Source organism: Kitasatospora sp. NPDC088264 (assembly GCF_040685715.1).
Classification (GTDB): Bacteria; Actinomycetota; Actinomycetes; order Streptomycetales; family Streptomycetaceae; genus Kitasatospora.
In genome coordinates this window covers 239474-354521 of sequence record NZ_JBFBIR010000002.1, presented here as the reverse complement: position 1 = coordinate 354521, position 115048 = coordinate 239474, and the positions used below count along the sequence as shown (strand labels likewise).

Annotated in this window: 99 protein-coding genes, 2 tRNA genes and 2 pseudogenes (1 of these 103 only partly in view); 44 read left to right on the top strand and 59 right to left on the bottom strand. The window is 73.4% G+C overall.

Annotated features, from left to right (window positions below; genetic code table 11):
* Nucleotides 1–206 precede the first annotated feature (206 nt).
* Together AB0O82_RS03530 and AB0O82_RS03525 are read right to left on the bottom strand one after the other, a co-directional pair.
* Nucleotides 207–1052, bottom strand: coding sequence for a helix-turn-helix transcriptional regulator (locus AB0O82_RS03530; protein ID WP_363579927.1), 846 nt, complete (start codon nt 1050–1052; stop codon nt 207–209).
* 159 nt (nt 1053–1211) lie between these two features.
* Nucleotides 1212–2030 carry a glucose 1-dehydrogenase gene (locus AB0O82_RS03525; RefSeq protein WP_363579926.1) on the bottom strand — a complete coding sequence of 273 codons (819 nt, stop codon included), beginning with the start codon at nt 2028–2030 and terminating at the stop codon, nt 1212–1214.
* 99 nt (nt 2031–2129) lie between these two features.
* Here AB0O82_RS03525 and AB0O82_RS03520 point away from each other — a divergent pair, with 99 nt between their 5' ends.
* Complete coding sequence (locus tag AB0O82_RS03520; RefSeq protein WP_363579925.1) at nt 2130–2843, top strand: NAD(P)-binding domain-containing protein; 714 nt, start codon at nt 2130–2132, stop codon at nt 2841–2843.
* 43 nt (nt 2844–2886) lie between these two features.
* Here AB0O82_RS03520 and galK read toward each other — a convergent pair whose 3' ends face one another.
* Entirely contained in the window at nt 2887–4029 is a 1143-nt protein-coding gene (gene galK, locus AB0O82_RS03515; RefSeq protein ID WP_363579924.1) for a galactokinase, read from the bottom strand.
* A 44-nt stretch (nt 4030–4073) separates the two neighbouring features.
* Entirely contained in the window at nt 4074–5174 is a 1101-nt protein-coding gene (galT, locus tag AB0O82_RS03510) for a galactose-1-phosphate uridylyltransferase (protein WP_363579923.1), read from the bottom strand.
* 175 nt (nt 5175–5349) lie between these two features.
* Between galT and AB0O82_RS03505 the strand changes: the two genes are divergently transcribed.
* On the top strand, nt 5350–6174 hold the full coding sequence (locus AB0O82_RS03505; RefSeq protein WP_363579922.1) for a DeoR/GlpR family DNA-binding transcription regulator: 825 nt from the start codon (nt 5350–5352) through the stop codon (nt 6172–6174).
* An 8-nt stretch (nt 6175–6182) separates the two neighbouring features.
* On the opposite strand, the gene AB0O82_RS03500 is transcribed toward AB0O82_RS03505, so the two are convergent.
* The 9 genes from AB0O82_RS03500 to AB0O82_RS03460 form a co-directional block, all read right to left on the bottom strand.
* Nucleotides 6183–7235, bottom strand: coding sequence for a LacI family DNA-binding transcriptional regulator (locus AB0O82_RS03500; RefSeq protein WP_363579921.1), 1053 nt, complete (start codon nt 7233–7235; stop codon nt 6183–6185).
* A gap of 57 nt (nt 7236–7292) precedes the next feature.
* Nucleotides 7293–9014 (bottom strand): glycoside hydrolase family 36 protein, encoded by a 1722-nt coding sequence (locus AB0O82_RS03495; RefSeq protein WP_363579920.1) that lies wholly within the window; start codon nt 9012–9014, stop codon nt 7293–7295.
* 2 nt (nt 9015–9016) lie between these two features.
* Complete coding sequence (locus AB0O82_RS03490; protein WP_363579919.1) at nt 9017–9847, bottom strand: carbohydrate ABC transporter permease; 831 nt, start codon at nt 9845–9847, stop codon at nt 9017–9019.
* Nucleotides 9848–9903: 56 nt separating this feature from the next.
* Complete coding sequence (locus AB0O82_RS03485) at nt 9904–10824, bottom strand: sugar ABC transporter permease (RefSeq protein ID WP_363579918.1); 921 nt, start codon at nt 10822–10824, stop codon at nt 9904–9906.
* Entirely contained in the window at nt 10821–12164 is a 1344-nt protein-coding gene (locus AB0O82_RS03480; protein ID WP_363579917.1) for an extracellular solute-binding protein, read from the bottom strand. The genes AB0O82_RS03485 and AB0O82_RS03480 overlap by 4 nt, the downstream gene beginning before the upstream one ends.
* Before the next feature lie 191 nt (nt 12165–12355).
* On the bottom strand, nt 12356–13582 hold the full coding sequence (locus tag AB0O82_RS03475) for a radical SAM protein (RefSeq protein ID WP_363579916.1): 1227 nt from the start codon (nt 13580–13582) through the stop codon (nt 12356–12358).
* 20 nt (nt 13583–13602) lie between these two features.
* A complete protein-coding gene (locus AB0O82_RS03470; RefSeq protein WP_363579915.1) occupies nt 13603–14337 on the bottom strand; it encodes a hypothetical protein in 735 nt (244 codons plus the stop codon).
* A gap of 282 nt (nt 14338–14619) precedes the next feature.
* Complete coding sequence (locus AB0O82_RS03465; RefSeq protein ID WP_363579914.1) at nt 14620–15216, bottom strand: isochorismatase family protein; 597 nt, start codon at nt 15214–15216, stop codon at nt 14620–14622.
* A 110-nt stretch (nt 15217–15326) separates the two neighbouring features.
* Nucleotides 15327–16265: a MerR family transcriptional regulator gene (locus AB0O82_RS03460; protein WP_363579913.1), complete on the bottom strand. Its 939-nt coding sequence runs from the start codon at nt 16263–16265 to the stop codon at nt 15327–15329.
* A 63-nt stretch (nt 16266–16328) separates the two neighbouring features.
* Here AB0O82_RS03460 and AB0O82_RS03455 point away from each other — a divergent pair, with 63 nt between their 5' ends.
* Entirely contained in the window at nt 16329–17090 is a 762-nt protein-coding gene (locus AB0O82_RS03455; protein ID WP_363579912.1) for a maleylpyruvate isomerase family mycothiol-dependent enzyme, read from the top strand.
* Between the two features lie 56 nt (nt 17091–17146).
* Here the strand turns inward: AB0O82_RS03455 and lysA are convergent, their stop codons facing one another.
* Entirely contained in the window at nt 17147–18538 is a 1392-nt protein-coding gene (lysA, locus tag AB0O82_RS03450; protein ID WP_363579911.1) for a diaminopimelate decarboxylase, read from the bottom strand.
* Between the two features lie 50 nt (nt 18539–18588).
* Nucleotides 18589–18783, bottom strand: coding sequence for a hypothetical protein (locus tag AB0O82_RS03445; RefSeq protein ID WP_363579910.1), 195 nt, complete (start codon nt 18781–18783; stop codon nt 18589–18591).
* 379 nt (nt 18784–19162) lie between these two features.
* Between AB0O82_RS03445 and kdpB the strand changes: the two genes are divergently transcribed.
* Nucleotides 19163–21385, top strand: coding sequence for a potassium-transporting ATPase subunit KdpB (gene kdpB / locus AB0O82_RS03440; RefSeq protein WP_363579909.1), 2223 nt, complete (start codon nt 19163–19165; stop codon nt 21383–21385).
* Nucleotides 21386–21554: 169 nt separating this feature from the next.
* On the top strand, nt 21555–22043 hold the full coding sequence (locus AB0O82_RS03435) for a universal stress protein (RefSeq protein WP_063346559.1): 489 nt from the start codon (nt 21555–21557) through the stop codon (nt 22041–22043).
* A 76-nt stretch (nt 22044–22119) separates the two neighbouring features.
* Here the strand turns inward: AB0O82_RS03435 and AB0O82_RS03430 are convergent, their stop codons facing one another.
* Nucleotides 22120–23631 carry an ATP-binding cassette domain-containing protein gene (locus AB0O82_RS03430; RefSeq protein ID WP_363579908.1) on the bottom strand — a complete coding sequence of 504 codons (1512 nt, stop codon included), beginning with the start codon at nt 23629–23631 and terminating at the stop codon, nt 22120–22122.
* 178 nt (nt 23632–23809) lie between these two features.
* A complete protein-coding gene (locus tag AB0O82_RS03425; protein WP_363579907.1) occupies nt 23810–24997 on the bottom strand; it encodes an alpha/beta hydrolase-fold protein in 1188 nt (395 codons plus the stop codon).
* A 599-nt stretch (nt 24998–25596) separates the two neighbouring features.
* Here AB0O82_RS03425 and AB0O82_RS03420 point away from each other — a divergent pair.
* Nucleotides 25597–26049, top strand: coding sequence for a hypothetical protein (locus AB0O82_RS03420; RefSeq protein ID WP_363579906.1), 453 nt, complete (start codon nt 25597–25599; stop codon nt 26047–26049).
* Between the two features lie 10 nt (nt 26050–26059).
* On the opposite strand, the gene AB0O82_RS03415 is transcribed toward AB0O82_RS03420, so the two are convergent.
* From AB0O82_RS03415 to AB0O82_RS03400, 4 genes are all read right to left on the bottom strand, one after another.
* Nucleotides 26060–26689, bottom strand: a complete 630-nt coding sequence (locus AB0O82_RS03415) for a hypothetical protein (protein ID WP_363579905.1) — start codon at nt 26687–26689, stop codon at nt 26060–26062.
* 134 nt (nt 26690–26823) lie between these two features.
* Nucleotides 26824–27288 (bottom strand): cupredoxin domain-containing protein, encoded by a 465-nt coding sequence (locus AB0O82_RS03410; RefSeq protein ID WP_363579904.1) that lies wholly within the window; start codon nt 27286–27288, stop codon nt 26824–26826.
* Entirely contained in the window at nt 27288–27755 is a 468-nt protein-coding gene (locus tag AB0O82_RS03405) for a hypothetical protein (RefSeq protein ID WP_363579903.1), read from the bottom strand. Before AB0O82_RS03405 ends, AB0O82_RS03410 begins: the two co-directional genes overlap by 1 nt.
* 353 nt (nt 27756–28108) lie before the next feature.
* The gene (locus AB0O82_RS03400) at nt 28109–29731 is read right to left on the bottom strand and encodes a metallophosphoesterase family protein (protein WP_363579902.1); all 1623 of its coding nucleotides are present in this window, start codon (nt 29729–29731) and stop codon (nt 28109–28111) included.
* A gap of 253 nt (nt 29732–29984) precedes the next feature.
* Here AB0O82_RS03400 and AB0O82_RS03395 point away from each other — a divergent pair, with 253 nt between their 5' ends.
* Both AB0O82_RS03395 and AB0O82_RS03390 read left to right on the top strand, forming a co-directional pair.
* Nucleotides 29985–31103, top strand: coding sequence for an NAD-dependent epimerase/dehydratase family protein (locus tag AB0O82_RS03395; RefSeq protein ID WP_363579901.1), 1119 nt, complete (start codon nt 29985–29987; stop codon nt 31101–31103).
* A 39-nt stretch (nt 31104–31142) separates the two neighbouring features.
* Nucleotides 31143–32684: an AMP-binding protein gene (locus AB0O82_RS03390; RefSeq protein ID WP_363579900.1), complete on the top strand. Its 1542-nt coding sequence runs from the start codon at nt 31143–31145 to the stop codon at nt 32682–32684.
* A gap of 57 nt (nt 32685–32741) precedes the next feature.
* Here AB0O82_RS03390 and AB0O82_RS03385 read toward each other — a convergent pair whose 3' ends face one another.
* Both AB0O82_RS03385 and AB0O82_RS03380 read right to left on the bottom strand, forming a co-directional pair.
* Nucleotides 32742–33914, bottom strand: coding sequence for a HAMP domain-containing sensor histidine kinase (locus tag AB0O82_RS03385; RefSeq protein ID WP_363579899.1), 1173 nt, complete (start codon nt 33912–33914; stop codon nt 32742–32744).
* Entirely contained in the window at nt 33911–34681 is a 771-nt protein-coding gene (locus tag AB0O82_RS03380) for a response regulator transcription factor (RefSeq protein ID WP_363579935.1), read from the bottom strand. The genes AB0O82_RS03385 and AB0O82_RS03380 overlap by 4 nt, the downstream gene beginning before the upstream one ends.
* Before the next feature lie 259 nt (nt 34682–34940).
* Here AB0O82_RS03380 and AB0O82_RS03375 point away from each other — a divergent pair.
* The 3 genes and pseudogenes from AB0O82_RS03375 to AB0O82_RS03365 all read left to right on the top strand — a co-directional run.
* A pseudogene (locus tag AB0O82_RS03375) lies at nt 34941–35618 on the top strand (glycosyltransferase family 2 protein); the annotation flags it as partial.
* Nucleotides 35592–36281 carry a DUF2064 domain-containing protein gene (locus AB0O82_RS03370; RefSeq protein ID WP_363579934.1) on the top strand — a complete coding sequence of 230 codons (690 nt, stop codon included), beginning with the start codon at nt 35592–35594 and terminating at the stop codon, nt 36279–36281. The pseudogene AB0O82_RS03375 and the gene AB0O82_RS03370, both read left to right, overlap by 27 nt.
* Complete coding sequence (locus tag AB0O82_RS03365; protein WP_363579898.1) at nt 36278–36934, top strand: class I SAM-dependent methyltransferase; 657 nt, start codon at nt 36278–36280, stop codon at nt 36932–36934. The genes AB0O82_RS03370 and AB0O82_RS03365 overlap by 4 nt, the downstream gene beginning before the upstream one ends.
* Before the next feature lie 116 nt (nt 36935–37050).
* Here the strand turns inward: AB0O82_RS03365 and AB0O82_RS03360 are convergent, their stop codons facing one another.
* The 4 genes from AB0O82_RS03360 to AB0O82_RS03345 form a co-directional block, all read right to left on the bottom strand.
* Nucleotides 37051–38307, bottom strand: a complete 1257-nt coding sequence (locus AB0O82_RS03360) for an MFS transporter (protein ID WP_363579897.1) — start codon at nt 38305–38307, stop codon at nt 37051–37053.
* Complete coding sequence (locus AB0O82_RS03355; protein WP_363579896.1) at nt 38304–38465, bottom strand: hypothetical protein; 162 nt, start codon at nt 38463–38465, stop codon at nt 38304–38306. Before AB0O82_RS03355 ends, AB0O82_RS03360 begins: the two co-directional genes overlap by 4 nt.
* 323 nt (nt 38466–38788) lie before the next feature.
* Nucleotides 38789–39397 (bottom strand): cytochrome b/b6 domain-containing protein, encoded by a 609-nt coding sequence (locus tag AB0O82_RS03350; protein WP_363579895.1) that lies wholly within the window; start codon nt 39395–39397, stop codon nt 38789–38791.
* Nucleotides 39381–40094 (bottom strand): molybdopterin-dependent oxidoreductase, encoded by a 714-nt coding sequence (locus AB0O82_RS03345; protein ID WP_363579894.1) that lies wholly within the window; start codon nt 40092–40094, stop codon nt 39381–39383. Before AB0O82_RS03345 ends, AB0O82_RS03350 begins: the two co-directional genes overlap by 17 nt.
* A 306-nt stretch (nt 40095–40400) precedes the next feature.
* On the opposite strand from AB0O82_RS03345, the gene AB0O82_RS03340 reads away from it, so the two are divergent.
* The 3 genes from AB0O82_RS03340 (at nt 40401) to AB0O82_RS03330 (ending at nt 44881) form a co-directional block, all read left to right on the top strand.
* Nucleotides 40401–40874, top strand: a complete 474-nt coding sequence (locus AB0O82_RS03340; protein WP_363579893.1) for a hypothetical protein — start codon at nt 40401–40403, stop codon at nt 40872–40874.
* A 311-nt stretch (nt 40875–41185) separates the two neighbouring features.
* Nucleotides 41186–42394 carry a glycosyltransferase gene (locus AB0O82_RS03335; protein WP_363579892.1) on the top strand — a complete coding sequence of 403 codons (1209 nt, stop codon included), beginning with the start codon at nt 41186–41188 and terminating at the stop codon, nt 42392–42394.
* Nucleotides 42395–42484: 90 nt separating this feature from the next.
* On the top strand, nt 42485–44881 hold the full coding sequence (locus tag AB0O82_RS03330) for an ATP-binding domain-containing protein (protein WP_363579891.1): 2397 nt from the start codon (nt 42485–42487) through the stop codon (nt 44879–44881).
* Here AB0O82_RS03330 and AB0O82_RS03325 read toward each other — a convergent pair.
* The gene (locus tag AB0O82_RS03325) at nt 44802–46214 is read right to left on the bottom strand and encodes a glycosyltransferase 87 family protein (RefSeq protein ID WP_363579890.1); all 1413 of its coding nucleotides are present in this window, start codon (nt 46212–46214) and stop codon (nt 44802–44804) included. The two genes, AB0O82_RS03330 and AB0O82_RS03325, sit on opposite strands and share 80 nt — an antisense overlap.
* 113 nt (nt 46215–46327) lie before the next feature.
* Here AB0O82_RS03325 and AB0O82_RS03320 point away from each other — a divergent pair, with 113 nt between their 5' ends.
* Together AB0O82_RS03320 and AB0O82_RS03315 are read left to right on the top strand one after the other, a co-directional pair.
* Entirely contained in the window at nt 46328–47431 is a 1104-nt protein-coding gene (locus tag AB0O82_RS03320; RefSeq protein WP_363579889.1) for a molybdopterin-dependent oxidoreductase, read from the top strand.
* Complete coding sequence (locus tag AB0O82_RS03315; RefSeq protein WP_363579888.1) at nt 47431–47853, top strand: hypothetical protein; 423 nt, start codon at nt 47431–47433, stop codon at nt 47851–47853. The genes AB0O82_RS03320 and AB0O82_RS03315 overlap by 1 nt, the downstream gene beginning before the upstream one ends.
* Here the strand turns inward: AB0O82_RS03315 and AB0O82_RS03310 are convergent.
* Nucleotides 47828–48679, bottom strand: coding sequence for an S-methyl-5'-thioadenosine phosphorylase (locus AB0O82_RS03310; protein WP_363579887.1), 852 nt, complete (start codon nt 48677–48679; stop codon nt 47828–47830). The genes AB0O82_RS03315 and AB0O82_RS03310 overlap by 26 nt on opposite strands.
* Nucleotides 48680–48922: 243 nt before the next feature.
* Between AB0O82_RS03310 and AB0O82_RS03305 the strand changes: the two genes are divergently transcribed.
* A complete protein-coding gene (locus tag AB0O82_RS03305) occupies nt 48923–49567 on the top strand; it encodes a transglycosylase family protein (RefSeq protein ID WP_363579886.1) in 645 nt (214 codons plus the stop codon).
* Nucleotides 49568–49714: 147 nt separating this feature from the next.
* On the opposite strand, the gene AB0O82_RS03300 is transcribed toward AB0O82_RS03305, so the two are convergent.
* The 13 genes from AB0O82_RS03300 to dnaA form a co-directional block, all read right to left on the bottom strand.
* Nucleotides 49715–49787, bottom strand: a tRNA-Ala gene (locus tag AB0O82_RS03300).
* 210 nt (nt 49788–49997) lie between these two features.
* Complete coding sequence (locus AB0O82_RS03295; RefSeq protein ID WP_014137031.1) at nt 49998–50126, bottom strand: DLW-39 family protein; 129 nt, start codon at nt 50124–50126, stop codon at nt 49998–50000.
* A gap of 246 nt (nt 50127–50372) precedes the next feature.
* Entirely contained in the window at nt 50373–50738 is a 366-nt protein-coding gene (locus AB0O82_RS03290; RefSeq protein WP_363579885.1) for a DUF6191 domain-containing protein, read from the bottom strand.
* 120 nt (nt 50739–50858) lie between these two features.
* Nucleotides 50859–50935: transfer RNA gene (locus AB0O82_RS03285), tRNA-Ile, on the bottom strand.
* A 16-nt stretch (nt 50936–50951) separates the two neighbouring features.
* Nucleotides 50952–52346: a cyclopropane-fatty-acyl-phospholipid synthase family protein gene (locus AB0O82_RS03280; protein ID WP_363579884.1), complete on the bottom strand. Its 1395-nt coding sequence runs from the start codon at nt 52344–52346 to the stop codon at nt 50952–50954.
* Between the two features lie 260 nt (nt 52347–52606).
* The gene (locus AB0O82_RS03275) at nt 52607–53347 is read right to left on the bottom strand and encodes a DUF3566 domain-containing protein (RefSeq protein ID WP_363579883.1); all 741 of its coding nucleotides are present in this window, start codon (nt 53345–53347) and stop codon (nt 52607–52609) included.
* Between the two features lie 151 nt (nt 53348–53498).
* On the bottom strand, nt 53499–56111 hold the full coding sequence (gene gyrA / locus AB0O82_RS03270; protein ID WP_363579882.1) for a DNA gyrase subunit A: 2613 nt from the start codon (nt 56109–56111) through the stop codon (nt 53499–53501).
* 58 nt (nt 56112–56169) lie between these two features.
* Nucleotides 56170–58185 (bottom strand): DNA topoisomerase (ATP-hydrolyzing) subunit B, encoded by a 2016-nt coding sequence (gene gyrB, locus AB0O82_RS03265; RefSeq protein WP_363579881.1) that lies wholly within the window; start codon nt 58183–58185, stop codon nt 56170–56172.
* A gap of 268 nt (nt 58186–58453) precedes the next feature.
* A complete protein-coding gene (locus AB0O82_RS03260; RefSeq protein WP_363579880.1) occupies nt 58454–58993 on the bottom strand; it encodes a DciA family protein in 540 nt (179 codons plus the stop codon).
* A 106-nt stretch (nt 58994–59099) separates the two neighbouring features.
* Complete coding sequence (gene recF, locus AB0O82_RS03255; protein ID WP_363579879.1) at nt 59100–60233, bottom strand: DNA replication/repair protein RecF; 1134 nt, start codon at nt 60231–60233, stop codon at nt 59100–59102.
* A 37-nt stretch (nt 60234–60270) separates the two neighbouring features.
* Nucleotides 60271–61146 carry a phosphogluconate dehydrogenase (NAD(+)-dependent, decarboxylating) gene (gene gnd, locus AB0O82_RS03250; protein ID WP_363579878.1) on the bottom strand — a complete coding sequence of 292 codons (876 nt, stop codon included), beginning with the start codon at nt 61144–61146 and terminating at the stop codon, nt 60271–60273.
* 182 nt (nt 61147–61328) lie between these two features.
* Nucleotides 61329–62459, bottom strand: coding sequence for a DNA polymerase III subunit beta (gene dnaN / locus AB0O82_RS03245; RefSeq protein WP_363579877.1), 1131 nt, complete (start codon nt 62457–62459; stop codon nt 61329–61331).
* Nucleotides 62460–63421: 962 nt separating this feature from the next.
* Nucleotides 63422–65317, bottom strand: coding sequence for a chromosomal replication initiator protein DnaA (dnaA, locus tag AB0O82_RS03240; protein ID WP_363579876.1), 1896 nt, complete (start codon nt 65315–65317; stop codon nt 63422–63424).
* A gap of 472 nt (nt 65318–65789) precedes the next feature.
* Between dnaA and rpmH the strand changes: the two genes are divergently transcribed.
* The 9 genes from rpmH to AB0O82_RS03195 all read left to right on the top strand — a co-directional run bounded on the left by rpmH (nt 65790) and on the right by AB0O82_RS03195 (nt 72588).
* Nucleotides 65790–65927, top strand: coding sequence for a 50S ribosomal protein L34 (rpmH, locus tag AB0O82_RS03235; protein ID WP_030392420.1), 138 nt, complete (start codon nt 65790–65792; stop codon nt 65925–65927).
* 18 nt (nt 65928–65945) lie between these two features.
* The gene (gene rnpA, locus AB0O82_RS03230) at nt 65946–66374 is read left to right on the top strand and encodes a ribonuclease P protein component (RefSeq protein WP_350876735.1); all 429 of its coding nucleotides are present in this window, start codon (nt 65946–65948) and stop codon (nt 66372–66374) included.
* Nucleotides 66371–66742, top strand: coding sequence for a membrane protein insertion efficiency factor YidD (gene yidD, locus AB0O82_RS03225; protein ID WP_063348465.1), 372 nt, complete (start codon nt 66371–66373; stop codon nt 66740–66742). Before rnpA ends, yidD begins: the two co-directional genes overlap by 4 nt.
* Nucleotides 66739–67902, top strand: a complete 1164-nt coding sequence (yidC, locus tag AB0O82_RS03220; RefSeq protein WP_363579875.1) for a membrane protein insertase YidC — start codon at nt 66739–66741, stop codon at nt 67900–67902. The genes yidD and yidC overlap by 4 nt, the downstream gene beginning before the upstream one ends.
* An 82-nt stretch (nt 67903–67984) precedes the next feature.
* Nucleotides 67985–68515: a R3H domain-containing nucleic acid-binding protein gene (locus AB0O82_RS03215; RefSeq protein ID WP_363579874.1), complete on the top strand. Its 531-nt coding sequence runs from the start codon at nt 67985–67987 to the stop codon at nt 68513–68515.
* 178 nt (nt 68516–68693) lie between these two features.
* A complete protein-coding gene (gene rsmG, locus AB0O82_RS03210; protein WP_363579873.1) occupies nt 68694–69533 on the top strand; it encodes a 16S rRNA (guanine(527)-N(7))-methyltransferase RsmG in 840 nt (279 codons plus the stop codon).
* Between the two features lie 307 nt (nt 69534–69840).
* The gene (locus AB0O82_RS03205; RefSeq protein ID WP_350876943.1) at nt 69841–70791 is read left to right on the top strand and encodes a ParA family protein; all 951 of its coding nucleotides are present in this window, start codon (nt 69841–69843) and stop codon (nt 70789–70791) included.
* Entirely contained in the window at nt 70788–71846 is a 1059-nt protein-coding gene (locus AB0O82_RS03200) for a ParB/RepB/Spo0J family partition protein (RefSeq protein WP_363579872.1), read from the top strand. Before AB0O82_RS03205 ends, AB0O82_RS03200 begins: the two co-directional genes overlap by 4 nt.
* A 124-nt stretch (nt 71847–71970) precedes the next feature.
* Nucleotides 71971–72588 carry a GNAT family N-acetyltransferase gene (locus AB0O82_RS03195; protein ID WP_350876727.1) on the top strand — a complete coding sequence of 206 codons (618 nt, stop codon included), beginning with the start codon at nt 71971–71973 and terminating at the stop codon, nt 72586–72588.
* A gap of 78 nt (nt 72589–72666) precedes the next feature.
* Here the strand turns inward: AB0O82_RS03195 and trxA are convergent, their stop codons facing one another.
* The 7 genes from trxA to AB0O82_RS03160 form a co-directional block, all read right to left on the bottom strand.
* Nucleotides 72667–72993, bottom strand: coding sequence for a thioredoxin (gene trxA, locus AB0O82_RS03190; protein WP_363579871.1), 327 nt, complete (start codon nt 72991–72993; stop codon nt 72667–72669).
* Between the two features lie 143 nt (nt 72994–73136).
* Nucleotides 73137–74105 (bottom strand): thioredoxin-disulfide reductase, encoded by a 969-nt coding sequence (gene trxB, locus AB0O82_RS03185; protein ID WP_363579870.1) that lies wholly within the window; start codon nt 74103–74105, stop codon nt 73137–73139.
* Between the two features lie 204 nt (nt 74106–74309).
* Nucleotides 74310–75257, bottom strand: a complete 948-nt coding sequence (locus AB0O82_RS03180) for a hypothetical protein (protein WP_363579869.1) — start codon at nt 75255–75257, stop codon at nt 74310–74312.
* Nucleotides 75254–75979 carry an RNA polymerase sigma factor SigM gene (gene sigM, locus AB0O82_RS03175; RefSeq protein ID WP_363579868.1) on the bottom strand — a complete coding sequence of 242 codons (726 nt, stop codon included), beginning with the start codon at nt 75977–75979 and terminating at the stop codon, nt 75254–75256. Before sigM ends, AB0O82_RS03180 begins: the two co-directional genes overlap by 4 nt.
* Nucleotides 75980–76021: 42 nt before the next feature.
* Nucleotides 76022–77995 carry a serine/threonine protein kinase gene (locus AB0O82_RS03170; RefSeq protein ID WP_363579867.1) on the bottom strand — a complete coding sequence of 658 codons (1974 nt, stop codon included), beginning with the start codon at nt 77993–77995 and terminating at the stop codon, nt 76022–76024.
* 307 nt (nt 77996–78302) lie between these two features.
* A complete protein-coding gene (murJ, locus tag AB0O82_RS03165; RefSeq protein ID WP_363579866.1) occupies nt 78303–80819 on the bottom strand; it encodes a murein biosynthesis integral membrane protein MurJ in 2517 nt (838 codons plus the stop codon).
* A gap of 57 nt (nt 80820–80876) precedes the next feature.
* The gene (locus AB0O82_RS03160; protein ID WP_363579865.1) at nt 80877–83456 is read right to left on the bottom strand and encodes a DUF6049 family protein; all 2580 of its coding nucleotides are present in this window, start codon (nt 83454–83456) and stop codon (nt 80877–80879) included.
* A gap of 331 nt (nt 83457–83787) precedes the next feature.
* On the opposite strand from AB0O82_RS03160, the gene AB0O82_RS03155 reads away from it, so the two are divergent.
* Nucleotides 83788–85212, top strand: a complete 1425-nt coding sequence (locus tag AB0O82_RS03155) for a CCA tRNA nucleotidyltransferase (RefSeq protein WP_363579933.1) — start codon at nt 83788–83790, stop codon at nt 85210–85212.
* A gap of 58 nt (nt 85213–85270) precedes the next feature.
* Here AB0O82_RS03155 and AB0O82_RS03150 read toward each other — a convergent pair whose 3' ends face one another.
* The 5 genes from AB0O82_RS03150 to AB0O82_RS03130 all read right to left on the bottom strand — a co-directional run bounded on the left by AB0O82_RS03150 (nt 85271) and on the right by AB0O82_RS03130 (nt 90493).
* Nucleotides 85271–86329 (bottom strand): hypothetical protein, encoded by a 1059-nt coding sequence (locus AB0O82_RS03150; RefSeq protein ID WP_363579864.1) that lies wholly within the window; start codon nt 86327–86329, stop codon nt 85271–85273.
* A 34-nt stretch (nt 86330–86363) separates the two neighbouring features.
* Nucleotides 86364–87008, bottom strand: coding sequence for a hypothetical protein (locus tag AB0O82_RS03145; RefSeq protein WP_363579863.1), 645 nt, complete (start codon nt 87006–87008; stop codon nt 86364–86366).
* Nucleotides 87009–87104: 96 nt separating this feature from the next.
* Complete coding sequence (locus tag AB0O82_RS03140) at nt 87105–88442, bottom strand: MFS transporter (RefSeq protein ID WP_363579862.1); 1338 nt, start codon at nt 88440–88442, stop codon at nt 87105–87107.
* A 140-nt stretch (nt 88443–88582) separates the two neighbouring features.
* Nucleotides 88583–89665, bottom strand: a complete 1083-nt coding sequence (locus AB0O82_RS03135) for an inositol-3-phosphate synthase (protein ID WP_363579861.1) — start codon at nt 89663–89665, stop codon at nt 88583–88585.
* A gap of 126 nt (nt 89666–89791) precedes the next feature.
* Entirely contained in the window at nt 89792–90493 is a 702-nt protein-coding gene (locus AB0O82_RS03130) for a PadR family transcriptional regulator (RefSeq protein WP_063348480.1), read from the bottom strand.
* Nucleotides 90494–90846: 353 nt separating this feature from the next.
* On the opposite strand from AB0O82_RS03130, the gene AB0O82_RS03125 reads away from it, so the two are divergent.
* Both AB0O82_RS03125 and AB0O82_RS03120 read left to right on the top strand, forming a co-directional pair.
* Nucleotides 90847–93495, top strand: coding sequence for a transglycosylase domain-containing protein (locus AB0O82_RS03125; RefSeq protein ID WP_363579860.1), 2649 nt, complete (start codon nt 90847–90849; stop codon nt 93493–93495).
* 162 nt (nt 93496–93657) lie between these two features.
* A complete protein-coding gene (locus AB0O82_RS03120; protein WP_363579859.1) occupies nt 93658–95235 on the top strand; it encodes a glycosyltransferase 87 family protein in 1578 nt (525 codons plus the stop codon).
* 24 nt (nt 95236–95259) lie between these two features.
* Here AB0O82_RS03120 and AB0O82_RS03115 read toward each other — a convergent pair whose 3' ends face one another.
* The 3 genes from AB0O82_RS03115 to AB0O82_RS03105 form a co-directional block, all read right to left on the bottom strand.
* Entirely contained in the window at nt 95260–96294 is a 1035-nt protein-coding gene (locus AB0O82_RS03115; protein ID WP_363579858.1) for an alanine racemase, read from the bottom strand.
* Between the two features lie 13 nt (nt 96295–96307).
* Nucleotides 96308–97426, bottom strand: a complete 1119-nt coding sequence (locus tag AB0O82_RS03110; protein WP_063348484.1) for a peptidoglycan bridge formation glycyltransferase FemA/FemB family protein — start codon at nt 97424–97426, stop codon at nt 96308–96310.
* A 177-nt stretch (nt 97427–97603) separates the two neighbouring features.
* Nucleotides 97604–97903, bottom strand: a complete 300-nt coding sequence (locus AB0O82_RS03105; protein WP_063348485.1) for a hypothetical protein — start codon at nt 97901–97903, stop codon at nt 97604–97606.
* A gap of 315 nt (nt 97904–98218) precedes the next feature.
* On the opposite strand from AB0O82_RS03105, the gene rpsF reads away from it, so the two are divergent.
* The 4 genes from rpsF to rplI all read left to right on the top strand — a co-directional run bounded on the left by rpsF (nt 98219) and on the right by rplI (nt 100004).
* Nucleotides 98219–98509: a 30S ribosomal protein S6 gene (gene rpsF / locus AB0O82_RS03100; protein WP_063348486.1), complete on the top strand. Its 291-nt coding sequence runs from the start codon at nt 98219–98221 to the stop codon at nt 98507–98509.
* A 96-nt stretch (nt 98510–98605) separates the two neighbouring features.
* Nucleotides 98606–99223 (top strand): single-stranded DNA-binding protein, encoded by a 618-nt coding sequence (locus tag AB0O82_RS03095; protein ID WP_363579857.1) that lies wholly within the window; start codon nt 98606–98608, stop codon nt 99221–99223.
* An 80-nt stretch (nt 99224–99303) separates the two neighbouring features.
* A complete protein-coding gene (gene rpsR, locus AB0O82_RS03090; protein WP_030304537.1) occupies nt 99304–99540 on the top strand; it encodes a 30S ribosomal protein S18 in 237 nt (78 codons plus the stop codon).
* A 17-nt stretch (nt 99541–99557) separates the two neighbouring features.
* A complete protein-coding gene (gene rplI / locus AB0O82_RS03085; RefSeq protein WP_063348488.1) occupies nt 99558–100004 on the top strand; it encodes a 50S ribosomal protein L9 in 447 nt (148 codons plus the stop codon).
* A 113-nt stretch (nt 100005–100117) separates the two neighbouring features.
* Here rplI and AB0O82_RS03080 read toward each other — a convergent pair whose 3' ends face one another.
* Nucleotides 100118–101458 (bottom strand): MATE family efflux transporter, encoded by a 1341-nt coding sequence (locus AB0O82_RS03080; protein ID WP_363579856.1) that lies wholly within the window; start codon nt 101456–101458, stop codon nt 100118–100120.
* 452 nt (nt 101459–101910) lie between these two features.
* Here AB0O82_RS03080 and dnaB point away from each other — a divergent pair, with 452 nt between their 5' ends.
* Nucleotides 101911–103548 carry a replicative DNA helicase gene (gene dnaB, locus AB0O82_RS03075; RefSeq protein WP_363579855.1) on the top strand — a complete coding sequence of 546 codons (1638 nt, stop codon included), beginning with the start codon at nt 101911–101913 and terminating at the stop codon, nt 103546–103548.
* 81 nt (nt 103549–103629) lie between these two features.
* Nucleotides 103630–105090 (top strand): acyltransferase, encoded by a 1461-nt coding sequence (locus tag AB0O82_RS03070; protein WP_363579854.1) that lies wholly within the window; start codon nt 103630–103632, stop codon nt 105088–105090.
* 74 nt (nt 105091–105164) lie between these two features.
* On the opposite strand, the gene manA is transcribed toward AB0O82_RS03070, so the two are convergent.
* A complete protein-coding gene (gene manA / locus AB0O82_RS03065) occupies nt 105165–106355 on the bottom strand; it encodes a mannose-6-phosphate isomerase, class I (RefSeq protein ID WP_363579853.1) in 1191 nt (396 codons plus the stop codon).
* Nucleotides 106356–106684: 329 nt separating this feature from the next.
* Here manA and AB0O82_RS03060 point away from each other — a divergent pair, with 329 nt between their 5' ends.
* The 9 genes and pseudogenes from AB0O82_RS03060 to AB0O82_RS03020 all read left to right on the top strand — a co-directional run.
* The gene (locus AB0O82_RS03060) at nt 106685–107449 is read left to right on the top strand and encodes a polyprenol monophosphomannose synthase (RefSeq protein ID WP_363579852.1); all 765 of its coding nucleotides are present in this window, start codon (nt 106685–106687) and stop codon (nt 107447–107449) included.
* Between the two features lie 232 nt (nt 107450–107681).
* Nucleotides 107682–108719, top strand: coding sequence for an MBL fold metallo-hydrolase (locus tag AB0O82_RS03055; RefSeq protein ID WP_363579851.1), 1038 nt, complete (start codon nt 107682–107684; stop codon nt 108717–108719).
* 16 nt (nt 108720–108735) lie between these two features.
* A pseudogene (locus AB0O82_RS03050) lies at nt 108736–109695 on the top strand (NTP transferase domain-containing protein).
* The gene (locus tag AB0O82_RS03045) at nt 109692–110993 is read left to right on the top strand and encodes a molybdopterin molybdotransferase MoeA (RefSeq protein ID WP_363579850.1); all 1302 of its coding nucleotides are present in this window, start codon (nt 109692–109694) and stop codon (nt 110991–110993) included. The pseudogene AB0O82_RS03050 and the gene AB0O82_RS03045 overlap by 4 nt, the downstream one beginning before the upstream one ends.
* A gap of 49 nt (nt 110994–111042) precedes the next feature.
* A complete protein-coding gene (locus AB0O82_RS03040; protein ID WP_363579849.1) occupies nt 111043–112089 on the top strand; it encodes a potassium channel family protein in 1047 nt (348 codons plus the stop codon).
* Nucleotides 112090–112136: 47 nt separating this feature from the next.
* Complete coding sequence (locus tag AB0O82_RS03035; protein ID WP_363579848.1) at nt 112137–113114, top strand: NAD(P)H-quinone oxidoreductase; 978 nt, start codon at nt 112137–112139, stop codon at nt 113112–113114.
* 134 nt (nt 113115–113248) lie between these two features.
* On the top strand, nt 113249–113926 hold the full coding sequence (locus AB0O82_RS03030) for a hypothetical protein (protein WP_363579847.1): 678 nt from the start codon (nt 113249–113251) through the stop codon (nt 113924–113926).
* A 200-nt stretch (nt 113927–114126) separates the two neighbouring features.
* Nucleotides 114127–114738 (top strand): bacterial proteasome activator family protein, encoded by a 612-nt coding sequence (locus AB0O82_RS03025; protein ID WP_350876669.1) that lies wholly within the window; start codon nt 114127–114129, stop codon nt 114736–114738.
* Between the two features lie 259 nt (nt 114739–114997).
* Nucleotides 114998–115048: the 5' end (the start) of a protein kinase gene (locus AB0O82_RS03020; protein WP_363579846.1), read on the top strand. It continues 1437 nt past the right edge of the window; the window shows 51 of its 1488 coding nt (coding positions 1–51); the start codon lies at nt 114998–115000; the stop codon falls past the right edge of the window.

The following is a 115048-nucleotide window of genomic DNA, read 5'->3' as shown; positions in this document are numbered from 1 at the left end:
CATGGTCTGGCCGATGGTCGCGGCCGGCACCAGCAACGACGAGATCCAGTTCGCCAAGGGCATCCGCCCCGACTTCGGCGACGACCTCGACTAACACCCCCCTGAACCCCGGTCGTAGGCCCTCGACCCCCGCGAGGGCCTACGACCGGCCTTTTTGTGCCCAGGATCTCGTGCCGTTCGGGCAGACGGCCGTTGGAGCAGGCCGCTCAGCGGCTCGCCGACGCCGACCAGGAGAGCAGGAGGCGCAGGGCGTCGTCCGACGGGGTGTGCGGGTCGGCGGTGTAGGTGACGAGGGCCTGGTCGGGGTCGTCGGCGGGGCGGAGCGTGTCGTAGGCGAGGTCGAGGGGGCCGGCGATGGGGTGGTGGAAGAGCTTGCGGCCGGAGGTCTTGTCGGCGACCGGGTGTTCGGCCCAGAGGTGACGGAACTCCTCGCTGTGGACGCAGAGTTGGCCGACGAGTTCGGCGAGGAGGGGGTCGTGGGGGCGGCGGCCCGCCTCCAGGTGGAGGAAGGCGACGTTCTCGCGGGCGCAGGCCGTCCAGTCGCCGTAGAGCTCGCGCGAGGCCGGGTCGAGGAAGGTGCCGCGGGCGATGTTGCGGTCCTCGACCGGCAGGGCGCCGTAGTCGCCGAACAGCGCGACGGCCGCACGGTTCCAGGCCAGGACGTCCATCCGGTGGCCCATCACCAGCGCCGGGACGTGGTCGAGCTGGTCGAGCAGGCGCAGCAGGGAGGGGCGGGGCTGCTGCGGGGCGGTGCGGCGGCGGGGCGCGCGGCGGGTGGGGCGGGCGAGGCGGTGGAGGTGGCCGGACTCGTCGGGGGCGAGTTGCAGGGCGCGGGCGACGGCGTCGAGGACGGCTTCGGAGGGGTTGCCGACGCGGCCCTGTTCGAGGCGGGTGTAGTAGTCGACGCTGACCCCAGCGAGGTGGGCGAGCTCCTCGCGACGCAGCCCCGCGACCCGGCGGCGTCCGCCGTAGTCGGGCAGGTCGACGTCCTCGGGCCGCAGCTGGGCGCGGCGGGTGCGGAGGAACTCGCTCAGGGCACTGGTCAGGTTCATGGGGATGATTCTCACCCGGAGGCGGCCGGCCGTGCCTGGCCCTGCCAGGACCAGGCACGGCCGGCACCGGGGCGCGGCCGGGGGCAGGCGATAGCGGGGCGCGGCCGGGGGCAGGCGGTAGCGGGGCGCGGCCGGGGGCAGCCGGGGATCAACCGGACGTCAGCCCGCGACGGCCTGGACGGCGGGCACCAGGCCGCCGTCGATGACGATGTCCTGGGACGTGATGTAGGAGGACCGGTCGGAGAGCAGGAAGGCGACGGTTTCGGCGACGTCCTCGGCCCGGCCCAGGCGGCCGAGCGGGATGCGCGCGCGGATCGGCTCGTGAGCGGCCGGGTCGGGGATCACCGCGTGGAACATCTCGGTGGCGATGTAGCCGGGGCTGACGGAGTTGACCCGGATGCCGCGCGCGGCGAGGCCGCTGCCGAGGGTGCGGGCGAGGCTGAGGACGGCCGCCTTGGTCGCGGCGTAGACGGGGGCGTCGGGCAGGCCGCGGTGCGGGGTCCAGGAGGCGTTGAGCACGATGGAGCCGCCGCCGGCCGCCTCCAGCAGGGGCAGGGCGTGCTGGACGGTAAAGAACACGCCCTTGAAGTTGACGTCGACGGTGTGGTCGAAGTCGTCCTCGGTGACGTCGGCGGCGGGCTGGAAGACGCCGACGCCCGCGTTGGCGAAGACGCCGTCGAGCGCGCCGTGGCGCTCCCGGACGGTGGCGGCGAGCCGGGCGAGGTCGGCCCGGGCGGCGACGTCGGCGCGGACGGCGAGCAGCCGGTCACCGCCGTCGAGCCGTTCGGCGGCGCGGGCGAGCCGGGCGTCGTCACGGCCGGTGATGACCACCCGGGCGCCGGCGGCGAGGAGGCGGCGGGCGGTGGCGAGGCCCATGCCGCTGGTGCCGCCGGTGATCAGGACGGTGCGGTCGGCGAATTCCCGGGGGTCGGCGGGATCCCGGGTCATGGCGTTGTCGGACGGGGCGTTGTCGGTCATGGCACCCACTCTCCCGACGGCCGTGGAGCCGGGACCAGGCCCGGCCCGACCCTGGGTCCGGAAGAACCACCCTGCACCGGGAATCGACGGCGCCACCGGGTGGTTGGGGCAGGACGACAGGCGTGTGACACTCGCGAACAGGGGTCTGACATGAAGATCGGCATCATCGGTGCGGGCAACATCGGCGGCAACCTGACCCGACGGCTGACGGCGCTCGGGCACGACGTCTCGGTGGCCAACTCGCGCGGTCCCCAGTCGCTGGCCGCCCTGGCCGAGGAGACGGGCGCGACGGCCGTGCCTGCCACCGAGGCGGCGCGCGGAGCGCAGGTCGTGGTGGTGACGGTGCCGCTGAAGAACGTGCCGGACCTGCCGGCCGGGCTGCTGGACGGCGCGGCCGAGGGCGCGGCGGTGATCGACACCGGCAACTACTACCCGCAGCAGCGCGACGGCCGGATCGACGAGATCGAGGACGACGGGCTGACCGAGAGCCGGTGGACGGAGCGGCACCTCGGCCACCCCGTGGTGAAGGCGTTCAACGGCACCTACGCGCAGGACCTGCTGGAGCGGCCGCGGCCGGAGGGCGACCCGGAGCGGATCGCCCTGCCGGTGGCGGCGGACGACGAGGCGGCCAAGCGCGTGGTGCGGGCGCTGATCGACGAGTTGGGCTTCGACACGGTGGACGCGGGCGGGATCGACGAGTCCTGGCGCCAGCAGCCGGGCACGCCGGTGTACGGGCTGCGCGCCGGGGTGGAGGCGGTCACCCGGGCGCTCGCGGAGGCGTCTCCGGAGCGCCCGGCGGACCACAAGGCGTGACCCCGGGAAGGCGTGCTCCCCGCGCCGACCCCGACGGGCCCGGTCAGCCCGTGCGGCGGGCCCCCTCGGCCGGGACGGCCGTGAGGGTGCGCGGGGCGGCGTAGCCGGCCGCGCGGAACGCGGTGGTGACGGCGGCGGCGACGGTGTCGGCGGCCGGTGCGTCGACGAGGGCGATCACCGAGCCGCCGAAGCCGCCGCCGGTCATCCGCGCGCCGTGGGCGCCGGCGGCGAGGGCGGCCCCGACGGCGAGGTCGGTCTCGGGGCAGGAGACCCGGTAGTCGTCGCGCAGCGAGGCGTGGCCGGCGGTGAGGATCGGGCCGAGCGCGGCGGGCCGGCCGGCGTCCAGGTGGGCGACGGCGGCCGTGACGCGCTCGTTCTCGGTGACCACGTGGCGCACCAACGGCCTCAGCTCCTCGGGGAGTCGGGGCAGGGCGGCCGGCAGGGCGGCGGGCGTCAGCTCGCGCAGCGCGGGCAGTCCGAGCAGCGCGGCCGCCCGCTCGCAGCCGGCCCGCAGGGCGGCGTAGGCACCGTCGCCGAGGTCGTGCTTGACCCGGGTGTCGAGGACCAGCAGGGCGAGGCCGGAACCGGCGAGGTCCAGCGGCACCTGCCGCATCGCCAGGTCCCGGCTGTCGAGGTGCAGGGCGGCGCCCGGGCGGCAGCACATCGAGGCCATCTGGTCCATGATCCCGCAGGGGACGCCGACGAAGTCGTTCTCGGCCCGCTGTGCGATCAGGGCGAGGTCGGGTGCGGACAGGCCCAGCCCGTACAGGTCGTTGTACGCGATCGCGACGACGCATTCCAGGGCGGCCGAGGAGGACAGCCCGGCACCACCGGGCACGTCGCTCTCCAGTCGGAACTCGGCACCGCCGACGGGGTGCCCGGCCTCGCGCAGCGCCCACACCACGGCGGCCGGGAAGGCCGCCCAGCCGGGCACCGAGCCCGGGGCCAGGTCCGCGACGGCCAGGTCGGCGACCACCCCGTCGCCCTGGGCGGACCAGAGCCGCAGCCGGCCGTCGTCGCGGCGCCGGGCCTGGGCGCGGACGGCCTGCGGGAGGGCGATCGGCAGCACGAACCCGAGGTTGTAGTCGGTGTGCTCGCCGATCAGGTTGACCCGGCCGGGGGCGGCCCACTCCCCCTCGGGGGCGTGGCCGTGGAGCTCTTCGAAGGAGGTCGCGAGGGTGTTCACAGGAGTCTCCACGGGCGTGGTCACGGGCGTGTGCACGGGCGTGGTCACAGGGCTACCTCCCGCAGCCGGCGGGCCGCGTCCTCGGGGGTGACGTCGTTGACGAAGGCGTCCATGCCGGATTCCACCCCGGCCAGGAACTTGAGCTTGTCGGCCGCGCGCCGGATGGTGAACAGCTCCAGGTGGAGGGCGAGTTCGTCCTCCTGGCCGGCGGGCGCCTGGTGCCAGGCGGAGATGTACGGGGTGCGGCCGGCACCGAAGAGGCGGTCGAAGCGGCGCAGCAACTCCAGGTAGAGGTCCGGGAATTCGGCGCGCTGCGGCTCGTCGAGGCCGGTCAGGTCGGCCACCCTGCGGTGCGGGTAGAGGTGCACCTCGTACGGCCAGCGGGCGGCGAAGGGGACGAAGGCCGTCCAGTGCTCTCCGGCGAGCACCACCCGGGCGCCGTCGGCGCGTTCGGCGGCGAGCAGGTCGTCGAAGAGGCTGCGGCCGGTGGCGGCGCGGTGTTCGGCCGCGCGCGCGGCCATCCGGGCGGTGCGCGGGGTGGTGAAGGGGAAGGCGTAGATCTGGCCGTGCGGGTGGGCGAGGGTGACGCCGATCTCGGCACCCCGGTTCTCGAAGCAGTAGACCTGCCGGACGCCGGGGAGGGCGGCGAGTTCGGCGGTGCGGTCGGTCCAGGCGTCGAGGACGAGGCGGGCCCGCCGCTCGTCGAGGTCGGCGAAGGAGGCGTCGTGGTCTGCGGTGAAGCAGACCACCTCGCAGCGCCCGGCGCCGGGGCCGCTGACCCGCGGTCCGCCGACGCCTTCCAGCTCCGCCGGGGGGCCGGCCAGCGAGGGGAAGCGGTTCTCGAAGACGGCCACCTGGTAGTCGTCGGCGGGGATCTCGCTGTGCCGGCCGTCCCGGGAGGGGCAGAGCGGGCACTCCTCGGCGGGGGGCTGGTAGGTGCGGGCCTGGCGGTGCGCGGCGACGGTGACCCAGGCTCCGGTGGCCGGGTCGAGCCGGACCTCGGAGCCGTGGGCGGGCGGGTCGAGCGGGCGCCGGTCGACGGCGTCCCGGGGGACGGCCTCGCCGCTGTCGTAGTAGATCAGCTGTCGCCCGTCCGCGAGTGTGGTCGCGGTCTTGGCGGTGGGCTGGGTCAGGGTCCCGGCCATGGCCTTCTTCCCTCTATCCGACACGAAACAACAATATCCAACATTATCCATCAGGCCCGGCTGTCCGGAAGAGGCCCGCGCCTGCCATGATGGCGGTGACCGTGGCCCGCCGGGCGGCCAGTCGAACGGCTGGACGGACGGTCACGCCGACCACACCGACCCGAGGAGCCCCCCGATGGCTGACAGCGCCCAACCGCTCGCCGGACAGCGCCGCGTGCTGATCCTGGAGCGGGTCCGCGCGCGCGGCGGCGTCCGGGTGACCGAACTGGTCCGGGACCTCGGGGTGTCCGACATGACCATCCGCCGCGACCTGGACGCGCTGGCCCGCCGCGGCCTGGTGCACAAGGTGCACGGCGGGGCGGTGCGGACGGAGGCGGCGGCCAGCGGCGAGCCCGGGTTCGAGACCAAGGCCAACTGGCAGCTCCCCGCCAAGGAGGCCATCGCCCGGGCCGCCGCCGCCCTGGTGCCGCCCGGCTCGGCGGTCGGGCTGGCCGCCGGGACGACCACCTTCGCGGTCGCCCGGCAGCTGCGCGCCGTCGAGGGCCTCACCGTCGTCACCAACTCGCTGCGGATCGCGGAACTGCTGGAGGAACCCGACGAGGACGGCACCCCCGCCACCGCGACGGTGATCCGCACCGGCGGCGTCCGCACGCCCTCCGACGCGCTGGTCGGGCCGGTCGCCGACCAGGCGATCCGCTCGCTGCACGTCAACGTGCTGGTCATGGGCTGCCACGGCCTCTCGGCCGAGACCGGGCTGACCACCCCGAACCTGGCCGAGGCGGAGACCAACCGGACCTTCCTCCAGTCCGCCCGCCGGGTCGTCGTGGTGGCCGACCACACCAAGTGGAACGCGGTCGGCCTGGCCTCCTTCGCCGCACTGGAGCAACTGGACGTGCTGGTCACCGACGACGCACTGGCGGCCGAACACCGGTCGTCGGCCGCCCAGTTGGTGGGCGAGCTGATCGTCGCTCCGACCGGGGAGCAGGACCCCCAGGCCTGACGGGCCCCCTAAGGACCCGTCCGGGAACTCGCCCGCACCACCAGCTCGGCGGCCAGTTCAAGACCGCCCGCCGGCAGCGCCTCCCCGCGCACCTGGCCGAGCAGCCGCTCCACCAGGGCGGCGGCGATCGCCCGCAGCGGGAGCCGCACCGAGGTCAGCGCGGGGTGCAGGTGGCGGCAGAGCGGCGTGTCGTGGAAACCGGTGACCGCCACCCCCGCCGGCCCGACCGCCGATCCCTCCGCCCGGACCGCCTCGTAGACGTCCAGCGCCAGCAGGTCGCTGCCCGCCGCGAAGGCCGTCGGCCGCTCGGGCCCGCGCAGCAGCTCCCGCACGGCCGCGACGTCCGGCCGCGCCGCCGTCACCGCGGACAGGCCCAGCCGGGCCGCCTCGGCGAGGAAGCCCGCCCGCCGGGCGGCCATCCACGGCAGGTCCTCGGCGCGGCCGACGTACCCGATCCGGCGGTGGCCGAGCCCCGCCAGATGCCGCACCACCACGGCCATCGCCGTGTCGTTGGCGATGTCGACCCAGTGCTGGGGCTGCCCCGGGCCCGTCCGTCCGAAGGCGACGAACGGGAGGCCGGCCCGGACGACGTGCCCGATCCGGGGGTCATCGCCCAGCACGTCCGCCAGCACCAGCCCGTCGACCTGACGGGCCGCCACCAGTTCGTCGATGGCCGCCAGCGGGCCGGCCGCCCGCTGGACCCCGCTCTCGGCCGCACCCTGCCCCGGACGGAACAGCAGCACCCGCTGCCCCTGCGCCCCCGCCGCGTCGACCAGCGCCTCCAGGAAGCCGGCCATCAGCGGGTTGGGGTCGAACGGGTCGTCCACCGGGGCGAGGTAGCCGAGGGTGCGCCGGGCGCCGCTGCGCAGCGAACGCGCCGACTGGTCGGGCTGGTAGCCGAGTTCGCGGATCGCCGCGGTCACCCGGGCCAGCGTGTCCGGGCGGACCCGCTGGGGGGCGTTGAGCGCGTTGGAGACGGTCTGCCGGGACACCCCGGCCGCGCGGGCCACCTCCTCGATGGTGGTGGCGCCGCGGCGCGGTCGGGGTGTTCCCTCGGGCATCGGAGGCTCCAGGACGGCTGCTCGGGTCTGACGGGTGCTCGGTTCCACTGCTCGGTTCTACGGACGGCGCAGGGTCAGCAGCCCACCGCGCGGCACGGCGATGCCGCCCGCCCGGTCGAGCTCGACCTCGCCCTGCCGGACGATACGCCCTCGGGCGTCCTGCACGGTGGCCTCGGCCGTCCCGCCGCCGCCGGTGAGCCGGACGTCCGGATCGGCGTCGGCGTTGGCGACCAGCAGGGTGCGCCAGTCCGCACCGGAGACGTCCACCGGCAGCGCGGCGTAGCGGGCCACCGCGACGGTGCCGCCGCCGACGGCGGTGACCATCGGGTAACCGAGGTCCGGCCGGGCCGGGCGCAGCTCGCCGAGCTGCAGGGTGGCGACGTGCTCGCGGAAGACGCCGAGCCAGAAGGCGATCGCCTCGCGCTGCCCGGGGCTCTGCGCCGCGAGGTCGACGGAGACCTGCGGCACCGAGAACAGCACGTTGATCAGGTGGCAGGCGATCTGCTCGGGCGGCTCGGCCGGGTGCCACATCAGCATGTCGGCGTGGACCGGGACGGGCCCGGCGGCGAGCCGCACGTCGATGGTGCGCTGCCGGTTCTCCTGCGGGCTGAGCGGGCAGTCGGTGGCGCGGACCATGGTGACGTACGGCCACAGGCCGGGGCTGACGTACGGCTGGCGGTGCTCGATCATCGCCCCCGGCTTGACCGCGGTGATCCGGCGGCGGATGGCGGCGAGCAGCCGCTCGACGCCCTCGTCCACGGTGGCGCAGTCGGCCTCGGGCCCGGCCTCCGGCGCGTCGGCGCGGGCGAACCAGTCGACGAAGTCGACCTTCAGTCCGTCCATGCCCCACTCCTCGACGGCGCGGGCGAGCCGGCCGGTCAGGAACGCGCGGACCTCGGGGTAGCGCGGGTCGGCGACGACCGCGCCCAGGTGGGCGGCGTCGGCGAGCGCGTAGCGGCCGATCGCCTCGAAGGCTGCGCTGTCCTTGCCGATGAACGGCAGCGCGTACCAGAGCAGGTACTGCACGCCGAGGTCGTGGACGCGCTGGACGTGGGCGGCGGTGTCGGGCAGCGAGACCGGCTCCCAGTCGCCGCAGTGCGCGTAGCCGCGGGTGCGGTCGGCGGTCATCCAGCCGTCGTCGACGATGATGACGTCCATGCCGAGCTCCTTGCCGAGCGCGGCCTGGGTCTCGACGGCCTTCGGCGAGACGTCCTGGTGCATCGAGTACCAGGTGGAGTAGGCGGGGCGGCGGGCGGCCTCGGGGATGGCGGGGATGTCGGCCGCGCGGCCCGCCCACCACCAGGCGGCGAGGTCGGCCAGGCAGCGCGCGAAGTGCCGGCGGGAGGTGTCGATGCGGACGGTCAGCCGGCCGGCGGCCTGCGCCCAGAACCGGAACTCCCCGGTCTCCTCCAGCACTCCGGCGCCGGCCAGAACGTCGACGCGCTCGGCGGCGAAGGCGCAGATCGCGAGGTCGCCGGTGCCGATCAGGGCGGCGATCGGGGCGCCGTTGGCCAGGCTGGTGCGGCGCGGAGCGCTCCACGCGGCGGGCAGCCAGCCGGTGCCGCGCGGCTCGGGCGTCCAGAACGCGGTGGCGTCCACGCACGGCACCCGCCACTCGATCCGGACGTCGCCCGTCCCTTCGGCGGTCACCTCGACGATTCCGTCGCCCGCCCCGCGGGCGGTCGCGTTCCCGCTGACCCGCAGGTCCAGGCCCTCTGCGTAGAGCGAACGCAGGCCGCCGGCGACGGCGGGGGCGTGCGGTTCCCAGATCTCGGTCATGTTCAGCCCTTCGTGGCGCCGGCCAGCAGGCCGGAGATGAACTGCCGCTGGAGGACCAGGAAGAGGACCATCATCGGCAGGGTGGACAGCGCGGTGCCGGAGAGGATCGCGCCGTAGTCGGTGTTGCTCTTGTTGCCGTGCAGGGTCGCGAGGGCGACGGGCAGGGTGTGCATCCCGGGGCTGCGCAGAGCGATCAGCGGCCAGACGAACTGGTTCCAGGAGCCGAGGAAGAGGAAGATCGAGAGGGCTGCCAGCACGGGCCTCATGACCGGTACCACCACGCTGAACAGCACCCGGAACTCGCCCGCGCCGTCGACCCGGGCGGCGTCCAGGAGTTCGTCCGGCAGGCTGCTCAGCGACTGCCGCATCAGGAAGATGGCGAAGGGCACGCACAGGCCGGGCAGGATCAGCGCCTGGTAGGTGTCCAGCAGGCCGAAGTTCGTCATCATCTTGAACAGCGGTACCAGCATGACCTGTTCGGGCACCACGAGGGTGGAGAACAGCAGGGCGAACAGCAGGGTCCGGCCGCGGAAGCGGAACTTGGCGAAGGCGTAGCCCGCGAGCAGCGCCACCACGAGGGCGCCCAGCGTCTGGACCCCCGCCACCAGCAGGGAGTTCCCGACGACCCTGAGCAGGCCGATCTTCTGCTCCAGATGGCTCAGGTTCTCGCCGAGGCTCCCGCCGGGCAGCAGCTTGGGCGGCCAGTCGAAGACCTCGGTGTCCTTGCGGGTGGCGGAGACCACCAGCCAGTAGAAGGGGGCGATCGACAGCCCGGTGATGCCGGCGAGGAGGAAGGTCAGCGGCCAGCCGCGCAGCTTCTTGAGGGGGTTCACGCGCTCGGAGGCCTCGCTCTGGGGGGTATCGCTCTTGGAGGTATCGCTTTGGGAGGTCACTTGTCGCGCTCTCCCATCAGGCGCATCTGGACGGCGCCGAGCACCGTCACGAGCAGGGTGAGCGCGTAGGCGACGGCGGAGGCGTAGCCGAAGTCGTAGTACCGGAAGCCGTTCTGGTACAGGTACATGGAGACGGTCAGGGTGGCGTTGTCCGGCCCGCCGCCGGTCAGCACGTACGGCTCGTCGAAGAGCTGGAGCGTGCCGATGGTCGAGAGTACGACCGTGAACAGCAGCACCGGGCGCAGCGCGGGGACGGTGACGGAGGTGAAGCGGCGGATCGGTCCGGCGCCGTCGACCATCGCGGCCTCGTACAACTCCCGTGGAATGGACTGGAGTCCGGCGAGGTAGATGACGGCGTTGTATCCGGTGTAGTGCCAGGTGAGCACCACGACGACGGCCGCCCGGGCCCAGACGGGCTGGCCCAGCCAGTCGACGGAGGGCAGGCCGACGGCGTTCAGCACCCAGTTGACCGCGCCGTCGTCGGTCTTGAGCAGGTAGGCGAAGATCACACCGGTGGCGACCAGGCCGGTGACCGAGGGCATGAAGACGCCGAGGCGCCACACCGTGCGCCAGCGCACCACCGCGGAGTTGATGCCGACGGCCATCAGCAGGGCCAGTCCGAGCATCAGCGGGACCTGCATGACGAGGATCTCGCCGGTGTTGGACAGGGCCGTCCAGAACAGCGGGTCGTCCAGCAGGCGCCGGTAGTTGGCGAGGCCTGCGTCGCGGGTGGCGGCGCCGGAGCCGGTGGTGAAGGACAGCAGCAGCGACTCGACGACCGGGTAGGCCTTGAACACGCCGAAGGTCAGCAGGGCGGGCGCGAGCAGCAGGTACGGTACGGCGGCGCGCCGCCGGCGGGACCGGCGCCGCGCTGCGGACCTCCTGGAGAGGGCGGCGGGCGGGCTGGCGGCACTCATGCGATACCGCGCCCGGTCTGCTGGGCGAGCTGCTTGGCGGCGTCCTGGAGGACGGCGGCCGGGTCGGCGCCCTTGAGGAGGACCTTGACCTGGGCGTCGCTGACGAGCTTGAGGGCGCGGGCGTAGTCACCGGAGTAGTTGGTGGGGTAGCCGCCCTCGGTGGCGAGGTCGGCGAAGGTCCTGAGCACCGGCTGCCCGCCGTAGTAGGCGCTCGGCGCGGCGTACAGCGGGTCGGTGTAGGCCTCGGTGAGGGCCGGGAAGACGCCGCCCGCGTTGAACATGGCGTTCACCGAGGCCGGGCGGGTGACCGTGTACTCGACGAACTTCCAGGCGGCGCGGCGGCGCGGGCTGGAGGCGGCGACGGCCAGGTGGGTGGAGTTGACCAGGGCGGTGCGCTTGCCGCCGGGGGTGACCGCCGGGGGCTTGGTGAGACGCCAGTTGCCGCTCTGGTCGGGGATCTTCTTCTCCAGGTAGTGCGCGACCCAGGCGGGCATCGCGGCCACCGCGAGCTTGCCGGCCTTCATCACGGGCGGCCAGCTCTGGACGCCGGGGGTGTCGCCGATCAGCCCGGCCTCGTCCAGCCGCTTGACGATGGTCAGGGCGCGCACGGCCGCCTCCGAGCCGACGGTGATCTTGCCCTGGAGGTCGAAGTAGAAGGCGCCCTGGAGCTGCATCAGGGCCTGGACGAAGTCCAGGTCGGGGGTGGGGTTGGCGGCCCTGTTGATGCCGATCAGGGCGACGCCGGGGTTGGCGGCCTTGAAACGGTCGGCCACGGCGAGCAGGTCGTCCCAGGTGGCGAAGGACTCGGGGTCGATGCCCGCCTTGTCGAAGTAGTCCTTGCGGTAGAAGAAGCCGAGCGGGTTGACCTCCCAGGGCAGTGCGTAGGCGTGGCCGTCCTTGCCGCTGACGACGGGCCACAGGCCCTTGGCGAACTTGTCCTTGTGCGCGTCGGCGCCGAGCGCGGAGAGGTCGGCCAGGCCGCCGGGGAACTTCTCCTGGTATCCGGGCAGGTAGTCGCAGCCGATGTGCAGCACGTCGCCGAGGCCTTGGCCGCCGGCCGCCAGGCCGACGGTGATCTTGTCCCAGATGGCCGGTTCGCCGATGTCCTGGACGTCGACCGTGATCCCCGGGTTGTCCTTCTGGAAGGCCGGGACGATCCCGCGCAGGGCTTCGGCTGCCGTGGCCCAGGACCAGACGGTGATGTTGCCGGTGTCGGCGTCCCCGCCCGAGGCGCCCCCGGAGCCGGAGTCGCCGCAGGCTGCGAGCGTGCCGCCGGCGGTCAGGGCCAGCAGGCCCGCTCCTGAGGCTCGGAGCAGATCACGACGGGAAAGGTGTGACATTGCATTCCTCTCTGAGGGGTGGCGAGGAAGGGTGAGGCAGGAGGGAGGGGGGCTTAAAGGGTTTTGAACGTTCAAATACACAAAACAAACCAGAACCAAACAGGTTCGAACGAGCGGGTCACAGCAAACGCCCACCCTCCCCGCGCCGTCAAGACCTGGGCGCGGAGAGGGTGGGCTCCGAAACCGTTCTGTTATCCCAGGACCGCGTCCGGAGCGCCGAACACGGTTCCCGGGGTGACCGGGATCCCCCGCGCCATGGCCTCGAAGTCCAGGATCGGATGGGTCAGGATCTCCTCGACCTCGTCGGTCAGGAGGTTGCCCAGGATGAACTCCTCCTCCGCGCCCGACCCGAAGGTGACCACCTGCCCGCTCGACTGGATCATCCAGTTCAGCAGCTCCCGCTCGCTGCTCTCCGCGAGGTGGATCTCCCGGCCGGGGTGGTCGCGCCGGATCCCGTCGACGACCGCGCGGACCTCCTCCACCGCCACGCCGAGCCTGCGCACCGTGGCCGGCGAGGCCCGCCGGCCCCACCACTGGAAGATCACCCACTGGGCGACCGACGGGTGGGACAGCACCTCCGCGGCGAGCTCCGGCAGCTGGTGGAGGTTCTCGGCACTCGCCACGGTGTGCACCCGCACCCGGTCGAAGCCCTCGGCGTCGCACAGGGCCAGGGACTCCAGCAGCGCGTCGAGGAGCCTGTCGTCCGGGCTCCGGCGGAAGGCGCGTTGCACCTCCGGCGTGACGGCGTCCAGTGGCAGCCGCAGCGAGGACAGGCCGTGGAGCCGGGAGAGCTTCTCGGCGGTGAGCGTGTAGCCGGTGGTGTCGAGGCCGACCTTGAGACCACTGGCGATGGCGTGGTCGACCACGTCGAAGACCGGCGGCCACAGCAGCGGGTCACCTCCGGCCAGGACCAGGTCGGTGGTCCCGTGCGCGGCCAGCTTCCCGACGATCCGCCTGGCCTGGTCGAGGTCGATCTGCTCCGCCGCGAACGGGTTGTAGCAGCCCTGGCAGGACATCGGACAGCGGTTGTTGATCGACCAGTTGACCCGCCGGACGCGGCGGCCGGTACGCGGCTGGTCGGCCCTGCTGCGGATCCCGGCCACCAGCCGGGCCAGGCGGACGGCCTGCGGGAGGGTGGAGCCGGCGAGCAGTTCCCCGGCCCGTTCGACGCCGGCCGCGGTGGCGTTGTTCTGGAGCAGGAGGAAGGCCAGGCGCCACCGCATGGCCTCGTCCCCCGGGTCCTGGCCCAGGGCCTGTTCGACCCGCTCGGTCAGGGCGCCGAGGTAGCCGGGGGTGAAGTTGGCGGGTTCCAGGCGCCTTTGGAACGCATCGGCTATCGACCCGCGCGCCAGGGCCCGGTCGTAGCCGGCCCGCAACGGGTGCGGGGGCAGGATCTCCACGTGCTGCCGGGTGGGCATTCGGTGTTCTCCGGTACGGGTCAGTTCGGGGCGGACGGCAGCATGACGACCATCGAGTCGGCGGACGACAGGCCCATGCCCTCGACGAAGACCGCGTCGCGGACGAGCTGTGCGATGGCGGGGTGGGTGGGGGCGGCGAGGTAGCGGGCGGTGGATTCGAGCGGGGTGATGTCGTGCTTGGCGATCAAGGTGCGCAGCGAGCCCGGCAGGTCGTCGAGGCCCTCGCGGATGTCCTCCAGGTCGAACCGGTCGGCCAGTCGCATCGCCGCCCTGCGGGCCTTGGCGAGGTTGGTCGTCGGGTCCAGGATGGTCGCCTTGGCCAGGTAGTAGGGGACGGGCTGCATCATCCAGGCCAGCGCCTCGCCCGGGTCGTCCTCGTCGTGGCCGGAGTGGTCGAAGGCCTCCGGCCCGAGCCCGAGGCCGTCGCAGAACCACTCGGGCCGCATGCTGATCCGGTAGTGGGCGTGACCGGCCAGCCGGAACGCCGGGAGCATGGCTATGACGGACGTCGTCTCGATCCGGAACGTGTCGGAGATCCGCCGCATCGTCCGCCCCAGCACGGCCCGGACCTCCGGCACGTCGGCCCCGTCGGCCACGACGTGGATCAGGTCGAGGTTGGAGACGATGTCGCCGGCGGGCCCGGTGCGGTGCTCGCCTCGGGCCAACGAGCCGGTCGCCGCCACTGACATGTCGGTCACGTCCGCGAACTCGCGGGCCAGCTCCTGGAACAGCAGGGGGACGTCTTCGGCTCTCACGCGCTTCCTCGGGTGTCGGCTACGGAGGTGGAGTCGACGCCCTCTCTTCCAATGCCGCTCACATCATGGAGAGTTGGCGTTCAGATGGGCACCCTAACAGCGACCCGCCACAAATGGTCGTGTTTGCACCACATATCTCACACACCACAGCTGACGGACCGACACAAGCGGTCTCAACCAGTCACTCAAGTGCCGCCCGCGACACGTGGATCGGGTTGGGCAGCGAGACGTCTGAACCACGCATGCGCGAGAAGTCGGCCGGGCCGACTTCTCGCGCAAACCTCATCCGGCCAGCACGACCGGCGTGCCCGTCAGGTCCACGCCCGCCTGCCGGAGTTCGCCGAGGGCGGTGACCGTGGTGTCGGTGGCCACGCCCGCCGTGTAGTCCAGCAGCACCCTGGTCGCGAACCCGGCCTTCACGGCGTCCAGCGCCGTCGCCTTCACGCAGTGGTCGGTGGCGATCCCGACCACGTCCACCGCGTCCACGCCCTGGCCGCGCAGCCAGTCGGCGAGCCGGGTGCCGTCCGCCGCGAAGCCCTCGAACCCGCTCTTGGACGCCGAGTGCGCGCCCTTGAAGAACACCTCGTCCACCGCGCCCGCGTCGACGGCGGGCGCGAAGGACGGGTGGAACTCGCCGCCCTCGCTGCCGACCACGCAGTGCACCGGGAAGGACTCCCGGAAGTCCGGCCGCGCGGAGAAGTGCGGGCCCGGGTCGATGTGGTGGTCCCGGGTCGCGACCACCCACGCCCAGCCCTCCCGCTCCGGGCCCTGGACCAGCTCGGCGATCGCCCGGGCCCGGTCGGCGCCCCCGCCGACCGGGACGCTCCCTCCCTCGCAGAAGTCCTTCTGCACATCCACCACGATCAGCGCGCGAGCCATCGACCGGCCTTTCCTCGGGGGTACGGATTTCGCGGCCAGCTTGACGCCTTCGAGGTGCGTGGACGAAGCAACCCGGGCTGCCGTTCACCCGGACGGGCCTGGCGCGGCGATCAGCACACCCCGGCGGCGCCGCCAAGGCCCGCAGCGGAGCGTTCGAGGGAGTCGGTCAGCCACAGGTAGGACAGGCCGACGGTGACCGAATCCCCGCTCGCCTCGGCCACGAGCCGCCAGTAGCGGCGCATCCGCGGGTCCCGGTCGACAGCCACGTAAGCCAGCAGGCGGCCCCTGAACTTCGGGGTGTCGCGGTCGCCGCGGACGGCGGCGTGGGCCGCGACGAACCGGTCGAGCGCGGGGCCCGCCCGGGGCTGCTCACCCGCCCGCACCAGGGGCTGGGCCAGCGCGCACGCCTCGCCGATCCCGCTCACCAACTCGTCCTCGTCGGCGATCAGCGCGGCGCCGGCCCGCGCCCTGGCCAGCAGGCCGCGGCTCAGTTCCCGGTCACCGGCCAGGGCGAACAGTTCGGCGAACGCGACCACCTGCGGCGGGGTCGGGTCGGCGGGCGGCTCGGGTACGGCGATCGCCACGAACGCGGTGAGCATCGCCTCCGACACCGGGGCGGCCATCGCGCGCCTCCAGAAGCCGATCAGCGCGTCACGGGCGGCTCCCCCGCCCTCCATCGCGGCCAGCAGCTCCAGCCTGGCGGCCCGGTCGGCCGGTCCGGCCTCCTCGACAGCGCGCAGCGAGGCCCGCCGCCAGGCCAGGTCCGCGAGCCGCACGTCGAGCGCGGCCCGCTCGGCCGCGACGACCTCGGCCACGGAACGCTCTCCGGCGAGCACCTGCCTGACCGAGGGCAGCCCGAGCCCGAGCCTGCGCAGCCGTCTGACCAGGCCCAGCCGCTCCACGGCCACGTGGTCGAACCTGCGGTGCCCGCCCGTGCTGCGCACCGAGTCGACGATGCCCTCGTCGCAGTAGAAGCGGATGGTCCGCACCGGCACGCCGGTCAGCCGGGCCAGCTCGCCGATCCCCAACGTCTCATCGAGCAAAGGCACTTGAACCTCCACCGGACTGGAGTTCCTACCGTACCCAGGTAACCCCGAGAGAGGAGCGCCGTCATGACATCAACACTGGACACCGCACGGCTCGTGGAGGGACTGCGGGAGCAGAGCGCGAGGACAGGCCGCGCGGTCGCCGGAAGGGACCCGGACACCCCGGTGCCCACCTGCCCGCAGTGGCCGCTGCGCACCCTCGTCGGGCACGTCGGCCAGGAGCACCGGTGGGCGGCCGAACTCGTGCGCACGCGCGAGCAGTTGCCCGCCCCCGACCCGTGGCAGGCCGATCCCGGCGCCCCGGACGGGTGGGCTCGGTGGCTGCGCGAGGGCGCGGAGGACCTGGTCCGCGCGGTCCAGGAGACCGGCGCGGACACCGAGTTGCCCACGTTCTTCGGGCCACGGCCGGCGGCATTCTGGCTCCGCAGGCAGCTGAGCGACACCTGCGTCCATCACTACGACGCGGCGTCGGCGACGGGCACCGCGTTCGAGATCGCCGACGACCTCGCGGCCGACGTGATCAGCGAGAACCTCGACCTGCTGTGCACGCCGGCCTTCGAGTCGGTCAGGCCTGCGGTCGCCGAGCTGCGCGGCCGGGGCGAGCGGGTCGGGTTCCGGCCGAGGTCCACGGAGGGCTGGGTGGTCACCAGGGCGCCCGAGGCGCTGCGGTGGGAGCGCGGGCGGGTCGAGGCCGACGTGGTGGTGTCGGGCGCGGTGGCGGACCTCATGCTGGTGCTCTCCCGCCGCCTCCCACCGCAGGACGACCGGGTGACGGTGACGGGCGACCGCGCTTTGCTGGACCACTGGCTGATCCACACGGCCTTCTAGCTACCAGAGCTGCGAGAGAAGTCGGCGGGGCCGACTTCTCACGCAACGGTATTCGGCTACCGGCCGACCTCGCGGAGGCGGAAGTCCTCGACCGTCTCCCGGCGGATCAGCAGGCGGGCCCGGCCGTCCTTGACGGCGGCCACCGCCGGGCGGCCGACCAGGTTGTAGCCGGAGGCCATCGACAACTGGTACGCCCCGGCCGCCGGGACGGCCAGCAGGTCCCCCGCACGCAGGTCGGCGGGCAGCACGGCGTCACGGACCAGCACGTCGCCGGCCTCGCAGTGCCGGCCCACCACGTCCACCCGGGCCGCGCCCGCCTCCGAACGGCGGCCCACCAGGCGGACGCTGTACGGCGATCCGTACAGCGCCGGGCGCGGGTTGTCGCTCATCCCGCCGTCCACGGCGGCGAAGCAGTGGCCGTCCGCGGTGTGCTTCACCGACAGCACCCGGTACACGGCGACGGCGGCCGGGCCGGCCAGCGCGCGGCCGGGCTCGACGATCAGCCGCGGCACCTCCAGGCCCGCCTCGGCGCAGCGCACCGCCAGCCGGTCGGTCACCCGGACGGCGAAGTCGGCGACGTCGAACTCGGCGTCCCCCGGCAGGTAGCGGATGCCGTGGCCGCCGCCGAGGTCCAGTTCGGGCAGTTCCACACCGTGCTGCTCCCGGATCTCTGCGAGCAGCCGCACCAGCGCGTCCACCGCCTGGAGGTAGGGCTCGACCTCGGTGATCTGCGAGCCCAGGTGGCAGTGCAGGCCGGCCAGTTCGAGCCCGGGCTGGTCGAGCACCCGGGCGATCGCGTCGGCCGCGTCGCCGCCCTCGATCGGGAAGCCGAACTTCTGCCCGCCCACTCCCGTCTGGACCGCCGTGTGGTGCCCGGCGGCGATCCCCGGGACGACCCGGACGAGTACCCGCTGCGGGGTGTCGGCTGCCACCAGGGCGGCCAGCCGGGCGATCTCCGCCGGTCCGTCGATCACGATCCGCCCGACCCGCAGCCGCCGGGCCAGCCGCAGTTCCTCCGGGGACTTGGCGTTGCCGTGCAGCAGGATCCGCTGCGCCGGGAAGCCGGCCGAGGCGGCCAGCCACAGCTCGCCGGAGGAGCAGACGTCCAGGCCCAGGCCCTCCTCGGCCACCCAGTCGGCCATCGCGCTGCACAGGAACGCCTTGGCGGCGTACAGCACCTCGGCGTGCGGCAGCGCCCGCCGGTACGCCCGGGCGCGGTTGCGCACCTCGGCCTCGTCCAGGACGTACAGCGGGGTGCCGAACCGCTCGGCCGCCTCCGCCAGCCCCACCCCGCCGACCAGCACGTCGCCGCCGGGGCCGGGCCGCGCCGAGGCCGGCCAGGGGCCGCCGAGCGCGTCGACGGCCGGGGCGTCGGGGCGGGCGGTGGAGGTGCCGGTGGAGGGGGCGGGGACGGCGGAGGGGACGGACGGGGCGGTCAGCTGCGTCATGGCGGTACTCCTACGGGGCGGGGCGGGGTTGCGGCACGCGGTGGGCGGGGTCAGTCCTCGAACTGCATCGCGATCCGGCAGTGCGCCGGGCGCCCGCGGTCGTGGCCGACCGTGGGCGCGGGCGCCGGTTCGGGCGGCTCGGGGCTGTCCTGAAGCTCATGCCGCTCCTGCCGGACACCGGCGGGCACCAGGCGGACCAGGCGGCGCGGCGACTGGTCGACGGCGGTGGCGATCGTGCTGCTCACGGGAGGCTCCTCGGGCTCGGGCGGGCCGCCGTGGTGCGGCCCTCGGTTCCAGTGGATGCCCACCGAACGCCGATCGCACCGGGCCTTGACGCGTGGCCTACGCTCCGCCGTGCGTCCTTGACGCCTTCCTGACATCCGCCGCCCCGGTCATCACCCGTACGACCGCACCCGCCCCCGAACGTCCGTACGCCCACCCGAACGCCCACCCGGTCCGGATGTCAGGGAGCCGTCAAGGACGGCCGCCCGCACGCCAAGCCCGCGTCAAGAGGCGCGTGGCGGGCGCGGATCCGGTGGTGGGCTGGCCGCCGTCCCCGCCGCCACCGAGTCCGCCGCCCCGTTGCCCCGCAGCCCGGGGCGGCCCGGAAGGTCTTCCGAGACGATGCGCCGTTCGGCCCTCACTCCCCCGGACACCACCACGCCCCGAACCGACTGGTTCCGCCGCCCGGACGGCGTCCGCGAGCGACCCCCGCACGACCGACCGGACGACCGACCGCACCAACCGCAGCACCACCCGAGCCACCGGCCGACCGGCCCGGACGGCGGCCGCCGCCGGCTCATCACCCGCCGCCAGCTCACCGAGGCCCTGCCCGCCGCCGTCCGCAAGCTCCACCCGCGCACCATGATGCGCAACCCGGTGATGCTCGTGGTGGAGACCGGCTCCGCGCTCACCACGCTCAGCGCGGTGATCCACCCGAGCGTGTTCGCCTGGGTGATCGGCTTCTGGCTCTGGCTGACCGTGCTGTTCGCCAACCTCGCCGAGGCCGTCGCCGAGAGCCGGGGCAAGGCGCAGGCCGAGTCGCTGCGCCGCACCCAGGCCGGGACCACCGCCCGGCGGCTGCTGCACTGGCGGGTCGGCACCCGCGACCACCGCCACGAGGTGATCCCCGCCGAGCAGTTGATGCTGCACGACGTGGTGCTGGTGCCGGCCGGCGAGGTCGTGCCGCAGGACGGCGAGGTGGTCGAGGGGGTGGCCTCCGTCGACGAGTCGGCGATCACCGGGGAGTCCGCGCCGGTGATCCGCGAGTCCGGCGGTGACCGCACCGGCGTCACCGGCGGCACCAGGGTGCTTTCCGACCACCTGGTCGTCCGGGTCACCTCCCGGCCCGGGCAGAGCTTCGTCGACCGCATGATCGCCCTGGTGGAGGGCGCCAACCGGCAGAAGACCCCGAACGAGATCGCGCTCAACATCCTGCTCGCCTCGCTCACCATCGTCTTCCTGCTCTCGGTGGTCTCGCTCCAGCCGATGGCGATCTACGCGCACGCGCCGCAGACCACCGTGGTGCTGGTTGCCCTGATGGTCGCGCTCATCCCGACCACCATCGGCGCGCTGCTGTCCGCGATCGGCATCGCCGGGATGGACCGGCTGGTCCAGCGCAACGTCGTCGCCCTCTCCGGCCGGGCCGTCGAGGCCGCCGGGGACGTCGACGTGCTGCTGCTCGACAAGACCGGCACCATCACCCACGGCAACCGCCGGGCCGTCGCACTGCACCCGCTGCCCGGCGCGAGCACCGAACAACTCGCCGAGGCCGCCCAGTTGGCCTCCGTCGCGGACGAGACCCCCGAGGGGCGCTCGCTCGTCGAACTGACGAACCGTCAGTACTGGGTGCCGCCCCGCGCCCCCGGCGAACTCGGCGAGCAGCGGCCCGTCCCGTTCACCGCGCACAGCCGGATGAGCGGCGTCGACCTGACCTGGCCCGACGGGACGAACTGCCTGATCCGCAAGGGTGCCGCCGGCGCCGTCGCCCGCTGGGTGGTGGAGTCCGGCGGGCGGATGCCGATGGAGGCCAAGCCTCTGGTGGACCGGATCGCCGAGGCCGGCGGCACCCCGCTGCTGGTCGCCGTCCACGACCGGCACGGCGCCCGCGCGCTGGGCGTGGTCGAACTCAAGGACGTGGTGAAGGAGGGCATCGCCGAGCGCTTCGCCGAGCTGCGCAGGATGGGCATCCGCACCGTCATGGTCACCGGCGACAACCCGCTCACCGCCCGCGCCATCGCCGCCGAGGCCGGGGTGGACGACTTCCTCGCCGAGGCCACCCCCGAGGACAAGCTCGCCCACCTGCGCCGCGAGCAGGCCGCCGGGAACATGGTCGCGATGACCGGCGACGGCACCAACGACGCCCCCGCGCTCGCCCAGGCCGACGTCGGGGTCGCGATGAACTCCGGCACCCCGGCCGCCAAGGAGGCCGGCAACATGGTCGACCTCGACTCCAACCCGGCGAAGCTGATCGACATCATCCGGGTCGGCAAGCAACTCCTCATCACCCGCGGTGCGTTGACCACCTTCTCGATCACCAACGACGTGGCCAAGTTCTTCGCGATCATCCCCGCGATGTTCGCGAACGCCTACCCCGGGCTGCACCACCTCAACATCATGGAACTGCACAGCCCGACCTCGGCGATCGCCTCCGCGATCATCTTCAACGCGCTGATCATCGTCGCCCTGATCCCGCTGGCCCTGCGCGGCGTCCGCTACCAGCCCGCCTCCGCCACCGACCTGCTCCGCCGCAACCTGCGGGTGTACGGGCTGGGCGGGCTGATCCTGCCGTTCCTCGGCATCAAGGCGATCGACCTGCTGATCCAGTTCGTGCCGGGCCTCGGCTGAGCCGCACGGCGCGCCGGAGCTGTCAGAAGGCCGTCAAGAAGTGTGCGACCGGCGTCATGGAGCCATCAGCGGCGGTACGGACGGACCGGTTCCGGGGTTCACTGGAATCATCCGAACCAAGGAGTACGGAACCGGGAGTACCCGACCGGAGAAACGGAGGCGAACGGCCATGACCGGGACCACCCGAGTGATCGTCGGCCTGAGCGGATCACTGAGCAGTCTGGCCGCCCTCTACCACGCCGTCGGCGAGGCGGCCCGCAGCGAGGCCGTGCTGGTGCCGGTGGCCGCGTGGAACGCGGGCGAACGCGACGGCCTGCGCCCGCTGTCCGAACTGGAGCACGCCGCCCGGCGGCGGCTGGACATCGCCTTCGAGCAGGCCTACGGCGGCTACCCGGCCGGGCTGGTCATCCACCCGCTGGTGGTCAAGGCCGAGCCCGGGCCGGCCCTGGTCGGCGCCGTCACCGGGCCGGAGGACCTGCTGGTCCTCGGCGCCGCCACCCGCCGACGGTTCGACCGGCTGCGGCACGGCTCGGTGGCCCGGCACTGCCGCCACCGCGCGGGCTGCCGGGTGGTCGAGGTGTCGCCCTCCGCGCTGCTGACCCGGCTCGAACTCCCCGCCCGCACCGGGGCACCGCTCCCGCTGCTGGGGCGCGCCTAGCTGGGGCGCGTCCCCCGGATCTCGCCGGACAGGCCCTGACAGCAGCTCCCCCGAACCCGCCCGCCGGCTCGACGCGTCACCTCACCCACGCCGAGCCGGCGGGCGCCATCGCGCCCGGGCCCGCCGCTCCAGGGCCCCTGGTCCGGGCCCGCCCCGGCGCCTCCCCCAACTGCACCACCGCATCCGCGTGTTCGCGCACCAGCGGTAGGTCGTGGCTGATCAGCGCCAGCGCCACCCCGCGCTCGGCGCGCAGCCGGCCCAGCAGGGTCACGATGCCCGCGGCCGTGTCGGCGTCCAGCCCGGAGGTCACCTCGTCGCACAGCAGGACGTCCGGCTCGGCCGCCAACGCCCGGGCGATGGCGACGCGTTGACGCTGGCCGCCGGACAGCTCGGGCGGGTGCCGGGCGGCCAGGTCGGCGGGAAGGCCGACGGCGGCCAGCAGTTCGGCGACCCGGCCGGGGCACTGCTCGTGCGGGGTCGTGTGGTGCAGCCTCAGCGGACGGGTGAGGGTGGCGCCGACCGTCCGGGCCGGGTTGAGCGCGCCGAGCGGGTTCTGCGGGACGAGTTGGACGCGGCGGCGCTGCTCGCGGGTGCGGGCGTGGTGCGAGCCGGCCAGCGGGGCGCCGTCCAGGGTGAGGGTGCCGCCGGTGGACGGGTGGAGCCCGGCGAGGACCCGGACGAGGGTGGTCTTGCCCGCGCCGGAGGGGCCGATGATGCCGGTGCAGCTGCCGGGCGCGAGGTGCAGGTCGACCCCGGTGAGGATCCGGCGCCGCCCGCGCCCGTACCCGACGTGAGCTTCGACGCCGAGCGCGGCCAGCCCGACGGCGGTGCGCGCCGCGACCGGTCCGGACGTACGGCCGGCCCCGGTCCGGATGGGGCCGCCGCCCGCCCCGGGGCGGGCCGGGGCGAGGACGAGCACCTCGTCGGCGCAGCGGGCGACGAAGGCGGCGTCGTGGCTGGCGAGCGCGACGGCGATGCCGTGCCGGCGGGCGAGTTCGCGCAGCAGGTCGGCGATCTCGTCCCGCAGGGCGGGGTCCAGGCCGGCGCCGGGTTCGTCGAGGAGCAGCAGGTCGGGGCGGCGGGCGAGGGCCCGGGAGAGGGCCACGCGGCGCTGCTGACCGCCGGAGGGGGCACCTGGGAGGGCGAGGGCGCCGGGGAGGCGGCGTTCGAGCCGCTGGTCGGCGGGCAGTCGGACCCGGGCGAGCAGGTCGCCCACGGCTTCGGGGCCGCGGTCGGCGGCGGCCCCGGCGGGCAGTCCGGCGACCCGCGTCCGGGGGTTGAGGCCCGAACCCTGGTCCTGGCCGAGGAAGGCGAGCCGGTGACGGCGCAACCGGCGCAGCGCTTCGGGAGCGAGGGAGAGGACGTCCTGGCCGAGGACGGTGACCAGCCCGGTGGCCCGGGCGCCCGGGGGCAGGGCTCCGGCGAGGGCGTGCAGCAGGGTGGTCTTGCCCGCGCCCGGGGGGCCGGTGACGGCGTGCACGCGTCCGGGGCGCAGATCGAGGCTGACCGGGGCGAGCAGCGGGGTGCCGTCCGCGAGGGCGATGGCGAGCCGGTCGACCCGGGCGGTCGGGTTCTCGGTCACAGTCATTCCGCGCGTCCTCACCCCCGAACCGAAAGCACTTAGGTTTGCCTATCCTGAAGTTGAGCCCCCGGCAACCCTCCTGCCACACAATGGCTCAGGAGTGACCACCCCGCCGACGTTCTCGGCCGCCGTCCGGCCGTCGGCACCAGAACGTGCCCGGCGCGTGCCCGCCGCGCGGCTGGTGTCACTGCGGGTCGTGCAGGTGGTCGCTCAACCAGGTCAGCGACGGCGGGAGCAGCCTGGTCCAGGTGGTGAAGTTGTGCCCGCCGGTCTCCACGGTGGCCTGGGCGACCACCAGCGGCGGGCGGGCGGCCGCGGCGAAGGCCACGGAGTCGGCGTAGCCGTGGCCGTCCTCCTTGCTGTCGGCGAGGAGCACGGCCAGGGCGGGCATCGGCAGGTGGGCCAGGCGCCAGTTCAGGTCGGCCTCGTCGCGCCGCTGCCGGCTGCCGCCGAAGAGGTCGCCGGTGGTCACGTCCTCGGCGGCCTTGAAGTAGCCGGACAGCGAGACCGCCACCGGGAAGGTCTCCGGGTGGACCATGCCGAGCTTGACGGCGCAGTAGCCCCCGGTGGAGTCGCCGATCACGCCGAGGCTGCCGGTGCCGTCGAGCACCCGGTAGGAGGCCCGCAGGTCGGCCGGCACGTCGGTGGTGAAGTAGCGCTGGGCCTGCGGGCCGTTCGGGACGTCCTCGCACTCGCTGTCGCGCGGCATCGACGGCGAGGGGCGCACCAGCACCAGGACGGTCGGCTTCATCACCCCCCGGCGCAGCAGGTCGAGTTCGTACGCCGGGTAGCGCAGCTTGGTGACCAGGTTGGCGGCGTCCCCCGGGAAGCCGGTCATCACCAGCACGGCCGGGAAGTGCCGGGTCTCGGCGCCGGGCCGGAAGTACTGCGGCGGCAGGTAGACGTACCCGTCGGTGCTGAGCCCGGTGGTGCCGCCGGGCAGCCGTACCCGGTCGAGCCGCCCGATGGTGGCCGGGCCGCGGTCGGCCCCGTCCGCGCCGGTGATCTCCGCGGTGCCGAGCACCTGCACCCCGGCGGGCACCTCGGCCGGGGTGCCGCCGGGGGTGCCGCCGGGCCCTCCGGACGGAACGACGGTCGGGCTGGCAGACGGGCCGCCCGCCTGGATGACGCCCGTCCCGCGGTCGCGCCCGAACAGGTCGGACCAGCTGCTGTAGAACACGAAGTCGTCGTTGACGGCGAGCCCGAGGGTGGCCAGCAGGGCGAACTGGGTGACGGCGATCGTCCCGAGCCGCAGGAACACCGCGGGCCAGCTGCGGACGGCCAGCCGGGGCCAGACCCAGAGCGTGCCGAGCACCGTGCACACCGCGAACAGCGCCGCCAGCGCCAGCAGCTTGTGACTGGTGAGTCCCATCCGGCCTCCCTGGGCGCGTCCGACGGCGCGACCCAGGGTAACCAGGGCGGGACCGAACGTCACTCCCTCCGGTCGGCCACCGTGTTCAGATCCATGTCGCTCCATCGCCCCCGGCCGGTCCCGTTCCTTCGGTACGGCGATTGAAGCGGCGGCGACCGGCCGGGCGCGAGTGGGCCCGCACATCAGCCGCACCCGGCCCCACCTGGTCGATCGTCCAACGGCGTGCTCTCCCACCGGCGCCAACTTCGACAAGGGTGTCGAAGTTGGCGTGAGGGCCGGGCTATGCTGTCCCGAAGTCCGAGGATGACCCCCCCTTGCCCCGTCGACGAACGCACCAGCATGGCGCGCCCGACCGGAAGGAGGCGAGACGCATGGACAGCAGCAGTGCGGGCCGCACCACCCGCCCCCACCCCCGCACGCCCCGGTCCGCCTCCGGCAGACGGTGAGCACGGTCGAGACGGTGAACACGCCCGTCGTACGGACTTCCTGACGCAACGTCAAGTCTTCTTGGCGCCACGTCCCACACGTCGGCCCTGCCGCCACCGCCGTCCGCGGCCCCTTCGCCCGCCCCGGTCTCCCCCGCCGAGGAGAGGTATCCCATGACGACGTCCCGGCCCTACCCGCGCCCCGCCGAAGCCGCGGTGCTGCTCACCGTCCTCGCCCTGCTCGTCGCCGAGGAACTCGCCCTCGGCCTGGCCGAGGAGGAGGACCGCCCGGTCATCAACGCCGTCCTGATCGGCGCCTCCGGCTCCGGCCTCCTGGCGGTCGGCGCGGTGCTGCTCGGACGCTGGCTCGACACCCGCCGCCCACTCCCGTTACCCCCGCCCGGCCCCAACGGCCGCGAGTACAGCGCCCGCGCCCTCGAAGACTTCCCGATGGACGCCGTGCGCCCACTCCTCCTCGCCCACCAGGCCCCGCAGCTGGGCCAGTTGTACTCCGCCTGGATGCTCGCCCGGGCCGGCCGCCCGGCCCCGTGGATCGCCCGCCGACTCGGCATCCCGCTCGACGCCGCCCACCTCCTCGTCGACGCCGCCCGCACCCGCCACGACTGAGCCGACGGCGTCAGCGGCGCCGGCCGGGCGCCCCCGCGCCCGCCTGCGCCAGCAGGAACGGCACCAGGCCGCGCTCCGCCAGCGCCGACCGCCAGGCGTCCCGCGCCAGCCCCAGCTCCCCCAGCACGCCGGCCTCCCCGCCGGACTCCGCCGACCTCGACCGCGAGGCCGCGCCCAGCAGTCCCAGTCCGCCCACCAGCAGGCTCAGCGCGGCCACCCCGGCCGCCACCCACCCGGCGCCGACCAGCGCGTGCCCCAGCACCTCGGCGTCGTCCGCCAGCCCCAGCGCGTACCCGAGCAGCAGGAAGATCGCGGCGGCCACCCCGGCGACGATCGGCACGATCACCCCCAGCACCCCCCACCACCCGGACACCCGCTGCCGCCCCGGCTCGTCCACCGGCAGCCGCGCCACCGCGTCCTGGTCCGCCCGCAGCGCCGCGTACCGCTCGTACTCGGGCGCCGCCGCCGCCAGCACGAACTCCGCGTTCTCCCGGGCGCTCCGCCGCAACCGCTCCACCCCCGGCCCCTCGTCCCCCACCGCCCGCAGGGCCGCCCGCACCTGCGACCCGGCCAGCGCCCTCCCCAGTTCCGTCTCGAAGTCGGCCCGATCCTGCTGCGGCAGTCGAAGCGGCCTGTCCATGCCGTGCCCCCGTTCACTGTTCTCCTAGTTCTACAGAACTGTAGAACATGGCGGCGGATAGCAGCAGCCCCGTTCACCTGTGGGCTTGCGATTCAGGAGCGGCCGGCACCCGCGCGGCCGACGGACCGGTCGGCTCAGGACACCGTCAGGATCCCCCGCATGAAGTGGTGCAGGGTGCACAGGTACGAGGAGGCGCCCGGCCGGGCCGGCGCGGTGAAGGTCGCGGACGTGCCCGGGGCGATGGTGCCGGTGTCGAAACTGCGGTCCTGGGCGGTGAGGGTGTGGTCGACGGTGTCGGCGTTGCGGACCGTGACGACGGCGCCCGGGCGGACGGTGAAGTCGGCCGGCTCGAACGCGAAGTCCCTGATGGCCACCACCCCCGGGGCGGGAGCGGTGGCCGAGGACGGCGAGGCGGCCGGGGTCGCCGAAACGGACCCGGTCGGCCCCGGGCCTGAGGTCGCGCCCGAGGTCGCGACTGAGGTCGAGCCCGAGTCCGGGCCTGAGTCCGGGCCTGAGTCCGGGCCGCCCACGCGGACGGAGCAGGCGGCGAGGGCGGCGCCGAGGAGCACGGCGGCCACGGCCCGGGCCCGCGGACGCATCAGGAGCCGAAGAGCGGGACCCGCCGGGCGTCGGAGGACGCGGGCGGGGTGGCGCCGAGGTCGGAGACCGTGGCGATCAGGACGGCGTCCGCGCCCGGGATCCAGTTGACCGTCTTGGACTGGACGACGAGCTGCCGCTGCCGCGCCGTGCCGTCGCAGATCACGTCCGCCTCGGCCGTCCGGCTGGAGCCGAAGGCCATCGAGGAGGTGTCCTCCGGGTCCCGCTGCTCGACCGAGACGGTGAGCGACCGGGCCTCCTCCGCGACCCCGCAGACGTACTCGACGTCGACCCGGACCCGGCCGGGCACCTTCGGGTCGATCCGGGCCTCACCGAGAGTGACGCCCGTGGGGGCCGCGTCCCCGTCCCGCACCCGGGCCGGGGCGGCCACCGAAGCCACGGCCGGCGCCGGGTCGGCGGCCAGGGCGGGTGCCGTGAGCCCGCCGAGGGCCGTGGTGAGGGCCGTCACAATGATCCACCGCTGCACTGCCAACCTCCCATAACTGAAACCGTGTTGCGGCCGACGCTAACCGCCCCACCAGTGGCCCGCGCGCCGAGGCGGGCACCCGTCGCACGGACAGCCCAGCCACGGCGGCGACCCGCCGTCACCAACGGCCCAGCGCGGCGGTGACCCGGCATCACCACCGGCCCAACCCGCCGCCGACCGACCGTCACCACCGGGCCGGGCCGCCGCGACGACCCTCCGTCACCACTCACCCCGCATGGACCGGCGCCCGCTCGGCCGCCGTCCCCGGAACCGTCTGAACGGACGAGGGGCCCGCCGCGCGGTACGCGCGACGGGCCCCTCAGGGACGCGAGGCGTTACCGGCGCCCGGCGCCGACCTCGGAGCCGGTGTTCTCGTCCTCGCCCTGGTCGTCGTTCCGGTCGTCGCTCCGGTCCCGGTCGCCCCAGCCGTCGCTGCGGTCGCGGTACAGGGTGAAGCGGTCGAAGAGCACCGGCGTCGGGAACGGGTTGGCCGCGGTGGCGGACGGGGAGTGGTAGTAGCTGACGGTGATGGTGGTGCGGCCGCCCGGCAACGGCCCGGGGTCGACGTCGAAGACCGCGACGCCGTAGGGGAAGGCGGTGTCCGGGTCGGTGACCGCGGACCAGTGGGCCTTCTCCTTGGCGTCCGGGTCGGCCTTGAAGGTGAGCCGCTGGGTGCGCACGGAGGCCTGGCGGACGCCGTCCGCGTCGGCGGGCAGGTAGACGTCGTCGTGGCCGGCGGTGCCGCCGCCACCGAGGATCAGGTGGACGGTGCCCTGCGAGGTGTCGATCCGACGCACGTCGTCGTCGGCGACGGCCGGGGTGAGCAGGCCGCCCGGCTCGGTGCCGCGGACGGGGTGGGTGCGCTCGTAGTCGTGGTCGTGCCCGGCCAGGACGAGGTCGACGCCGTAGCGGTCGAGCAGCGGCAGCAGCTTCTCGCGGATGCCCATGTCACCGCCGTGGCTGGCGGCCGAGGAGGACATCGCGAACTGGTGCAGGTTGACGACGACCCAGTCCACCGCGCGGCCGCGCCGGGCGCGCGCCAGGGTGCGTTCCAGCCAGCGGAGTTGGGCGCCCTCGCTGTAGTCGCTGATGTAGATGGACAGGCCGGTGGCCGGGTCGAGGCTGGCGTCGTCCTCGACGGCGATCTCGTTGCCGTCGAGGCTGACGAACAGCACCGAACCGACCTGGAAGCTGTACCAGTTGCCGCAGTAGTCGCGGGTGCCGTTGTCGGGCAGTTCGAAGCGCGTCAGGTAGGAGGCGTAGCCGAGGTCCCCGCCGCCGGCCTCGACCTCGTGGTTGCCGGGCGCGGGCATCCAGGGCCGGCTGGCGGCCGACTTGGCGAGGTTGTTCATGAACGCGTTCCAGCACTGCGGCTGGCGCTGCGGGTTGTTGTTGGCGTACGCGAGGTCGCCGTTGAGCAGGTGGAACAGCGGCGCGAACTGCTCGACCTGGCGGACGGCGGCGGCGCCGTGGATCGAGGACTTGCTGAACACGTTGTCGCCGGTGCCGAGATCGCCGAAGCTGGTGAAGCGGAACGCGGCCCGGCCACGCGCGGGCGCCGTGCGGAAGGTGCCGCGCACCGGGCCGGAGCCGTCGTGCAGCACCTCGTAGACGTACGTGGTGTCGGGCCGCAGGCCGTCCAGGCGGACGTGGTGGGTGTACGTCTCGACCTTGTTGAGCCCGTCGACGTAGGTGCGGGTCTCGGCGTCCACGGTGTGGCCGGCGCCGCCGCGGGGGGTGCCGATCCGCACCCGGGGGCGGCGCACACTGGCGGGCGTCGCCCAGGAGACGGTCATCTCGCGGGACGGCTCGTTGCCCCACTGGAGGTGGATCTGCTCCGGTCCGGGGGTGCCCGCCAGGGCCGGCTGCGTCCAGAGGAGGGCGGACGCGGGCAGCGCGGCCAGCGCACCGGCCGCGGTACCCGTCCGAAGGACCGTTCTGCGCGAGGGATGTGACACTGCCGCCTCCAAGGCTCCGGGAAACGCCCTGGAGAGTCCCAGCCGAACCGGGCGCCCGGGCCACCGGGGAAGGTTCTTCCGGCGAACGCCAGTTGAACGCCGGATCGGATCGGGCGGCGATCGACCGTGACACCGGTCAGGCCGGTCACACCGGTTACGCCGGCCACGCCGATTACGCCGGGAGGATTACCGATCCCTGACGGCCGGTCCGTCCACGCCCGATCCGCCGCACCGCGCGGCTAGCGTCGGCGGCATGGAGATTCTGGTCACCGGCGGAGCCGGGTTCATCGGGTCGGCCGTGGTCCGCGCACTGGTCGCGGCCGGGCACGGGGTGCGGGTGCTGGACGCGCTGCTGCCCGCCGTCCACCGCTCGGGGCGGGCCCCCGAACTGCCCGGGGGCGTGGCCTTCGAGCAGGGGGACGTCCGGGACGCCGCCGCCGTGCAGCGGGCGCTGGCCGGGGTGGACGCGGTCTGCCACCAGGCGGCGATGGTCGGCCTCGGGCTGGACCTCGACGACGCCCCCGCCTACGCGGGCTGCAACGACCTCGGCACGGCCGTCCTGCTCGCCGCGATGGCCCGCGCCGGGGTCCGCCGGCTCGTCCTGGCCGGCTCGATGGTGGTGTACGGGGAGGGCCGCTACCGCTGCCCCGCGCACGGCGACGTGGCCCCGGGCCCGCGCCGCCCGGCCGACCTGGAGGCCGGGCGCTTCGAGCCGCCCTGCCCGGTCTGCGGCCGCGCCCTGAGCCCCGGCCTGGTCGCCGAGGACGCCCCGGCCGACCCGCGCAGCGTGTACGCGGCCACCAAGCTCGCCCAGGAGCACCTGGCCTCCGTGTGGGCCCGGGCCTGCCAGGGCGCCGTCCTGACGCTCCGCTACCACAACGTGTACGGCCCGGGCATGCCGCGCGACACCCCGTACGCGGGGGTCGCCTCGCTGTTCCGCTCGGCGCTGGCCCGGGGCGAGGCCCCCCGGGTGTTCGAGGACGGCAGTCAGCGCCGGGACTTCGTCCACGTCGAGGACGTCGCCGCCGCCAACCTCGCCGCGCTGGAGGCCCTTGCCGCCCGCGCGCCGGGCAGCTCCCGCGCCTACAACGTGGGCAGCGGCGAGGTCCGCACGATCGGCGAGATGGCCGGGGCGCTGGCGGCGGCGTACGGCGGCCCGGCACCGCTGGTGACCGGCGAGTACCGCCTGGGCGACGTCCGGCACATCACCGCCGACTCCTCCCGGCTGCGCGCCGAACTCGGCTGGCGCCCGCAGGTGCCGTTCCCCGCCGGGATGGCCGAGTTCGCGGCGGCACCGCGGTCCGGCGCCACACCTGACGGTCCGTCCGATATCGGCCGGAACTCACCGGTGAAGAGCGGAGGATGGGGCTAGCCTTGCAACATGGTTGCAAACTACAAGGAAGAAGTGGCCATGAACGACCAGGAATTCGTCAGCGCACCCGCCCTGATCCTCCGGTCCCTCTCCGCCGATCCGGAGCGGCGGGCCATCGTCACCGCCGACGGCGTCGAGATCACCGCCGGCGACTTCGCCACCGCCACCTACCGCCTCGCCCACGAGCTCATCGCCCGGGGCGTCACCCGCGGGGACACCGTCACCCTGCTCACCGGCAACACCGCCGAGGCGCTCGGCGCCCGCTACGCCGCGGGCCTCGCGGGTGCGCGGGTGGTCACCCTGTACGACGGCATGAGCACCCCCGTCCTGGCCGAGATCGCGGCGAGCGTCGACACCGCCGTCCTCCTCGTGGACGCCGAACGGTACGCGGAGGCCGCCGAGTTGCTGCCCCTGATCGCCGTGCCGACGGTCCTCCGCCTCGGCCCCGGACCGGACGCGATCGGCGAGGACGTGATCGCCGCCTCCGCCCACCGCCCCGCCGAGCCGCCCGCCGTCCGGATCGGCCCGGACGACGACCTCGGCATCCGCCACACCGGCGGCACCACCGGGGTCCCGAAGGGCATCCTCAGCCTGCACGGCCCCTACCGCGGCGTCTTCGACACCTCGTTCGGCTCCGCCGGCACGGCCGGCGAGGCGCCCCGCTTCCTCGCCGCCACCTCGCTCGCCCACCTCGCCGGGATCTTCTCCGACCTGACGCTCCACCACGGCGGCACGGTGGTCCTCCAGCGCACCTTCGACCCCGGCGAGGTACTGGCCGCCGTCGAGCGCGAGCGCATCACCAGCCTCTGGGTGCTGCCGCCGCTGCTCTACCAGCTGCTCGACCACCCGGCGATCGGCCGCACCGACCTGTCCAGCCTGCGGCAGATCACGTACGGGGGCTGCGCCGCCTCGCCGACCCGGATCCGCGAGGCGCTCAAGGTGTTCGGGCCGGTCCTGGTGGGCGTCTACGGGATGTCCGAGGCGCAGCTGATCTCCTTCCTCACCCCGGAGGGGCACGACCGGATCGCGCAGGGCGGCCAGGTCTCGGTCGGCCGCCCCCTCCCGGGCGTCGAGGTGGTGATCCGGTCCGCCGACGGCACCGAGCTGCCCACGGGGGAGCAGGGCGAGGTCCACGTCCGATCGGCCGGACTCATGGCCGGGTACTGGAAGCGGCCCGACCTGACCGCCGAGGTGCTGCGCGACGGCTGGCTGAACACCGGCGACGTCGGCTACTTCGACGCGGACGGCTGCCTCTACCTGGCCGACCGGGTCAAGGACCTGATCATCGTGGTCGGCGGGCACGTCTACCCGTCCGAGGTGGAGGACCTCCTCCTCACCCACCCGGCGATCGCCCGCTGCGCGGTCTTCGGCGTGCGCGACGCGCAGGAGGCGGAGCACGTCCACGTCGCCGTCGTTCCCGCTCCGGGGCAGCAGCCCGAGTTGGCGGACGTCCAGGCGTTCGTCACGGCCCGCAAGGGGCGGATCTACGCGCCGGAGGCCCTGCACCTCGTGGACGAGATCCCGCTGACGTCGGTCGGCAAGCCGGACAAGAAGCGGCTGCGCGAGGCCGTGGCCGAGTAGGCCGAGCGGGCCGAGCGCGCCGCGCGTCCGAAGGGCGGACCCCAGGGACCTGCCTCGTCATTCCCGCCGGGCGCGCGGCGCGGGCAGGGCGATCTCGAAGCAGCAGCCCCCGGCGACGTTGCGCACCTCCGCGCGCCCGGCGTGCGCCTCGACGATGCCGCGCACGATGGCGAGCCCGAGCCCGGCACCGCTCTCGCCGGGCTCGCCGGCGGCCCGGCCGTCGTCGCGGCGGGGCGTGCGGGCGGAGCCGCCGCGCCAGCCCGTCTCGAACACCCGGGGCAGGTCCTGTTCCGGGATGCCGCCGCAGCCGTCGGTCACCGACAGCACCACCTCGTCGGCCTCCCGCCGGGCGGCGACGGCCACCACGCCGTCCGCGGGGGTCGAGCGGATCGCGTTGACCAGCAGGTTGCCGAGCACCCGGGTGATCTCCCCGCTGTCCACCTCGACCGGCTCGGCCGCCGCCGGCTCGTCGGCCACCTGCCGCCCCTCCAGCCGGACGCCGCGCCGCCGGGCCAGCGGGTACGCCCCGGCGAGCGCGTCGTCCACCAGGTCGTACACCGAGACCCGGGTGAGCGAGAGGGCGAGCGCGCCCGCCTGGATCCGGGAGAGCTCGAACAGGTCGTCCACCATGCCGGTGAGCCGTTCGACCTCGGTGCCGATCCGCACCAGGTAGCGGTCGGGGTCCTCAGCGACGCCGTCCTCCAGCGCCTCGGCCATCGCCCGCAGGCCGGCCAGCGGGGTGCGCAGGTCGTGCGAGATCCACGCGACCAGCTCCCGGCGGGAGTGTTCCAGGGCCTGCTCGCGCGCCCGGGACTCCGCCAGCCGGGCGCTGGTGGCAGCCAACTCCGCGCTCAGCGCGGCGAGTTCCGCGCCGAGCGGGTGCGCGGGCGCGGTGAACCCGGCGTCACTGCCGACCGTCCGGACGGCCTCGGTCAGCGCCCGGCTACCGGCCACCACCTGACGGCCGAGCAGCGCGGCGGTGAGCAGCGAGACGACGGCGGCCATGCCGAGCACCGTGATGACCACGCCGAGGTCGTGGGTGGACAGGAACATCGCCTGCGCCACGGCGAACGTCCCGGACGTCACCGCGAGGACGGTCACGACCGCCACGCAGAACAGGGACAGGGCGACGGAGCGGCGGCGCAGCAGCCGGATCGCCGCCCAGCCGAGCAGGCCGGCCCCGCCCGCGCCGAGGGCGGCGAACAGGGCGATCAGCAGCAGGTCCTTCACGCCGCACCGCCCTGCGGGTGGTGCGGCATGTCGTGAGCCGGGTCATGGGGAGCCGGGCCGTGGGGCGCCGGGTCGTAGCGGTAGCCGACGCCCCAGACGGTGCTGATCAGGGCGGGCGCGGCCGGGTCGTCCTCGATCTTCTCGCGCAGCCGCCGGACGTGGACGGTGACGGTGGAGAGGTCGCCGAAGTCCCAGCCCCACACCCGCCGCATCAGGCTCTGCCGGGAGAACACCGTGCCGGGGTGCCGGAGCAGGAACGCCAGCAGGTCGAACTCCCGCAGGGTGAGGGCGAGTTCACGCGCACCCCGGTGGGCGCGGCGGGCCTTCGGGTCGAGCGTGACGTCCCCCGAGCGCAGCACCCCGTCGCCCGGCCCGCCGCCCGTCCCCTCGGCGGCCCCGCTCCCCGCCCGGGCGCGGCGCAGCACCGACTGCACCCGCAGCACCAGTTCGCGCGGGCTGAACGGCTTGGTGACGTAGTCGTCCGCGCCCAGCTCCAGGCCGAGGATGCGGTCCGCCTCGTCGCCCTTGGCAGTGAGCAGCACCACCGGCAGCGCGGCGCCCCCGGCGGAGGCCCGCAGCCGGCGCAGCACCTCCAGCCCGTCGAGGCCGGGCAGCATGAGGTCCAGCACCAGCAGGTCGGGGCGGGTGCGCTCGGCGAGGTCCAGGCCCAGCGCACCGTCGGCGGCCCGGTCCACGTGGTGCCCGGCGCGGGTGAGGTAGCCGGCGACGACCTCGGCCACGGTCGGGTCGTCGTCGATCACCAGGATGTGCGAGGTGTCGTTCACCTCGCCGAGGATAGGAGGCCTCGGCGGCGGGCGCGGGCGGAAGCGGGCCCGCGTTCGCGTTCCGTAAGATCCGCCGCCCGCACCTCGCCCGACCCGGACCAGCCCAACCCGATGCGACCCAGCCCAGCCCAGCCCGATGCGGCCCGGGCCGATCCGCCGGACGGGTCAGCCGCCGGGGCGTCCGACTTCCGTAAGGCTGCGCCGCCGCCGCACCCCGCCGTCCCGCACTTAGCGTGGCCGGGTGACCTCACCCACCTCCCCCGTCTCCCCCGTCGACGTCGTGCTGCCCTGCCTCGACGAGGCCGCCGCGCTGCCCTGGGTTCTGGGGCGGATCCCGGACGGCTGGCGGGCCGTCGTCGTCGACAACGGCTCCCGGGACGGCTCCGCCGACCTCGCCCGCTCGCTCGGCGCGACGGTGGTCGAGGAGCCCCCGCGCGGGTTCGGCGCCGCCTGCCACGCCGGGCTGCGCGCCGCCACCGCCGACCTGGTCTGCTTCCTGGACTGCGACGGCTCCCTCGATCCCGCCCAGCTCCCCCTGGTCGCCGGTCCGGTGCTGGCCGGCTCCGCCGACCTGGTGCTGGGCCGCCGCCGCCCGGCCACGGCCGGGGCGTGGCCGCTGCACGCCCGCCTGGCCAACACCGTCCTGGCCCGACGGCTGCGCGCCCGCACCGGCGCGCCGCTGCACGACCTCGGCCCGATGCGGGCCGCCCGCCGGGAACAGCTGCTGGCCCTGGGGCTCGGCGACCGCCGGTCCGGCTACCCGCTGGAGATGGTGCTCGCCGCCTCGGCCGCCGGGCTGCGGATCACCGAGACCCCCGTCGACTACCTGCCGCGCGCGGGCCGCTCCAAGGTCACCGGCACCCTGCGCGGCACCCGCCAGGCCGTCCGCGACATGCGGGCCGTGCTGGCCGCGCCCCCGCCGACCCTGCTGGTGATCGCCAAGTCGCCCGCCCCCGGCCGGGTGAAGACCCGGCTCACCCCTCCGTGCACCCCCGAACAGGCCGCCGCCCTGGCCTCGGCCGCCCTCGCCGACACCCTGCACACCCTGGGCACGATGCCGGCCGGGCGGCGCGTGCTCGTCCTGGACGGCCGGCCGGGCGACTGGCTGCCGCCCGGCTGGGAGGTCGTCGCGCAGACCGGCGGCGGGCTGGACGAACGGCTGGCCGCCGCCTTCGCGCACGCGGCCCGGGTGGCCCCGCACGCCCCGGCGCTGCTGGTCGGGATGGACACCCCGCAGCTGAGCGCCGCCGCGCTGGCCGAGCCGCTGTCGGCCGCACGGCGGGCGGGCACGGACGCCTGGTACGGCCCGGCGGCCGACGGCGGCTTCTGGGCGCTGGGCCTGGCCCGACCGACCGCCGAACTGGCCGCGCGCCTGCTGCACGGCGTGCCGATGTCCACCCCGAGGACCGGAGCGGTACTCCTGGAACGCCTCGCCGAAGCCGACTTGACGATTCATCACCTTCCGCTGCTCACCGACGTGGACACCGCCGAGGACGCCCGCCGCGTCGCCGCCGAGGCCCCGGACAGCCGTTTCGCCGCCCAGCTGGGAACGGTCGACCTGAAGCCGGAGGTGGCGAGTTGACGACCGCCACCGCCTGGGTGGACGACCCGTTCGCCGAAGCCGTCCGCACCGGGCGCGGCCCGCTCTGGCTGCGCCGGGAGGACGGCCACCGCCTCCGGCTGGACATCGAACGCTGGTGCGCCCCGGCGGCCGGCGCCGACCACAGCCTGCTCCGGCGCTGCGCCCGCCGGGCCGCGCCCGTCCTCGACCTCGGCTGCGGGCCCGGGCGGCTGGTCGCCGCGCTGCTCGCGCTCGGTGTCCCGGCCCTCGGCGTCGACGTGACCAGGGCGGCCGTCGCCCGCACGGTCGGACTGGGTGGCCCGGCGCTCTGCCGCTCGGTCTTCGACCGGCTTCCCGCCGAGGGCCGCTGGGGCGCCGCGCTCCTCGCCGACGGCAACCTCGGCATCGGCGGCGACCCGGACGCCCTGCTCCACCGGGGCGCCGAACTCATCGCGCCGGACGGTCTGCTGCTGGTCGAGGTGGAGCCCGTGGAGTTGGACGAGCAGGTCACCGTCCAGGTCGAGGGCCCGGACGGCCGGCTCGGGCCGGCCTTCCCCTGGGCCCGGCTCGGCACGGCCGCCGCCCTACGGCGGGCCCACGCCGCCGCCGGACTGGTCGAGGCGGAGCGCTGGACCTCGCACGGCCGCCGCTTCCTCGCCCTGCACAAGCGCTGAGGCGCACAAGGCCGTTGCCCTTGACGGACGCGACCCCACCCTCCTGACGTGTCGGCGGGTCCTCGGCAACGACGGCATCCCGGTCCCGCTGCCATCAGGACGGGCCCCGCAGCCCCTCAGCGGGCCCGCCCACCTGCCCGTTCCGCCGCCGCGCCCACCGACGCCGGCTTCGACTCCGGCTCCTGCTCCAGGCCCGGCGGCGGGGCGGACTCATCCGTCGGCAGCACCCGGTCACGCAGCCGCAGTCCGCAGACCAGGGCGACCAGCAGCACCCCGAGCACCGATCCCAGTACGATGCGCAGCCCGTACGCGTCGGCGATCCGGCCGAGCAGCGGGGCGGCCAGCCCGCCCACCGACATCGCCAGGCCCAGGGTCAGTCCGCTGGCGGTGCCGGGCCGGTTGGGCAGGTAGTCCTGGGCCAGCGTCACCTGGGCGGCGAACGGCAGGAACATCGCCAACCCGAACGCGACGGTGGCGAGTTCGGCCACCGCGAAGGTGGGGGCGAAGGCCACGCCGGCCAGGGCGGGGGCGGCCAGCAGGTAGCCCAGCCGGATCGGGAGGAGCCGCCCGTACCGGTCGCCCAGCCGCCCGCCGAGCAGGGTGCCCGCCGCACCGGCCAGGGTGAGGGAGGTGAGGGCCACCGCCCCCGCGCCCGTCGAGGTGTGCAGGTCGCGCTGGAGGTGCAGGGCGAGCATCGAGGTCACCGTGACGTAGGGCACCGACCAGCAGACCGTGGCGACCACCAGCCGGCCGAAGGCCCGCCAGTCGTCGCGCTGTCCGCTCCCGGCCGCGCCGCCCGTGACCAGCGGCGGCGCGGGGGTGTGGCCCCGGCGGCGCAGCCACGGGCCCTGGGCCGCCCACAGTGCGCCCATCACCACTGCGGGGACGGCGAGCAGCCAGCTGCCGGCCAGGCCGAGCGAGCCGACCACGAGCGTCACCAGGGCCGGCGCCAGCGAGGCACCGAGTGTGCCGCCGACGGAGAACAGGCTCATCGCCTGCTGGGACTGGCCGCCCGCCGCTCTGGCCTGGTTGGTGGCGGGCGGGTGGTAGGCGGCGACGCCGATCCCGGCGAGGGCCACGCAGAGCCAGGTGAGCAGGTAGCTGTCGGCGAGTCCGGCGCAGCCGAGGCCCCCGGCGGCGGTCAGGAAGCCGGCCGGGACGAGCCAGCCGCGGTGGCGGCGGTCGACGAGCAGGCCGAAGAACGGCTGGACCACGCTGGACAGGCCGGTGGCGGCCAGCGCGATCCCCGAGACGGCGGTGTAGCTGTAGTGCCGCTCGGACATCAGGAAGGGCAGCAGTGCCGGGACGGCGCCCTGGTAGAGGTCGTTGACGACGTGGGTGCCGGTCAGGAAGGCCAGCTGGCCGCGCTTCACGTGGTTCCTCCCTCGACCCGGAACGCGAGGCCCCGGTGCGCGGCGTCCCGGTGTGCGGTGTCCTGGTGCGCGGCGTCCCGGTCGAGCACCGGCTGCGAGGTGTCCTCGGCGGCGGCCGGCCGGACCTCGGCCAGGGTCAGTTCATGGAGTTCTGTCACGGTCACTCTCAAGTCCTCGGGTTCTCAGGTCCTCTGAGGAGTTACCTTAGAGTGCTGGTCAGAGCGAAAGCAAGGCATGCCTAACCTGGACGCCGGGTACCTACGAAGCCGGAAGGGCCGCCCGCGATCGACAGGGCGGCGAGGAGAAGATTGGCGCCGGGGTCCAAGGAGCCTTGCAGGATGCCGGTCGTGCACCACGCGTGCGGCTGTCGCCCAACCGCCTCTTGGCCCCACGGTCAGGGGTGCCCCGGCGGCACCCTTCGAGGCGTCCCGGCCGAGCCTGCCACACGCCCCGGGCCACGACAAGACGTCCGACCGGCCGCCTACTCCCGGCCCACCGGCCGCCACTGCGGGTGCTCGCGCTCGGCCCACCGGCGCTCCACCAGCCCGGTCCGCATCCCGAGCCGCGCCTGCGGATCCCGCCAGGCCATCCGGACGTGTCCGACCACCACCACGGCGATGGCGGCGGCCAGCCAGTCGTGGACGAAGGTCGCCCCGGTCCGCCAGGAGGGCGGGGCGAGGCGGGGCAGCCACATCAGCAGCCCGGTGCCGACGATCACCAGCATCGAGCCGAGCGTCCACTGCGCGTAGAGCTTCTGCCCGGCGTTGAACTTGCCCGCCGGCCGGTGCGGGGCGCGGCGCCGGACGGCGCGCAGCCAGTCCCAGTCCGCCGGGGTGAAGCGGCTCAGCCGGGCGGCGTCCGCGCGCAGCGCCCGCGAGGCGAGCCCGAGCAGCAGCGGCACGGGCAGCGCGAGGCCGCACCACACGTGCACCGTCACCACCAGCCGCCGGTTGCCGACCAGTTCGGCGAGCGGGGCGAGGTAGAGGCAGGCCGCCGTGGCCAGGCAGACGCCGGTCAGCGCGGCGGTCGTCCGGTGCACCCAGCGCTCGGCCCGGGTGAAGCGCAGCAGGAGTTCAGCCGGTGGGCGCATCGTCACGTCCGTTCGACCGGCCGACCCAGGCGTCGACGTCGTACCCGTCGCGCTCCCAGTAGCCCGGCTCCACCGAACCGGTCACGGTGATCCCGGAGAGCCACTTGGCGGACTTGTAGAAGTACATCGGCGCGACGTACAGCCGCACCGGGCCGCCGTGGGTGTGGGAGATCGGGCCGTCCTGCATCCGCAGCGCGACCAGTACGTCGTCCCGTCGGGCCTGCGCCAGCGTCAGGCTCTCGGTGTACGCGCCGTCGAAGCAGCTGAACCGGACGGCCCCGGCCCCCGGCCGCACGCCCGCGGCGTCCAGCAGGTGCGCGAGCGGCACCCCCTCGAACGGGGTGTCCGGCACCCGCCACCCGGTCACGCACTGCACGTCCCGCACGAGCCGCCGCTGCGGCATCGCCCGCAGGTCCGGCAGGCGGAACGTCGCGGGCCGCTCGACCATCCCGTCGACGCTGAGCGTGTAGTCCGCCACGCTCCGCTCCGGGACGGACGACACCACCGAGTAGTACCGGAATCCGTTGTTGCCCGGCAGCAGCCCGCTCAGCCCGCTCGGGTCCCGTTCGGCCAACCCCGACTCGGCCCGTTGCAGGTACGGCCCCGCCGCCACCCCGACGGCCCCGAGCCCGAGCAGTCCGAGCACCACCCGCCGCCCCACCGGGGCGCCCCGGCCCTCTTCGCCTGTTCTGTCCACGCCCCCGATTGCACCAGCCCGAGCCCGGCCGGCGCGAGGCCCGGCACCGGTCCGTCAGCCTTTCGTCATCTTCGCCCGCAGGCTCCACGGCCGAGCGGGCGAGCGGGCGAGCGGGCGAGCGGGCGAGCGACCGAGCGACGCCGAGCGTCCGAGCGGCGGGAGATCGTTTTCCAGTCAAGTTCGACGATCTTTCGAACCCCGTATTCCCCCGGCTCCGGCCACGCCACTACGGTGCCACGCATCCCCGCTGTTCCCCCCTCCCCGGCCGGCCGCGACCGCCGGGGCTACCGATCGGACCGGTGCGCCGTGACCAGAATCCTCCGTCGACTGTGGACCCACGCGGGAAGAGCGGCGGCCGTCGTCGCCCTCCTCGCCGCCGCCCTCACCGGCACGGCGGCCGGAACCGCCACCGCCGCCGCCCCGGCCGCCCCCGCGGCAACCGCCTCGGTGGGCGGCTGGACCTGCCCCGGAACGCCCGTCCCGGACGGCTACGTCATCACCATGTTCAACTCCAGCGGCTGCAACAACCACGGCGCCTGGTTCCAGGCACCCGCCCAGAACCGCCTGTGGACCTGCTCCGGCTCGCCGATCGTCTCCGGCTACGTCCTGACCAACTACAACCCCCAGGGGTGCAGCGGCGTCGGCGCCTGGTTCCACGAACTGGTCCGCAACGGCATCTGGACCTGCCCCTACTCGCCGATCCCGGCCGGCTACCGCAGCACCAGCTACGACGCCCGCGGCTGCAACGGCCTCGGCGCTTGGCTCACCATCAAGGCCTGACCCACACCCGGCGGGGCCCGACCGGAACTCCGGTCGGGCCCCGCCGACGTCGTCGCGTCGTCATTCCGGGCGAAGACCGCATCGCGCGCCGAACACTCCGCACACGCAGCACATGCGACACGCGCCGCACACAGCGTCTCACCAGCAGAAAGGAAGTCCGCCCGCAGCGGACGAGAAAAAAGGCACAGGAGGAAAAACCACTCCCGGCCACTTCCAACTTATAGCGTACGGGGGGCCTTGCGGCAAGGCCCTGGTCGTGCCGCACAATCGTCGACCTGAACCGGAATCCGCGGAAATTTGGGGTCGCGAAAATGCGTGTGCTGTTGTCGACGTACGGGTCCCGCGGGGATGTCGAACCGCTGGTGGGGCTCGCGGCGCGGCTGCGGGAGTCCGGCGCGCAGGTGCGGGTGTGTGCGCCGCCGGACGAGGACTTCGCGCAGCGGTTGGACCACATCGACGTGCCGCTGGTGCCGGTCGGCCCGTCGGCGCGGGCGCTGACGGTGGCGGCGCCGCCGCCGTCGTCCCTGCCGGAGCGCGCGGCCGCGGTGATCGCCGGGCAGTTGGAGGCGGTCACGGCGGCGGCCGAGGGCTGCGACGTGCTGGTGGCCACCGGCATGCTGCCGGCTGCGGCGGGCGCGCTGTCGGTGGCCGAGAAGCTGGGCATCCGCTCCGTGTCGGTGACCTTCCAGCAGCTCACCCTGCCCTCGCCGGGCCGCCCGCCGCTGGCGTACCCGGGCCGGCCGTTCCCGCCGGAGGTGACCGACAACCGGGTGCTGTGGGGCCTGGACGCCGAGAGCATCAACGCGCTGTTCGGCGCGGCGCTCAACACCAACCGGGCGTCGATCGGCCTGCCGCCGGTGGACGACGTCCGCGACTACGTCATCGGCGACCGGCCGTGGCTGGCGACCGACCCGGTCCTGGACCCGTGGCAGGAGCCCGCCGACCTGGACGTCGTGCAGACCGGCGCGTGGATCCTGCCGGACCGGCGCCCGCTGCCGGCCGGGTTGGAGGCCTTCCTGGCCGCCGGCGCACCGCCGGTGTACGTGGGCTTCGGCAGCATGCCGATGCTCGCCTCCCAGGACGCCGCCCAGGTGGCCGTCGAGGCGGTCCGCGCGCAGGGCCGCCGCGCGGTCGTGGCCCGCGGCTGGGCCGGTCTGGCCCCGATCGACGACCGGGGCGACTGCTTCGTCGTCGGCGAGGTCAACCAGCAGGCGCTGTTCGGCCGGGTGGCCGCCGTCGTGCACCACGGCGGGGCGGGCACCACGACGACGGCCACCCGGGCCGGCGCGCCCCAGGTCGTCGTCCCGCAGACCGCGGACCAGCCGTACGGCCGGGTGGCCCGGCTGGGCATCGGCGTGGCACTCGACGGGCCGACCCCGACCACCGAGTCCCTGTCGGCCGCGCTCAGGACGGCCCTCGCCCCCGAGACCCGGGTGTGGGCGACCGCCGTGGCCACCATGATCCGCACCGACGGCGCGGCGCTGGCCGCACAACTGCTGCTCGACGCGGCCGGCCGCTGAGGCGTGCCGGATAATTCCACCCGCCGCCACCCCCGATTCCTCGGCCGACCGCCCGCGGAATCGAAAAGCTCAGAACACCTGGAGCCAGGTTTGTCCCCCATCTCGTCCTCCTCATCCTCCTCATTCGAATCCTCCTCGCTCGAATCCCGCTCGCCCGAATCCTCCTCGCCCGAACCGAATTCACCCGCCGACGACTGGCGGTCCGGCGAACTGCGGGCGGAGAACGCGTACGTCGGCAGGCTGTACGAGCGGCTCGAAGCCCAGCGCGCGCTCGCGGCCGGCCGACTGCGCGAGGTCCACCTCCAGGACAAGGGCGGGACGATCCAGGCCCTCCTGGAGCGCGACACCATGGAGATCCACCACACCCGCCGGCTGGCTGCGCTGCACGCCGCCGAGTACGGGCTGTGCTTCGGCCGGATCGACGACGCCGACGGCGAGCGGCAGTACATCGGCCGGATCGCCCTGTCGGACGACGACCACGAGCCGCTGCTCACCGACTGGCGGGCGGCGGCAGCGGAGCCGTTCTACCGGGCGACGCCCGCCGCACCGGGCGGTGTGGTGGCGCGACGGCACCTGCGGACCAAGGGCCGGACCGTCGTCGACTTCGACGACGACGCCTTCGGCGTGGGCGCCCACGCGGGCCGCAGCAACGCCGAGCTCAGCGGGGAGGGCGCCCTGCTCGCCTCGCTGACGGCGGCCCGGACGGGGCGGATGGGCGACATCGTCTCCACCATCCAGGCCGAGCAGGACCGCGTCATCCGCGACGCGCTCGGCGGCGTCCTGGTCGTCCAGGGCGGCCCGGGCACCGGCAAGACCGTCGTCGCCCTGCACCGCGCCGCGTACCTGCTCTACACCCACCGCGACCGGCTGGCCAAGCACGGCGTGCTGGTCATCGGGCCGAACACGACGTTCCTGCGCTACATCGACGAGGTGCTTCCCGCGCTCGGCGAGAGCGAGGTCGTGCTGAGCAGCATCGGCACGCTCTACCCGGGGGTGACGGGGACCGGCACCGAGACGCCCGAGGCGGCCGCCGTCAAGGGCGACGTCCGGATGGCGCAGGTCCTCGCCGCCGCGCTGGAGGGCCTGCGGCAGCTGCCCGAGGAGTCGTGGACCATCACCGTGGGCCGGACCTCGCCCTACAACCTTCAGCTCCGGATCGGCCGGGCGCTCTGCGAGCGGGCCCACGCCGCCGCGCACCGGAGCGGCAGGCCGCACAACGCGGCCCGGGCCGACCTGGTGGAGCGGCTCTCCTCGGAGCTGGCCCTGCGGATCGCCCGGGACCAGGGCGGGGAGATGGACCTGGACGCCGTGGCGGACCTCGCCGACGCGCTCGTCGACGAGCCCGAGTTCCAGGCCGTGGCCCAGAAGCTGTGGCCGCTGCTGAACCCGGAGCAGGTGCTCACGAGCCTGTTCGGCTCCCCGGAGCTGCTGGCGAGCGCGATGCCGGACTTCACCGAGGCCGAACGCGCCGCGCTGCTGCGCGAACTGCCCGGCCCGGAACGGGAGTCCGCCGCCGAGGCCGCCTCGACCGCTGCGACCACCTGGACCACCGACGACGTGCCGCTGCTCGACGAGGCCGCCGAACTGCTCGGCCCGCTGCCGGGCGCCGTCGTCGCCCGCCGGGCCGAGGCCGCCGCCGAGGCGGCGGAGCTGGAGTTCGCCAAGATCGTCCTCGACGACTTCGGCGTGGGGCTGGTCGAGATGGACGCGAAGATGCTGGCCCGCCAGTACCGCGGCGAGGAGTCGCTCCGGCCGCTGGCCGAGCGCGCGGCCGAGGACCGGACCTGGGGCTACGGGCACGTGATCGTGGACGAGGCCCAGGAGCTGTCCCCGATGGCCTGGCGGATGCTGGCCCGCCGCTGCCCCGGCCGTTCCATGACGATCGTCGGCGACCTGGCGCAGACCGGCGCGCCGGCCGGGCTGAGCTCCTGGGGCCAGGCCCTCGACACGTACACGGCGGGGCGCTGGCGCACGGTGGAACTCACCATCAACTACCGCACCCCGGCCGAGATCATGCAGGTCACCGAAGGCGTCCTGCGGGCGCTCGACCCCTCGCTCGCCGCCCCCACCGCGGTGCGCAGCGGCGGAACCCGCCCGTGGAGCCTGCGGATCCCCGCGGACGGCCGGGCGGCGGCGCTGCGCGGCGCCGTCGAGCGGGAGCTCGCGGCACTGGACGGCGGTCGGCTGGCGGTCATCCACGCCCCGGACGCCCCGGCCGAACTGCTCGACGGGATCGCCGGGTTGGAAGGAATTTGCGTCAACGACGGTCCGGCGGCGCTGGATTCGCCGGCCGTCCTGCTGACGGCCGCCCAGTCCAAGGGTCTTGAGTTCGACGCCGTCCTGGTCGTGGAGCCCGCCGAGATCCTCGCGGCGCACGCCCACGGCGTGAACGACCTCTACGTCGCCCTCACCCGGGCGACGAAGTCCCTCGGGGTGCTGCACAGCCGGGACCTGCCGGAGATGCTCCAGGGCCTGGATCCCCGCTGAGGACGGCGGCCGTTCTCCCGCGCCGCCGGGCGCCGACCGCGACGCACGCCAACGCGGCGCCGTAGGCGGCCTGTTGGGCCTCGACCCCGCCCGTCAGATAGAGGTACTGCCCGGCGGCGGGGACGGCGAGCCACTCCCAGCGGCCGGTGAGGCCGACCAGGGCCACCACCAGCAGGCCGTACCAGGGGTAGGCGGGCGCGGCGAGGAGCAGGGCCGTGCCGGTGACGAACAGGGCGCCGTCCCAGGGGCGGGCGGGGTCGCCGCGCCGGAGCACCCACAGGGCGACGGCGGCCAGGACCGCCCCGGCGGCCCACGGCAGCAGGGCGTCCGGCAGGAGGAGGGCGAGCAGGCCGAAGCGGTCGAGGTGCCCCTGCTCGTACCCCTCCTCCTTCAGGTAACCGGGCAGGTAGCCGAGCACGCCGGTGCCGGCGGCGAGGTAGGGCAGGTAGGCCAGGGCGAACGCGCCGAGCGAGGCGCCCAGGAGCAGGGCGCTCTCGCGCGGGCGTCGGCGGGCCAGTGCGCCCGGCAGGGCCAGTGCGGGGATCAGCTTGACCGCCACGGCCGCGCCGAGCAGCGCGCCGGCCCGCGTCGCCTTCCGCCGGGCCGCGTACCCGAGGCCCACGACCAGCAGCAGCGCCCCGAGGGTGTCCACGTGCGCGTCGTTGACCGACCACACCGCCACGCCGGGGCACCACCCCCACAGCGCGGCCCGCCGGCTGCCCCGTCCGATCACGAGCAGCGCCCCCGTGGTCGCCACCGCGAGCAGGGCGCCGGCGGCCTGCATCCCGCGCACCCCTCCCTCGAAGGGGTGCAGGGCGAGGAACCAGGCCTCCGCGACCGGCGGGTAGATGGTGTGCACGGCGGGCCGGTTGATGCGGGTGCAGTCACCGGCGGCGGTGCGCCGCTCGTCCCAGCCGTCGCAGGCGCCGCCGGCCGGCCACAGGTCGGAGGTGCGCAGCCGGGCCAGCGCCGGGTCGTCCGGGGTGTGCGCGTACGGGGAGGTGCCGGCGGCCTGGACGCGGCCGTCCCAGACGTAGCGGTAGGCGTCGTCGCTGGTGCGCGGCGGGGCGAGCAGGCCGACGGCGGCGACGGCGACGCTCCCGGCCAGGACCAGGGGCACGATCTGACGGCCGCCCACCCGGCGCAGCGCCAGCAGGGCGAGCGCGTACAGGGCGGCGTCGACGGCGTACCAGGCGTACAGCGGTGCGCGGTGGCCGAGCGTGCCGCCGCCGGTGACGGTGAGGGCGAGCGCGGCGGTCAGGGCGGCCAGCGCGAGCAGGCAGGGCAGCACGCGGGCGGGCCGGAGGCGGGTGAGCGGGAGGCGGGTGGGCACCCGCCCACCTTGCCACCGGGCGGCGGCGCGCGACCGCAGCGGCGTGGCGCCGTTCGGATTCCGTAAGCACGTCGTACCGCCGCGAAACCGGGGCCCGGCGGTTCTATGGACGGGTGACTCCGAACCTCCTTCCGCGATTCCGCTCGGCGCTGCACGAGCCGCGCACCGCCGTGGTGCTCGGCCGCTGGCTGGGCTCCGCGCTGCTGGTGTGCTTCCTGACCGGGCTGGTCAGCCACGCCCTCCAGGACCCGCCCGGCTGGCTGACGCCGTATCTGTTGAGCCGCCCGGTGAACGGCTACCGGGTGACCCAGGGGCTGCACGTGATCAGCGGCCTGGCGGCCGTCCCGTTGCTGGGGGCGAAGCTGTGGACGGTCTACCCGCAGTTGTTCGCGTGGCCGCCGGTGCGCGGCGCGGCGCACGCGCTGGAGCGGCTGGGGATCTTCGTGCTGGTCGCGGCGATGCTGCTGGAGCTGTTCACCGGGCTGTTCGACACCCTGCAGTGGTATCCGTGGCCGTTCCCGTTCCGCCAGACGCACTTCTGGCTGGCCTGGCTGGCCACCGGCGGCCTGTTCGTCCACCTCGCGGCCAAGGGCCCGGTGATCGCACGGCACTGGCGCCGCCCGGCGGCCGGGCTGCCGCAGCGGCGGGCGTTCCTCGCCGCCGTGACGGCCGCGGTGGGTGTGGTCACGCTCACCACGGCCGGGCAGACCGTCCCCTTCCTGCGCCGGCTGGTCCTGCTGGCCCCGCGCCGCCCCGACCTGGGCCCGCAGGGGCTGCCGGTCAACCGGACCGCCGCGCAGGCCGGGACGGTCACCGTGCCGGCCGACTGGCGGCTCCGGGTGGACGGCCCGCAGCCGTACCGGCTCTCCCTCGCCGAGCTGAACCAACTCCCCCAGTACGACGTGCACTTGCCGATCTCCTGTGTGGAGGGGTGGAGCTTCTCGGCGCGCTGGACCGGGGTGCGGGTGGCCGATCTGCTGGTCCGGGCGGGGGCCCCGGCCGGCTCGGGCCTGCTGATCACCTCGCTGGAGGCGGACGGCCCGTACCGCGAGATGCGGATGCCCGCCGAGTACGCCGTCGACCCGCTCACCCTGCTCGCCCTGCGGATCAACGGCGAGGTGCTGACGGCGGACCACGGATTCCCGGCGCGGATCATCGCGCCCAACCGGCCGGGGGTGCTGCAGACCAAGTGGGTCGCGCGCCTGGAGGTGATCTGATGCCCCGGTGGCTGCGCGCGGTACTGCTGCTCGGCGGCCTCGCCCTGATCGGCTTCGGCCTGTCGGGCCTGCTCACCGACTCCTACATCACCGCCCCGCTCGACGTGCTGGTCTGGGCGGTGGGCGGGGTGCTGCTGCACGACGGGCTGTGGGTGCCGCTGCTCTGCCTGGTCGGCGCGCGACTGGCGCGCGACTGGGCGTTGCGCGGCTGGCTGGTCGTCGCGGCGGCGGTGAGCGCGATCGGGCTGCCGGCGGTGCTGCGGGACGGCGAGAACCACGGCAACTCCTCCCTCCTGCCGCTGCCGTACCTGCGCAACTGGCTGCTGGTGCTGGCCGCCACCGCCGGGCCGGTGCTGCTGTTCGCACTCGTCCGGTGGTGGCGGCGTCGCCCGCGGGTCAGACGCCCGGCAGACCCGTCGTGAGCCCGTCCAGCGCGTGCGAGCAGACGCAGTCCCGGACGGCGGGCAGGCTCTCCAGCGCCTTGAACAGCACCGTGCGCAGCCGGTCGACGTTTCCGGCGAAGACCTCCAGCACCTCGGCATGGGTGACGCCCTCGCCGCTCTCCACGCCCGCGTCGAGGTCGGTGACCAGCGCCAACGAGGTGTAGCAGAGGCCGAGTTCGCGGGCGAGGACGGCCTCCGGGTGACCGGTCATGCCGACCACCGACCAGCCGTTCGCGGTGAACCAGCGGGACTCGGCGCGGGTGGAGAAGCGCGGGCCCTCGATCACCACCAGGGTGCCGCCGTCCACCGGCTCCCAGGCCGCGTCCCGGGCGGCGTCCAGGGCGGCGCGCCGCCCGTCCGGGCAGTACGGGTCGGCCATCGAGACGTGCACCACCTCGGGCACCGCCCCGCCGGGCAGCGGCAGGCCGTCGTAGTAGGTCTGCACCCGGCCGGAGGTGCGGTCGACGAACTGGTCGGGCACCAGCAGCGTGCCGGGCCCGTACTCCGGGCGCAGCCCGCCGACGGCGCACGGTGCGAGCACCTGGCGCACGCCCAGGGAGTGCAGCGCCCACAGGTTGGCCCGGTAGTCGATCCGGTGCGGCGGCAGGCCGTGGCCGCGCCCGTGCCGGGGGAGGAAGGCGACCCGGCGGCCGGCCACCTCGCCCAGGAACAGCGCGTCGCTGGGCGGCCCGTACGGCGTGTCGACGCGCAGTTCGCTCACGTCGTCGAGCAGCGCGTAGAGCCCTGAGCCGCCGATCACGCCCAGTTCGGCGCGCGGAGCACCGGTTCCCTGATCGATCGTCATCGTTCGTACCCTTCCTCGGGGAGGCGTCCCGGCCACTCTAGGGTCCACGCGGCGGCACCGGTCCTTACGGTTCCGGGACGGCGGGCGGGGCCGGATGGCCGCGGGCCGACGGGGTGGTCCGGGGCGGCCGAGCGGGTGACCTGCCGGACGTGTCGGCGGCGACGCGCCCCACCCGGCGTGCGTCGGTGGGTGTGCGCCGCCTCCGGGCGGTGCACGCCCTGTTCCCGAAGCTGAGAGCCGCCGATGCCTCCCACCGTTCGTCTTCGCCGCCTCGTCCCCGCCGCCCTGTGCGTGCTCGCCGTGGCCCTCACCGCTCCCGCGGCCCAGGCCGCTCCCCCGGGCCGCGGCCCGGGCACCGACCCCGGCCGGGGGTACGACGGAGGGAGGTACGACTGGGAGAGCGTGGCGGCCTGCGAGAGCAGCGGCAACTGGCACGTCAACAGCGGCAACGGCTACTTCGGCGGCCTCCAGTTCGACACCCCCACCTGGCGCGACAACGGCGGCCTCGCCTACGCACCGCGCGCCGACCTCGCCAGCCGCGAGGAGCAGATCGCGGTGGCCCAGCACCTCGCCGGGCGGCGCGGCCTCTCCCCCTGGCCCGCCTGCGGCGCCCGCGCCACCCGCGGCCACGACCGCGAGCGCGACGCGGCCCTTCCCCCGCCGCCCGCACCCGCACCCGCGCCCGCGCCTGCCGCTGACGGCGCCGGCGCCGGCGCCGAGGCCGGCGACGGCGGGTGGACGGTCCGCGAGGGCGACACCCTGGGCGACATCGCCGAAACCCTGCGCGTGCCCGGCGGCTGGCCGGCCCTCTACGCGCTCAACCGCGCCGCCATCGGCGACGACCCCGACCTCATCCAGCCGGGCACCGCGCTGCGCCTGCCGTCCTGAACCCGGCTCCCGCACAGCAGTCGGGCCCCCCCCCGGCCCCCGCCCCGCGGGGGGGGGCGCACCCCCCCGTCGGCCCCGCAACGCCCGAGCGCCCGCTCCCCGGGATTCAGGTCAGCGGCCGATCGGCGTCACGACTGCGATGAGCTGTGGAGCATAGGAGATTCGAACTCCTGACATCTGCCTTGCAAAGGCAGCGCTCTACCAACTGAGCTAATGCCCCTCGACGGCACCGCGGGTGCCGACGGGCACTAGCGTACCGGGTTCCGGCGCCGTTCCCGGCGCCCTCCCCCCGGGCCGACCGGACCTGCCGCCGAGGCGGCGTCCGGGCGGTGCCTGGGATCCGGCCGATCCGGTCGGGTGACCGGGCCGGCCGGCCCTGGAGGCGCGGTGAAGCACCTCCGAAGATCGTTGATCGTCGGATCGTCCGGGCTCAGCGACCGGCCGGAACCGGGTCGGTGGCCTCGGTCCACAGGTCCTGCTCGGCGCGGTCCGCCTGGACCTGACGGTAGACAAAGAAGCCGCCGAGGGCGACCAGGGCGACCAGGAGAAGCTTCTTCACCGCGGGACCTCGTCCTTCTTGCGTTGGCGGACTCAAGAGCCGGTGCTCCGGCCGGACTGACCGGGCCGACGAGTCCAGATGTGTTTCGATCGCGAACGGGCTGCCGGGTGCCAGACTGCCCTTGCGGCCGATGATACACACCAGTGTCCCAATCGTGACCAGCCACCGCTGCGGCCAACCCGGCGGTCCGGGCCGAGGATTGACGCCGCACCTCCTGCCGTACGGCCGACCCTCCCCGGCCGGGCCCTACGGCGTGCCCGGCGGGGCGCAGGACGGGTGGTCCGACGAGCGGTCGGACGGGCGGTTCGACGGCGTCACCACCACGGCCTTCCCGCCCGCCAGGTCGACCTTCGTCCGGGGCGGCGCCCCCTCGCCCTCCTCGTCGCGCAGCATCAGGGTCGTGCCGCGTTCGTCCAGCTCGTGCTGCTTGCCGGCGGCGAACTGCGCGTGCAGCTGCTCGAAGCCGGTGGCCGAGATCTGCCCCTCCCGGCCGGTCCCCCGCCACGGCACCCAGCGTGACCGGCGCGCCCGCAGCGCGAGCTGGTCGACCACCGCGAGCACCACCAGGGCGCAGACCAGTCCGGGGATGCTCATCGCCCAGAAGACCGCCATGTCGTCACCATCCCTCCACACGTTCCCTCCCCGGAGAACAGCCCGGCGGGACGCGCGGTTCCCGCAACGGCGGGGGAAACGTCGAAGGGCCCGGAGTGAATCACTCCGGGCCCTTCGCGGTGGTGGGCCTAACAGGACTTGAACCTGTGGCCTCTTCCTTATCAGGGAAGCGCTCTAACCGTCTGAGCTATAGGCCCTTGCCGCACTGAAAGATTAGCGGACCGATGGCCGATCTCCCAAATCCGGGCCGACGGGGTTCCCGGCGGGCACCCCGCCGACCAGCGGCGGCGCTCCGGCGGCCGGGCGCAGCAGCCATTCCTCGCGGGTCGCCGGGAGGCCGGCCGAGCCCTCCTCGGTGCTGCGGACGGCGAGGATCTGGTTGATCCCGATCCGGTTCTCCTCGAAGGCGAGCGCGCTGGCGGCCATGTACAGCCGCCAGACCCGGGCCCGGCCGCGGCCGACCAGCCGGACCGCCTCGCTCCAGTGCGCCTCCAGGTTGGCCACCCATTCGCGCAGGGTCAGCCCGTAGTGCTCGCGCAGCGACTCGACGTCCCGGACCTCGAAGCCGGCCTCCTCCAGCCGGGCCACGGTGGAACCGACGGGGGAGAGCTCGCCGTCGGGGAAGACGTAGCGGTCGATGAAGGGGCTGGTGCGGTGCGGCTCACCGGGGCGGTCGGGGCGGCGGGCGATCTGGTGGTTGAGCAGCCGGCCGCCGGGCACCAGCAGCCGGTGCAGGCCCTCGGCGTAGACCCGGTACTGCTCGGAGCCGACGTGCTCGGCCATCCCGACGCTGGAGATCGCGTCGAACGGGCCGTCGACGATCTCCCGGTAGTCCTGGAGCCGGACCTCCACCCGCCCGGCCAGGCCGGCCTCCTCGACCCGCCGGCGGGCCAGCGCGACCTGCTCCCGCGAGATGGAGACACCGACCGCGGTGACGCCGTAGTGCTCGGCCGCGTGCAGCAGCAGCGAGCCCCAGCCGCAGCCGACGTCCAGCAGGCGCATCCCGGGCCGGAGGCCGAGCTTGCGGCAGATCAGGTCGAGCTTGGCCTCCTGGGCGGCCTCCAGGCTCTTGGCCTCCGGGGTCCAGTAGGCGCACGAGTAGACCATGGAGGAGCCCAGGACGAGCCCGTAGAAGTCGTTTCCGACGTCGTAGTGGTGGCTGATGGCCGCGCGGTCCCGGCTGCGGCTGTGCAGCCGCCCGCGGGCCCTGCGGACCTCCTCCTGGGGCGGCGTGGGCTCGGGGCCGAGCGCCCCGGCCCGCAGCGCGGCCGCGAGGACGCGGCGCCCGCCGGCGCCGAGCACGTCCCGCGGGCCGAGGTCGAGGCGGCGGATCTCCGGCCGCTCGACGAACCGGGCGACGGCCGAGAGCACCTCGTAGAGGTCGGTGCCGGGGGCGATCTCCAGGTCCCCCGCGACGTACGCCCGGGCCAGGCCCAGCTCGCCCGGCTGCCAGAGCAGGCGGCGCAGCGCCCGCCGGTTGCGCAGGACGACCGTGGGGGCTCCCGGCGGCCCGGCGACGCTGCCGTCCCAGGCCTGGACCCGCAGCGGTACCGGAACCCCCAACAGCCCGTCCAGGGCCTCGACCAGTTGACCTGCGAGCTTCGCCACCGCGCGCCTCCGTCCAGCCGTCCTGCGGAACGTTTCCTGACCCGGTCGGGCGGACCGGGGGCGGCCTGCGGCACTCCCAGGCGTGGACCGGGCGCCACCCAGCTAATCCCACCGCGGCCGGCCCGCTCCCGGGCGGCACGCCGCGGGCGGCCGGCTGTCACCCGAAATGCCGACGGGCCCCGCAGGCTGCAACAGCCTGCGGGGCCCGTCCATTCCGTCCGTGGACGGCGAACTGACCAGGGGTCAGGATCCGACCGGGGTCAGTCCTCCTCGGCCAGGGTCAGCTCGACGCCGCCGGTGAAGCCGGCCGCCGCGTTGTAGATGAACGCCGAGAGCGTGGACAGCGCCGTCAGCAGGACGACGTCGACCACGGCGATCAGCGAGGTGAAGGTCATCACCTTGCCGAAGCCCACGTAGTCCATCAGGTTGAGGCCGCCGGTGCTGTCCGAACCGGTGACGTCCTTGAGGGTCTTGGTCAGCGAGTCGAAGACGCCGAGCGAGTCCAGCGTCATCCACAGCACCGCCGCGGCCACGATGATGATGATCCCGACGGCCAGCGACAGCAGGAAGCTGACCTTCATCACCGACCACGGGTCCACCTTGGTCACCCGCAGCCGGGCCTTGCGGGTCCGGCCGAGGCCGACACCGGCGGCCGCCGGTGGGGCGGCCGGGGCCGGCCGGCGCGCCGTGCCCGGGACGGGCGTGCCGCCGGGCGGGGTGTTGCCGCTGGTCCGGGTCCCCCGGGCCGGGGTCGGCTGCCCCTTGGCATAGGTGGTCGGCTGCGAGAATCCGCTCGCGCCCGGCGCCGGGGCCCCCGGCGGCGGGGGCGTCTGTCCGCCGTAGGTCGCGCCGCCCTGTCCCGCTCCGCCGACCGGTGGCATCAGCGAGGTGGACGCGGCCGAGTGCTCGGCCGGCGGCTGCGGCGCGCCGTACCCACCCCCGCCCTGCGCGCCCGGACGGCCGCCGGAGGGTCCTCCCGCAGCACCCGTGGCTCCACTCACCTGGTCCTCCCGCACTTCCCACCAGGACGGCGGCACCGCCCTGCTTCGTCACTCGTCATCCAGCGCCCGGCGGGATTGCCCGGAACTGGTGGGCGGCCGGTGCCGCCACGCCCCTCTATCAGGACGCGACGGCACCGGCCCGTGGTTCGGTTCAGACCTCGGCGTCGCCGCCGGCCGTCGTCTCCGCACCCTCAGCCGTTTCGGTGGAAGCGGTGTCCGCGACCTCGTCCTCCACCGTCTCCTCGTCCTCGGCTTCCGCGTTGCGGGCCATGCCCACGACCGCGTCGCGCTTACCGAGGTTGATCAGTTGGACGCCCATGGTGTCACGTCCGGTTTCACGAACTTCGGAAACCCTTGTGCGGATCACCCCACCCGACAGGGTGATCGCCATGATCTCGTCGGTGTCGTCGACCACGAGCGCGCCGACCAGCGAGCCCCGGCCCTCGACGATCTTCGCCGCCTTGGTGCCGTAGCCGCCACGCCCCTGGACACGGTACTCGTCCACGGCCGTGCGCTTGGCGTACCCGCCGTCGGTGGCGGTGAACACGTACGTTCCCGGGCGGACGACGTTCATCGAGAGCATTTCGTCGTCCTCGCGGAAGGCCATGCCCTTGACGCCGGAGGTGGCGCGGCCGGTGGGCCGCAGCGCGTCGTCGGTCGCGGTGAAGCGGATCGACTGGGCCTTCTTGGAGACCAGCAGCAGGTCGTCCTCGGCGGAGACCAGCTCGGCGCCGATCAGCTCGTCGTCCTGGCCCTCCTCGTCCTGGCGCAGGTTGATCGCGATCAGGCCGCCGGAGCGCGGGGAGTCGTAGTCCTTCAGCGCGGACTTCTTCACCAGGCCGGCCCGGGTGGCGAGGACCAGGTAGGGCTTGTCCTCGTAGGTGCGCACAGCCATCACCTGGGCGATGTGCTCCTCCGGCTGGAAGGCCAGCAGGTTGGCCACGTGCTGGCCGCGGGCGTCGCGCCCGGCGTCCGGGAGCTCGTAGCCCTTGGCGCGGTAGACCCGGCCCTTGTTGGTGAAGAACAGGATCCAGTTGTGCGTCGTCGTCACGAAGAAGTGGTCGACGATGTCGTCCTGCTTGAGCTGCGCTCCGCGCACGCCCTTGCCGCCGCGCTTCTGCGAGCGGTAGAGGTCGGAGCGGGTCCGCTTGACGTAGCCGCCACGGGTGATCGTGACGACGATGTCCTCCTCGGCGATGAGGTCCTCGATCGAGAGGTCGCCGTCGGACGGGATGAGGGTGGAGCGCCGCTCGTCGCCGTACTTCTCGACGATCGCGGTGAGCTCCTCGGAGATGATCTCCCGCTGGCGGGTCGGCGAGGCCAGGATCGCGTTGTACTCGTCGATCTTGCGCTGCAGCTCGTCGTGCTCGTCCATGATCCGCTGGCGCTCCAGGGCGGCCAGGCGGCGCAGCTGCATCTCCAGGATGGCGTTGGCCTGGAGCTCGTCGATGGAGAGCAGCCCCATCAGGCCGGTGCGGGCCGCGTCGGCGCTCGCCGAGGCCCGGATCAGCGCGATGACCTCGTCGATCATGTCCAGGGCGCGCAGCAGGGCGCGCAGGATGTGGGCGCGCTCCTCGGCCTTGCGCAGCCGGAAGGTGGTGCGCCGGACGATGACCTCGACCTGGTGGTTGACCCAGTGCCGGATGAAGGCGTCCAGCGACAGCGTGCGCGGCACGCCGTCGACCAGGGCCAGCATGTTGGCGCCGAAGTTGGTCTGCAGCTCGGTGTGCTTGTAGAGGTTGTTCAGCACGACCTTGGCGACGGCGTCGCGCTTGAGCACGACCACCAGGCGGGTACCGGTGCGGGACGAGGACTCGTCGCGGACGTCGGCGATGCCGGCGACCCTGCCGTCCTTGACCAGGTCGGCGATCTTCAGCGCGAGGTTGTCCGGGTTGACCTGGTACGGCAGCTCGGTGATCACCAGGCACTGGCGGCCCTGGATCTCCTCGACCTCGACCACGGCGCGCATGGTGATCGAGCCGCGGCCGGTGCGGTAGGCGTCGTCGATCCCGCGGTGGCCGACGATCAGCGCGCCGGTGGGGAAGTCGGGGCCCTTGATCCGCTCGATCAGGGCTTCGAGCAGCTCCTCGTTGGAGGCGTCCGGGTGCTCAAGCGCCCAGAGCGCGCCGGAGGCGACCTCGCGCAGGTTGTGCGGCGGGATGTTGGTGGCCATGCCGACCGCGATGCCGGTGGCACCGTTGACCAGCAGGTTGGGGATGCGCGCCGGCAGGACGGTCGGCTCCTGCGAGCGGCCGTCGTAGTTGGACGCGAAGTCGACGGTGCCCTCGTCGATGTCGCGCATCATCTCCATGGCGAGCGGCATCATCTTGCACTCGGTGTAGCGCATGGCCGCGGCCGGGTCGTTGCCCGGGGAGCCGAAGTTGCCGTTGCCGTCCACCAGCGGCATCCGCAGCGACCACGGCTGGGCCAGGCGGACGACGGTGTCGTAGATGGAGGTGTCACCGTGCGGGTGGTAGTTGCCCATGACGTCGCCGACGACGCGGGCGCACTTGTAGTAGCCCTTCTCGGGGCGATACCCGCCGTCGTACATCGCGTAGAGCACGCGCCGGTGCACCGGCTTGAGCCCGTCGCGGACCTCGGGGAGCGCCCGGCTGACGATCACGCTCATCGCGTAGTCGAGGTACGAGCGCTGCATCTCGGTCTCGAGCTCGACCGGCTCGATCCGCATGGTCACCTGGGCGGTGGCCTCGGCGGCTGTGGGGGTCTCGGGCTGTTCGCCTTCGGGACGGTTGTCGTCGACCACTGGTGGTCAGTTTCCTTTCACGCGGACTGGTACGTGCTTCGCTGCCGGTCGGGCGGCGTCACACGTCCAGGAAGCGGACGTCCTTGGCGTTGCGCTGGATGAAGGAGCGGCGTGCCTCGACGTCCTCGCCCATCAGCACGGAGAACAGCTCGTCGGCGCGGGCGGCGTCCTCCAGGGTGACCTGGAGGAGCAGCCGGTGCTCGGCGTCCATGGTGGTGACCCGGAGCTCCTCGGCGTTCATCTCGCCGAGACCCTTGAAGCGCTGGATCGCGTCGTCCTTGGGGAGCCGGCGCCCGGCCTCGACCCCGGCCGCGATCAGCGCGTCGCGCTCGCGGTCGGAGTAGGCGTACTCGAAGTCGTCCTTGCCCCACTTGATCTTGTACAGCGGCGGCATGGCGAGGTAGACGTACCCGGACTCGACCAGCGGCCGCATGAAGCGGAACAGCAGGGTGAGCAGCAGGGTGCGGATGTGCTGACCGTCGACGTCGGCGTCCGCCATCAGGACGATCTTGTGATAGCGGAGCTTGGACTCGTCGTAGTCCTCCTGGATGCCGCAGCCGAAGGCCGAGATGAGCGCCTGGACCTCGGTGTTCTGCAGCACCTTGTCGATCCGGGCCTTCTCGACGTTCAGGATCTTGCCGCGGATCGGCAGGATGGCCTGGGTGCGCGGGTCGCGGCCCTGCTTGGCCGAGCCGCCGGCGGAGTCACCCTCGACGATGAAGATCTCGCACTCGGCCGGGTCCTTGGACTGGCAGTCGGAGAGCTTGCCCGGCAGCGAGGCGGACTCCAGCAGGCCCTTGCGGCGGGTGAGGTCGCGGGCCTTGCGGGCGGCGACGCGCGCGGTGGCGGCCTGGATGGACTTGCGGATGATGTCCGAGGCCTCGTTGGGGTTGCGGTCCAACCAGTCGTTGAGGTGCTCGTGGACGACCTTCTGGACGAAGGTCTTCGCCTCGGTGTTGCCGAGCTTGTCCTTGGTCTGGCCCTCGAACTGCGGCTCGCCGAGCTTGACCGAGATGATCGCGGTCAGACCCTCGCGGATGTCCTCGCCGGAGAGGTTGTCGTCCTTCTCCCGGAGCAGCTTCTTGTCCCGCGCGTAGCGGTTGACCAGGCCGGTCAGCGCCGCGCGGAAGCCCTCCTCGTGGGTACCGCCGCCGTGCGTGTGGATGGTGTTGGCGAAGCTGTAGACCCCCTCGGTGTAGGAGGAGTTCCACTGCATCGCGATCTCCACCGAGATCGCCCTGTCCTTGTCCTCCGCCTCGAAGTCGATCACCGAGGGGTGGATCACCTCGCCCTTGCGGGAGTTGAGGTGGGCGACGAAGTCGGCGATGCCGCCGTCGTACTTGTACGTGACGGTGAGCGGCTTGCCCTCCTCGTCCACGTGCTCGGGGCGCTCGTCGGTGAGCGAGATGGAGAGGCCCTTGTTGAGGAAGGCCATCTCCTGGAAGCGCCGGGACAGCGTCTCGAAGGAGTAGACCGTGGTCTCGAAGATCTCCGGGTCGGCCCAGAAGGTGACGGTCGTGCCGGTCTGCTCGGAGCCCTCGTGCGTGGCCAGCGGAGCGGTCGGCGCACCGGCCTTGTAGTCCTGGGTGAAGCGCGAGCCGTCGCGGTGGATCTCCACCGACAGGCGGGTGGACAGCGCGTTCACGACCGAGACGCCGACACCGTGCAGACCGCCGGAGACGGCGTAGCCGCCGCCGCCGAACTTGCCGCCGGCGTGCAGGACGGTGAGCACGACCTCGACGGCCGGCTTCTCCTGGCCGGGGACGATGTCCACCGGGATGCCGCGGCCGTTGTCGACGCAGCGGATGGCGCCGTCGGCCATGATCGTGACGTCGATGGTGTCGGCGTACCCCGCCATCGCCTCGTCGACGGAGTTGTCCACCACTTCCTGCACCAGGTGGTGCAGGCCTCGCTCGCCGGTGGAGCCGATGTACATGCCGGGGCGCTTACGGACGGCGTCGAGGCCTTCCAGCACCTGGATGTTGCTACCGGTGTAGGAAGCCTGGTCGGTCTGGTCTGGGATCTGGCTGGGGTTGCCGGAATCGGCCACGAAGCGCCCTCTCTGGCACAGCACGGGCCGCATTCCCGCCCCGTGTGGGCGGGCGTGCGACCACGGCGTTTCGACTCGGTTGCCACTAGCAACAGTGTTTGGCTCTCAGTCTACCGGTACGACTGACAGAGATGGGCGTTTGGCAGCCCTTGAAGGCAGATATGCCGCCCTGAATCCCCTCTGGACATGTCCCGATACTCGCCCCGGGGGCCCAGAGCGCCTGGAAGGGCTGTCAGGGATTCCGGAAGATCGCGGTCCGCTCCGCGCCCCCGGCGACGGGCCGGCAACCCGGTCAGCCCCAGGTGTCGCCCGGCCCCTTGCTCCCCGGAGCGCGCAGCCGGCCGTAGCCGCGGGCGGGCGCCGCCGGGCCCAGCACCTTGATGGTGCGGACCGTGCCGTGGCCCAGCTCGTGGTTCAGACGGGCTACCAACTGTCTTGCCAGCCACCGCAGTTGGGTGGCCCATGCGGTGGAGTCGCACTGCACGGTGAGCACCGCGGCGGTGTCGTCGTAGGAGGAGGGGTGGCAGTGCGCGGCGATGTCCGGGCCGACGATCTGGGGCCAACGGCCCATCACCCCGCCGACCGCGGCCGAGGACTCCCAGCCCCGTTCGGTCAGCAGCCGGTTCAGCGCCGCCCCCAGCGGGACCGGGTCACGGCCGTCCGACCGGGCTCCGCTGCGCAGGCCGTGCCGCTTCGCCTCGCGCTTCTCCCGGACCTGCTCGCCGCGCTGCCGCGCCTGGGCCCGGGCCGCCCGCAGCGCGGAGCGGGCGAGGTCGGCGCCGGTCGGCGCCGGGTCGCCCGGCCGGGGGGAGTGCTCCGCCGGCTCGCTCACGGCGATCTCCTTTCCCCAGCCTGTGGACAACGGTCGCGGACGCGCGCCGGTGAGCCGTCCAGCCTACGGGAGTGCCCGGACGGCGATTGCGAAGGTGCGGGGGGAGTCAGGCGTCGATCCGGCGGACGGCGCCGTCGGCGACCGCGAACCGGGCGCCGGCCAGCGTCTTCGGCACGTCCTCGGCGACCGCCGCGGTGACCAGCACCTGCTCGCCGCCGGCCACCAGTTCGGCCAGCCGGTCCCGGCGGGCCGCGTCCAGCTCGGCGAACACGTCGTCCAGGATCAGCACCGGCTCGCCGCCGTCGGCGCGCAGCAGCTCGTACGAGGCCAGCCGCAGCGCCAGCGCGAACGACCAGGACTCGCCGTGGCTCGCGTAGCCCTTGGCGGGCAGCGGGCCGAGGCTGAGCACCAGCTCGTCGCGGTGCGGGCCGACCAGGGTGATGCCCCGGTCCACCTCCTGCTTGCGGACCGCCTGCAACGCGTTCAGCAGCTGCTCCTCGGCCTGCTCGCGGCTGGTCGGCAGCCCGCCCTCGAAGGAGCTGCGGTACTCCAGGACGGTGTCGCCACCGCCCGGGGCCAGCTGCCCGTACGCGGCCGCCACCAACGGCTGGAGGGAAGCCACCAGCTGGATCCGGAAGGCCGTCAACTCGGCTCCGGCCCTTGCCAGATGGCCGTCCCAGACCTCCAGGGTGGAGAGGTCGGCGCCCTTGCCGCCACCGGCCCGGCGGGCCATCGCGGCGGTCTTCAGCAGGGCGTTGCGCTGCTTGAGGACCCTCTCGTAGTCCTGTCGGACCCCGGCCAGCCGGGGGGCCCGGGCGGTCAGCAGCTCGTCCAGGAAACGGCGGCGCTCACCCGGGTCGCCCTTGACCAGGCTGAGGTCCTCGGGCGCGAACAGGACGGTCCGCAGCAGGCCCAGCACGTCGCGCGGGCGGACGTTGTCGGAGCGGTTGATCCGGGCCCGGTTGGCCTTGCCCGGGGTCAGCTCCAGCTCGACCAGGGTGGTGCGGCCGCGGTCCACCACCGAGGTGCGGACCACCGCCCGCTCGGCGCCCAGCCGGATCAGTGGGGCGTCGGTGGCGACCCGGTGGCTGCCCAGCGTGGCGACGTAGCCGACCGCCTCGACCAGGTTGGTCTTGCCCTGGCCGTTGGGCCCGACGAAGGCCGTCACGCCCGGGTCGAGGGGAACCTCGACCCGGGCGTACGACCGGAAGTCGGCGAGCGACAGATGCGCGACGTGCATGGCTGTGGACTGCGCTCGCCTTCTGGGGAGGTGCGGGTTACTTGGACTCGACCGCGTGGCCGCCGAACTGGTTGCGCAGCGCGGCGATCATCTTCATCTGCGGCGAGTCGTCCTGGCGGGAGGCGAAGCGGGCGAACAGCGAGGCGGTGATCGCCGGCAGCGGCACCGCGTGGTCGATCGCGGCCTCGACGGTCCAGCGGCCCTCACCGGAGTCGGCGGCCCAGCCGCGCAGCTTCGCCAGGTGCTCGTCGTCGTCCAGCGCGCGGACGGCCAGGTCCAGCAGCCAGGAGCGGATGACGGTGCCCTCCTGCCAGCTGCGGAAGACCTCGCGCACGTCGGTGACCTCGGGGGCGGCCTCCAGCAGCTCCCAGCCCTCGGCGAACGCCTGCATCATCGCGTACTCGATGCCGTTGTGGACCATCTTGGCGAAGTGGCCGGCGCCCACGGCACCCGCGTGCACCGAGCCGAAGTCGCCCTCGGGCTTGAGCGAGTCGAACACCGGCTGGACGCGGGCCACGTGCTCGGCGTCGCCGCCGTACATCAGGGCGTAGCCGTTCTCCAGGCCCCAGACGCCGCCGGAGACGCCGCAGTCGACGAAGCCGATGCCCTTGGCGGCCAGCGCCTCGGCGTGCTTGATGTCGTCGGTCCAGCGGGAGTTGCCGCCGTCGACCACCACGTCGCCGGGGGAGAGCAGCTCGGCGAGTTCGTCGACGGTCGCCTGGGTGGCGGCGCCGGCCGGGACCATCACCCAGATCACCCGCGGGCCCTGAAGCTTGGCGACGAGCTCCTGGAGGCTCTCGACGTCGGAGATGTCCGGGTTGCGGTCGTAGCCGATGACGGTGTGGCCGGCGCGGCGGATCCGCTCGCGCATGTTGCCGCCCATCTTGCCGAGACCGATGAGGCCGAGCTCCATGACCAAGTCCTTACCTGTGGTGACGTGCCTGCCGGCGGCGCCGTTGCCGCACGCCCCGAGCCTACGCGCTGCGGCGGTGGCGGCTCCCTGTGGTCGGGCCGACCGGGGGAGGACGCCCACAGGCTGTGCACAGCCGGTGTGCACAGCCTGTGGGTGACGGCCTGCGGGCAGCGGCCTCGAGGTCAGCCGGAGAGGCGGACCGGCATGATCAGGTACTGGTACGCCTTGTCCTCCTCGGCGTCCACCGAGGCCTTGCCGCTGAGCAGCGCGGGCTTGGTCGGCGTGGTGAAGCTCAGCTGGGCGTAGGCGGAGTCGATGGCCTTGAGGCCCTCCTCCAGGTAGCCCGGGTTGAAGGCGATCGAGATGTCGTCGCCCTCCAGGTCGGCGTCGATCCGCTCGGTGGCCTGGGCGTCGTCGCCCGAGCCCGCCTCCAGGGTCAGCACGCCCTGCTCGAAGCTGAGCCGGACCGGGGTGTTGCGCTCGGCGACCAGCGAGACGCGCTTGAGCGCCTCCAGGAAGGGCTGGGTCTGGATCGCGGCGACGGCGCTGAACTCCGTCGGGAACAGGCTGCGGAACTTGGGGAACTCGCCCTCCAGCAGCCGCGTGGTCGTCCGGCGGCCGGCGCCCTCGAAGCCGATCAGGCCCTCGCCCGCGCCGCCCGAGGAGAGCGCGATCGAGACGTTGTCGCCGCTGCCCAGGGACTTGGCGATGTCCTGCAGCGTCTTGGCGGGCACCAGGGCGACGGCCGAGATGTCCGACTGCTCGGGCTTCCACAGCAGGTCGCGGACCGCGAAGCGGTAGCGGTCGGTGGCGGCCAGGGTGATCCGGTCGCCCTCGATCTCGACCCGGACACCGGTGAGCACCGGGAGGGTGTCGTCGCGGCCGGCGGCCACCGCGGCCTGGCTGACCGCGGAGGCGAACACGTCGCCCGAGACGGTGCCCGTGGCGGTCGGCATCTGGGGCAGCGCCGGGTACTCGTCCACCGGGAGGGTGGGGAGGGTGAATCGGGAACTGCCGCAGACCACGCTGACCCGCTGGCCGTCGGTGGAGATCTCCACCGGCCGGTTCGGCAGGTTGCGCGAGATGTCGTTCAGCAGCCGACCGGAGACCAGGACGGTGCCGGCCTCCTCGATGTCGGCCTCCAGCTCGACCCGGGCCGAGACCTCGTAGTCGAAGCCGGACAGCGCCAGGCTGCCGTCCTGTGCCGTCAGCAGCAGGCCGGCCAGCACCGGCACCGGCGGCCGTGCCGGGAGGCTGCGGGCAGCCCAGGCCACCGCCTCCGCGAGGACGTCACGCTCCACCCGGAACTTCACCGGTAACCGCCTCCTGGATCGAGCGCTCCCGCTCGCACTCTGGTTCGTCTGATCATGATCGTCGGTCGGGCTGTCCACCGAGCTGTGCCACTCCGCTTCCAGTCGCCGAGGACAGTCTGACGTACTCCGCCGACAGACGGGGCAGACGGGCGGAAGCAAGCCGAACAGATGTCGGGGCGCGGTTGTCCACAGATTCGGGGCCCACCCACTTTCAAGCGAGTCGATGGGTCTAAATGTGTAGTGGTAGTAGTAGGGCCTGTGGAAACCGTGGATAACCCCGTTTCCCCAGGTCAGACCCACTTTTTTGTCCACAGCGGGTGTGGACGGCGGCTGTGGACGAACACGCGGTGCTGTGGACAGCGGAGCGTTACCCACAGGGCACGCTGGGTATCCACAGGTTATCCCCAGGGCTGTCCCCAGATCCGGGCCCGGTTATCCACGGGTGTCGGTCAACTTTACGTGACGCCTTTCACACCAGGGCATGAACGCCGCCCCACGCTTGTCGAACTGTGGATCATGCTGTGGACAACCTGGGGATAACCGCCCCTCCCCTGGGGACAACCGGTGGACAACCCGGATGGCCCATTGGCGACCCGTCAATTGTCCACACCCTGTGGATAACGGTTGTGCACAAGTCCACAGGCACCTGACCTGCGCGGAAGAGCGTAGCGGCGACACGCCTGTGGACGAATTCTGGATAACTTCGGACGCCCCGGCCTGTGGACTACGGGGAAGGTGCCCGCCCTGTGGACAACTGCCCTGCGCGGCCCCGGTTTTCGAATCACCGGTCAGATGTTCGGCGCGGGCTGTGGACTGGCGCAACGTCCGTCGACGGCATCTCTGCCCAGCCGGCGCCCGAGGCACACCTGCGGACATGAGAAAAGGGCGTCAGGATCGCTCCTGACGCCCTTTCCGGCCACCTCGGCGCCGGATCCGGCCCCGGCCCGCCACCGGCCCTGCGGCTAGCTCTTGATGCGGTTGGTCAGCTCGGTGACCTGGTTGTAGATCGACCGGCGCTCGGCCATCAGCGAGCGGATCTTGCGGTCCGCGTGCATCACCGTGGTGTGGTCGCGGCCGCCGAACTGCGCGCCGATCTTCGGCAGCGAGAGGTCGGTCAGCTCCCGGCAGAGGTACATGGCGATCTGACGGGCCGTCACCAGGACGCGGCTGCGCGAGGATCCGCAGAGGTCGTCCACACCCAGCCCGAAGTACGCGGCGGTCTGCTGCATGATGACCTGCGCGGTGATCTCCGGCCCGGCGTCCTCGTCCCCGCCCGGGATCAGGTCCTTGAGGACGATCCCGGCCAACTCCAGGTCCACCGGCGCCCGGTTGAGGTTGGCGAAGGCGGTGACCCGGATCAGGGCGCCCTCCAACTCCCGGATGTTGCGGGTGATCCGGGACGCGATGAACTCCAACACGTCGGCCGGGGCGTTGAGTTGCTCCTGGATCGCCTTCTTGCGCAGGATCGCGATCCGGGTCTCCAGCTCCGGCGGGGTGACGTCGGTGATCAGGCCCCACTCGAAGCGGTTGCGCAGCCGGTCCTCCAGCGTGGTCAGCAGCTTGGGCGGCCGGTCCGAGGAGAGCACGATCTGCTTGTTCGCGTTGTGCAGGGTGTTGAAGGTGTGGAAGAACTCCTCCTGCGTGGACTCCTTGCTCGCGAGGAACTGGATGTCGTCCACGAGCAGGATGTCCATGTCCCGGTAGCGCCGGCGGAAGGTGTCCGCCTTGCCGTCCCGGATCGAGTTGATGAACTCGTTGGTGAACTCCTCCGAGGACACGTAGCGCACCCGGGTGCCCGGGAAGAGGCTGCGCGAGTAGTGCCCGATGGCGTGCAGCAGGTGGGTCTTGCCCAGCCCGGACTCGCCGTAGATGAAGAGCGGGTTGTACGCCTTGGCCGGGGCCTCGGCGACCGCCACCGCCGCCGCGTGCGCGAAGCGGTTGCTGGCGCCGATGACGAAGGTGTCGAAGAGGTACTTGGGGTTCAGCCGGGCGGCCGGCTCGTCCTTGCGGGAGCCGCCGCCCGGCGGGGCGCCGGGCGGGGCGGGCACGCCGGGGACGGCCGGGCGTTCGGTGGCGCGCTCCGGCGCGTTCTTGTCCGCGGGACGGCCGCCGGCCGGGCGTGAGCCGGGGGCGCGGCGGCCGGCGCCGGCGCGGGGCTGCTCGTTCGGGCCGGGGCCGTAGGCGCCGCCGAACAGGTCGCCCTGGGTGGTCGCGGGCGGGCCGGGCATCGGGCGCGGCGCCGGCCGGGACGGCTCGTCGGCCTCGCGGTAGCCGGGGGGCTGCTCCTGGTAGCCGCCGCCCTGCTCGGGGTAGCCGCCCTGTTCCTGGTACCCGTTCTGGTCGGGGTAGCCGCCGCCCTGCTCCGGGTAGCCACCCTGCTCGGGGTAGCCGGGCCAGGCCGGGCCGGCCGCCGGGCCGCCGTACGGCGCGGGGCGCTGCTCGTAGCCGCCGGTGTCGTAGCGGGGCCGGTCGTAGTCCTGCTCGTACGGCTGCTGGTAGTCCTGGCCGCCGTAGCCGCCGGCATCCTCCCCGGTCGGGCCGGGGTACGGCTCGGCCGGGGCCTGGGCGGCGGGTGCGGGGGTGGTCGGGACGGCGTTGGCGTCGACCATCACGGCGATCCGCACCGGGCGGCTGAGCTCGCGGCTGAGGGCCTCGGTGAGCTGCGGCAGCAGCCGGCCCTCCAGCACCTGCTTGGCCCGCTCGTTGGGGGTCGCCAGCAGGGCGGTGTCGTGCATCATCCACATCGGCTGGGTGCGCTGCACCCACTGCTTGTCCATCTCCCCGACGTCCGGGTCGCTGACCAGCCGCTCGACGACTCTCGCCCAGACCGGGACGAGGTCGCTGTTGACATCAGCCACTGGTGCACGCTTTCTCGGTTCCCCGCGGCTCCAGCAGGGGGTGGTGGATCAGGAGACTGTGGATCGGCGGGTCCGTCTCCGGCGGACCGACCCCACGAGGAAGAACACGAAGAACAAACCAGACAAGTCCTGCAACGGTAGTCAGCGAACAGAGCCGGATCAAGTCGTTGTCCACAGGCTGTGGGCGAAGGGGACTCCGGGCACCCTCTGGGGGGGCCGCTCGAAAAAGCTGGTTTGACCCTCGTGCCCCGTCCCGCGTACCGTAACCAGGTCGAGTTGTCGATGGCCGCTGCCGCATGTCCGCGGGTCCACCCGCTCCATAAGGCGCGCAGCACGGGCGCCGTGGATTGCCCTGAACCCCAGCCGAACTGGGGCGATGGGTCGGATTTCCGAATCAGGGGAGATCACGCGGACGCACGGTGACGGCCAAGCGATCCCCCGTCATCCTACGATTCACCTCAGGAGCCCCCGAGTGAGCAAGCGCACCTTCCAGCCGAACAACCGTCGTCGCGCGAAGACCCACGGCTTCCGGCTGCGTATGCGTACCCGCGCCGGCCGCGCCATCCTGGCTGCCCGCCGTGGCAAGGGCCGCACCAGCCTGTCCGCCTGATCCACGACAGAGTCTGTTGTGCTGCCCTCCGAGAATCGGCTGCGGCGGCGCCAGGACTTCGCGACCGCGGTGAAACGCGGTCGCCGGGCCGGCCGGCCCCTTCTGGTCGTCCATCTCAGCAGAGAAGGCGACCCCAAGGGGCAGACCGACCGGACCAGCGACTCCCGCCCGCACGTCGCCGAGGGGACTCCTTCGGCGCGTGCGGGTTTCGTCGTGAGCAAGGCCGTCGGCCCGGCGGTCGTTCGCAACCTGGTCAAGCGCCGGTTGCGGCACCTCGTTCGTGATCGTCTGTCCAGGCTGCCCGCCGGTAGCCTGATAGTGGTGCGTGCGCTGCCCCAGGCCGCGACCGCCTCGTACCAGGACCTCGAACGTGACCTGGACGCGGCGCTGAAACGGTTGCTGAAGGTGGAGTCCGCCACGACGGCGCCGACGGGAGCAGGACGATGAAGTTCCTGCTGATGGGTCTGATCAGGGTCTACCAGTGGACCATCAGCCCACTGCTCGGTCCGGTCTGCCGCTACTACCCCTCCTGCTCGCACTACGGCTACGAGGCCGTGAAGGTGCACGGGGCGGTCAAGGGCGGCGGACTGACCGTGTGGCGCATCCTGCGCTGCAATCCGTGGACGCCCGGCGGGGTCGATCACGTTCCGCCGCGTAAGCATCCGGTGTGGCACCGGCGGCTGCGAGACTGGCTGAGCAGCCGGTCCGCCACCGGACAGCCGGTGACCACGACCCCCGCCGGTCCGGACCCCGAGGGCCCGGCGACCATTGGCCCCGAGGGGCCAATCCACATGTCCAAGGAGCCTGACCGGTGACCTTCTCCTTCCTGAATCCCCTGTACACAGCGGTGTCCTGGATCATCGTCCAGTTCCACTCGCTGTACAGCAACATCTTCGACCCGGACGGTGGCTGGGCCTGGGGTCTGGCCATCGCCTCGATGGTGGTCGTCATCCGGATCTGCCTGATCCCGCTCTTCGTGAAGCAGATCAAGGCGACCCGGGCCATGCAGGCGATCCAGCCGAAGATGAAGGCCATCCAGGAGCGCTACAAGAACGACAAGCAGCGCCAGTCCGAAGAGATGATGAAGCTGTACAAGGAGGCGGGTACCAACCCGTTCTCCAGCTGCCTTCCCATCATCGTGCAGGCGCCGTTCTTCACCGCCCTCTACGGCGTGCTCGCCAAGGTCGCCAAGAGCGAGCCGATCGGCGTCATCCACGGCGACCTGCTGCTGAGCGCCGGCAAGGCGCACATCTTCGGTGCCCCGCTCTCCGCGACCTTCGTCAGCAGCCACGAGACCAGCGTCAAGATCGTCACCGCGGTGATGATCATCATGATGTCGCTGTCGCAGTTCATCACCCAGCGCCAGCTGATGACCAAGAACGTCGACCTCACGGTCAAGACGCCGTTCATGCAGCAGCAGAAGATGCTGATGTACGTCTTCCCGGTGATGTTCGCCGTGATGGGCATCAACTTCCCCGTCGGTGTCCTGGTCTACTGGCTGACCACCAACGTCTGGTCGATGGGCCAGCAGCTGATCGTCATCCACAACAACCCGACCCCGGGCAGCAAGGCGTGGGACGAGCGGCAGGTCCGTCTGAAGAAGGCCGGCCGGCTGAACCCGGACGGTTCGGAGATCAAGGGCGCGCTCTGGGGCCTGCTGCCCCCGTCCAAGTCGACCCTCGACGCCGCCTCGGCGGCGGCCGCCGTGGTCGAGGAGTCGGCGCAGGCGCGCCGCCAGCAGCCCCGCAAGCAGACCAAGGCGCAGCGCCAGCAGAGCGGTGCCGGTCAGCAGACCGCCGACCTGACCAAGGACACCGAGGCCCCGGCCGAGGAGCCCGCCGACACCGTCCCGGCCGACTCCGGTGCCAAGCCGGCGGCCGCCCAGCAGGGCCCGGCCAAGCCCGGCGCGGCCAAGCCGGGCACCGCTCGGCAGCAGCCCAAGCGTGGCGGCCAGCGGCCGAAGAAGAAGTCCTGACCGGCCCTGGACCCGTTGTGACAGCGCGCAGAGCTTCGTTCCCGGCCCACCAATCTGGGCCCATCTCCGAAGGAGTCCATCAGTGACGGAAGGCACCACCTCCGCCGTCGAGGCCGAGGCCGCCGCCAGCACCGACGAGATCGTCATCGCCCGACTGGAGCAGGAGGGCGACATCGCGGCGGACTACCTGGAGGGTCTGCTCGACATCGCCGACCTCGACGGTGACATCGACATGGACGTCGAGGGCGACCGCGCCCTGGTCTCCATCGTCGGTGAGGGCAACGACCGCGCGCTGCAGCGCCTGGTCGGCCAGGACGGCGAGGTGCTGGAGGCGCTGCAGGAGCTGACCCGGTTGGCTGTCCACCGGGAGACCGGGGAGCGCAGCCGCCTCATGCTGGACATTGCCGGCTTCCGGGCCCGCAAGCGTTCCGAGCTGGCCGCGCTCGGTGCCGAGGCCGCCGAGCAGGCGAAGAGCAGCGGCGAGCAGGTCAAGCTGCGGCCGATGACGCCCTTCGAGCGCAAGGTCGTCCACGACGCGGTCGCGGCCGCCGGTCTGCGCAGCGAGTCGGAGGGCGAGGAGCCCGAGCGGTGCGTGGTCGTGCTGCCGGTCTGAGGCCGGCGGTACGACGACCGGCCGCCGAGGCGGCCGGTGGGCTTCACCGGACGCGACCCCGTCCGCCTCGTGCGGGCGGGGTCGTCGTCCCTTCGCGGGGCGTGGGCCCGGCGCGAGATGTTTCACGTGAAACTGTGCGGAGAGCGGGTCGGTGGATCCGGGGATCGGAGAGGTCGAGATGGACACGGAGAACGCGGCCGCTGGCCGGCCGGGGGCGGACGACGTGAATCCGGCCGCTGCGGGGCCGGCCGCCGAGGCGGTCGAGGCGACCGAGGTGCCCGAGCTGGCCGAGGCCCCGGCCGTCGCCCGGGAGGTCTTCGGTGATCGTTTCGACGCCGCGGTCCGCTACACCGAGCTGCTGGCCACCGCGGGCGTGCGGCGCGGGCTGATCGGGCCGCGCGAGGTGCCCCGGCTCTGGGACCGGCACGTCCTCAACTGCGCGGTGCTCGCGGAGCTGCTGCCGGCCGGCTCCACCCTGTGCGACGTCGGCTCCGGTGCCGGCCTGCCGGGCATCCCGGTGGCGCTGGCCCGTCCGGACGTCTCGGTGACGCTGCTGGAGCCGCTGCTGCGGCGGACCACCTTCCTGGAGGAGGTCGTCCGGGAGCTGGGGCTGGAGAACGTCACGGTGCTGCGCGGCCGCGCCGAGGAGATGGTCGGCAAGCTCGCGGTGGACGTGGTGACCGCCCGGGCGGTGGCGCCGCTGGACCGGCTGGCCGGCTGGGGGATGCCGCTGCTCCGTCCGCACGGGCAGATGCTGGCGCTCAAGGGCGACAGCGCCGAGCAGGAGCTGGCCGACTCGCGGGCCGGGCTGACCAAGCTGGGTGCGGTCGAGTGGAGCGTGATCTCGGTCGGCGAGGGCACCCTGGAGACCTCGACCCGGGTGGTCCAGGTCAAGGCGGGGGAGAGCCCCGGCGGGGTGAAGGCCGCGACCCGGCGGGCGAAGGCGGCCCGGGCCGGACGGAACGCGGGCGCCCGGACCGGCGAGCGCAGCCGGGGCGGGCGGCGCCGCAGCCGCTGAGGCGGGTGACGCCGCAGCCGCTGAGGCGGGTGACGCCGGACACGCTCGACGACGGGCGGGTGGTTCCTCCTGAGGGGGGAGCCGCCCGCCCGTCGGCGTTCCGGTGGCCGTCGGGGTGACGGCCGGTCGACGGGAGGACACCGGAGTGTCGCAACGTCAGATTCCCGACATAGCGGGCATGGTGTTTCACGTGAAACGTCGCTCCTTGCTCTCGGGAATCCTCGGCCGCAGCCGGGCGGCGACTGTTGCCGCTCCGGTTTCACGTGAAACACTGACCCTCATGCAGGACTCGGAGACCATCGACCAGATCGATGACACGCCCATCGCGAGGGCTGCCCAGGCTGCGGTTCAGGCGATCGGCCGAGCGGGTGAGGGTCTTCCCCGCCCCGGCGCCACCCGGGTGATCGTGGTTGCCAACCAGAAGGGCGGGGTCGGCAAGACCACCACCACCGTCAACCTGGCCGCCTCGCTCGCCATGCACGGACTGCGCGTCCTGGTTGTCGACCTCGACCCGCAGGGCAACGCCTCCACCGCCCTCGGCATCGACCACCACGCCGAGGTGCCCTCCGTCTACGACGTCCTGGTCGAGGGCAAGCCGCTCGCCGACGTGGTGCAGCCGGTGGTGGACGTCGAGGGGCTGTTCTGCGTCCCCGCGACCATCGACCTGGCCGGCGCCGAGATCGAGCTGGTGTCGCTGGTGGCCCGGGAGAGCCGGCTCCAGCGCGCCATCGCCGCCTACGAGCAGCCGCTGGACTACGTCCTGATCGACTGTCCGCCCTCGCTGGGCCTGCTGACGGTCAACGCCCTGGTGGCCGGGCGGGAGGTGCTGATCCCGATCCAGTGCGAGTACTACGCGCTGGAGGGCCTGGGCCAGCTGCTGCGCAACGTCGAACTGGTGCGCGCGCACCTCAACCCCGCGCTGCACGTCTCGACCATCCTGCTCACCATGTACGACGCCCGGACGAGGCTGGCCGCCCAGGTCGCCGAGGAGGTCCGGACGCACTTCCCGCAGGAGGTGCTGAGCACCGCGATCCCGCGCTCGGTGCGCATCTCGGAGGCGCCCAGCTACGGTCAGACGGTCCTCACCTACGACCCGGGCTCGACCGGGGCGCTCTCCTACCTGGAGGCCGCCCGCGAGCTCGGGCTGCGCGCGGCGGGGACGGGCGGCGGCCCGCTCCTGGGGCAGCAGCGGCACGGCAGCGGTACGGGGCACGGAGCCCCGGTGGCACAGCACGGTACGACGGAGGGTCATCGGTGAGCGGTCGCAGGGGTTTGGGACGAGGGCTGGAGGCGCTGATCCGCCCCGCCGTGCCGGTGGACGGCGGGGCCGCGCCCGCACCGGCCCCGGTGGGGGCGACCGGCGCGACGTCCCCGACCTCGGTACCGACGCTGCCGACCGGCCGCGGCACGGTGGCGGCCCGGGCGGCCGCGGAGAAGCGGGCCGAGCAGGCGCAGCCGGCGCCGGCGGCCGGTGCCTTCTTCGCGGAGCTGCCGCTGGACGCGATCACGTCCAACCCGCGTCAGCCGCGTGAGGTCTTCGACGACGACAAGCTGGCCGAGCTGGTCGTCTCGATCAAGGAGGTCGGTCTGCTCCAGCCGATCGTGGTGCGCCAGGTCGCGCCCGATCGCTTCGAGCTGATCATGGGCGAGCGCCGCTGGCGCGCCTCCAAGGAGGCCGGGCTGAAGCAGATTCCGGCGATCGTCCGCGCCACCGAGGACGACAAGCTGCTGCTGGACGCCCTGCTGGAGAACTTGCACCGGGCCGAGCTGAACCCGTTGGAGGAGGCGGCCGCCTACGACCAGTTGCTGCGGGACTTCTCCTGCACCCACGACGAGCTGGCCGACCGGATCGGCCGCTCGCGTTCGCACGTCTCCAACACGCTGCGGCTGCTGAAGCTCTCGCCCACCGTGCAGAGCCGGGTCGCCGCCGGAGTGCTGACCGCCGGCCACGCCCGGGCGCTGCTCGGGGTGCCGGACGACGAGCGGCGGGAGCTGCTGGCCAAGCGGATCGTCGCGGAGGGCCTCTCGGTGCGGACCACCGAGGAGATCGTCGCGCTGATGGCCGAGGAGGAGGACCGGAAGCCGAAGCGCCAGGCGCCGAAGGCGGGCAAGCTGATCTCCCCGGCCTTCAACGATCTGGCGAGCCGGCTGTCGGACCGCTTCGACACCCGGGTCAAGGTCGAGGTGTCGCAGCGCGGCGGCAAGCTGGGCAAGGGCAAGGTGGTGCTGGAGTTCGGTTCGGTGGAGGACCTGAACCGGATCCTGGACAGCCTGGCCCCGGGCGAGGACGGTCTGCGGCTGTCGCAGGGCTGAGCCGGGCCGGGGACGACACCCGATGGGTGCATGTTCCGCGTGAGCACTGTTTCACGTGAAACATGCACCCGTCGGCGTCTGTGGGGGCATGCTCGACCGTGAAGTGGAGGAGGAGGTGCGGGGCATGGGACGCCGGATCGCTCCGCTGACCCTGGACAACCTCGCCGATCTGCCGACGACCTGCCGCTCCTGCGTGTTCTGGGAGCTGGACCCGGTCAGCGGGAAGGCGGCGGTGGAGTCCGGGAAGCCGGAGCTGGAGAAGGAGGGGTGGATCTCCGCGGTGCTGCTGGAGTGGGGGTCCTGCGGTCGGATCGTCTACGTGGACGACCAGCCGGCCGGCTTCGTGCTGTACGCGCCGCCCGCCTACGTCCCCCGGTCGCAGTCCTTCCCGACCAGTCCGGTCTCGCCGGACGCCGTCCAGCTGATGGTCAGCCGGGTGGTTCCGGGCTACCAGCGGCAGGGGCTCGGCCGGGTGCTGGTGCAGACCGTGGCCAAGGACCTGCTCGGGCGCGGGGTGCGGGCGATCGAGGCCTTCGGCTCGGCCGGTCCCGAGCCGGTCAGCTGCGTGCTGCCGGCCGACCACCTGCTCGCGGTCGGCTTCAAGACCGTCCGCTCGCATCACCGTTACCCGCGACTGCGGCTGGAGGCGCGCACCACGCTGTCCTGGCGGGGCGATGTGGAGGTGGCGCTGGAGCGGCTGCTCGGCGGGGCGCGCAAGGAGCCGGCGCTGCGGCCGTTCTGAGGCGGGTGGAAACGACGGCGGCGGGGCTCCCCGGTGTGGGGAGCCCCGCCGCCGTCGTACGGTCGACGACCGGTCGACCTAGATGAAGCCGTCCAGCTCGCGCAGCAGCGCGGCCTTCGGACGGGCACCGGTGATGGACTTCACCGGCTCGCCGCCCTTGTAGAGGATCAGGGTCGGGATCGAGATGACGCCGTACTGGGCGGCGGTCGCCTGGTTGGCGTCCACGTCCAGCTTGGCGATGGTCAGCTTGTCGCCGTGCTCGGACGCGATCTCGTCCAGGATCGGGGCGACCTGGCGGCACGGGCCGCACCAGGTGGCCCAGAAGTCGACGAGCACGGGCTTGTCGCTGTCCAGGACGTCGGCCTTGAACGTCGCGTCGGTGACGGTGGTGGTGGCGCCGGCCACGGGAACTCCTCGGGTTCGGACGGAGGGGGCTGCTGCCAGGTGAACAACGGGCGGGCCCGTTCTGTTTCGCCCTGGCCGGGGCGGGGGTGTTTCACGTGAAACGGGTGTCACACCCCCGCGGGGGTCGGTCGGTGGCGAGGGGGTCAGACCGCCACGGCGGCGGTGGCCTTGGCCTCCAGGTCGTCCAGGGCGGCGAGGTGGCGCTCGGCGTCCAGCGCGGCGGAGCAGCCGGTGCCGGAGGCCGTGATGGCCTGGCGGTAGGTGTGGTCCACGACGTCGCCGGCGCCGAACACGCCCGGGATGTTGGTCCGGGTCGAGGGCGCCTCGACCTTGAGGTAGCCCTCCGCGTCGAGGTCCAGCTGGCCCTTGAACAGGTCGGTGCGCGGGTCGTGGCCGATCGCGATGAACAGGCCGGTGACGGCCAGCTCGCGGGTCTCGCCGGTGGTGGTGTCGCGCAGGGTGACGCCGCTCAGCTTCGGGTCGCCGTGGATGGCCTCGACCGCGCTGTCCCACTCGAAGCGGATCTTCTCGTCGGCGAAGGCGCGCTCCTGCATCGCCTTGGAGGCGCGCAGGCTGTCCCGGCGGTGGATGATCGTGACGCTCTTGGCGAAGCGGGAGAGGAAGGTCGCCTCCTCCAGGGCGGTGTCGCCGCCGCCGACCACCGCGATGTCCTGGTCGCGGAAGAAGAAGCCGTCGCAGGTGGCGCACCAGGAGACACCGCGACCGGAGAGCTTGTCCTCGTTCGGCAGGCCGAGCTTGCGGTGCTGGGAGCCGGTGGTGACGATCACGGCGCGCGCCCGGTGCACGTTGCCCTCGGAGTCGGTGACGGTCTTGATGTCACCGGTGAGGTCGACCGAGACGATGTCGTCCGGGATCAGCTCGGCGCCGAAGCGCTCGGCCTGCGCCCGCATGTTGTCCATCAGCTCGGGGCCCATGATGCCGTCCCGGAAGCCCGGGAAGTTCTCGACCTCGGTGGTGTTCATCAGGGCGCCGCCGGCGGTGACGGCCCCCTCGAACACCAGCGGCTTGAGGGAGGCCCGCGCCGTGTAGAGCGCGGCCGTGTAGCCGGCCGGGCCGGAACCGATGATGATCACGTTACGGACGTCGCTCACTGCATCTCCTGGTTCGCATCGCGACCCGCGCTAGGTGCGGGGAGGGCGGTTCTGCTCCGCCGCCCGGGACAACGACTGACCAGTGTCTCGCATTCCCAGGCGGATCAGTACCAGGCGGCCGCACTGTGGGAGCGGCGCGGCGCCCCGCTCGTCGATCGCATGGGAACGGGGCCCCGATCCCCGGGACCTCCGATCCCCGGGACGTCAACGGGTGGGGACGGTGCGCTGCAGCACGACCGGGCCGCAGCCGGGGGAGCGCAGGTAGACGTCCGCGAACCCGGGCCGGCCGGGCGCCGGGTAGACCAGGACCTCGACCGGGGCGCCCGCGTAGCTGCCGTGGTCGGTGGCGAGCGGCACGCCCTCGGCGGGGGCCGGGCAGGACGGCGGGGAGGCCTGGGCGGTGAGCTCCTGGCGGCCGTCGGCGGGCATCGCGGCGGAGGGCTTGGCGGGCCCGGTCGGGCGCAGTCCGGGGGCGGTGCCCGACCGGGCCAGCAGCTGCTGGATCTGGGTGGCGAGCTGATCGTCCTGGTAGGTCGGGCCGGCTCCCGCGGCGTGGTCGGCGCGGGAGCTCTGCGCCGTGCCGGGGCTCGCGCCGGTGCCGAGGGAGGCGGAGGCGGGGGCGCCGGCGGACAGGGCCGGGTGCTGGTCGTCCTGGCCGGCCGGGTGCAGCAGCAGGGCTGCGCCGAGGGCGATCGCGGCCAGGGCGGCGGCCGCGCCGAGCAGCAGGCCGGCGCGCCGCCGCCGGGGGCGGGGGCGGGGCCGGCCCGGGCCGGTGGGCGCGGCGGGCCGGGAAGGGGGTGCGGCGGGCGCCGCGGCGGCCCGGGCGGCCGGGGCAGGGACGGCGGCCCGGGAGGCTCCGAGGGGGGCGTTCTCGGCCTCCTCCGCCGCTGCGGAGGCGGCGGCCGAGGCGAGGGCGGCGTCCAGCCGGGCGGCGACGTCGGCGGGCATCGGCGGGGCTTCGACGGCGCCGAGCAGTGCCTGGACCTCACCGAGTGCGTCGGCGGTCTCGCGGCACTCGGCGCAGTCGTCCAGGTGCCGACGCAGCGTCCGGGCGGCGTCGGCGGACTCGACCAGCCCCTCGGCGAGGTCGGCGAGCTCCTCGACGGAGGGGTGGTCCTCGGCGGGGCCGGGGGAGGAGAGGTGGGCCGTCATCGCGTGCTCGCGTCTCCTTCCAGAACCGTCCGACCGGTGTTCGGGCCTGCCCCTGTGACGGTGCCGGTGCCCGTCGGGTTCCCCGGCGCGTTCCGCCGAGGTGGCGGGGCCGTGCCGGGGGCGTTCGGTGTTTCACGTGAAACATCCGGCCCGCCGCCGCTCTCGCGCAGGTGGCGGACCAGCGGGAGCAGCCGGGCCCGGCCCCGGGCGCAGCGGCTCTTCACCGTGCCCACCGGGACGCCCAGCAGCTCGGCGGCCTCGGCGACGGGGTAGCCCTGCATGTCGACCAGGACCAGCGCGGCCCGCTGCTCGGCGGGCAGCTCGGCGAGCGCGGCGGCCAGCTCGCGCTGCACCTCGGCCCGGACCACCGGGGAGTCGGCCGGTTCCGCGGCGCCGACCAGGGTGTCCAGGCGCCGCGGGTCCTCGTCGAGCGGGGTGGTGCGGCGGGTGGCGCTGCGCCGGGCGCGGTCCAGACAGGCGTTGACCACGATCCGGTGCAGCCAGGTGGTGACCGCCGAGCGGCCCTGGAAGCCGGGGGCGGCGCGGAAGGCGGAGACCAGGGCGTCCTGGAGGGCGTCGGCGGCCTCCTCGCGGTCGCCCAGGGTGCGCAGGGCGACCGCCCAGAGCCGGTCGCGGTGGCGGTTCACCAGGAGGCCGAAGGCGTCCGGGTCGCCGGCGACGTGCCGGGCGAGCAGCGCCGCGTCGTCCTCCGCCACCGTCACCCCTCGCCCCCCTCGCCGTCGTTCCGCAGGCCGGACCTCCGGTCAGCCGGAGACCTTGACCTCGGCGACCTGCCCGCGGAACTTGCCATCCGTATCCTTCGGCAGGCTGGTCAGCCAGATCAAGAGGAAGCGGGTGTTCGTCGGGGCGTTGAGAGCGAAGTCGACGCTGCTGCCGCTCTTCTTCCCCACGGTCGTGAAGGAGGTCAGCGGCGCCTTCTGCGGGTTGTCCGCCGCCTGGCCGTTCGGGATCCGCAGCTCGGCCGTGGTGGTGCCGACGAACTGGACGCTCACCGAGCTGACGGCGTGCGGCGAGCCGAGGTCGATCAGCAGACCGGTGCCCTCCTTGTAGCCGCCCGGGACGAACTGGTCGTCGTAGCCGAAGGTCGGCCAGCTCGTGCTGGGGTCGCCGTCGATGGCCTTGGGGAGGGCCCAGGCGGATTCCGCCGAGTCGCCCTTCGGGTTGTACGAGAGGGCGGCCTTGGGCGCGATCGGCGTCGGATTGTGGGTGCTGGCCTGCGGGGTCGGCGCGTCGCTGGTGGCCGAGGCCCGCGGGGGGGTGCCCGGTCCGGTGTTGCGCAGGTTGTCCACGAACTGCCAGGAGGCGACGCCGATGGCGCCCAGGGCGACCGTCCAGGCCGTCGCCTTGACGACTCGGCGCAGCCGCCGCCGGGTGCGCCGGTTCGAGGTCGGCCGGGACGAGGCGGGCAGCGGGGCGACGGCCGGGTCGGCCACCCGGGTCGGGTTGGGCGCGGTCGGCAGTGCGTGGGTGTTGTGCCGGGGCGGGGCCGGGAAGGCGGGCAGCTCCGGTTCGGGCTGGCGGATCCGGGGCATCTGCGCGATCGCCCGGGTCAGCTCCTCCGGGGTGGTGATCGGCTCGGCGTGGTGCGGCGGGTGGTCGAACAGGGCCCGCGCGGCCAGCTCGGACAGGCCCTTGTGGACGCCCGCGCGGACCTGGTCCGGCGCGGCGTTCTGGAGGCCCTTGGGCAGGCCCTGGAGGTCGTAGCGGTCCTCCGGGTAGGGCCAGCGGTGGGTGAGCGCGGCGAACAGCAGGGCGCCGATCGCGCGGGTGTCGGTGCGCTCGGAGCCGTCGGTGCCGTCCTCGTCGGGCAGCCCGCGCAGGGCGGCGTCCACCGCGATGCCGTTGATCCGGTACTGGCCGCTGTCGGTGCGCAGCACGCAGCGCGGGGTGAGCCGCAGGTGGGCCTGGCCGCGCCGGTGGGCGGCGGCGACCGCGTCGGTCACCTGGCGGACCATCTGGTACGCCTCGTGCGGCTCCATCGGGCCGTCGGCGAGCAGCTTGGCGAGGTCGGAGGCGTGCGGCAGCCACTCCCGCACGACGTAGACCAGCTCGCCCTCCTGGACGGCGTCCAGGACCTGGACGAAGCGCGGGTCGCCGAGCAGGGCGGCGGACTTCGCGGCGGCGAGCACCTTGCGGGCGCGCTGGTGGCCGGAGGCCATCAGGTGGACGCCGACGGCCCGGCGCAGCTTCTCGTCGACCGCGCGCCAGCTGCTGAAGGTCTCGGTCTGGGAGATGCACTCCTCCAGCCGGTACCGGTGGCCGATCATGTCGCCGCTGTGCCGCAGCGGGGCGGGGAGGGTGCGGGGCAGGGTGGCGGTGTCGCGCGGGTCGACGGTGGGCTGCGGGTCGGTGGGGCGGCGCTTGGCGGCCGCGGGCTCCGGGGCGGCGGGCTTGCGCCGGGCGGTGCCCGCGGCCAGCTCGGCGGCGATCTCGTGGGCCGAGAGCGGAGCGGTGATCTCCGAGGTCTCCTCGCCGTGGGGGGTGTCCTGGCCGGCGTCGGAGGCGTCGGTGCCCGCGTCGGCGGCCACCGGGGTGTCCGGGGCGGCGCCCCGGTCCTCGGGCGCGTCCTCGGACGGGTCCTTGGAGGAGGTGTCGGCGGCGCCCGCCGGGGCGGCCTTCCCCGCCGTGAGCTCGTCGATCGCCGCGGCCAGTGCGGCCTCGTCCGCCGCCGCGTCAGCTGCTGACGTGTCGACGACCGCCTTGGTGCCATCAGCCACCGTGGTCCTGCCTCCCCTTGTGTCGCCCCGGCTTGAGAGAGTCGCTGGAGCCCGCGGGTTGGCGGCCACGTGCTCCAGGACAATTGTGCCCACTCTTCTCCACCGAGTACGACCGCTGAGGGGCGCGCTCGGTTGCGTGCTGGTGGAGAGATGTGGTGCAGATCCGACACCGGGCCGCCATCTCGCGGCCCGGGCGGAGCCGGGCGCGGGCGGCGGCCCGGCACCCGGCCGGACGGGCGGAGGAGCCGGTGGCTCCCGTTGACACCCGGTCAGGGCGCCCGCTCGTCCGGTCGGTCGGTGTGGTGGATCAGCGGCCCAGCCGGCCGCGCACCATGCCGAGCATGGCGTTGAGCTCCTCGATCCGCAGGCGCTTCGCGATCAGCACGAACACGGCCAGCTGGAGGCCGCCGCCCGCGACGAGGGACAGCACGCTGCCCATCCAGCCGTCGAGCACCTGCTGGACCGCCAGGCTGACGCCGAGGCCGACCAGCGCGGACGGCACGCCGGCGGTGGCCAGCCGGCTGTACGTCTTGCCGATCCGCTTGCTGTCCAGCCCGCCGATCTTCTTCTTCAGCTTCGGCAGTGCGACCGCCACCCCGACGGCGTAGGCCAGACCATAGCCGAAGGACATCCCGATCACGGCCCACTGGGCGGGCAGCGTGAACCAGCAGAGCACCGAGAACCCGGCCTGGCAGACCGCGACCCAGACGGTGTTGGAGAACGGCGTCCGGGTGTCCTCGTAGGCGTAGAAGCCGCGCAGCATCACGTACTGGGCCGAGTACGGGATCAGCCCGAGCGCGAAGGCCGACAGCATCAGGCCGACGTTGGTGGCGTTGTCCAGGGCCCGGTCACCGCCGCCGATCCCGTAGATCGAGCGGGCGATCACCGGGCCGAGCGACAGGAACAGGAAGGCGCCCGGGACGACCGCCACCGCGGTGGTGCGCAGCCCGTACGACAGGTCGTCGCGGACGGCGCCGGCGTCCTCGTCGGCCGCCGCCCGGGAGAGCCGGGGGAGCACCGCGCTCATGATCGAGACGGTGATCACGGCCTGCGGGAGCTGCCAGATCAGCAGGGCGTTGGAGAACGCCGCGAGGCCGACGCCCTCGTGGCCGCCCTTCTCGGCGGCGCTGCCGGCGGCGGTGGCCAGCTGGGTGATGACCAGGTAGCCGGCCTGGTTGGCGAGCACGAAGAAGAAGGTCCACTTGGCCAGCCGGGCGGCCTTGCCCAGGCCGTGGCCGCGCCAGTCGAAGCGCGGCCGGTAGCGGAAGCCGGCCGACCGCAGGTACGGGATCATCGCCAGCGACTGGACGACCAGGCCGAGCAGGGTGCCGAGGCCGAGCAGCCGGACGCCCTCGGGCGAGATGCCCTCGGGGGTCACCTGAGTGCCGCTGTAGCCGCCGAACACCCAGATGTAGGCGCCGAAGGTGAAGATCACCACGATGTTGTTGAGGACCGGGGTCCACATCATGGCGCCGAACCGGCCGCGGGCGTTGAGGATCTGCCCCATCACCACGTGGACGCCCATGAAGAAGATGGTCGGCAGGCAGTACCGGGCCAGCGCGACCGTGGTCTCGGCGCGGTCCGCGTTCTCCATCATCGAGTGCGAGATCAGCTGCACCAGCAGCGGTGCCCCGAGCACCGCGAGGAACACCACGCCACCGAGCCCGACCATCACCAGGGTGAGCAGCCGGCTGGCGTACGCGGTGCCGCCGTCCTCGTCGTTCTTCATGCTGCGCACCAGCTGCGGCACGAAGACGGCGTTCAGCGCGCCGCCGCCGATCAGGATGTACAGCAGGGTCGGCAGGGTGTACGCGGCGTTGTACGAGTCGCCCATGACGGCGACGCCGATGGCCGCGGTGATCACCATGGTCCGGACGAAGCCGGTGCCGCGGGAGACCAGCGTGCCCGCCGCCATGATCGCGCTGGAGTTCAGCAGGCTCGCGACCTTGCCGCCGCCGGCCGCCGGGGCGGGCTCGGCCGCGGGCGCCAGCTGTGCGGCGCGCTCCTCGGCGACGAGGTCCGCCAGCGGCTCCACCGCTGGCGGCACCGCCACGGCGGCCACCTGCATGGTGGCCTCGTCCTCGGAGAGCGGCGGGTCGAACTCGATCGGGGGGACGAAGGGGCGGTGCCCGTCCGGGCCGGCGTACTGCTGCTGCCCCTGGTAGCCGCCCATCGGAGGGTACGGCGCGGGGGCGACCGGCGGCACGGCGGCGGCGGGGGGCGGGGGCGCGACCGGCGGTGCCGCCGGGTGCGCCGGGGCGGGCGGGGGCACCGGCGGCTGGGCCGCGGCCTGCGCCTGGTGGCCGCCGAACAGCGCGTCCACCCCGACGTACTCGGTGGTCTCGCTGTCCCAGGTCGAGTGCGCCGGGCCCGGCTCCCACTGCGGCCGGGGCTGCTCAGGGCCACCCCACTGGCCGCCGCCGGCCGGAGCCGGGGCCTCCTGCCAGGCGGCCTGCACCGGGGTGTCCCAGCCGGGCTGCACGGGCGGCACCGGGGTGTCCCAGCCGGGCTGCACGGGCGGCACCGGGGCCGCGAACGGCGTCGGCGCCGAGTACTGCGCCGGCGGCACCGGCGTCGGGTAGCCGCCGCCCTGCGGCGGCAGCTGCGGCGGCACGTCGTACGCGGTGGCCGGCGGCTGAGGCGCCGCGGGCCGGTCGGCCCGCAGACCGTACGGGTCCTGGCCGGCCTGCGGGTTCCCGTACGCGTCGGCCGCGTACGGGTCCTGGGCGTAGGTGTCGGCCACGTACCAGTCGCCGGACGGCGACTCGGCGCCCGGCCGGTTCTCACCGCGGCCCGGCGGCCGCTCCTCGCTGCGCCCGGTCATGTCACCTCTTCGCTGTCGTGGGGGAGGCCGGCCCGGCGTTGCGGGGGGTCGGCGGTATCAAGGACCAACCTTCTCATCACTGGCGGTCCGATCCCGGCCATCCGCGTTGCTGCCGCGCGGTGTCTGCGCGGGGCCGGCCTCGGCGGATCCGCCGTCGGAGCCGTCTTCGGGGCCGTTCCCGGCGGGTTCGCCGGCACCGCCCCCGGCCTCGCCGTCGGGCTTCTCCCCGCTCGCGTCCCCGCCCGCGTCCTGCGCCCCGTCCCGGGCCCCGTCCGCCGCCGGGGCCGGTGCGCCGCCCGCCGCCGGGCCGTCGACCGGCTGGTCGCCGTCGGCGTGCGGCTGCCCGGCCCGCCGCTTGCGCTGGCGCACGAAGCGCAGCGCGGCCAGCAGCAGCAGGGCGGCGGCGGCCGCGAAGACGTACAGCACGCCGTTGGTCACCGAGGTGACCTCCACCGTGAACTGCTGCGGTTCGCCGTACTTCTGCGGGTTGGGGCCGGTGGTCCAGAGCTGGGCGGTCATGGTGACCGGGCCGTTGTTGCGCGCCTCGGCCTGGAACCGGAGGGTGGCGCTCTGGGCGGCGGGGATGACCAGTTCCTCCTCCTTGCCCACCCGCAGCCGGTTCGGCTGGGTCGAGGTGAGCACCAGCTTGAGGTTGGTGACGGTCTGGGTGAGGTCGTTGCGGACGCTGACCGGCACCAGGCCGGTGTCGCCGGCGAGGGTGACCACGTTCTTCTTCGTCACCCGGACGGCCCCGGTCAGTTCGTCCAGGTACTTGGCGACGTCCTCGCGGTAGGTGCTGCCGACCGCCGTGTTGGTGCGCCACTCGGTGGACAGCGAGCGGACCATCGCGGCGCTGAACGGGCCGCGCACCCGCTGCGGCAGGGTGAGCACCCGCATCAGCGTGTCCAGGTTCTGCTGGATCTCGTCGGTGCTGCTCAGCTCGGCCGCGGACAGCTCCGAGGCGCGGGCCTGGGCCGGGTAGTCGGCGGCTGCCGGGACGGTGGTGTTGGCCTTCGGGTCGGGCGCGGCCTGGGCCAGGGCGTCCAGCTTGACCGGGGCGAGCCACTTGTTGTCGGAGGCCGTCTGCAGGGCGTCCGCCAGCACCTTGGCGGTGCTCGCGGTCAGGTCGCGCGGCGGCATCACCAGCAGGCCGCGCTGGTTCTGCGGCTGCTCGTGGGTGATCGTGTAGGTCTCGGCGAGGAAGCGCTGGTTCGCCCTGGACTGCGCCTGCGGGGAGGCGAGGTCGGTCTGGAACAGCGAGGAGACGGTCTCGTCGGCGACCACCGCGTTCTGCCCGTTGCCGATCGGGCGCACCGCGGTCGGGGTGTAGTTCATCGCGTCCGGCTCCGGCATGCTCGCGCCGTTGACCAGGACCAGGCCGTTGCCGGCCTGCTGGGCGACGCCGGCGATCTGCTGGTCCAGGTAGCCCTGGTACGGCCAGGCCACGTCCGAGCGGGTGTCGACGGACAGCCGGCCCTCGACGGTGAGCCGGCCGGCGGTGGCCGCCTTGCCCAGGGCGGTGCCCATCCCGGTCAGGTCGGCGCCGTTGTGCGCGATCGAGGCGAGGTCCGGGTCGGCGTAGGGCAGCGACACCACCTGGCCGCCCGGCTTGGCGACGGCGGTCCGCAGCTTGTCCAGCCAGGCCGCGGCGGCGGCCTGGCCGGTGCCGGGGACGGTGTTGTCGTCCTTGGCCGGCTTGCCGACGACGTCCTGGCCCGGCTTCTGCACCCGGTACTGCTTGGTCATCGCGAACGCGGTGTCCAGCAGGTCCGGGTCGACCACCCAGGTCAGCCCGGTCATCTTGGCCCCGGTGTCCACCAGCTCGTACAGCCGGCCGCCCGGGGAGAACTCGGCGGTCAGGCTGTCGTCGCGCAGGACGGGGACGGGCTGGTCGTTGTCGGAGTAGGTCTGCGCGGCCAGCACCGGCGCGTGCACCAGCGGCCAGAGCGTGGTGACCTTGCTGGGCTGCGCCTCGGCGCCGCCCGGGTTGTACGGCAGGAAGGTCCGGGCGATGCCCAGCGGCCGGTCGCGCTGGTTGTCGGCGGTCGAGCCCCAGGCGTCCACCGCGAGCTCGTAGACGCCGCTGTCGGACAGTCCGAGGTCGCTCACCGAGACGCTCAGGGTGTAGGGCTGGTTCTGGCCCGGGCCCAGCTCCGGCAGGGCGTACTGCGGGCTGTCCAGCTCCACGCCGTCGGAGTTGCTCGGGCCGCTGCGGGTGGTCACCAGGGACAGGTCGCTGCGCCGCTGCAGCGGTTTGCTGGACAGCGGCTTGCGGACGGCCGCGTGGGCGTTCTTGACCGCCGCCTTGCCGGTGTTGGTGACGTGCCCGGTGATCTTCACGATGCCGTTCGGGCTGGCCACCTGCGGTGCCACCGTCTCGATGGTCATCTCCACCGGGTACTCGGCCGAGACGCCGTTGTCGGCGGTCGGCCGGATGCCGCCCCCGGCGGGTAGCGCCGCGGCCGGGGCGACCGCCGAGAACAGGGCCAGGGCGGCCCCGCAGACGGCGGCGAGGCGGCGGGCGCGGCGGGCCGCCCGCCCCGCGCGCCGCCCCGTACCGTGCCCTTCGACGGGGCGTTCGGTCCTTCCGGGCCGTCGGTCCGCCCCCAGGCCCGAGTGCCGTGCCGGCTCACTCACTCGTTCCGCCCTCGCCGTTCTCGATCGCTCGCTGCTGATGCTGTTCGCTTGACGTTCTTCGCTTGACGCTGTTCGCCGCGCTGGTGCCGCGGGAGCTCCGCCGTCCACGGCGGCACGCGACACCGCATCCCCTGTCCGGTGCCCGAGACTCGTCCACCGGCATGGTAACGATGCAGCCCGTGGTGCAGTGTTGCGGGCCTTGGGGTGAGACGCCCAAAACGCGCGGGCGGTTGACCTGCCGGGCCACGTACTCTTGTGAGCCGTGTCCACTGCCAATGAGTCCACCGCGCACCTCGACCGTTCCAGCACCGCCGTCCAGGCCGTCCCAGGCCTGAGCGAGGCCCAGACCCTGGGGCTGCAAGAGCTGCTGCGGGTGTCGCCGGTGGCCGACGAGATCGCCCGTCGGTTCGAGGCGGCCGGCCACCGGCTGGCCCTGGTCGGCGGCTCGGTGCGGGACGCCCTGCTCGGCAGGCTCGGCAACGACCTGGACTTCACCACCGACGCCCGCCCGCAGCAGGTGCTCAGGCTGGTCAAGGGCTGGGCGGACGCGGTCTGGGACGTCGGCATCGCGTTCGGCACGGTCGGCGCCCGCAAGGACACCCCCGAGGGCTCCTTCCTGATCGAGATCACCACCTACCGCTCCGAGGCGTACGACCGGACTTCCCGCAAGCCCGAGGTCACCTACGGCGACACCATCGAGCAGGACCTGGTCCGCCGGGACTTCACCGTCAACGCGATGGCCGTCGACCTGCCCGGCCGCGGCTTCATCGACCCGCACCACGGCCTGGAGGACCTGGAGGCCCGGGTGCTGCGCACCCCCGCGACCCCCGAGGAGTCCTTCTCCGACGACCCGCTGCGGATGATGCGCGCCGCCCGCTTCGCCGCCCAGCTCGACTTCGAGCCGGCCCCCGAGGTCGTCGCCGCGATGACCGCGATGGCCGAGCGGATCACCATCGTGTCCGCCGAACGCGTCCAGGCCGAGCTGAACAAGCTGCTGCTGGCCAAGCACCCGGTGAAGGGCCTGCGGCTGCTGGTCGACACCGGCCTGGCCGACCACGTGCTGCCCGAGCTGCCCGCACTGCGGCTGGAGCGGGACGAGCACCACCGGCACAAGGACGTCTACGAGCACTCGCTGACCGTCCTGGAACAGGCCGTCGACCTGGAGCAGGACGGCCCGGACCTCACCCTGCGGCTGGCCGCGCTGCTGCACGACATCGGCAAGCCGCGCACCCGCCGCTTCGAGTCGGACGGCCGGGTCTCCTTCCACCACCACGAGGTGGTCGGCGCCAAGATGACCCGCAAGCGGATGCGCGAGCTCAAGTACTCCAAGGAGCTCACCGAGGACGTCTCGCACCTGGTCGAACTGCACCTGCGCTTCCACGGCTACGGCGGCGGCGAGTGGACGGACTCCGCGGTGCGCCGCTACGTCACCGACGCCGGACCGCTGCTGGAGCGCCTGCACAAGCTCACCCGCTCCGACTGCACCACCCGCAACCGCAAGAAGGCGGCGGCGCTGTCGCGCACCTACGACGGCCTGGAGCAGCGGATCACCGAGCTGAAGGCCCAGGAGGAGCTGGACGCCGTCCGCCCGGCGCTGGACGGCAACCAGATCATGGAGCTGCTCGGGCTCAAGCCCGGCCCGCAGGTCGGCAAGGCGTACAAGCACATGCTCGAACTCCGGCTGGAGCACGGCCCGCTGGAGCACGACGAGGCGGTGGCCGCGCTGCGGGCCTGGTGGGCCGAGCAGCAGGGCTGAGCGACGCTGCGAGGGGTGGTCCCGGCGTCGGCCGGGACCACCCCTCGGGCGTGCCGGGTCAGCCGTGGAGGCTCTGTAGGCAGAGCACGTAGTTGAGGGCCGGCAGGTTGGAGTAGGTGCGGGTGTAGGTGCTGTCCGACTTCGGCTGCTTCTCGCAGACCTTCTCATCGGACGTGGCCAGGTACTTGAAGACCACCTTGTACTGGGCGCGGGAGTCGCCGCAGGGCAGCATGGTGATCTTCGGGTTGGCGTCGTGGGTCGCGCCGGTGCCGTTCTCGTTGCGCAGGCAGTCGCCGGGGTTGGCCCGGTCGATGCTGTCGGCCGCGGTGCTGGGGGCGGTCGGCGGCGGCAGCGTGATGGTGGGCACCGGCGGCATGCTGAACGTCGGCGAGGGGAACGGCCGCGGCGCGTGGGTCGGCAGCGGTGGCGCCGAGAAGGTGGTCACCGGGGGCACCGCCACCGTCGGTACCGCGATCGGCGCGGCCGGGCCGTCGTCCTTCGGGCCGAGCACCCCGGTGGCGGCCAGGACGAGCGTGACGACCACCGAGAGCGGCAGCAGCAGCATCAGCGCGTGCGGACGCCGGCCCAGCGGGACGCCGGGGTCGAGCTGGGGGCCGTGGCTGCCCGGGACGGGCGGCGGCAGCCGCTTGACCTTGCCGTTGGCGGCGAGGTTCAGCAGCAGGGTGATCGGCGCCAGCAGCACCGACGCCGGGCTCCACCAGCCCTGGACCAGGGTGCGGGCGGACAGGTCGCGCACCGTCGCCGTTCCGCAGGTGCGGCAGAACGGGCCCGGCATCCGCAGCATCCGGTAGGCCAGGACCAGGCCCTGGTGGCCGCGGACGGTGGCGTCCACGGCCGGAAAGCCGCCGCAGAAGCGGCAGGCGGGACCGTCCTGCGGCGCCGGCGGCGGGTATCCGTACCCGTAGCCGGGCGCGGGCTGCGGGGGGTAGCCGTACGGCTGGTCGGGCGGTGGCGGGGCGGCCGGGTAGCCGTAGCCGGGCGGCGGGCCGGGCGGCGGTGGCGGGGTCGGCCGGCCGTAGGGGTTTCCGGTGGCGTAGGGGTTGCCGTCGTCGGGCGACGGGGCGCCGTACGGCAGCTGGGGCGGCGGAACGGACAAGAGATCCCCCGGGGATGCGGTGGTGGTGGAGAGGTCAGACCTTCCCCGGCAGCGGGGCGCCGGCCGGGGTCATCGGGCCGAGGCAGAGCACGTACCGCTTCTTGTTCCAGCGGCGTCCGCTCTTGCCCGAGACGGCGCTGGTGGTCTGCGGTGTCTGCCGGCAGCGGTTCACGTCGGTGGTGTCGCCGAACGTCGAAAGGACCCGGTAATTCGCTTTGGTGTCAGTGCACTTGACGATCTCGACATCGCGCGTGCCGCTCACCCGGACGCAGTCGCCGGGCTTGGCGCTGCTGACGCTCGGCCCGCTGACGAAGTAGCCGACGGCCAGTGCGAGGCAGCCGCCGACCACGCCGACGATCCGCAGCTTCGCCTTGACGCCGCGCTTCGCGGCGGGCGCCGCGTCGGCCGGGGCGGGCGGCGGGTAGCCGTACGGGCCGACGGGCGGCTGCTGGCCGTACGGCGGTTGGGTGCCGTAGCCGGGCGGCTGCTGGCCGTAGGCCGGGGGCGGTCCGAAGCCGGGCGGTGCGGGCTGGGGCGGTCCGGGTTGCGGCGGTCCGAAGCCGGGCGGTGCGGGTTGGGGCTGCGACGGGATGTACGGCACCTGCCCGTACGGCGGGGCCGGCTGCGGGGGCGGCCCGTACGGCGGAGGTGGCCCGTACGGGCCGGGCGGTGTGCTCATCAGTTCGTCCCCCGAGGCCGAGTGCTGTCGCTCCGACAGGTCTGACGTACCTTAGCGACTCGGTCGGACGCCCCCGTCCCGAGGGGCCGAGGGCCTTCAGGAGGCCTGGTCGCCGGGGAGCGGCCCGTACCGCCGGGCGGAGCGCAGGTAGAGGAGCGCCGAGAGCCCGTACACCGCGGCGACCCCGACGACCACCACGACCGAGCGGCCGGAGAGCGGCAGCACCAGCGCCGTGACCAGGGCGGCGGTCACGAAGGCGACGTTGAACAGCACGTCGTAGATCGCGAAGACCCGGCCGCGGTACTCGTCCTCGACCGACTCCTGGACCACGGTGTCGGCGCAGATCTTGGTGCCCTGGGTGACCACCCCGAGCAGCAGCGCCGCGAGCAGGCAGGGCAGCAGGGTGAAGCTCAGGCCGAGCGCCGGGACGAAGAGCACCGGGGCCGCCAGGCAGACCGTCATCCAGCCGGCCAGGCCGAGCCGCCGGGTGCACCAGGGGCTGATCACCGCGGCGACGAAGAACCCGGCGGCGGACAGGCCGACCGCCTGGCCGAGCGTGACCAGTCCGGCCGCGCTGTCGGCCGGGTCGTTGAAGGTGTACCGGGCGAGCATCACCACGACCACGATCAGCACGCCGTAGCAGAACCGGGCCGCGGTGACGGCGGCCAGCGCGTGCACGGCGGGCCGGCAGTCCCGCACCAAGTGGCGTACGGCGGCGCCGAGTTCGACGGCGGCCCGGACCAGCGCCTGGCCGAGCGCCGGGCGGTCGCCGTGCTTCTCCGGGCCGAGCAGGTCGCGGTCCATCCGGCGGGCGGCCAGTGCGGCCGACAGGTAGAGCAGCGCGGCCACCGTGACCAGCGCGGCGTCGGCCTTCGGCCCGGGGGTCATCACCTGGTGCAGCAGGAAGCCGACCCCTCCGCCGGAGGCGGCGGCGACCGTGCCCAGCGTGGGGGAGAGCGCGTTGGCGGTGACCAGCTGGTCCTGCTCGACCACCCGGGGCAGCGCGGCGGACAGGCCGGCCAGGATGAACCGGTTGAGCGCGGTGACCAGCAGCGCCGAGGCGAAGAACAGCCAGGTCGGCGCCTCCGCCAGGAGCAGGGCGCCGGTGCCCAGGCCGAGCCCGAAGCGGGCCAGGTTGCCGTAGTAGAGCACCTGGCGGCGGCGCCAGCGGTCCAGCAGCACCCCGGCGAACGGGCCGATCACCGAGAACGGCAGCAGCATCACGGCGAGCACCGAGGCGATGTCGGCGGGGGAGGACTGCTTCTCCGGGGAGAACACGACGTAGGCGGCGAGCGAGACCTGGAAGACGCCGTCCGAGAGCTGGGAGAGCACCCGGGCGGTCAGCAGCCGCCGGAAGTCCCGGCCGCGGAGCAGACCGAAAAGCGTGGCACGGTGTGCGGACTGGTGGGTGCTGCCGTTCTCGGTGATCGCCACCCGCCCAGAGTGCCATGGAACCGGCCGCCGTTTCACGTGAAACATTCGCCGAGAAACGGTGAAGGGCCCACGATCCGATGATCGTGGGCCCTCCGGCGCGGCCGGCGGCGGTCACCCGCCGCCGGCTCCGGCGCTCGACCTCAGCGCTCGACCTCGCCGCGGATGAACTTCTCGACGTTCTCCTTGGCCTCGTCGTCGAAGTACTGCACCGGCGGGGACTTCATGAAGTACGAGGAGGCCGACAGGATCGGGCCGCCGATGCCGCGGTCCTTGGCGATCTTCGCGGCGCGCACGGCGTCGATGATGACACCGGCGGAGTTCGGGGAGTCCCAGACCTCGAGCTTGTACTCCAGGTTCAGCGGGACGTTGCCGAACGCGCGACCCTCCAGGCGGACGTACGCCCACTTGCGGTCGTCCAGCCAGGCCACGTAGTCCGACGGGCCGATGTGGACGTTGTTGGCGCCCAGCTCGCGGTCGCGGATCTGCGAGGTGACGGCCTGGGTCTTGGAGATCTTCTTGGACTCCAGGCGCTCGCGCTCGAGCATGTTCTTGAAGTCCATGTTGCCGCCGACGTTCAGCTGCATGGTGCGCTCGAGGATGACACCGCGGTCCTCGAACAGCTTGGCCATCACGCGGTGCGTGATGGTGGCGCCGACCTGGGACTTGATGTCGTCACCGACGATCGGCACGCCGGCCTCGGTGAACTTGTCCGCCCACTCCTTGGTGCCCGCGATGAACACCGGCAGGGCGTTCACGAAGGCGACCTTGGCGTCGATGGCGCACTGGGCGTAGAACTTGGCGGCGGCCTCGGAACCGACGGGCAGGTAGCAGACCAGGACGTCGACCTGCTGGTCCTTGAGGACCTGGACGACGTCGACCGGGGTCTCGTCGGACTCCTCGATGGTCTCCCGGTAGTACTTGCCCAGGCCGTCGAGGGTGTGGCCGCGCTGGACGGTGACGCCGGTCGGCGGCACGTCGCAGATCTTGATGGTGTTGTTCTCGCTGCTGCCGATGGCGTCGGCCAGGTCGAAGCCGACCTTCTTGGCGTCGACGTCGAACGCGGCGACGAACTCCACGTCGCGGACGTGGTACTCACCGAACTGGACGTGCATCAGCCCGGGGACCTTGCCGGCCGGGTCGGCGTCCTTGTAGTACTCGACACCCTGCACCAGCGACGCGGCGCAGTTGCCCACGCCCACGATGGCTACGCGAACCGAACCCATTCCGGTTGCTCCCTGTGATCTCATGAGGGCCGCCGGGGTCGACGGCACTCGTCCTGCTTCTTCGATGACTGCTTGTACGGGCGCGAGGCGCCCACTCCTGCCGCGCGGCACAGGGCTGACGCGGTGTCAGCGCTCCTGGGCGGAGCGCCCCGGGCGGTCGTACGGTGGCCCGGGCGGGTCCTGGGACCCTTCCTCCTGGCCACGGCCGTCCGAAGTCTTGTGGGGTACGGCGGTGGTGTTGCCGCCGGTGGCGGGCCCGGTCCGGCCGGTGCGGTTGGCCCGCTCGGTCTCGATCAGCTCGTTGAGCCACCGGACCTCGCGCTCCACCGACTCCAGTCCGTGCCGCTGCAGCTCGACGGTGTAGTCGTCGAACCGCTCGCGGGCCCGGGCCAACGAGTTGCGCATCTTCTCCAGTCGCTCCTCCAGCCGGCTGCGGCGCCCTTCCAGGACGCGCATCCGCACGGCCCGGTCGGTCTGGCCGAAGAACGCGAAGTGGACGCCGAAGTGCTCGTCCTCCCAGGCGTCGGGCCCGGAGTCGGCGAGCAGTTCCTCGAAGCGCTGCTTGCCTTCGGGGGAGAGCCGGTAGACGGTCTTGGACCGCTTGCCGTTGAGCGCGGTGGCCGGGACGTACTCGACGTCCGGGTTGTCCTCGACCAGGAAACCCTGGGCGACCAGGCTCTTCAGGCACGGGTAGAGCGTTCCGTACGAGAACGCCCGCAACGTTCCGAGCAGGACGTTGAGCCGCTTGCGCAGCTCGTAGCCGTGCATCGGGGCGTCGTGGAGCAGACCGAGAACGGCGAACTCCAGCACTCCTGAGCGCCTGCCCATTGCCGTCGTCCTCCTTCCTCTCGGCCGTCGTCCGGCCGCTGCATCGGGCGGTATGCCGCGTCGATGTATCGGCTCGATATATCGAGAACAGTAAACCGGGCCCTCGGAACGGGCAAGGGGGGCACGCGTGAAGGTGATCACAAGCCGACGCGCAGGAGTGATTGGCAACGGGCGTGTAATGATCTGCTGCCGTTTTGCGGTCATTGGGGACTGATGCCCGATTAGTTGGGATTCCCGGCTGCGTACGCTGTCGCGTGTGCACGAGGACCACCTCCGGGGTTAGGGCGGTTGGCGGGCATCGGACGTGAACCCTGCCTTCAGGCTGGAACCGCCTGGCGAGGAGTGGCTGCAACATGAGTGAACGACGGCGAAGGACGCCCAGCCCGGGCGGTGACGGGCAGCAGCCCCCGGGTGGTGGTGGCCGTCAGGGCGGACCCGGCCGGGACGAGGTGAGCTCGGACGGCATCGGCCGCCGGCGCCCCCCGGGCGAACGGGAGACCGCTCAGCAGCCCCGGATGGGCCGCGCCGAGATGCGCAAGGCCGCCCAGAAGGGCGGCAAGGGCGGCCGGCGCGGTGCTGCCGCCGCCTCCGCGTCCGCGGCCGCCGCCGCAGGCCCCGGCAAGAAGCGGTTCATCGACTACCCGCGGTTCGGCAAGACCGGCGTCCGGCGCTGGCTGCCGTCCTGGCGGCAGTGGCTGAGCGGCTTCCTGATCTTCTTCGCCACCTGCGTGGGCGGGGTGTTCTACCTCTACCAGACCACTGAGATCCCGCAGCTCAAGGATCTGATGAAGGACCAGAACACGATCTACTACTGGGCCGACGGCTCGGAGATGACCCGCAAGGGTGAGACCAACCGTCAGATCGTCGAGCTCTCCGACATCAGCCCCAACCTGCAGAACGCCGTGATCGCGGCGGAGAACCAGACCTTCCGCGAGGACAGCGGCATCGACCCCAAGGGCATGCTCCGCGCCGTCTACAACATGGCCAAGGGCGGCGAGACCCAGGGCGCCTCGACGATCACCCAGCAGTACGTGAAGAACGCGTACCTCAGCCAGGAGCAGACCCTCAGCCGCAAGCTGAAGGAGTTCTTCATCACGCTGAAGATCAATCAGAAGATGCAGAAACCGGACATCCTCAAGGGGTACCTGAACACCAGCTGGTTCGGTCGAGGCTCGAACGGCGCCCAGGCCGCGGCGCAGGCCTACTACGGGGTCGACGCCAAGGACCTCGACCTCTGTCAGAGCGCCATGCTGGCCGGCCTGTTGAAGGGCGCGTCGTACTACGACCCCAGCAACCCGGCCAACAAGGAGCGGGCCCAGGGGCGGTGGGCCTGGATCCTCGAGAACATGGTGAAGACCAAGGCCATCACCCCGGAGGAGCGGGCGAAGTGCGCCACCTTCCCCGACCCGATCCCGCAGAAGCCCAGCTCCAACATGAACGGTGAGGTCAGCTACCTGGTCGACACCGCCAACAAGTACCTGATGGCCACCGACAAGACGATCACCCAGCAGATGATCGACAAGGGCGGTCTGAAGGTCTACACCACCTTCGAGAAGGACAAGGTCGACGCCCTGAAGAAGGCCGTCGACGACGTCAAGGGCGAGAACCTCAACGCCCAGAAGCGCCCCAACAACGACACCTTCATCCAGTTCGGCTCCGCCAGCATCCGCCCCGGCGACGGCGCGATCGTCGCCCTCTACGGCGGCGACGGCGTGGAGAACGGCCACTTCGACAACAACGCCGACGCCATCGGCGTCCAGGTCGGCTCGACCTTCAAGCCCTTCGTGCTGGCGACCGCCATGCAGATCGGCGTCCAGACGGCCACCGACGACAAGGGCAAGCCGAAGCGGATCAACGCCGACAGCCGCTACCTGTCCGACGACATGTCCGAGATCCGCAAGCCGGACGGCTCGCTGGTGATCGGCGACGACGGCAAGCCCTACCGGCAGAAGAACGAGGACTCCGGCAAGCGCGGTTACGTCTCGCTGCGGGCGGCCATGCAGAACTCGTTCAACGTGCCCTTCGTCCAGCTCAACCAGGACGTCGGCGGTCAGAACGTGGCCAACATCGCCGAGCAGATGGGCGTCAGGAAGGAGAGCTTCGCCGACCCGAAGACCCCGACCTTCGCCCTCGGCACCTCCACCATCAGCCCGATCCGGATGGCCACCGCCTACGGCACCCTGGCGGCCAGCGGCAAGGAGGCCGAGCCCTACTCGGTCACCAAGGTCGAGGTGAACGGCATCGAGCGCCCGGGCTTCGGCAAGAAGGACCCCCGGGTCGCCCTGGAGCCGGCCGTCGCGGACAACGTCACCGACGTGCTGGTGAACGTGGTGAAGAACGGTACCGGTTTCAAGGCCAAGGAGCTGGGCCGCCCGGTGGCCGGCAAGACCGGTACCACCGACCAGAACAAGTCGGCCTGGTGGGTCGGCTACACCCCGCAGCTGGTGACCAGCGTCGCGATGTGGCGCGAGGACCCGAGCAAGCACGAGCGGCTGTCGCTCAACGGCACCGGCGGCAAGGAGTCCATCCACGGTGGTGACATCCCGACCGACGTCTTCACCCGGTACATGAAGGCCGCGCTGGCCAACGAGAAGAAGATGGACTTCCCGACCCCGCAGCCGGTCGGCACCGAGGTGGACTCCTCCGGCGCCCCGGTCTCGCCGAGCATGACGCCCACGCCGACGACGAGCGACACCCCGTCGGCCCCGCCCGCGACCCAGCCGGCCAACAACCAGCCGCCGCCGACCAACAACAACCAGCCGCAGCCGCCCGTGTCCAGCCAGGGCCCGGGCTGTGTCCCGGGCGTGGACTGCCCGGGCACGCAGCCGAGCCAGACGTCGACGCACAAGACGACCAACCCCGGTCCGACGAGCAGCTGCGGCCTCCTCGGCTGCAGCACGCCCCCGCCCACGGCGCCGCCGACGGACCCCCCGCCGACGACCACCAAGCCGAGCGGCAGGCCGTCGACACCGTCCTCGACCGGCAACGGGCTGTTGCCCTGACCACCACCCGCTGAGCGGATGAACCGAACGGCGGTGGCGGCCCTCTCCGGAGGGCCGCCACCGCCGTTTCGTCATGATTCGCCGTGCCGCCGGGCGACGGAGGCCGGGCCCGTTGCGGGGTCCTCCTCGTCCCGGTGGGGCCGGTGCGGCAGGATGTCCGGCATGACGTCGAGCGATCGTGACGAATCCGCAGGGCCGGCCGGGCCCGGCGACGCCGCAGGACCGGTCGGGCCGGCCGTCGCCACGGCCGCGCCGCCGGTCAACACCGTGGTCGTCCCGGCCGACGAGGACCCGGTGGCGGCGGCCGGCAGCGAGGTGATCGGCGGCCCGCCCGGCCGCCGGGCGCTGCTGGGCGTCTCCTGGTGGATCCCGGCGCGCTTCCTGGCGCTGGCGGTGATCGTGATCTCGGTGCTCGGCATGGTGCAGAAGGCGCCCTGCTACAACCAGGCCTGGTTCCAGCCGGGTTCGCCGCAGTACATCCACGCCTGCTACAGCGACATCCCGCACCTGTTCTCCGGCCGCGGCTTCTCGGCCGGGCTGCACCCGTACGTGGACCGCGTCCCGGGCACCTCGGGGGATCTGCAGTACCTCGAATACCCGGTGCTGACCGGCCTGTTCATGCAGGTCGCGGCCTGGCTGACGCCCGGCGCCGGCACCGCGCAGGACCAGGAGCGGTGGTTCTGGGCGATCAACGCGGGGCTGCTGATGGCCTGCGCGGTGGTCGCCGTGGTGGCGCTCTCGCGCACCCACCGCCGCCGCCCCTGGGACGCCCTGCTGTTCGCGCTCGCGCCCGTCCTGCTGCTGAACGGCACGGTCAACTGGGACCTCCTCGCGGTCGCGCTGGCCGCCGTGGCGATGGCCTGGTGGTCCGGCTCCCGGCCCGGCTGGGCGGGTGTCTTCATCGGCCTGGCCACCGCGGCCAAGCTCTACCCGGTGCTGCTGATCGGCCCGCTGCTGGTGCTCTGCTGGCGGGCCGGGAAGTGGCGCGAGTTCCGGGTGATGCTGGCCGGCGCGGCCGGCTCCTGGCTGCTGGTCAACCTGCCGATCATGGCGGCCAACTGGCAGGGCTGGTCGACCTTCTACGTGTTCAGCAAGCACCGCGCCGAGGACTACGGCTCGTTCTGGCTGATCCTGATGCAGAGCCGGGGCACGGGGCTGGCCGACCTCGACCTCTACATCGGCGTGCTGATGGTCCTCGGCTGCCTGGCCATAGCGTGGCTCGGCTTCTCGGCGCCCCGCCGCCCGCGCTTCGCGCAGCTGGCCTTCCTGGTGGTCGCCCTGTTCGTGCTGGTCAACAAGGTGTACTCGCCGCAGTACGCGCTCTGGCTGCTGCCGCTCGCGGTGCTGGCCCGGCCGCGCTGGCGGGACTTCCTGATCTGGCAGGCCTGCGAGGTGCTGTACACCCTGGGCATCTGGTCCCACCTGGGCTTCGTCACCGGGCCCAAGCAGCACGGGATCGGCGAGGCCTGGTACCACTTCGCGGTCGTGCTGCACCTGCTGGGCACGCTCTACCTGGTGGTCATGGTGGTCCGCGACGCCCTGCAGCCGGACCGCGACCCGGTGCGCTGGGACGGCAGCGACGACCCGTCGGGCGGGGTGCTCGACCGGGCCCCGGACGTGTTCGTGCTCGGCACCGCCCGGACGCTGCGCGAGGAGGAGAGCTACGCCGGATACGCGCCGGCCGGCTCCGAGCAGTGGCTGGACGAGCCAGGACTGCCGGAACCGGCCGAGAAGGCGTAGGCGCTCACGGGCGCTTCGGTCGCTCTAGCGGTCCACCACGCGGTCGAAGTGCGTGGTGGTGTGCCGGACCTGGAGGCCGAGCTCCTCGCCGATCGCGGGGGGCTTGGTCTCGCCGTCCAGGAACAGCAGCGAGACCTGCATGTGCGGCGGCTCGGCGAACCAGAGCTGCTTGCCGGCCCAGTGGAACGGCGACTTGGTCTTGTTGACGGTCGCCAGGCCGGCCCGGGCGATGCCCTTGGCCCGGGAGGCCATGGTCTGCACGTACTTGGGCGCCTCCAGGCCGATGCCGTGCGCGGTGCCGCCGGCCACCACCACGATGTGGCCGTCGGCCGGCGCCGGGTGCTGGCGGTAGCCGTAGCGGTCGCCCTTCTTCACCGGGGTGACGTCCAGCACCGTGGCCCGGACCTCCAGCGCACCGTGGTCGCCCAGCCAGAGCCGGGTGCCGATCCGGGCCCGGAAGACGATGTCCGGGTAGCGCTGGGCCAGCTGCTCCATGCCGGCCGCGCCGAGGTGGCTGACGTACACGGTGTGCACCGGCACCCCGGCCGCCCGGGCGGTGTCCACCCAGTGGACGACCTCCTCGGTCGGGCTGGAGCCGTCCGGCCGGTCCATCGGCAGGTGCAGCGCCAGGCCCTCGAAGGCGACGCCGTCCAGCTCGGCGGCGACGGCCGTGAGGTCGGCGGCGCTCACCCCGTGGCGGCGCATGGAGGTCATGCACTCCACCACCACCCGGGCGCCGCGCAGCGCCCGCAGCGCGTCCAGGTTCGCCACCGTCCGGATCACCCGGGCGTGCGGCAGCGGCAGGACCTCCTCGCCGACCCGGTACGGGGTGAGCACCAGCAGCTCGCCGCCGTACCACTCGGCGGCGTCGGCCGCCTCGTACGCGGTGCCGACGGCCAGCACACCGGTGCCCAGCAGCGTCGCCTCCTCGGCCAGCCGGTGGTTGCCCAGGCCGTAGCCGTTCCCCTTGGCGACCGGCACCAGGCCGGGGAACTCGGCGAGGACGGAGCGCTGGTGGGTGCGCCAGCGTTCGGTGTCGAGGTAGAGCGACAGCGTCATCGGGTCAGCCTCCTCAGCGGCGGGACATGTAGAGGTCGAGGGCCTTGTGCAGCAGCTTGTTGAGCGGGAAGTCCCACTCGCCGAGGTACTCGGCGGCCTGGCCGCCGGTGCCGACCTTGAACTGGATCAGGCCGAACAGGTGGTCGTTCTCGTCCAGGGTGTCGCTGATGCCGCGCAGGTCGTAGACGCCGCCGCCGAGCGCGTAGGAGTCGCGCATCATCCGCCACTGGATCGCGTTGGACGGCTTGACCTCGCGCTTGTGGTTGGCCGAGGCGCCGTAGGAGTACCAGACGTGCTCGCCGACCACCAGCATCGTGGTCGCGGCCAGCGGCTCGCCGTCGTGGTAGGCGATGTAGAGCCGCATCCGGTTCTGGTCCTCGGCGGTGAGGGCCTTCCACATCCGCTGGAAGTAGGACAGCGGGCGCGGGGTGAACTTGTCGCGCTCGGCGGTCACCAGGTAGAGCTGGTGGAAGATCGGCAGCTCGTCGTAGCCGCCCTGGTACACCTCGACGCCGCTCTTCTCGGCCTTCTTGATGTTGCGGCGCCAGAGCTGGTTGAAGTTCTTGTGGATGTCGTCCAGCGAGCGGTTGGCCAGCGGCACCTGGAACACGTAGCGCGGCTGGACGTCGCCGAAGCCGGCGCCGCCGTCCTCGCCCTGCAGCCAGCCGGCCTTGCGCAGCCGGTCGGCCACCTCGAAGGCGCGCGCCTCGTACCAGTCGGCCTCGACGTCGCGCAGGCGCTTGGCCTGCTTGCCGGCGATGGCCTCCTTGATGGTGGGGGCGTTCCAGCGGCGGATGACGATCGGCGGGCCCATCTTGACCGAGAACGCGCCCTGCGACTTGAGGTGGGCGAGCATCGGGGAGAGCCAGCGGTCGAGGTCCCGGTCGAACCAGTCGATGACCGGGCCCTCGGGCAGGTAGGCGAGGTAGCGCTTGAGCTTGGGCAGCTGCCGGTAGAGCACCAGGCCGGCGCCGACGAGCTGGTTGGCCTCGTCGAACCAGCCGATCGACTCCGAACGCCACTCGGCCTTCACGTCGCCCCACGACGGCACCTGCATGTGGCTGGCCGAGGCGCGGCTCCTGATGAAGGCGAGGTGCTCCTCGCGGGTGATCGTCCTCAGGCGCAGGCTCATTGCTCGGTGCTCCTCGTCGGTCGGGCTGCGGTGGGCCCAGGTTCTCGGGCTGACCCTATCGTCCGGGGCCCGGGCGCCCGCCGCTGCGGGCGCGACGGCGCCCCCGTCGCGTACCTGTCTCCTTGCAGATACGCCACGGGGGCGCCGAGGGTTCCGGAACGGTGCGACCGGGGCGGCTCAGCCCCAGAGGCCGCCCCGGGCGATGCCGAGGTAGAAGCCGATGGCGGAGGCGCCGAGCGTGATCATCAGCACGAAGCGCTCGGCCGTGGTGACCGAGACGAACATGCCGAGCAGCCCCGTGATGATCCCGAACAGACCGGTCCACGAGGTCAGCAGGTGCAGGTTGTGGAAGAACGAGGTGGTGAAGGCGATCACGCCCAGCACGGCGGTGAGGCCCACCAGGGCGTTCTCGCGGGGGTGCGGGTGGCCGTCGGTGTTCAGTGTGAGCGCGGGCATGCGGTGGACGGACTGGGCCATGAGTCCCACCTCCTGGCGTGGAGACGAACGGGCAGGAATCCCGTTCCGTCCAGATTGCGGCGGTTGGGCCGGTCTCACAACCCCTATGCGTTTTGTTCGGCCGTCCGGGTGCGGGTAGGCTGTGCCGTCTGCACTGGTGTAGTTGTGCCCCCTTGCGCCCTCTTCCGGGCGACCACCCCGTCGGGTGAGCGGGGCCCGATTGTCGGACCCGGCCGCTACGGTGGCCGGTGTCGTCACTGCTCCGGTGCCGACGCTGCACAACCCTCCTGCCACGGAGAGACCGTGGCCGTTGAGTCCAAAGGAGGTGGGTTACCCATGCGTCACTACGAGGTGATGGTCATCCTCGACCCCTCGGTCGAGGAGCGCGCTGTCTCCCCCCTGATCGAGAACTTCCTCACCGTCGTCCGGAACGCCGGCGGCAAGGTGGAGAAGGTCGACACCTGGGGTCGTCGCCGTCTGGCTTACGAGATCAACAAGCAGTCCGAGGGCATCTACTCGGTCATCGACCTGAAGGCCACGCCTGAGGTCGTCAAGGAGCTCGACCGCCAGATGGGCCTGAGCGAGTCGGTTCTGCGGACCAAGGTCCTGCGCCCGGACACCCACTGAGCCACCTCTGAGGCCTTCGGGTCTCGGGTAGCTCGCGTCCGCTGTTTCACGTGAAACAGCGGTGAACGGACATCTTCCCGAGAGGTCATCACCACCATGGCAGGCGAGACCGTCATCACCCTCGTCGGCAATCTCGTCGACGACCCCGAGCTGCGCTTCACCCCGTCGGGTGCGGCGGTCGCGAAGTTCCGTATCGCGTCCACCCCCCGCACCTTCGACCGTCAGACGAACGAGTGGAAGGACGGCGAGAGCCTCTTCCTCACGTGCAACGTCTGGCGGCAGCCGGCGGAGAACGTGGCCGAGTCGCTGCAGCGCGGCATGCGCGTCATCGTGCAGGGCCGACTGCGCCAGCGGTCTTACGAGACCAAGGAAGGCGAGAAGCGGACGGTCTTCGAGGTCGAGGTCGACGAGGTCGGCCCGAGCCTGCGCTCGGCGACCGCGAAGGTCACCCGGGCCAACCGGTCCGGTGGCCCCGGCGGCTCCGGTGGCGGCTTCGGCGGCCAGCAGGGCGGCGCCGGTGGCCAGCAGGGCGGCTGGGGCGGCGGTGGCGGCCAGCAGGGCGGCGGCAGCTGGGGTGGAAACTCCGGCGGCGGCGGCCAGTCCGGCCCCTCCGACGACCCGTGGGCGTCCAGCACTCCGTCCGGCGGCCAGCAGGGCGGCGGCAGCTGGGGCGCCCCGTCCGGTGGCGGCTTCTCGGAAGAGCCCCCGTTCTAAGAGCTGACAGATTTCGTGCGGCCCGGCCGCCGGCGTCCTGAGGACGCCGGCCGGGCCGTGAACCCCAAATGGAGCACACAATGGCGAAGCCGCCTGCTCGCAAGCCGAAGAAGAAGGTTTGCGTCTTCTGCAAGGACAAGGTCAACTACGTTGACTACAAGGACACGAACCTGCTGCGGAAGTTCATCTCCGACCGTGGCAAGATCCGTGCCCGCCGGGTCACCGGCAACTGCACCCAGCACCAGCGTGACGTCGCCACGGCCGTGAAGAACAGCCGTGAGATGGCGCTGCTGCCCTACACCAGCACCGCGCGCTAAGAGAGGGTGACCAAGTAATGAAGATCATCCTCACGCACGAGGTGCCGGGTCTCGGCTCCGCCGGCGAGGTCGTCGAGGTCAAGGACGGCTACGCCCGCAACTACCTGGTTCCGCGTGGCTACGCCATCCGCTGGACCAAGGGCGGCCAGAAGGACGTCGACGCGATCCGTCGCGCCCGCAAGATCCACGAGATCCAGACCCTTGAGGCCGCCAACGAGGTCAAGGGCAAGCTCGAGGGCGTCCAGGTCAAGCTGGCCGTTCGCTCGGGCGACGCCGGCCGTCTGTTCGGTTCGGTGACCCAGGCCGACGTCGTGGAGGCCATCAAGGCCGCCGGCGGCCCGGCCGTGGACAAGCGCGCCGTCGCGATCGCCTCGCCGATCAAGACCGTGGGCACCCACAAGGTCTCGGTCAAGCTGCACGCCGACGTCCAGGCCAACCTCGACGTCGCCGTCGTCGCTGCCTGAGTTCCGTAGCAGTGGCCTGAGGGCCGGACTCCTCCGGGAGTCCGGCCCTCGGTCGTGTTCCGGCGCGTTCGGTGCTGGAGCATTCGCTGCCGGCGCCCTCGGCCCCGGCGCCGTCAGCCCCGGACGGCCCCGGTGACCAGCCAGCGGCCGCCGCGCGCCCGCCCGACCAGGAAGGCCGCGCGGACCAGCATGAACAGGTTCATCGCCCACCACAGTCCGGCCAGCCCGGTGCCGGTGGCCGGCACCGCGATCGCCGCCGGGGTGAACACCGCCAGGGTCGCGATCGCCGCCCAGGCCAGGTAGGGGCCGTCCCCGGCGCCCATCAGCACCCCGTCCAGCACGAAGACCAGGCCGGCGACCGGCTGGCTGAGCGCGAGCAGCAGCAGGGCGGTGTCCAACTGCCCCTGCACCGCCGGATCGGGCGTGAACAGCGGGACGTACAGCGGGCGGGCGGCCACCACCAGCAGTCCCAGCAGCACGCCCGAGCCGATGCCCCACTCGACCATCCGGCGGGTGGCGGCCCTGGCGCCCGGGACGTCCTCGGCGCCCAGGTAGCGGCCGATGATCGCCTGGCCGGCGATCGCGATGGCGTCCAGGGCGAAGGCCAGGAAGCTGAACAGCGTCATGGTGATCTGGTGCGCGGCCACCTGGTCGTCGCCCAGCCGGGCGGCCACCGCAGTGGCGATCATCAGCACCGCGCGCAGGCTGACCGTCCGGACCAGCAGCGGACCGCCCGCCCTCGCACTGGCCCGGATGCCGGCCGCGTCCGGCCGCAGCGAGGCGTGCTCGCGCCGCGCCCCGCGCACCACCACGACCAGGTAGACGGCGGCCATCCCGGTCTGCGCGAGCACGGTGCCCCAGGCCGAGCCGGCCACCCCGAGCCCGGCGCCGTACACCAGGCCGGCGTTCAGGCCGATGTTGGCGGTGAAGCCCGCGATCGCCACCAGCAGCGGCGTGCGGGTGTCCTGGAGGCCGCGCAGCACGCCGGTGGCGGCCATCACCATGAGCATCGCGGGGATGCCCAGGGCGCTGATCCGCAGGTACGTCACGGCGTAGGGGGCGGCGGTCTCCGAGGCCCCCAGGACGTCGGCCGCCCAGGGGGCCAGCAGCACGGTGAGCAGCACCACCGGGACGGCCAGGCCGAGGGCGAGCCAGATGCCGTCGACGCCCTGCTGGACGGCGCCGCGGCGGTCCCCGGCACCGATCCGGCGGGCCACCGCCGCGGTGGTGGCGTAGGCGAGGAAGACGAACACGCCGGTCGCGGTGGACAGTGCGGCGGCGGCGACGCCGACCCCGGCCAGCTGCGGGGTGCCGAGGTGGCCGACGATCGCCGAGTCGGCCATCAGGAACAGTGGTTCGGCGACCAGCGCGCCGAAGGCCGGGACGGCCAGTGCGAGGATCTCCCGGTCGTGCCGGCGTCTGGAGGGGGTCGGGGCTGCGGGAGGGGCGGTCATGGGCTCCAGGCTACTCATCCACAGGTAATGACTGCTAGTGGCAGTTAGCCATTACTCGAATTCTTGAGCGAGGCGCTCGGCCCGCTTCGCGCCCGCGGGCGTCCGGCTGCGTGTGAAGAATTTCTCATGCACAGGCCCGGTAAGAGGTAATACCTGGTCAACAGGTTGACGGTGGACAGATGGTCTGGTTATCCACAGGGCCTTCCACAGGGGCGTCCACAGCTTTGCGGCACTTCTCCACAGCCCAGGGCCGCTCGTCCACACCCCCTGTGGATAACCGCCTTGGCTGAACGGCTCCCGGCGCCTTAGCGTGGGCCCTCCGCCCGACACTCCCGCCCGCCCCGGCGTCCGATTTGTCGGTGCCGTGGCGTACAAAGAGGAGCGGCTCCGCTCCACCCAGCCACCGGCAAGGCCCGCTCCAACTCGCACCACTCGCTGATCGGGGAACACGCGTGACCGGCCCCCAGTACGACGACCACGACGCCCCGCCGCCGGAGGAGGACTGGCAGCCCGCCGAGGACCCCTTCCCGGCCGGCGCCTTCGACGACGCGTCCTTCCCCGACGGGCCCGGCGACCGGCTCCCGGTCTCCCGCAGCCGCTCCGGCCAGGGCGGCGGCCGGGAGGGCAACCGGGACGGCGGCGGTCGCGAGGGCGGCTTCCAGAAGGGCGGCAAGGGCGGCCGGAGCGGCTCCCAGCGCGACGGTTCGCAGAGCGGTGGCGGCGGCTGGCAGCGCCGCGACGACGAGGGCCAGGGCGGCGTGGACGGCTTCGAGCGCGTTCCCCCGCAGGACCTCGCGGCCGAGCAGTCCGTCCTCGGCGGCATGCTGCTCTCCAAGGACGCCATCGCCGACGTGGTCGAGGTACTCAAGCCGGCCGACTACTACCGGCCCGCGCACGAGATGGTCCACGGTGCGATCCTCGACCTGTACGCCCGCGGCGAGCCGGCCGACCCGATCACCGTGGCCGGCGAGCTCACCAAGCGTGGCGAGCTCCAGCGCGTCGGCGGCGCCTCCTACCTGCACACCCTGGTCAACTCCGTCCCGACCGCCGCCAACGCCGAGTACTACGCCCAGATCGTCCACGAGCGCGCCGTCCTGCGCCGTCTGGTCGAGGCCGGCACCCGGATCGCCGGCATGGGCTACGCGGCCGAGGGCGACGTCGACGAGATCGTCAACGCCGCCCAGGCGGAGATCTACGCCGTCACCGAGCAGCGCACCAACGAGGACTACGCGCCGCTCGCCGACATCATGGAGGGCGCCCTCGACGAGATCGAGGCGATCGGCTCCCGCAACGGCCAGATGTCCGGCGTCCCGACCGGCTTCGCCGACTTCGACGCGCTCACCAACGGCCTCCACCCCGGCCAGATGATCGTCATCGCGGCCCGCCCCGCGATGGGCAAGTCGACCCTGGCGCTGGACTTCGCCCGCGCCTGCTCGATCCAGAACAAGCTGCCGAGCGTGATCTTCTCGCTCGAAATGGGCCGCAACGAGATCGCCATGCGCCTGCTGTCCGCCGAGGCCCGGGTCGCGCTGCACCACATGCGCTCCGGGAACATGACGGACGACGACTGGACCCGCGTCGCCCGCCGGATGCCCGACGTCAGCGAGGCACCGCTGTTCATCGACGACTCCCCGAACCTGTCGATGATGGAGATCCGGGCCAAGTGCCGCCGGCTCAAGCAGCGCAACGACATCAAGCTGGTCGTCATCGACTACCTCCAGCTGATGCAGTCCGGCGGCTCCCGCCGGGCGGAGAACCGCCAGCAGGAGGTCTCCGACATGTCGCGAAACCTGAAGCTGCTGGCCAAGGAGCTGGAAGTCCCGGTCATCGCGCTCTCCCAGCTGAACCGTGGCCCCGAGCAGCGCACCGACAAGCGGCCGATGGTCTCCGACCTGCGCGAGTCCGGCTCGATCGAGCAGGACGCCGACATGGTCATCCTGCTCCACCGTGAGGACGCCTACGAGAAGGAGTCCCCGCGCGCCGGTGAGGCCGACCTGATCGTCGCCAAGCACCGTAACGGCCCCACCGCCACCATCACGGTGGCCTTCCAGGGCCACTACTCGCGCTTCGTCGACATGACCCGGGACTAGGAGCGGCCGGGGGGCATCGGGGGGCCTCGTCCGACCGTCACCGAGGCGAACGCATCAGTGTGATGAGCTACTGTCCGTGCGGTGAAAACGATACGACAGCTGTCCGCCCGCCGGGCCGGGGGAAGCAAGCAGGCTCGGGCGGGCGGGTCGGCCAGTCGGCTGGGCTGGCTCGACGCGCTTCGCGGCGTGGCCGCCCTGGTGGTGGCGCTCCACCACTTCGACGTCCTGAAGATGCTGCCGGACGGGGTGGCGTCCTTCATCTGGTGGCACGCGGACCTGGGCCTCTACGGCGTCATGCTGTTCTTCCTGGTCAGCGGTTACATCATCCCGGCCTCGCTGGAGCGCCGCGGGGACGTGCGGGCGTTCTGGATCGGACGGATCTTCCGGCTCTGGCCGCCGGTGATCATCGGTATCACGGTGGCGCTGGCCATCATCCCGAAGGGCGACGGCTCGGTCGCGCTCTTCGCCACCGATCACGACCTGATCTACGTGGCCGCCAACTCGACCATGCTGCAGGACTTCATGGGCGTCTGGAACGGCCTGGGCGTCATGTGGACCCTCAGCTACGAGATGGTCTTCTACTACATGGTCACCGCGCTCTTCACGGTCGGCCAGCACCGCCGCAGCGGCCCGATCGCGGTCGGCTTCGCCGGCGTGGCGCTGCTCTTCGGCACCTCCATCGCCTCCCACACGCTGACCAGCGACATCACCTCGACCCGCAACCTGGTCTGGGGCTCCGTCCTGATCGTGCTGTTCGGCTTCGCCTGCGTGCTGAGCGGCCGGCCGAACCTGACCCGGGTCGGGGCGATCACGCTCGGTCTGCTGGGCTTCGTGCTGATGTACAACAACAGCCGGGCCCCGATGTTCGAGACCCTGATGATCTTCGCGACGATGTTCGCGGGCACCGCGATCTACCGGGCCGAGAACCGCCAGATCGACCGCCTCCAGGCGATCCTGTGCTGCGGCTTCGTGGTCGTCGCGGGGGTGGCCGTCGCCTGGATGTACAACCGTGACGGCATGGAGCAGAACACCTGGACGGCCGGCTGGATGGCCTGGGCCGGCTCCTACCTCGGGGCCTGGATCACGTTCGGCATCGGCATGGCGCTGCGCAAGCGCCGCTTCCCGAAGCCGCTCACCTGGCTCGGCGGGATCAGCTTCTCGCTCTACCTGCTGCACGTCCCGCTGGTGCACACCATCCAGCCGCTGCTGCACGTGCCCAAGGTGCCGCCGACGACCGGCGGCAAGCTGATCTGGACGGCCGAGTACCTCGCCGTGATCATGCTGGCGAGCTGGGTGATGTACCGGCTGGTGGAGCTGCCCGTGCAGAAGCTGGGCCGCAAGGTGGCCAAGGCGGTCGAGCGCCGCTGGCCGGGCGGTGCCCCGCAGCCGGCGGTCGCCGCGTCGATCGGGGTGCCCGCGACCGGCGAGGCCGCCGGGGCTGTTCCGGCTCAGTCCGGGGAGAAGGGCCAGGGCGGGGGCCAGGATCAGGAACAGGTGCCGGTCGAGGTCGGAGCCGGCGGCCCGGGGCAACGGGTCGGCTGACCGCCGCACGGACACACCGAGGGCTCGCCTCCCACTGGGGAGGCGAGCCCTCGGCGCGTGGCCCCCGGGCGCCGTCAGACGGTGACGGTGGCGCGGAAGAGGGTCGTGGCGGTGCCGGACAGCCGGGTGGGGGTGCCGGTGGCGGGGAGGAAGGCCGACCGGCCGCGGGCGAGGTCCAGGGTGCTGCCGTCGGCGGCGGTGAGCCGGGCGGTGCCCTCGGTGCAGAGCAGGATCTGCGGGGCGCGGCCGTCGATCTCGCGGTCCCGGCCGTCCAGGACGAAGCGGGAGAGCCGGAACTCGTCGATCGGGACGGGGTAGAGCTCCTCGCCGGCGGTGCCGTCGACCGGGCGGGGGTGCAGCAGCTCGGGGGCGCCGGCCTCGAAGACCAGGACCTTCAGCAGCTCGGGCAGGTCGATGTGCTTGGGGGTGAGGCCGGCCCGCAGCACGTTGTCGGAGTTGGCCTGGAGTTCGACGCAGGCACCCGCCAGGTAGGCGTGCGGCACGCCGGCGTCCAGGTAGAGCGCCTCGCCGGCCCGGAGCCGGAAGTGGTTGAGCAGCAGGGCGGCGATCAGGCCGCGGTCCTCCGGGAAGTCCTCGGCGATCCGGGCGTACGGCCCGTAGTCGCCGGCCGGGTCGGTGCGGGCCAGGGCCTCGGCCGTCTCCCGGACGGTCTCCTCGGCGGCCTTCCCGTCCATGGTGAGGATGGCGGCCAGCGTGCCGCGCAGCGCCTCGGCCTCGTCCTCGACGGCCAGCAGGTCGATCAGCGGGCCGAGCCCGGGCACCGCGAGCCCGGCCATCAGCCCGGCCGCCTCGGCGGGCCGCCGGAAGCCGCAGAGCCCCTCGAAGGCGCCCAGCGCGCAGACCATCTCGGGCTTGTGGTTGGCGTCGCGGTAGCTCCGCTCGGGGGCGTCCAGCGGGACGCCGAGGGCGTTCTCGGCGGCGAACCCGGCGCGGGCCTGCGCGATCGTGGGGTGGGCCTGGATGGACAGCGGGATGCCCGCGGTCAGGATCTTGAACAGGAACGGCAGGGTCGGACCGAACCTGGCGACGGTCGCGGCGCCGAGCTCGCCCTCGGGGTCGGCCGCGATCAGCTCGTCCAGCCGGCGGGGCCCCTCGCCCCGGTCGGCCCGGGACGGGTCGCCGGGGTGGGCGCCCATCCACAGCTCGGCCTGCGGTTCGCCGGTCGGCTCCTGCCCGAGCAGTTCGGGCAGGGCGGTCAGCGACCCCCAGGCGTACGGGCGGACGGTGTTGATGAGCCTGTCCATGCGCGCGGTCCTACTCCTTCGCTGGGTGGCGGGTGTGCCGGATCGTCGGGGCAACGGGCCCGGCGGTGCGGGGGGCCGGGCACGGGCAAGGTCATCGACCCTAGCCGACCGGTGTCGCCCGCGAGGAAACGACGGGTACCGGAGGGGAGTGCCCTGGCCGGACCGGTGGTTCCCGGGCGCGGTAGTAGGATGCCAGGACGCAGTAGTCTCCGCCCTGCACAGCAGTTTCCACCGTGGTCACCCCGTCGGCGGGCTGCCGGCGGAGCCGCGTTCCAGAGTGCGGGCGATGGTGTTCTGACACTCCCCGCCATCGGCCGAGAGGTTTGTACGTGACCGTGAACCAGCAGAGTTTTGCTGATCTCGGCAGGGTCCTGGTGATCATTCCGACCTACAACGAGGCGGAGAACGTCGAGCGGATCGTCGGCCGGGTGCGGGCGGCGGTCCCCGAGGCCCACGTGCTGGTCGCCGACGACAACAGCCCCGACGGCACCGGCGAACTGGCCGACAAGCTGTCCGCCGAGGACCCGAACGTGCACGTCATGCACCGCAAGGGCAAGGAGGGCCTGGGCGCCGCCTACCTCGCGGGCTTCCGTTGGGGCATCGACCACGGCTACGACGTCCTGGTCGAGATGGACGCGGACGGCTCGCACCAGCCCGAGGAGCTGGACCGACTGCTGGGCGCGCTGCGCGGCGCCGACCTGGTGCTGGGCTCGCGCTGGGTGCCGGGCGGCCGGGTGGTGAACTGGCCGAAGTCGCGCCTGCTGCTCTCCCGCGGTGGCTCGACCTACTCGCGGCTGGCGCTGGGCGTGCCGATCCGGGACGTCACCGGCGGCTACCGGGCGTTCCGCAAGGAGACCCTGCTGGGCCTGGGCATGGACGAGGTGGCCTCGGCCGGGTACTGCTTCCAGGTCGACCTGGCCTGGCGCACGGTGAAGGCCGGGTTCAAGGTGGCCGAGGTGCCGATCACCTTCGTCGAGCGCGAGCTGGGCGCGTCCAAGATGAGCCGCAACATCGTGGTCGAGGCGCTGTGGCGGGTGACCGCCTGGGGCGTCTCCGACCGGCTGGCCCGCCTGCGCGGCGCGGTCAAGCGCTGACCTCCACGACGTAACCGCCCGGGGCCCGTCCGTCGTCACGACGGACGGGCCCCGGGCGGTTACGTGCCCTGGGGCAGGCCGCCCACAACGCCGAGGCGCCGGCCGTTTGAACCGCGGTGTGACCTGAGCCGGAAGGCGCGCCCCGCCGGGCGCGCCTTCCGCGCAATCCGACACCGGTACTCCCATGCTGTAGGGCGCAGGAAGTCCGACCGCCGACCAGAGGGAGCAGCCAGTGACGTCGTCCCCGCCCGAGGAGGGCGCCGGCGCGGAGCGCACGGCCGCCGAGGCCGCCGCCCCGGACCCCGAGCGGCCCGCCCGCCCGCTGGAGATCGCCGTCTTCACCGGCCCCGAATCGGCCTTCTTCGCCACCTCCACCCTGATCCTCGGCGAGCGGACCGCGATCCTGGTCGACGCCCAGCTCACCCGCAGCGCCGGCCGCGAACTCGCCGAATGGGTCGCCGGCAAGGGCCGCCGACTGCTCGCCATCGTCGTCACCCACCACCACCCCGACCACTACTTCGGCGCCGAGGAGGTGCTGAGGCTCTTCCCCGACGCCCGGCTGCTGGCCGCGCCCGCCGTGGTCGACGGCATCCGGCGCACCGCCGCCGCCAAGGTCGCCCAGTGGAAGCCGGTCTACGGCGACGACATCCCGGACCACCCGCTGATCCCCGCCCCGCTGCTGCCGCAGCCGCTCATGCTCGACCGCCAGGTCATCCCCGTGCTGCTGCTCGGCCAGGCCGACTGCGGCGACTCGACGGTCGTCCACGTGCCGAGCATCCGGACGGTGATCGCCGGGGACTTCGCCTACAACGGCACCCACGTCTGGACCGCCGACACCACCCCGGCCCAGCGCACCACCTGGGGCCACAACCTCGGCCGGATCGCCGACCTCGGCGTGGACCGGGTCATCGCCGGCCACCGCGCCCCCGACCAGGGCGACGACGCCGCCCGGGTGCTCGCCTTCACCGGCGAGTACCTCCAGGACTTCGACCGGCTGCTGGCCGAGCACCCGCACGACCCGGAGGCACTGGTCACCGCGATGAACGAGCGGTACGGGGAGCTGACGCTGCCGGCCATCCTGGAACTGGGTGCCGCCGCCAACACCGCCCGGGCGGCGCGAGGGGGCGAGATCGTCGAGGCGGAGATCGTCGAGGACGACATCATCGAGGCGGAGATCGTCGAGGACGAGCTCGTCGAGGAGCCCGAGGAGTCCACGGAGCCCGAGGGGCCCGGGAAGTCCCCGGAGCGCGGGACGGGCGGAGCCGAGTAGGGCGGATACTGGCCGCATGACGCCCTACGACGTGATCGTCCCGGCCGGCGGGGGCGCCCGTCGCCTCGGCGGGGCCGACAAACCCGGGCTGACCGTGGGCGAGACCACCCTGCTCGACCGGGTGCTCGCGGCCTGCGCGGGCGCCCGCACCACCGTCGTGGTCGGCCCCGGCCGGCCGACCGCGCGCACCGGCGTCCGCTGGACCAGGGAGCAGCCGCCGGGCGGTGGGCCGGTCGCCGCCGTCGCCGCCGGACTCGACCTGGTCACCGCGCCGACCGTGCTGCTGCTCGCCGCCGACCTGCCGTTCCTGGACCGGCGGACCGTCGACCGGCTGGTCACCGCCCTCGCCGAGGCAGGCCCGGCCGTCGACGCCGCCGTCCTGGTCGACGCCGGCGGGCGCGACCAGCCGCTCGCCGCCGCCTACCGCACCGCCCCGCTGCGCACCGCGCTGGCCGCCCTCGGCGATCCGGCCGGTCTCCCGCTGCGCCGCCTCACCGGCGGTCTCGCCCGGCAGTTGGTGGCCGACACCGACAACGTCGCCTACGACTGCGACACCTGGGAGGACCTCGAACAGGCCCGGGAGCGCGACCGGTCGTAGGGGCGCCCTCCGGGTCCGTGTTCACGGCCCGCGCGGGTGTCCGTGCGGGAAACGACGCGCGCCGCACACGGGGCGAACACTCCGGGGAAACCGCCGATCAGGCAGCATGGGCGCATGGAGCGCACGCTGGAGGACTGGATCGCCGAGGTCAGGGCCGACCTGGGCATCGACCTGGACGTCGACGTCCGGGGACTGCTCGACCTCGCCCGGGTGGTCGCGCACGGGGTGGCCCGCCCGGCCGCGCCGCTGACCGCCTTTCTGATCGGCTACGCGGCCGCCCAGCAGGGCGGCGGGCCGGAGGCCGTGGCCGAGGCCGCCCGGCGGACCGCCGCGCTCGCCGAGCGCTGGAGCGCCGACGCCGGGCCGGGCGAGCCGTGAGCGCCGTCGGCCAGACCACCGTGGCCGCCCCGCCGACCGGCCCCGGCGTGCTGAGCTGGGCGCAGGCCCGCGAGGCCGCCCGCCGGGCCGGGCTGCGTCCGCTGCCGGCGGTCGGGCTGCCGCTCGCCGAGGCACTCGGCCGCACCCTCGCCGAGCCGCTCACCGCGCTGACCGACCTGCCCGCCTTCGACACCTCCGCGATGGACGGCTGGGCGGTCGCCGGGCCGGGCCCCTGGCGGGTCGCCGGGCGGGTGCTGGCCGGCCGGGCCGCGTCCGCGCCGCTGGCCGACGGCGCCGCCGTCGAGATCGCCACCGGCGCCCAACTGCCGCCCGGCGCCACCGCCGTCCTGCGCCGTGAGCACGGCCGCACGGACGGCACGCTGCTGCACGACTGCGGCCACCAATCGCTGACCACCGGTCAGGACGTCCGCCCGCGCGGCCAGGAGTGCCGCCGCGGCGAGGCGTTGCTGCCCGGTGGCGCCCTGGTCGGCCCGGCCGTGCTCGGCCTGGCCGCCGCCTGCGGTCACGACCGGCTCGCCGTGCGCCGTCGCCCGGTGGTCGAACTGCTCGTCCTCGGCGATGAGTTGCTCGCCTCGGGCGTCCCAGGTCCGGGCCTGGTCCGGGACGCGCTCGGGCCGCTGCTGCCGCCCTGGCTGCGGGCGGCCGGTGCCGAGGTGGCCGAAGTGCGGTCCGTCCGGGACGACTTCGGGCTGCTCCGGGACGCGCTGCGGCACTCCACCGCCGACATCGTGGTCACCACCGGCGGAACGGCGGCCGGCCCGGTCGACTTCCTGCACCGGGCCCTCGCCGAGGCCGGGGCCCGGCTGCTGGTGGACGGCGTGGCCGTCCGCCCCGGACACCCGATGCTGCTGGCCGAACTCCCGTCGGCCGCATGCCCGTCAGCCGGCCCCGCCCGGAGCGGGCTTCCGGGCGGGGACCCAGCCGGGCTTCCGGGTGGGCTTCCGGGCGGGCTTCCGGGCGGGCGGCACCTGGTGGGCCTGCCCGGCAACCCGCTGGCCGCCGTCGCCGGGACGGTCACCCTCGCCCTGCCGCTGCTGCACGCCCGCAGCGGGCGGTCCGCCGTCACCCCGGCCCTCGCACCCACCGCCGTCGGCCTGCCCGGGCACCCGGTGGACACCCGGCTGCTGCCCGTCCGGCACACCGCCGACGGCGTCGTCCCGCTCGCCTTCGACGGGCCCGCGATGCTGCGCGGCCTCGCCCGGGCCGAGGCGCTGGCCGTGGTCCCGCCCGGCGGCGCGGCGGCCGGCGAACCCGTCGAACTGCTGGAGGCGCCGTGAACGGGCCCACCGGGGCGTGCGCGCCCCACGACAGCGGGGAGGTGGCCGCATGAGCAGGATGCGGGGTGCGCCCGCCCCGGGGACCGAGCCGTGGTCGGACGCCGGGATCGTGCTGCCCGCCCGGCGGAGCGCGCCGGCCCTCCGGCAGGTCGGCTCCCGGCTGCTGCTGGCGCTCGCCGTCCTGGTCGCCACGACGCTGATCGTCTACGTCGACCGGGACGGTTACAACGACAACGCGGGCGACGGGGTCAGCTTCCTGGACGCGGCGTACTACGCCACCGTGACGCTGTCCACCACCGGGTACGGCGACATCACCCCGTACAGCGACGGCGCCCGGCTCACCAACATCTTCGTGATCACCCCGCTGCGCGTGGTGTTCCTGATCATCCTGGTCGGGACCACGCTGGAGGTGCTCACCGAACGAACCCGCCAGCAGTGGCGGTTGAACCGCTGGAGGTCCACCGTGCGCGAGCACACCGTCGTCATCGGGTACGGCACCAAGGGCCGCAGCGCCGTCGACACCCTGCTCGGGCAGGGCGTGAAGAAGGACGAGATCGTCGTCGTCGACCCGCAGCGCAAGGTGATCGACCAGGCCGCCCGGCACGGGCTGGTCGGCGTGGTCGGCGACGCCACCCGCACCGACACGCTGCTGCGGGCCGAGGTGCCCACCGCCGCCCGGGTCGTGGTCGCGCCGGAACGGGACGACACCGCCGTCCTGGTCACGCTGACGGCGCGCCAGCTGAACAAGGGCGCCACCGTGGTCGCGGCCGTCCGGGAGGACGAGAACGCCCCGCTGCTGCGGCAGAGCGGCGCCGACGTCGTCGTCACCAGCTCCAGTTCGGCCGGGCGGCTGCTCGGCCTGTCGATGCTCAGCCCGCACGCCGGCGCGGTGATGGAGGACCTGCTCACCTACGGCAACGGCCTGGACGTGGTCGAGCGCCCCGTCACCCGGGCCGAGGCCGGGCACAGCCCGCGCGCGTGCGAGGACCTGGTGGTCGCGGTGGTCCGCGGCCGGCGGGTGCTCAACTACACCGAGCCCGAGGCCGCCGTGCTCCAGCTCACCGACCGGGTGATCGTGATCAAGTCGACCGGCTGACGCAGGCCTTGCCCGCTCCTCGCCATGACGCGCAGTAGGTTCGGGGCATGCATGCGATGACGATTCCCGTACCCGGTGGTCCCGAGGCACTCGTGTGGGCGGAGGTGCCCGACCCGGTGCCCGGCGAGGGCGAGGTCCTGGTCGAGGTGGCGGCCACCGCCGTCAACCGCGCCGACCTGCTCCAGCGGCAGGGCAACTACAACCCGCCGCCCGGCGCCTCGCCCTACCCCGGGCTGGAGTGCGCCGGGCGGATCGTCGCCCTCGGCCCGGGCGTGTCCGGCTGGGCGGTCGGCGACGAGGTGTGCGCGCTGCTGTCCGGCGGCGGGTACGCGCAGCTCGTCGCGGTGCCGACCGGGCAGCTGCTGCCGCTGCCCAAGGGCCTGGGCTTCGAGGAGGCCGCCGCGCTGCCCGAGGTCGCCTGCACGGTGTGGTCCAACGTGTTCCTCACCGCCCACCTGCGGCCCGGCGAGACGGTGCTGCTGCACGGCGGCGCGAGCGGCATCGGGACCATGGCGATCCAGCTGGCCAAGGCGGTGGGCGCGCGGGTCGCGGTGACCGCGGGCAGCGCCGGGAAGCTGGCCCGGTGCGTCGAACTCGGTGCCGACATCGCGATCGACTACCGCGAGCAGGACTTCGTCGAGGTGCTCAAGGAGGCCACCGGCGGGGCCGGGGTGGACGTGATCCTGGACATCATGGGCGCCAAGTACCTGCAGCGGAACGTGGACGCGCTGGCCGTCAACGGGCGGCTGGTGATCATCGGGCTGCAGGGCGGCGTGAAGGGCGAGCTCGACCTCAACGCGCTGCTGCGCAAGCGCGCCGCGGTGATCGCCACCAATCTGCGCGGGCGCCCGTTGGCGGAGAAGGCGGCGATCGTGGCGGCGGTGCGCGAGCACGTGTGGCCGCTGGTGGAGTCCGGGGTGGTGAAGCCGGTGATCGACCGGGTGCTGCCGCTGACCGACGCCGGCGACGGGCACCGGGTGCTGGAGGCGGGGGAGCAGGTCGGCAAGGTCGTGCTGCGGGCCTGATCCTGGTCCGAGGGCCTGCGGCCCGAGGCGGGACGTCCGAAATGCCCTGATCGTCGGATTGTGTGAGGCTGGTTCGGAGCTGTCCCGCCGCCGACCCCGCCGCGCGCGGTCGGCCGTCGGAAGGACCTCCGACCGTGGCCGCACCAACGCACCTCCTCGGGCCGCTGCCCGCCGCGCCGCACCACCGTCGTACCCGCCGTACCCGCCGTACCGGCCCGGGCCGGGCCCAGCGACTGATCGCGGCGGCCGTGCTCGGGCTCACGCTCCCGCTGGCCGCCGCTTCGGCGGCCGCCGCCGTCGGGCCGGCGGCGGCGTCGCCGTCCCCGTTCACCGCTGAGCCCGCCGCCGTGGGCAGGCCGGAGCCAGCGGCCGTTCCGGCGGTCGGGCCGCCGCGGCACCCGCGCCCCGGCCGGGGCGACGGGGTCTACCGGCGCTGGGCGGTGTGGGCGCCCGAGCGCGCCGACAGCGCCCCGGAGCGGGCGCCGGAGCGGGCTCCCGAGCAGAACCCCGAGCAGAACCCTGCGCAGGTTCCCGAGCAGAACCCCGACCAGGTTCCTGACCGGAGCACCGGGCAGGCCGGTGCGGGGGACCAGCCCGAGGCCGACCAGGGCACCCCGGACGCGGCGGCTCCCGGCGCCGACGCCGCACCGGACGCCGCCACCGCGGCCGCCCAAGCCGTCGCCGCCGCCGTCCCCGCCGTCCTGCCCGCCCGCTGGCGGGACGCCTCGACCGTCCAGTTCCCGCTGGGCGCGGGGCTGGGGTTGATCGGCTGCGGCCTGGGGTTGATCGGGTTGCGGCTGCGCCGGGGGTGAGCCGCGGGGTGGGGGCGGCGGCGGGGTAGGTTCCGTGAGGGGTGTGTGCACGCCCCAGGGAGCCGGGGCGTGCCGGGAGCTGAGTATCCGTACGGATTCCGGGGCGGCGCCCGGGGGCGTACCGTCGTCAGCGGTGGCTCAGGACGGCGGTTGTACGGGGGCTTCCGCCCGACCAACCCCAGTGAGAGAGAATGTTGTTCATGACGAATCCGATGAACGAGCGCTCGTTTCAGCAGCCATTCCAGGCCGCGGGCGGGCAGTCGCAGGACGGCCAGAAGGTGCTGATCGTCGGACCGGACGGGCTGCCCGTGGGCCAGGGGTTCGCCGGCTCGGCGGGGGACGAGGACGAGGGCGACCTGCCGCGGGAGCTCCCGGTGACCGAGATGGTCGAGCAGCCCGCGAAGGTCATGCGCATCGGCAGCATGATCAAGCAGCTGCTGGAGGAGGTCCGGGCGGCGCCCCTCGACGAGGCCAGCCGGGCCCGGCTGAAGGACATCCACGCCAGCTCGATCAAGGAGCTGGAGCTCGGTCTGGCCCCCGAGCTGGTCGCCGAGCTGGAACGGCTGTCGCTGCCCTTCACCGAGGACAGCATTCCGACCGAGGCGGAGCTGCGGATCGCCCAGGCCCAGCTGGTCGGCTGGCTGGAGGGCCTGTTCCACGGGATCCAGACCGCGCTGTTCGCCCAGCAGATGGCGGCGCGGGCCCAGCTGGAGCAGATGCGGCGGGCGCTGCCGCCCGGTCTGCACGGCGGCGAGCCGGACGAGGACGAGCCGGGCCAGGGCCGCGGCATCCGCTCCGGCCCGTACCTGTAACGGGCCGCCGACACCGGACGTACCACGACGGTCCGCCCCGGGCCGGGGCGCCGCCGGAGGGCGCCCCGGCGGTCCGGGGGCAGGACCGGCCCTGGACCGATCACCGTCGGCGTCAGCCGGTACCCTGACCCCTGTCGCAGGCCGGTCGCACCGCCGCGGCAGGGGTCCGCCAGGCCCGCGGGCCCGGCCCACCACGCACGGACGAGACCGAACGTCACGGTCGCGGCGCCACGGCCGCGCCGAGGGGGAGCAGAGGACCATGAGCGAGCACGGCAACGCGGCGGTCGGGGGCTCCTCCCTGGGCAACGGC

What these genes read in the sequence shown, in the direction of transcription:
- AB0O82_RS03530 (WP_363579927.1), bottom strand. Translation starts at nt 1,052, where the DNA reads ATGAACCTGACCAGTGCCCTGAGCGAGTTCCTCCGCACCCGCCGCGCC.
- AB0O82_RS03525 (WP_363579926.1), bottom strand. Translation starts at nt 2,030, where the DNA reads ATGACCGACAACGCCCCGTCCGACAACGCCATGACCCGGGATCCCGCC.
- murJ (WP_363579866.1), bottom strand. Translation starts at nt 80,819, where the DNA reads ATGACCGGGCGCAGCGAGGAGCGGCCGCCGGGCCGCGGTGAGAACCGG.
- AB0O82_RS03430 (WP_363579908.1), bottom strand. Translation starts at nt 23,631, where the DNA reads ATGACTGTGACCGAGAACCCGACCGCCCGGGTCGACCGGCTCGCCATC.
- AB0O82_RS03350 (WP_363579895.1), bottom strand. Translation starts at nt 39,397, where the DNA reads ATGCGCCCACCGGCTGAACTCCTGCTGCGCTTCACCCGGGCCGAGCGC.
- AB0O82_RS03080 (WP_363579856.1), bottom strand. Translation starts at nt 101,458, where the DNA reads ATGACCGCCCCTCCCGCAGCCCCGACCCCCTCCAGACGCCGGCACGAC.
- yidD (WP_063348465.1), top strand. Translation starts at nt 66,371, where the DNA reads ATGAAGTTCCTGCTGATGGGTCTGATCAGGGTCTACCAGTGGACCATC.
- AB0O82_RS03310 (WP_363579887.1), bottom strand. Translation starts at nt 48,679, where the DNA reads ATGACGATCGATCAGGGAACCGGTGCTCCGCGCGCCGAACTGGGCGTG.
- AB0O82_RS03130 (WP_063348480.1), bottom strand. Translation starts at nt 90,493, where the DNA reads ATGGGCAGGCGCTCAGGAGTGCTGGAGTTCGCCGTTCTCGGTCTGCTC.
- AB0O82_RS03455 (WP_363579912.1), top strand. Translation starts at nt 16,329, where the DNA reads ATGACATCAACACTGGACACCGCACGGCTCGTGGAGGGACTGCGGGAG.
- AB0O82_RS03465 (WP_363579914.1), bottom strand. Translation starts at nt 15,216, where the DNA reads ATGGCTCGCGCGCTGATCGTGGTGGATGTGCAGAAGGACTTCTGCGAG.
- AB0O82_RS03025 (WP_350876669.1), top strand. Translation starts at nt 114,127, where the DNA reads ATGACGAATCCGATGAACGAGCGCTCGTTTCAGCAGCCATTCCAGGCC.
- rpsF (WP_063348486.1), top strand. Translation starts at nt 98,219, where the DNA reads ATGCGTCACTACGAGGTGATGGTCATCCTCGACCCCTCGGTCGAGGAG.
- AB0O82_RS03495 (WP_363579920.1), bottom strand. Translation starts at nt 9,014, where the DNA reads ATGACCGAGATCTGGGAACCGCACGCCCCCGCCGTCGCCGGCGGCCTG.
- kdpB (WP_363579909.1), top strand. Translation starts at nt 19,163, where the DNA reads ATGCGCCGTTCGGCCCTCACTCCCCCGGACACCACCACGCCCCGAACC.
- AB0O82_RS03120 (WP_363579859.1), top strand. Translation starts at nt 93,658, where the DNA reads ATGACGTCGAGCGATCGTGACGAATCCGCAGGGCCGGCCGGGCCCGGC.
- AB0O82_RS03180 (WP_363579869.1), bottom strand. Translation starts at nt 75,257, where the DNA reads ATGACGGCCCACCTCTCCTCCCCCGGCCCCGCCGAGGACCACCCCTCC.
- AB0O82_RS03485 (WP_363579918.1), bottom strand. Translation starts at nt 10,824, where the DNA reads ATGAGTGCCGCCAGCCCGCCCGCCGCCCTCTCCAGGAGGTCCGCAGCG.
- AB0O82_RS03370 (WP_363579934.1), top strand. Translation starts at nt 35,592, where the DNA reads ATGCGGGCCGTGCTGGCCGCGCCCCCGCCGACCCTGCTGGTGATCGCC.
- AB0O82_RS03110 (WP_063348484.1), bottom strand. Translation starts at nt 97,426, where the DNA reads ATGAGCCTGCGCCTGAGGACGATCACCCGCGAGGAGCACCTCGCCTTC.
- AB0O82_RS03040 (WP_363579849.1), top strand. Translation starts at nt 111,043, where the DNA reads ATGAGCAGGATGCGGGGTGCGCCCGCCCCGGGGACCGAGCCGTGGTCG.
- rplI (WP_063348488.1), top strand. Translation starts at nt 99,558, where the DNA reads ATGAAGATCATCCTCACGCACGAGGTGCCGGGTCTCGGCTCCGCCGGC.
- AB0O82_RS03195 (WP_350876727.1), top strand. Translation starts at nt 71,971, where the DNA reads ATGGGACGCCGGATCGCTCCGCTGACCCTGGACAACCTCGCCGATCTG.
- AB0O82_RS03390 (WP_363579900.1), top strand. Translation starts at nt 31,143, where the DNA reads ATGAACGACCAGGAATTCGTCAGCGCACCCGCCCTGATCCTCCGGTCC.
- AB0O82_RS03505 (WP_363579922.1), top strand. Translation starts at nt 5,350, where the DNA reads ATGGCTGACAGCGCCCAACCGCTCGCCGGACAGCGCCGCGTGCTGATC.
- AB0O82_RS03145 (WP_363579863.1), bottom strand. Translation starts at nt 87,008, where the DNA reads ATGAGCACACCGCCCGGCCCGTACGGGCCACCTCCGCCGTACGGGCCG.
- AB0O82_RS03095 (WP_363579857.1), top strand. Translation starts at nt 98,606, where the DNA reads ATGGCAGGCGAGACCGTCATCACCCTCGTCGGCAATCTCGTCGACGAC.
- lysA (WP_363579911.1), bottom strand. Translation starts at nt 18,538, where the DNA reads ATGACGCAGCTGACCGCCCCGTCCGTCCCCTCCGCCGTCCCCGCCCCC.
- gnd (WP_363579878.1), bottom strand. Translation starts at nt 61,146, where the DNA reads ATGGAGCTCGGCCTCATCGGTCTCGGCAAGATGGGCGGCAACATGCGC.
- AB0O82_RS03305 (WP_363579886.1), top strand. Translation starts at nt 48,923, where the DNA reads ATGCCTCCCACCGTTCGTCTTCGCCGCCTCGTCCCCGCCGCCCTGTGC.
- AB0O82_RS03480 (WP_363579917.1), bottom strand. Translation starts at nt 12,164, where the DNA reads ATGTCACACCTTTCCCGTCGTGATCTGCTCCGAGCCTCAGGAGCGGGC.
- AB0O82_RS03105 (WP_063348485.1), bottom strand. Translation starts at nt 97,903, where the DNA reads ATGGCCCAGTCCGTCCACCGCATGCCCGCGCTCACACTGAACACCGAC.
- galT (WP_363579923.1), bottom strand. Translation starts at nt 5,174, where the DNA reads ATGGCCGGGACCCTGACCCAGCCCACCGCCAAGACCGCGACCACACTC.
- AB0O82_RS03125 (WP_363579860.1), top strand. Translation starts at nt 90,847, where the DNA reads ATGAGTGAACGACGGCGAAGGACGCCCAGCCCGGGCGGTGACGGGCAG.
- AB0O82_RS03035 (WP_363579848.1), top strand. Translation starts at nt 112,137, where the DNA reads ATGCATGCGATGACGATTCCCGTACCCGGTGGTCCCGAGGCACTCGTG.
- AB0O82_RS03420 (WP_363579906.1), top strand. Translation starts at nt 25,597, where the DNA reads ATGACGACGTCCCGGCCCTACCCGCGCCCCGCCGAAGCCGCGGTGCTG.
- rsmG (WP_363579873.1), top strand. Translation starts at nt 68,694, where the DNA reads ATGGACACGGAGAACGCGGCCGCTGGCCGGCCGGGGGCGGACGACGTG.
- AB0O82_RS03435 (WP_063346559.1), top strand. Translation starts at nt 21,555, where the DNA reads ATGACCGGGACCACCCGAGTGATCGTCGGCCTGAGCGGATCACTGAGC.
- AB0O82_RS03425 (WP_363579907.1), bottom strand. Translation starts at nt 24,997, where the DNA reads ATGGGACTCACCAGTCACAAGCTGCTGGCGCTGGCGGCGCTGTTCGCG.
- AB0O82_RS03500 (WP_363579921.1), bottom strand. Translation starts at nt 7,235, where the DNA reads ATGCCCGAGGGAACACCCCGACCGCGCCGCGGCGCCACCACCATCGAG.
- rpsR (WP_030304537.1), top strand. Translation starts at nt 99,304, where the DNA reads ATGGCGAAGCCGCCTGCTCGCAAGCCGAAGAAGAAGGTTTGCGTCTTC.
- AB0O82_RS03290 (WP_363579885.1), bottom strand. Translation starts at nt 50,738, where the DNA reads ATGGCGGTCTTCTGGGCGATGAGCATCCCCGGACTGGTCTGCGCCCTG.
- manA (WP_363579853.1), bottom strand. Translation starts at nt 106,355, where the DNA reads ATGGACAGGCTCATCAACACCGTCCGCCCGTACGCCTGGGGGTCGCTG.
- AB0O82_RS03115 (WP_363579858.1), bottom strand. Translation starts at nt 96,294, where the DNA reads ATGACGCTGTCGCTCTACCTCGACACCGAACGCTGGCGCACCCACCAG.
- AB0O82_RS03475 (WP_363579916.1), bottom strand. Translation starts at nt 13,582, where the DNA reads ATGCCCACCCGGCAGCACGTGGAGATCCTGCCCCCGCACCCGTTGCGG.
- AB0O82_RS03315 (WP_363579888.1), top strand. Translation starts at nt 47,431, where the DNA reads ATGCCCCGGTGGCTGCGCGCGGTACTGCTGCTCGGCGGCCTCGCCCTG.
- AB0O82_RS03395 (WP_363579901.1), top strand. Translation starts at nt 29,985, where the DNA reads ATGGAGATTCTGGTCACCGGCGGAGCCGGGTTCATCGGGTCGGCCGTG.
- AB0O82_RS03135 (WP_363579861.1), bottom strand. Translation starts at nt 89,665, where the DNA reads ATGGGTTCGGTTCGCGTAGCCATCGTGGGCGTGGGCAACTGCGCCGCG.
- AB0O82_RS03415 (WP_363579905.1), bottom strand. Translation starts at nt 26,689, where the DNA reads ATGGACAGGCCGCTTCGACTGCCGCAGCAGGATCGGGCCGACTTCGAG.
- AB0O82_RS03410 (WP_363579904.1), bottom strand. Translation starts at nt 27,288, where the DNA reads ATGCGTCCGCGGGCCCGGGCCGTGGCCGCCGTGCTCCTCGGCGCCGCC.
- recF (WP_363579879.1), bottom strand. Translation starts at nt 60,233, where the DNA reads ATGCACGTCGCGCATCTGTCGCTCGCCGACTTCCGGTCGTACGCCCGG.
- AB0O82_RS03335 (WP_363579892.1), top strand. Translation starts at nt 41,186, where the DNA reads ATGCGTGTGCTGTTGTCGACGTACGGGTCCCGCGGGGATGTCGAACCG.